Raw genomic sequence first — 99,684 nt, 5'->3', positions numbered from 1 at the left:
GAGATCCGGACCGCGGTGCACGCCCCGGTCCGGAAATGCCGGGACAAGACCGGTCCCACCCCGCGCAGGCCTCGGCATCGCCGGGTCCGCCGCAGCATCACGGCTTCGAGACCCCCGAAGGGGGTGACACAGTCGAGGAATTGTCCTGCACCCGAAGCGTCGGTGTGGGACACGGTCGAGCCCGCAACATCGCACGATGGTGTGGTGGGTAGCCGTGAGGAACGTGGATCTTCACCGCCTGCCACGCCAGTGGCAGAAAGTATCAGATTTACGTAGACGCTTCCGGGGACTCGATGCCGAGTACGTTGACGGAGAACCGGAATCCGGTCATGTGTTCCAGCGTGGCGCACGCATGTCCCGCGCGCCAGAATCGTTTGCCGGTACGTACGATGGCCGACGGGCACCGAACGGACGTGGACAGGAGTGGATCGTGGGCGCGTTGTGGCACGGATTTGCCGACATGGGCGCGATCGAACGCGACGGAGCGTTCGTCGTCGCTCGCGGTGAGGGCGCCTACATCTGGGACGACGCCGGCACCCGCTACCTGGACGCGACCGCGGGCCTGTGGTTCGCGAACATCGGGCACGGCCGCACCGAGATCGGCGAGGCCGTGGCCGCGCAGCTCGCAAAGGTCGCGCACTACTCGAACTTCGGGGATCTCGCGCTCGAGCCGACGGTCGCGCTCGCCGAACGACTCTCCGCGATCGCGCCCGTCCCGGACAGCAAGATCTTCTTCACCTCCGGCGGCTCCGATTCGATCGACACCGCCGCGAAACTGGCCCGCCGCTACTGGCAGGAGATGGGCCGGTCCACCAAGACGCTGCTCGTCGGACGGCAGAAGGCGTATCACGGCATGCACATCGGTGGCACGTCGCTGGCCGGGATCCCCGTCAACGGCGAGGGCTACGGGCAGTTGTGGGACGACACCGCGACGGTGCCGTGGGACGACGCGAAGGCGCTGCTCGAGCTCATCGAGTCCGTCGGTGCGGACACGATCGCCGCGTTCTTCGCCGAACCGATCATCGGCGCCGGTGGGGTGTACCTGCCGCCGGAGGGCTACCTCACCGAGATCCGTGACATCTGCCGCGACCACGACATCCTGTTCGTCGTCGACGAGGTGGTCACCGGATTCGGCCGCATCGGTGGATCGTGGTTCGCGTCGTCACGGTTCGATCTGCAGCCCGACATCATGACCACCGCAAAGGGTCTGACGTCCGGCTACCTGCCGATGGGCGCCGTGTTCGTCGCTCCGCGGGTGGCCGAGCCGTTCTTCGCCGGTGGGGTGTGGTGGCGCCACGGCTACACCTACGGCGGACACGCGGGGTCGGCCGCGGCGGCCCTGGCGAACCTCGACATCCTCGAGAACGAAGGGCTGCTCGACGAGGCCGCGCGGCTCGAGACCACATTGCACACCAAGCTCGCACCGCTCGCGGATCACCCCCGCGTGGCGGAGATCCGCAGCGGTCTCGGTGCGGTCGCCGCGGTTCAGCTCGCCGACCCGACCGAGGCGCCGGGATTCGTGAAGGCGCTGCGCGCACAAGGTATTTCGGGTCGCGCGGCGGGTCAGGGTGCGATGCAGATCTCGCCGGCGTTCGTCATGACCGACGAGCAGGTCCAGGATCTCGTCGACGGATTCGCGGTCGCACTCGGCTGACCTGCCCCAGGGCCGATCCGTCAGCGGCGGCGAAGCAGCCGGCGCAGTGCCCGGCGCAGCCGGGTGACCGGTGTCGCCGGAATCTCCGTCAGCGGTACCTCGCCCGCGGAGTCGTGCGCGGCCGTCGCCTGCGTATACCGCTCGTGCAGCACCGAGCGCACCTCGTCCGGCGTGTAACCCCGCCGCTTGCGTTCGGCACGCACCGCGACCGCGCCGGTCGCCGCGACGCCGACCACACCGGCCAGTCCGACCAGCTTCCACCACTGCCTGCCCCGAAGTGCCATGGCCCCGACCCTAAGGGACGACGATGTCTGTCGTCCGGCCCACCCGCCTACCCGGCCACCCCGGCCGGACCGGTCGCGGGAGCCGGTCACCGTGGCATGGAAGGCTGTCGGGCATGGAGCACAGCGCGACACGATCCCGGATCACGCTCGACGAGGCGGTGGCGATCACACGCACCGGTGACCTGTGGATCTTCCGGGGCAGCAGCGGAGCCGACCGTGCGATCCAGGCGTTGACGAACGCGCCGGTCAATCACGTCGGGATGGCGGTCGTCCTCGATGACCTGCCGCCGCTGATGTGGCACGCCGAGCTCGGAAAGAGCCTGCCCGACATGTGGACCGGCCGGCACCAGCGCGGCGTGCAGTTGCACGATCTGCGCGGTGCGGTGCAGGTGTGGAGCGCCCGGTACGGGCAGCGGGGCTGGCTCCGGCAGATCTCCACGCAGATCAGCCCGGAGCAGGAGGACCAGTTGCTGCGGTCGATCGCGCGGCTCGACGGCACGCCGTTCCCGTCCACCGCGAAACTGACGGGCCGCTGGTTCGCCGGTCGCCTGCCGCGGCTCCGGAAGCCGTCGGACGTGGGCATCGAGAGCGCCTACTGCGCCGAGGTCGTCGGTATGACGATGGAGGAGATGGGGCTGCTCGAACAGCGGCGGCGGGGCAGCAACTGGTACGACCCGGGTCGGTTCTGGAGCGGGGACCGCCTTCCGCTGGCACCCGGAGTCGAGTTCGGGAGGGAAATCGAGGTCCTCCTCAGCGAGGAGGATCTCGCGGCCGGGCGGCGGTCAGCGGGCGAGGGAGCGTGACTCGCAGCGTTCGACGCGACCGCCGACCTCGACGCGCCCGTCCGACAGCCAGCCCGTCCGGATCCGCGATCCGCGTCCCTGGGTGATGTCGAGGTCCCGGCCGAGGTGGGCGGTGAGCCGGACCGCGGCGGCTCCGGTCGCCTCGTCCTCGGGAATGCCGAACGCGGGTGCGAACATCCGCGCCCGGACGGTTCCGGCCGTTTCCCCGGTCCAGGCCCACACGTACCACTCGGCTGCATCGGCGAAGTCGCCGGAGCTGCACCGGTCCACGTCTTCTGGGGCCGGCCGCTGATCGAGTACGAACGGCGGTGCCCAGTCCGCACGCGCACCCACCCAGGTGACATCCCCGTCGTAGCGCACCGCGACCGGCCCGGCCGGGACCTCGAGGGTGTCGATCGGGGTTCCGCGATCGCGGAGCCACCAGGACAATCCGACCGTGGGGTGACCGGCGAACGGAAGTTCCTTCGCGGGAGTGAAGATTCGGGCCTGGGCGCGCGTCCCGCCGGGTCCGGGCGGCCGGACGAAGATCGTCTCGCTGTAGCCGAGTTCGGCCGCGATCCGCTGGCGGTCGGCGGCGTCGACGTCCTGGTCGAGCACGATGCCGAGTGGGTTGCCGTGTTCTCCGCGGTCGTCGGTGAAGACCCGGACGACGCCGACCTGAATCGTCATGGAGGAAACAGTAACCCCCGGTGTATTCGTTCGTCGCGACCAAGTCTAAAGGGAAATCTATCGGTCGGGATATACTCATAGGCGTGTCCGATCAGCAGTATCAGCCGACCCTGTCGCAGCTCCGTGCCTTCGTCGCGGTTGCGACCCACCGTCACTTCGGGACGGCGGCTGCCCGCCTGCACGTGAGCCAGCCGACGCTGTCCCAGGGTCTCGCGGCCCTGGAATCCGGTCTCGGCGTGCAGTTGATCGAACGCAGCACCCGCCGCGTGCTGGTGACTCCGGACGGTGCGCGCCTCCTGAGCCAGGCCAAGGCCATCGTCGACGCGGCCGACGGGTTCGTCGCCGCTGCCGCGGGCGTCACCGATCCGCTGACCGGACCACTGCGTCTCGGCCTGATTCCCACCGTGGCGCCCTACGTGCTGCCGACGCTGCTGCCCGAACTGCGGACCCGCATGCCGTCGCTGTCGTTGCACGTCATCGAGGACCAGACGGCCCGGCTGCTCGAGTCGCTGCGCGCCGGGACCCTCGACGTCGCGGTGCTCGCGCTGCCGTCCGGATCGACCGGCCTGATCGAGATACCGCTCTACGCCGAGGACTTCGTGCTCGTCGTCCCCCCGGACCACGCGCTCGCCGGTCGGGACGACGTACCGCTGACCGTGCTCGACGAACTCCCGCTGCTGCTCCTCGACGAGGGGCACTGCCTTCGGGACCAGACCCTGGACCTGTGCCGCTCCGTGGACGCGCATCCGCTCTCCGGCGACACCCGGGCGACCTCGCTCGCCACGGTCGTGCGCTGCGTCGCCGGCGGACTCGGCGTCACGCTCATTCCGGCGTCGTCGGTCGCGGTCGAGTGCGCCACCGGCGATCTCGCGGTCGCGCGGTTCGCCGAACCGGTTCCGGGCCGCACGATCGGCCTCGTGTTCCGTTCGTCGAGCGGGCGCGCCGAGGACTATCGCGCGCTCGCCGATGTGCTTCGGGAGGTTGCCCCGGAGGGGGTCCGGTAGCGAGGCGCCGGAGCGCTCCCTTCTGCCGAACAGCTGCGGTCCGGCGGCGCGGGGGAGCACCATGGCGGCATGTCACGCCCCGAGATCGGTCTGCAGGTGTTCGTGCTCGACACTCCCGACCCGCGCGGTCTGGCCGCGTTCTACGCCGCGCTGCTGGGCTGGGAACTCGATTCCGACGCCACCGACGACGACTGGGTTCAGCTGCGGGCACCGGCCGGAGGGGGACTGGCGTTCCAGCGGGCACCCGGACACGTCCCGCCGAGTTGGCCCGCCGAGACCGTACCCCTGCGTGCCCACCTCGACCTGCAGGTCACCGACCTCGAGGCCGCGGAACGCTGGGCGCTGCAGCACGGCGCGGTCCGCGTGATCGGACCGAATCCGAGCCCGACGTTCCGCACCTACCGCGACCCGGGTGGCCATGTGTTCTGCCTCGTCGTCACCGGATGAGCAGACCGGTCACACCGGATCGAACGCGGAGATGAGCCACCTGCCGTCGACCTCGGTCAGCGACACGAGCACGCTGCTCGACATCGCCGTCGGGTCGGGCCTGTCGGCGCTGGTGGTCACCTGATTCGTGAAGACCAGCACGGTGGCCGCATCCGCCTGCAGGTCCGAGACCGCCGCTCGCACCACCGAGGCGGTCGCGGTCACCGACTTCTCGCGCGCGGCCGGCGCGACGACCCGATCGGTGAAATCCGTGTAGTACGCGAGGAAGTCCCCGGTCAGATACGACTTGGCGGTCTCGAGATCCGCGTCGATCGTCTCCGGAGAGTAGGACAGCAGTGCCTCCGATCCGGCGGTGGCGGCATCGAGCGCCGCGCGCGCCACGTCGTCGCCGGTGCGGGCATCCGTCCGGTACAGGCCGACGTACAGCCCCGACGCGACCGCGACGGACACGATCGCGAGAAGCGGCAGCACCGTCCGTCCGGAGACGAGCCGCCGCAGCGTCCCGGCCGGGGTGCTCGCGCGGGCGGCGGAAGGATCCTCGAAGTCGTTGTTCACGGCACGAACTCCACTTTCGACATCTTCAGCCGATCACCGTCACGGATGACGGTCACGCTGAGCCGCCACACCCGCGGCTCCTGATCGGCACCGGCCGCGTTGGTCACCTTCGAGGTCGCGGCGACCAGCACGACCGCGGAGTCGTCGGTCATCGACTCCACCGCGGCCGCGTCGACCGTGCCCTCGGTCGCGACATTCGACTGCTCGATGACGTCGACGAAGTCCTGGGCCCGGTTCCGGAAGTCGTCGTGGAACTCACCGGTCGAGTTGTCGAGGACCCGCTGAACATCGGCGTCGGCGTTGTCGAAATCGAGCGTGGTCAGGGTGACGACACCCTGCCGTGCCGCTGCCTCGAACTCCGCCGCGCGGCGGTCTCGATCGCTCGCCCCGGCGTGATGCCGGAGCATGTAGGCGCAGGCCACGATGGCCGTGCAGATCACCGCGCTCGCGGCCACGGCCGCGAGAGTCCGTCGGCGGCCGCCGGATCCTGTGCACCCAGCGTCGGTCGATACAGCTTCGGTCGATACAGCCTCGGTCCCTTCGCCGGAGTCGTCCGAACCGGCCGTGCGCGCCTGCCGACGAAGGCGCGCGGCGCGAGCGCGAGCTTCGGCTGCGACCGCTTCGGCTTCGGCTTCCTCGGCGGCGAGGAGCAGGGACTCGGCGTCGGTCGACGACGGCGCGCGGTCCGGCATGTGTACCTCCTTGGCTCGAGTACCGGGCTCGCTTCGAGCATCGTGCGATCCTCGGCTCGGCACGGGCGTTCCGCCTGTACGCTTCCGCATTCTCGGGGTCGGCGTCAACGTCCGGCCCCAGGGATGTGTCTCGCCGACATCCCACATGTCAGCACGAAATGATCCGGAACGCACGGGGAATCGCACTCGTGCTGTGATGTGCCACAGTCGGGGACGGTCCCATCGGATACCGGAACGCGCACCGATACGCGAATATTATTGGACAGCAACGTGATCGGGCATGAATCTCGGTGACCGAGATGCGACCGCCCGCCCGGTTCCGTCATTCGGCTGTGGGTGCGTGTCGAAAGTGTCACTGCTGTAGTTCTATTCGTGGGACGTCGGTGTCGAACGAGTGGGCGACCGTCCGGACATGGTCCCTCTGCGAACCGGCCCGCGCAGTGGCCGATGTGCCGCCGGGCGGAGGGTGGTCGAGTTCCGGTCTGTCCGCGCTGCGCCGGCGATGGGCATCGTTGCCGCTTTCGAACGCTCGTAAAGCGTTGTTGCGGGCTATGGTTGGAGCTTCAACCTTGCCCGGGAGCCGGCCTGGTATGCGACCGGGTCGGCTCGGCCGCGGGCGTGACGAGGTGCCGAAACAGTCTCGAATGAGACCCTTGTCACATCTGTCAAACCAACCTACTGTGTGTTTACTAGGTTCTCGGTCCGCAGGGGGTTGCCGTGCCACACCGTTGTCGTGCGACGCGCACGGGGGTGCGCGTGTCGCCGAGGACCGGCGGGGATGCAGTTCGGAAGTACCCGGGACACCGAGGTCGATGGAGTGCGCTGCGTCTGTCGGCAGGCGTCGGACCGTTCGGTCGTCACGGTAATTCGGTCTCGTCAGGCAGAAAGGAACTTCCATGACAGCTCGGCAGTTCGACACGGCTCACCGGAAGGGCTCGGGGGGCGAGGGGTCGGGAGAGAACGGGTCGTCAGGGGAATCCGGAACCGTCGACTCTCGATACCGCCTCGACGTCGTCGCGCTGAACACTGCGGACGTCGTCCGGTTCGCCGGCGGTTGGCTGTTCGATCGCGTCATGGCCGGATGGAACGTCACGGTCTTCGTTCAGGATGCATCGGATCCGCGCCCGTTGCGGATCCTGGGGGTGGGCACGGGTGATCTCGAATCCGTCCTGACGACTCGCCGCAAAGGGTTGTACCCGCACACCGTCGCCGTCGAGGCGGACCTGTACAGCTCGGACACCCGGGTCCGGGACGGGGTCCACGCCGCTCTGGGGCACCACCCCACGGAAGTGACGCTGTGGGGCGATCGCATTCCGCCCGAGCTCGACAGCGAGGTGCGGCTCGTGCAGCACCGCCTGAGTCTGGCTGCGAGGGCGTTCAAGGCCCAGGCGCTCGTCGCGGCAGGCGCGAGCGCAACCGACGTGGCCGCCGCCGAGACGTTCTGCACCGGACGGCTGTCGCGGCCTCGCGTGCGATCGGACCTTCTGCCCGCCGGGTGATTCCCGCCCGCCGCCGTCGCCTCGACCATCTCCGGAGGAGTGGTCGAGGCGACGACGGCAGTGTGCTTGTTCAGTCCGGACGGTTGATCACTGCGGGTCACCGATCTTCGCCGCGTCGCGGCGTACCGTCACCGGCTCCGCGAGACGCTGCTCGTCGCACAGACGCTGGAGCTTCTCGAGCGTTTCGTCGAGGCCGGGACCCAGCTGTGGTCCCGGCGTGAAGGTGGCCGGCAGATTGCGCATGCCCTGGATGACGCCGATCGTCTCGTAGTGGACGGTGCCCTCCGGATCACACCGGTAGTCGGGCATGCGATCGAGGACCGCGGTCACCATCGACTTGAACACCGTGCGCGCCACATTGGACCCGATGCACCGATGGATCCCGAGTCCGAAACTGAAGTGGCGATTGGCCTTGCGGTCCATGATGATTCGGTTCGGCTCGGGGAACAGGGACGGGTCGCGGTTGGCCATCGCCCAGGACAGCCACAGACGCTCACCTTCCTTGAACTCGGTGCCGGCCGCTTCGAAGTCCGCCGCGATCGTGCGTCCGTCACCGGGGGCGGGGGTGAAGTAGCGCAGGAACTCCTCGGTCGCGGAGTCGAGTAGAGAGTCACGTTCGCGGCTGAGTTCGTCGCGCTGTTCGGGATTCTGGGACAACCATTCGAGGGCGTGCGCGGTGAGCGCCGTCGTGGTGTCGAAACCGCCGCCGATGATCAGCCCCAGCATCCCGAGCAGTTCGAGGTCGGGTGCGGGCTCACCGTCGATGCGCAGTTCGAGGAGCGCGTCGACCAGTCCCGGCCGCGGATTCTGGCGGATCTCGTGCATGTTGGTGAGCAGGTCCAGTCCCATCGCCCGGTGCATCTCGGCGACGCGCGGGGCGTCGGGCGAATTCTCCGGTGTGTACACCGCCGCGTGGACCGGTTCGCTGTAGATCGACCACTGCTTCAACGGAATCCCGAGCATCGCCAGGGTCAGCACCGCAGGCACGACATTGGCGAGGTCGTCGACGAAGTCGATGCGGCCCTGCTCGATCTTCTCGTCGAGGCTCGCGCGGACGACCTCGTCGATGAACGGCTTCCACCGCTGCACCGCGGCCGGCGACAGATAGGGATTGAGCACCGAACGGTATTCGCGGTGTTCGGGGTCGTCCATCTCCAGGATGCCGCCGCGCACGAGTGACGCGCGCTGGGCGGTCGGGATCGAGATGCCCTTGTAGCCCTTGCGTTCGTTGTTGATGTCGTGATCGTTCGAGATGTGCGGGCAGCGGGCCAGTTCGAAGACCGCGGCGCTGCCGGCCGCGACCCAGTGGCCGTCGTAGGTGTCCGTCCAGGCGACGGGGCAGGTTTCGTGCATCTCCTGGGTGATCGATTCGAACCGATGCCGGTACTCGGGTGTGTGGCGGTCGAATTGGTATCGGTTCTTCTTGCGATCTTCGTCGGTGACGATGTTCTCGGTGGTCACGGTGTGGCTTCCCTCGGTTGGTCGCGGTTCACGGCGCACGTCTGTTCGGGCGGGGTCAGGAGATGGAGACGGCTTGTTCGGGGCACGATCGTGCCGCCTCGCGCACCTGCTCCTCCTGATCGGCCGGGACCCGGTCGTACACCGCGGACGCGTGACCGTCGATCTCACTCAGTTCGAAGGCGCCCGGGGCGCTCATCGCGCAGAGCGTATGACCCTGGCAGCGTTGCGAATCGACTTTCACCTTCATTGACCTGTCCTTCGAGTTGTCGTGAATCCGTGCCCCGCAGGGGAGATGAGCAGGGGAGATCAGACGTGGTAGTCGTACCACTTGAGGTAGCCGCCGCCGTCCACCCGCAACTGCACACCGGTGACGTAGCGGGCTTCCTCGGAGACGAGGTAGACGATCGCGTTGCTGATGTCCTCGGGTTCGACGTACGGGATGCGCATCGCCTGCTGGACCCCGAAGGCCGGTTCGGCATCCGCGCGGGTCGGGTGCTCGAGGTCGGGACGGAAGGAGCGGTACATCGGCTCGCTCTGCAGCATCGCGGTGTTGCAGTTCGTCGGGTGGACGACGTTCGCGCGGATGCCGCGCGGCGCGAGGTGGGTGGCCAGGTCGTAGACGTAGTGCGTCAGTGCCCGCTTCGAGTGCACGTAGGCCATGCCGCCCAGGTCGGCGCCCGGGTTGTCGACCTTCGAGGTGTCCATGAGGGCTGCCGTCGACCCGGTGGCGACGATGGCGGCGCCGTCGCCGAGATGGGGGAGCGACACCTGGATGGCATTGATCGTGCCGATCAGGTTGGTATCGATGACATCGCACCAGGCCTGGATCTGAGGCTCACCCTTCATTCCTGCGACGCCGGCCTGCGCGACGACGATGTCGAGCTTCCCGAACTCGGCGATGCCGGCGTCGAGCGCCGCACGCAACTGCGCCACATCGCGTACGTCCGCCTGCGCGGTCACGATTCGGCGTCCGGTCTTCTCGACCAGCCGGGCCGTTTCCTCGAGATCCTCCGGGCGGGCCATCGCGTACCCGATCGTCGGGATGTCCTCGCACAGGTCGACGGCGATGATGTCCGCGCCCTCTTCGGCCAGGCGAACCGCATGGCTCCGGCCCTGTCCGCGCGCGGCGCCGGTGACGAACGCAACCTTGCCTTCAACTCGTCCCACGATCTTTCCCTCCTGTGTCTGTGGTCTCTCGGGCCGTCGGCCGTGGCGCCGGACGGAACCGGAGGATGCTGCTCGGTGTCGGTCGTGTGCCCCGAGAAATGCGGATGTCCGCCGCGCGGTCGTGAAAGGAATCTGTGTGGGGCATGCCCCGGTTGAATCGCCTTTGCCTCGGAACAGAATGATAATTCCGAGTGACGAGAATCATACTCTGCATACGGGAGCTCGGGCAAGGATTCGGACATTCGTCCCCGTCCGGGTTCGGCGGCGGAGTCCGAAATATGGCCGGTCCCATATTCGTACGCGCAGCGAATGGTCTCGGTGGCGTGGAAGCGGAAGGTCGTGCCGTCGACGGTCGAATGTCTGCGAAAGACCGGATTCCCCGTTCCCCGGAACATTCTTTCCCGTACCCTCGCGGCCGGTGGGGCTCTGCGTCGCGTCCAGGGATCGATGCAGGTGGAATTCGCCTCCGGCGCCGGCGCATGTCAGCGGCGTTGCGGTCTCGGCGATGCGAGGTGCTCCCGAGGTGGTCGGATCGCTGCGAATGTGCGTCCAGGGCGCTCTTCCGAATCGAAAGGGAATCGAATCGATGGTCAACGAACTGACCGGCAAGGTCGCCGTCGTCACCGGTGGAGCATCGGGGATCGGCCGCGCGATCGTCGAGCGGTACGTCGCCGAGGGTGCTCGTGTGGTCGTCGCGGACGTGGAACGTGAGCGCGCAGAGGAGCTGGTCCGAGCCTGTGGCCCGGCGTCGGTGTTCCGGTACACCGACGTCGGGGACGTCGAGCAGGTCGCGGCCACGGTCGAATTCGCGATCGAACGCTTCGGCAAACTCGACGTGATGTGCAACAATGCCGGCATTCCGGGCAAGATGCACAAGAGTTTCCTTCACGACGACCTCGCCGACTTCGGCAGGGTCATGGCAGTGAACCTGCTCGGTGTCATGGCAGGCACTCGGTACGCGGCGTCGTTCATGGCCGAGCACGGCGGCGGGTCGATCGTCAACATGTCCTCGATCGGCGGGATCCAGGCCGGCGGTGGCGTGATGACCTACCGGGCGTCCAAGGCCGCGATCGTCCAGTTCACGAAGTCGGCGGCGATCGAATTGGCGCAGTACGACATCCGTGTCAACTGCATTGCGCCGGGCAGCATACCCACGGCCCTGCTCACCACGTCCATGAGTGCGATGGCCGACGAGCGCAGTGAACGGCTCACGCGCGCGGTTCGTGCCTCGATGCAGACGGATCGGCCGCTCGAACGGGACGGGACCCCGGAGGACGTCGCCGAAGCCGCGCTGTATTTCGCCGGGGATCGCTCGCGTTATCTCACCGGGACGGTGCTTCCCGTCGACGGTGGCACCACCGCGGGAAAACCGTTGCGCAGGAAGCCTGCTCCCGCACCGGCCGCTCCCACGCCGACGTCCTGAGCGGAGACCGGCGGGAATCACGCCTGCGGATCGGCAATTTAAATCAACTGCTTGACTTAACCGTGCCCGTCGGATTTACTGTGACGGGGATCACGGGGGATGGGATCGAGGGGCCACCCGAGTGATGGCTCGGGTGGCCGCCCCCGATCGCAACGTCCTCACCCGGAACGAGAGCCGACGCCTCGCTGGGTGGGGCACACAAGGAGCGGATGCGATGACCACCGCGAATCGAACAGCTCGCGCCGAGCGTGTCAGCGCGACCCGGGGGGCGATTCTCGCGGCCGCCGAGCGGTTGTTCGCCGAGCGGGGCATCGCGTCCGTCTCCAACCGGCAGATCAGCGAGGAAGCCGGACAGGGCAACAACGCCGCTGTCGGATACCACTTCGGAACCAAAGCCGACCTGGTCCGGGCCATCGTGCGCAAGCACAACGCGCACGTCGAACGACTCTGCCATCAGATGGTCGCGCAGGTCGGCGACTCCGCCGATGTGCGGGACTGGGTGACCTGCCTGGTGCGCCCGCTGACCGAGCATCTCGATTCGCTCGGAAATCCCACGTGGTACGCACGATTCAGTGCACAGCTCATGCCCGACCCCGCGTTCCGTGACGTGGTCTCGGAGGAGTCGCTGACCTCCCGGTCACTGCTGACCATCATCGCGGGACTGGAACGGTCGTTGCCGGACCTGCCGCCCGACGTCCGCCGTCAACGCTTCGCGATGGCCCGCCTGCTCATCGTGCACACGAGCGCCCAGCTCGAGCGCACCCTCGCAGACGGTGGCACCGGCTCCGACTGGACCGCGACCGGCACCAGCCTGATCGACGCGATCACCGGCCTGTTGCTGGCACCCGTCACGACCGGCTGACCTCCGGTTTCGGGCGCCACCGCCCACACGTACCCACGAAGGAAGACGCCATGAAGGTCTACGTGGACCAGGACAGATGCATCGCCGCCGGGCAGTGCGTCGCGCATGCCGACGAGGTGTTCGACCAGCGGGAGGACGACGGCATCGTCGTGTTGCTCGACGACAGCCCTTCGGAGGACCTCGCCGACGGTGTGCGCGAGGCCGCGTCGATGTGCCCTGCACTGGCCATCCGCATCGAGGAATGACCCCACGACCGATCACGAGGAGCGCGATGTCCGACACGCTGGCAGGACCCGAAAGCGTCACAGCCGCAGACATTCCCGAGTATCCGATGGACCGGGCCGCGGAATGCCCGTTCGCTCCTCCGCCGCAGGTGCTGGACATGGGCGCGCAGCGCCCGCTCAGCCGGGTCCGTATCTGGGACGGCAGCACGCCGTGGCTGGTCACCGGCTATGCCGAACTCAAGGAGCTGATGTCCGATCCGCGCGTCAGCGTCGACGACCGCAAGCCGGGCTTCCCGCACTGGAACGAGGGCATGCTCTCGACGGTGCACAAGCGCCCGCGCTCGGTGTTCACCTCCGACGGGGAGGAACACACACGCTTCCGGCGGATGCTCACCAAGCCGTTCACGCTCAAGCGGGTCGACGCGCTGCGCCCCGCGATCCAGCGGATCACCGACGAGCACATCGACGCGATCCTCGCCGGCCCCCAGCCCGCGGATCTCGTCACGGCCCTCGCACTCCCGGTTCCGTCCCTGGTCATCAGTGAGATGCTCGGTGTGCCCTACGAGGACCACGAGTTCTTCCAGGCACACGCCACGATCGGAGTCGACCGGTACGCGACCGCCGAGCAGGCCGCCGAAGGCCGGACCGGGCTGGCGAAATACCTCATCAAGCTGATCGAGGCGAAGATCGACGCACCCGCCGAGGACGTCGTGTCCGAACTCGGCGAACGCGTCCGGGCCGGGGAGATCAGCATGAAGGAGGCTGCGCAGCTCGGCACCGGGCTGCTCATCGCCGGGCACGAAACCAGCGCCAACATGATCGCTCTCGGCACACTGGCGCTGTTGCGCAACCCCGAGCAGCTCGCCGTCGTCCGCGACACCGACGACAAGAAGGTCCTGGCCAACGCGGTCGAGGAACTGCTGCGCTACCTGAGCATCATCCAGAACGGACAGCGCCGCGTCGCGGTCGAGGACATCGAGATCGCCGGCGAGACGATCCGCGCGGGGGAGGGCATCATCGTCGACCTCGCACCGGCCAACTGGGATGCCAAGGCGTTCCCCGAACCGGACAAGCTGGATGTGCACCGGCCGGCTCGCCTGCACGTCGGGTTCGGGTTCGGGCCGCACCAGTGCGTCGGACAGCAGCTCGCGCGGGCGGAGCTGCAGATCGTCTACAGCACGCTGCTTCGCCGTATTCCGACTCTGCGCCTGGCGATTCCGTTCGAGGACGTCGAATTCAAGCACGATCGTCTGGCGTTCGGCGTCTACTCGCTGCCGGTCGCGTGGTGATCACCGGTCCGGTCCGACGAAAACTCGACGGGCATCACGCCGATGTCGCGTCGCGAAATGTGTGAACCAATCGATCCGAAACGGAGGGTCACGATGCCGGTTCCGAACACGAGCTCGTTGCTGTATCCGCCCGAGGGATTCGGTCCACCGAAGGACCGGCGCGGTCACGCCGCGGGCGGGGTGGGATTGCCCGCCGGGACGAAGGTCTTCTCGGCCGACAACCACATCTCGCTCGCCGACGACATCTTCTTCGAGCGATTTCCCGAAGAAATGAAGGACCGGGCGCCGCGCGTCTGGTACGAGGAAGGCGCGTACCAGCTCGGGCGTAAGGGAAAGTCCTTCCTCCCGGGCGATTTCAGTCACGTACTCATGCAGTACGACCCGCTGGACGGGTCCGGAAGCACGAACCTCGAAGCCCGGATTCGAGATCTCGGCGAGGACGGCATCGACGTCGAGCTCGCCTTCCCCAATGCGCTCCTCGCGCTGTTGTTCTACCCGGACAAGGAAGTTCGCGAACTGTCCTTCCGGATATACAACGAATACATCGCCGAGCTGCAGGAGCGGTCGAACGGCCGGTTCTACGGGGTCGGACTCGTCAACTGGTGGGACGCGGACGGTGCCCGGCGCACGCTTGCCGAACTGAAGTCCCTCGGCCTGAAGACCTTCCTGCTCCCACTCTCGGCGGGCAAGGACAACGACGGCAACCAGATCGACTACGCCAGCACCGCGATGATCCCGGTCTGGGACGAGATCGAGGCGTCCGGGGTTCCGGTCTCGCACCACATCGGCGAAGCGCCGCTGTCGAGCCCGTGCGAGGTCAACAGCGTCGCGGTCGGCATGATGCACAACGTCGCCCCGTTCCGGGAGATGTTCGCCAAGTACATCTTCAGCGGCATCATCGATCGTCATCCGGCACTGCGGATCGGCTGGTTCGAAGGCGGGATCAACTGGGTGCCGGCCGCCATCCAGGACGCCGAGCACCTGCTCGCCTCGTTCCGGCACATGCTCGACCGTCCCGTCGAACACGACATCCGGCACTACTGGGACGAGAACATGTGGGCCTCGTTCATGGTGGATCCGCTGGGACTGTCGATGGCCGACGAGATCGGAATCGACAAGATCATGTGGTCGTCCGACTACCCGCACAACGAGAGCACGTTCGGATACTCGGAAAAGTCTCTCGCCGCCGTCGTGGACGCGGTCGGCCCGGACGCCGCGGCCCGCATCGTCAGCGGGAACGTGATGGATTTCCTCGGTCTGTGACGGTGCCCGAACGGCCCAGTGTGTCGAGACCGAAGGAGGACCGAGGGATTCGTGGACGGGAACGATGAAGGCGAGGCCGGCTCGGCACCGCTGAGCGGATACGTCGTGGTCGAGTTGTCGACCGGCATTGCCGGTGCCTACTGCACGAAGATGCTGGTCGACGCCGGCGCCGACGTGGTGAAGGTCGAACCACCCGGCGGCGATCCGCTGCGGACCTGGAGCGCCTCCGGCGCCCGGATCGAATCCGGCAGCGACGGAGCCCTGTTCGCGTTCCTCGCGGGAGGCAAGCGCAGCGTCGTCGCGGACCCCGACCTGGAGGACGACCTCGACACGATCCACGCGCTGCTCGAGACCGCGGACGCGGTGGTGTGGTCACGTGAATCGGCGGTCGCCGAACACCCGTCGCTGCGACCCGAGCAACTCCGGCAGGCGTATCCGCACCTGACCGTCACCGCGATCACCCCGTTCGGTCTGGACGGCCCGTGGAGCGACCGGCCGGCCACCGAATTCACCGTCCAGGCGTGGTCCGGCGGGATCATCGGGCTCGGGCGCGGTGCTCCCGACCGCGCACCGGTGCACATCGGCGGCAGGATCGGGGAATGGCTGACCGGTGCGACGGCCGCGGCGGCCACGCTGGCATCGCGGGCACGCACCCGGCTCACCGGCGACGGAGAACTCGTCGACGTGTCCATGCTCGAAACCGAGATCCTCTGTCTCACCTACCATCCGGTCTCGTTCTTCGACGGACTCGATCGCCCGTTCCGCACCGAGCGGCGGCTGACCGTTCCCGGGGTGGCCACCGCGCAGGACGGTCTGGTCGCGCTGGGGTGCGGAACCGCGCAGCAGTGGTTCGACCTGTGCGTCATGGTGGGGCACCCCGAATGGATCGACGAGGAATCACCGCTGTCCATCACCGAACAGGCCATCAAGATGGCCCCGGAGATCCGGGCGTGGATCGCGGAGCGGTCCGTCGAGGAGATCCTCGACTTCGCCGTGGCCCTGCGGATTCCGAGCGGTCCGGTCGGCAACGGGGAGAACGTCACCGGAATCGATCACTACCGCATCCGGGGGACGTTCACGGACAACCCCCGCGGAGACTTCGTCCAACCGGTTCGCCCGTACCGCATCGAGCCCGGCGCGTTGCCCGGACCGCGACCGTCGCCCGCCCTCGGGGAACACACGCGGGATCGGCGCCTGCGAATCGGGACGCCGCGGCCGGCGGACAACGGCGCCGCCGGTTCGGCCGGCTCTCGTTCGGTTCGGCCGTTCGACGGCCTGCGCGTGCTGGACATGACGAGTTTCTGGGCCGGACCCTCCTGCACCCACGTCCTCGCGATGCTCGGCGCCGACGTCATCCACCTGGAATCGGCGTCGCGCCCGGACGGTACCCGGCTGATCGCGGGAGTGCCGGTCTCCGAGGACGACTGGTGGGAGAAGTCGCCGATCTTCGCCGCCCTGAACACCGGCAAGCGGAGCCTGGCCCTGGATTTCCGCACCGAACGTGGTCGTGAGGTGCTCCGCCGGCTGATCGCGACGTGCGATGTGATCGTCGAGAACTACACCCCACGTGTACTCGACCAGATCGGGCTGGACTTCGACACGGTTCGTGCCCTGCGTCCGGACGCGATCCTGGTTCGCATGCCGGGATTCGGCCTCGACGGTCCGTGGCGCGACAACCCGGCCTTCGCCTACGTCATCGAGGACAGTTCGGGCCTGAGCTGGCTGACCGGTCATCGCGATCAGAATCCAGTGGAGCCCTATTCGGTCGGCGATCCGAACGCCGGTGTCCATGCGCTCGTGGGGTTGCTCGTGGCGCTCGAACAACGCCGCCGCACCGGTGAGGGCGCACTGGTGGAGGCACCGATGGTCGATGCGGCGCTCAACATCGCCGCGGAGCAGGTGATCGAGTTCTCCGCGTACGGAACGCTTCTCGAGCGTGACGGGAATCGTGGTCCGGTCGCTGCGCCGCAGAACCTGTACCGGACCGAGGAGCTCGACGAGTTCGGGCGACCCGACTGCTGGGTGGCCGTCGCGGTCGAAACCGACGAACAATGGTCGTTCCTGCGTACTGCGCTGGGCGATCCCGGGTGGGCGGCGGATCCCCAGCTCGGCACCGCCGAGGGGCGGCGTCGCCACCACGATCTTCTCGACGACCAGCTGGCGCGGTGGTGCCGGAGCCGGACGGCGGACGAGATCGTGGAGGTGCTGTGGGGTGCCGGTGTGCCGGTGGCGAAGGTGATGCAACCGCACCGGCAGAGCGAGATACCGCAGCTCGCGCACCGGGGATTCTTCGAAGAACTCGACCATCCGGTGTTCGGCACGGCGCGGTACAGCACGATGGCGGCGCGATTCTCGGAAGGGCCGACCGACGTCCACGTCCGCCGCGCACCGCTGCTCGGCGAGCACAACCACGAGATCCTTGCCGAACTCGGATTCGACGACGGGGCGATCGTCGCGCTCGAAGACGACGGTGTCCTCGGGCGCGCACCCGTGTGGTGACAAGACGATGAACCCCGGGCACGACGAAACGCCGCCGGAACCGGCAGCGTTCCGCGGCCGGACGTCAGGGAACGAAGGTGGGCAGAGTGTCCCAGCCCCGCACCGTCGATGTCGGCGACAGCGCGGCGTTCGCCGCGTCGACCTCCCACTCGGGGAAACGCTTCAGGATCTCCTCGAGCGCGACCCGGCCCTCGAGCCGCGCCAGTGCCGAACCGAGACAGAAATGCGTGCCGACACTGAAGGTCAGATGCCGACGGGGCTCGCGATGGATGTCGAATGTGTCGCTGTCGGGACCGAACTGGCGGTGATCGCGGTTGGCGGCGCCGATCAGGAACATCATCACGCTGCCCTCGGGAACGGTGGTGCCGTGGAACTCGACGTCCCGGGTCACGTACCGCGCGACATGCGGTGCCGGCGGCTCGAACCGCAGCAGTTCCTCGATGGCCTTGGGGATCAGCGTCGGATCCTCGACGAGCTGTCGTCGCTGGTCGGGGTGTTCGGCGAGCACCTTGCCGGCCCAGCCGATGAGCCGCGTGGTGGTTTCGTTGCCGGCCCCGGATACGACGTTCACGTAGGTCAGGAGTTCGTCCCGGGTCAGCCGACGAACCGTTCCGGTCTCGTCCTCGAACTCGACCTCGAGCAATTCGGTCATGATGTCGTCCGACGGATGCTCGGCGCGCCAGTCGATGTATGCGCCGAAGATGTCGCCGCTGACCATGCCGTCGGATGCGGCCTTCATCTTGCCGCCTTCCTCGGTCCGCATCTGCTCGTTCGCGAAGTCACGGATCGCTTCCTGGTCCTCCTCCGGGATGCCCAGGAGCATGCCGATCGTCCGCATCGGCATCTGTGCGCCGATGTCGGCGACGAAATCGAGCCGGCCCGATCCGACATGGGGGTCGAGCGCCTCGGCGCAGAACTGGCGGATTTTCGGTTCGAGTGCCTGGATCTTGCGCGGAGTGAACATCCGCGCCAGCAGTTTTCGGTGGATGTCGTGGATCGGCGGATCCTCGAAGAGCAGCACGCCCGGCGGAATCGCGATGTTCGCCTTGATGAGTTCGAGAATCGCACCGCGAGCGGAGCTGAACGTCTGGTAGTCGACGAGTCCCTGGTCGACGTCCGCGAAGCGGCTCAGCGCATGGAAATCGTGGGTTTCGTTGTAGTAGAGGGGCGCTTCTTCGCGGATACGCTTGAACATCGGGTAGGGATCGGCATTGATCTCGCCGTCGTACGGGTCGTATCGAATGTCGCTGGCTGCGCTGGTCGTCACAGGTCTACCACCTTTCGGAGGATTCGTATTCGCGTGCGCGCTGGGCAGGACTGCAGTCGGAACGATCTCATCGACTGCTACCAGTGTCGGGCTCCGAGTCTTGCGATGCAAGCATTATTCTCTGATTCTGAGAGTAGAATTCTCATCCAGCACCGGATCGGGGCGGGGAGGCCTGAAAGGTGTGAGACGACAACGATTTCGGAATGCAGCGTTTTCGGAGTGCGGCATTCCCGTGATCCCCCGTGGGTCCGACCATCGACCGGAGGGTGCTGTGCAGGTCACGAGGTCCTACGACGCGCTCCTGTCCAAGGGGGAGGATCGCCGGCTGCAGATCGTCGCCGCCGCGCAGCGCATCCTCACGCGCAACGGCTGGCGCGGTACGACGCTCGCGCAGATCGCACAGGAGGTCGGGGTCACCCCCGCCGGTCTGCTGTACCACTTCTCGTCGAAGGAGCAACTGCTGCACGCGGTACTCGACGCGCGTGACGCGGACGATCACGCGCGCGCCGATCCGGCCGGGGATCTGGCCGAGGAGATCCGGAAGACGGCCTGCCGCATCGAACAGTCGCCGGAGCTGGTGGGGACGTTCGTGGTGATGCTGGTCGAGAACCTGATGCCGGACGCACCTCTGCACGGTCGACTGCTCGACAGGTGGCGCCTGTCCGTCGACATCGTCGCCGAGACGATTCGCACTCACCAGCGTTCGGGTCGGTACCGGGATGACATCGACGCGTCGGTGCGGGCGGTCGAGATCATCGCGTTCATCAACGGAATGGAGATCTCCTGGCTGCTCGATCGGACGATCCCGCTCGGTGACGTCTTCGCCGAGTACTCCCGTTCGCTCGATCGGGATCTTGCCGCGGTCGTGGTGAAGTGAGCGCCGGACGCTGTCACCGCAGCGGTGCAGTTCGTGGGATCAGTTGTGCGCCACAAGCGTTGCTCGCAACTCGCGTAACCTCGGTCCTTGAGTTCTGACGAATCAACTGTAAGCTTTACGGCAATCGAGAATATCGTTCGCAGATGGGGCAAAGATGCGATCCGAAATCAGAGAATCATCCTGGGAACGGGGTGTCTCCGGCGCGCCACGAGAGTGGCCTGTGCCGAGCGGATGGGTACGCGGCCTCCTCTCGGGCGATCGGTCGGGTCCGGTTCGTGCGGTCGGGGGACTGTTCGCGATGTCCGCCGACGCGGTGAAGTTCTTGTTCCGCAGGCCTTTTCAAGCACGTGAGTTCCTGGAGCAGTCCTGGTTCGTCGTCCGGGTGTCGCTGCTGCCGACGCTGCTCGTGGCGATTCCGTTCACGGTGCTCGTGAGCTTCACACTCAACATCCTCCTGCGCGAGCTCGGCGCCGCCGACCTGAGCGGGGCGGGTGCGGCTTTCGGTGCGGTCACGCAGGTCGGGCCGATGGTGACCGTGCTGATCGTTGCGGGCGCGGGAGCGACCGCGATGTGCGCGGATCTCGGCTCGCGCACGATCCGCGAGGAGATCGACGCTATGGAGGTTCTCGGAATCGACCCCGTCCAGCGGCTCGTCACACCGCGGATGCTCGCGTCCGGTCTCGTGGCGATGCTGCTCAACGGACTGGTCTGCATCATCGGGGTGATGGGCGGCTACACCTTCTCGGTGTTCGTCCAGGACGTCAATCCCGGAGCCTTCGCCGCCGGAATCACCCTGCTGACCGGCATCGACGAGGTGATCATCTCCTCGGTCAAGGCGCTGCTGTTCGGTCTCATCGCCGGACTGGTCGCGTGCTATCGCGGGCTGACGGTCTCGGGCGGTGCGAAAGCGGTGGGAAACGCCGTGAACGAAACGGTGGTGTACGCGTTCATGGCACTGTTCGTGGTCAACGTCGTGGTGACGGCCATCGGAATCCAGCTGACGGCCAGGTGACGACACGTGCCTCCGAGTTCCGAGTACGCGCGCACGGTCGCCCTGCTGCGGCGTCCCGTCGACGGACTCGGCCGGGTCGGCGATCACGCGATCTTCTACGTCCGTGCTCTCGTCGGCGCCCCTGTCGCGGCCTGGCGCTATCGACGGGAAACCCTGCGTCTGATCGCCGAAACCAGCATGGGCGCAGGAACTCTCGCGGTGATCGGCGGGACCGTCGTCATCGTCGGGTTTCTCACCCTGGCGACCGGCGGCACCCTCGCGGTGCAGGGTTACAGCTCGCTCGGGAACATCGGTATCGAAGCGCTCACGGGCTTCCTCTCCGCGTTCATCAACGTGCGGATCTCCGCGCCGGTCGTCGCCGGGATCGGTCTCGCCGCGACCTTCGGTGCCGGCGCCACCGCGCAACTCGGCGCGATGCGGATCAACGAGGAGATCGACGCACTCGAATCGCTGGGCATCGAACCGATCGCCTACCTCGTCGGCACGCGCATCGTCGCAGGCCTGATCGCCATCACCCCGCTCTACGCACTGGCCGTCGTCGCCTCGTTCCTCGCGAGCCGATTCACCACCGTGTTCCTGCTCGGTCAGTCCGCCGGACTCTACGACCACTACTTCGCGACGTTCCTGAATCCGATCGATCTGCTGTGGTCTTTCCTGCAGGCGTTCCTCATGGCGTTGACAATCCTGTTGATACACACGTACTTCGGGTTCTTCGCCGCCGGTGGGCCCTCGGGCGTCGGTACCGCCGTCGGGAACGCGGTCCGCACGTCGCTCATCGCGGTCGTCTCGGTCACCCTGCTCGTCTCGCTGGCGGTCTACGGCGCCAACGGCAACTTCAACCTGTCCGGATAGCGAGGTGGAAATGGGACCGAAGGTGCTCCGGCCCCTCGCCGGGCTCGCGGCGATCGCGGTGCTCGCCGGCATCGTCGCCGGTGCGGCCGCCCTGTTCGACGGGCGTTTCACCGGCAGTGTGCCGGTCACGGTGCTCTCGCCCCGCGCCGGGCTGGTGATGTATCCCGACGCGAAGGTGAAGATGCGCGAGGTGACGGTGGGCAGGGTGGACTCCGTCACGGCCCGTCCGGACGGCCTGGCCGAGATCACCCTCGCGCTCGATCCCGCACAGACGCAGGCGATCCCGTCGAACGTCTCCGTCGACATCGCGTCGACCACCGTGTTCGGAGCGAAGTTCGTGCAGTTCCTCCCGCCGGCCGACCCGTCTCCGGTGCCCCTGCAAGCGGGCCGGGTTCTCGAATCGGAACACGTCACCGTCGAAATCAACACCGTCTTCGAACAACTCGTGAACGTCCTCGACCGGATACAGCCGGAGAAGCTGAACGAGACTCTCGGCGCGGTCGCCGCCGCGATGAACGGTCGCGGCGACCGGTTCGGGCAGATGCTCGTCGACCTCGACTCCGTCCTCGGCGCGATCGAACCGGCCCTGCCCGCGCTGGTCACGGACCTCGCGCTGGCGCCGGCGGTGGCTTCCACCTACGCGGACACCGCACCCGACCTGATCACGACCGGTGCGAACGCCGCATCCATCGGCGACACCGTCGTCGACGAGGAACACAATCTCGACGCCTTCCTCCTCGGGATGATCGGGCTGTCCGACGCCGGGCAGCCCGTGCTCGCCCGGAATCGGGACGGGCTGACGACGCTGCTCGATCTGCTGGTGCCGACCACTACACTCACCGACGAGTACAACGAGGCGCTGACCTGTTCCCTGACGGGCCTGGCCTTCCTCGCCGATTCGAAACCGGTGGACGTGGAAGGGCTCGGCTTGTCCGCGAACTTCCTGTGGGGCACCGACCCGTATCGGTATCCGGAGGACCTGCCGAAGGTCGCCGCCTCCGGTGGACCCCAATGTTCGGTCCTGCCGGTGCCATACGAAGGCCGCCCGCCGTTCGTGGTCGCCGACGTCGGTGCCGACCCGTTCGATTCCGGACGCCAGGCGGTCACCGTCGAAGGGCTGTCGGAGGCGCTGCTCGGGCGGGTCGCCGGACCGGCAGAGCCGGATCCGGCACCCCCGGTACCGTTCGGCATCCCGGCCCTGCCGAATCCGATTCCCGCCCTGCCGAACCTGTTTCCCGCGCTACCGGACCGGGGGCCGTGATGAGTACCCGGAACGGCCCGATCCTCCGATTCGGCGCCTTCGCCGCCGTGATGCTGGCGCTGTCCGGCCTCCTCGTCCTCGTCTTCGGGGAATACCGGACCGGCGCGACGACCATCTATTCGGCGGTGTTCGAGGATTCGTCGGGCCTGCGCTCCGGCGACCCGGTGCGGATCGCCGGTATCCGCGTCGGCACCGTCTCCGACGTGGCGTTGCGCGACGACCACTCGGTCGCGGTGACATTCGACGCGGACCGCGAACTCGTGCTCACCACCGGCACAACGGCGGCGGTTCGGTACCTGAACCTGGTGGGGGACCGCTACCTCGCGCTCCACGAAGGACCGGGGTCGACGCAGATTCTCCCCGCCGGCGCCGAGATCCCGGTCGAGCAGACCGCACCGGCCCTGGACCTCGACCTGTTGCTCGGCGGATTCAAACCCGTCATCGACAGCGTCGATCCGACCGAGGTCAACGCACTCACCTCGTCGTTGCTGCAGATCCTGCAGGGTCAGGACGGCACCGTCGAGTCACTGCTGGCGCGGACGTCCTCGTTCTCGAACGAACTCGCGGCGAACAGCGAGCTCGTCCAGAGCCTGATCGACAATCTGAACCGGGTGATGACCACGCTGTCCGACAGCGGCGGCGATTTCACCGCGACGATCGACCGCCTCGAACGGCTCGTGGGCGAACTGTCGGCGGAACGCGACCCCATCGGTGCCGCGATCGAAGCCCTCGACACCGGCACGGCGTCGATGACGGACCTGCTCACGCAGGCACGGCCCCCGCTCGCGGGCGCCGTCGACGAACTCGCGCGGCTCGCACCACTTCTCGACGACGACAAGCAACGTCTCGACTCCGCGCTCGAGAAAGCTCCCGAGAACTTCCGCAAGCTCGTGCGGGTCGGCGCGTACGGAAACTTCATCCAGTACTACATCTGCGCCATCTCGGTGCGGGTGACCGACGAGAACGGCGAGACGGTCCAGTTGCCGTGGATCGAACAGGACTCGGGAAGGTGCGCTCCCTGACATGCTGCGCTATCGATCTGCCAACCTGATCCGGAACGGCATCATCGGGACCGTCCTGATCACGTGCATCCTGCTCGTGGGGCTGCAGGCGCAGGCGTTCGTCACGGCGGCGACCACACTGCCGTACCGCGCGAGATTCGTCGAAGCCGGTGGGCTCCGGGCCGGCGACGACGTCGTCGTCTCCGGTGTCGAGGTCGGCACCGTGTCGAAGGTGTCGCTGCTCGACGGTGATGCGCTGGTCGAGTATTCCGTCGATTCGTCGGTGCGGCTCGGATCGGCCACCACCGCCCACATCAAGACCGGCTCGTTGCTCGGCAAACGGATCCTGACACTGGTGTCGGACGGGCCGGGCCTGCTGCGCCCGAACGAGGTGATCCCCACCGACCGCACGTCGTCGCCGTATTCGCTCACCGATGCGGTCGGGGACCTGACGACGAACGTGTCCGGCATCGACACCGACGCGGTGAACCGCTCCCTGGACCTGCTGTCCACGACCCTCGAGCGCATCGAGCCGCAGCTGGGCCCGACCTTCGACGGACTGACGGAACTGTCGCGCTCGCTCAACGACCGCAACGAGTCCCTGCGCGACCTGCTCACCGCGACGCGCGATGTCACCGGCATTCTGGCCGACCGCAGCGCGCAGGTGAACACCCTGATCCTCGACGCGAACACCCTGGTCGCCGTCCTCGCCGAACGAAGGCAGGCGATCGTGGACCTGCTCGCGAACACCGCCGCGGTGTCCGAGCAGTTGTCGAGCCTGGTCGCCGACAACGAGGCCGAACTGGCCCCGACGCTCGACCGGCTGAACTCCGTCGCGGCGCTGCTCGAGGAGAACCGGGACAACATCGCCGCGGCGCTGCCCGGACTCGCGAAGGTCGCACTGACCCAGGGCGAGGCCGTCTCCGGCGGCCCGTTCTACAACGCGTTCGTCGCCAACCTCGTCGACGGGCACATGATCCAACCGTTCGTCGACCAGGCCCTCGGCGTCGATCCGCCGGCCGTGTTCCCCGTCCCCGGTCAGGAGCCGCGATGACACGCCGCACGATCGTTCTGCTCGCCGCAGCCGTTCTCGTCTGCGGCATCGCCGTCGCCTCCGCGATCGGGTACCGAGAGCTGTTCGGCCCCAGAACGATCCGTGCGGTGTTCACAACCGCCACCGCGATCTACGAGGGCGACGGGGTGCGTGTCGCGGGCGTCGAGGTGGGGCACATCGTCTCGATCGAGCCTCGCGGTACCACCGCCGAGATCGTGATGGCCGTGGATCGGCGTGTCCCGATACCCGCGGACGCGAGCGCGGTGATCGTGGCCCAGAGCCTGGTCGCGGCCCGCTACGTCCAGTTGACACCGGCCTACCGCAGCTCCGGTGAGACGATGGCCGACGGCGCCACGATCCCCCTCGAACGCACCGCGGTTCCCGTCGAGTGGGACGAGGTCAAGACCGAGCTCACCCGTCTCGCGGCGGAACTCGGCCCGGACGGCGACCTCTCAGCCAGTGCGGTGGGACGATTCGTCGACAGCACCGCCGACGCGCTCGCCGGCAACGGCGACAAGCTCCGCAGCACCATCGAGCAATTATCCGGTGCCGGAAGGGTTCTCGCCGACGGTAGCGGCGACATCGTGGACATCGTCGCGGCGTTGCAGACCTTCGTGACGACCCTGCGGGACAGCAACGTGCAGATCGTCAGTTTCGAGAACCGGCTCGCCACGTTGACCAGCGTGCTCGACGACAACACCACCGACCTCGACGCGGCGGTGACGAACCTGTCCGTCGCGGTCGGCGACGTGCAGCGGTTCGTCGCGAACAACCGCGACCGCGCCGGTGAACAGATCGAGCGTCTGGTGAACGTGACGCAGAATCTCGTGGACAACAAGGACGACGTCGAACAGTTGCTGCACATCTTCCCGACGAGCATGGCCAACTTCTACAACATCTACAATCCCGATACCGCTACCGAGGCAGGGGTTTTCGTCGTCAACAACTTCTCGAACCCGATCCAGTTCGTGTGCGCCGGGATCGCCGCCGTCGAGAACTCGACCTCGCAGGAATCGGCGGACAAGTGCGTCCGGTACCTCGGCCCGCTGCTGAATCAGCTGACGTTCAACTATCTTCCGACCCCGATCAACCCGGTGAAGGGACCGTCCGCGCGGCCCGAGAACCTCATCTACACCGAACCCCACCTGATTCCGGCCGGCGGGGGAGTGAACGCCCCGGCCGCGACGCCCGCGTCGAGCCTGCTCGACCTGTTGCTTCCCGGAGGAGGAACGCCGCGATGAGATCTCGAACATCCGCCGTCCCGCGGGGTACGCCCGCGATGCTCCTGGCTGCCGCAGTTGTCGCGTCGACGGCGTCCGGCTGTGCGTGGGACGGGGTGAACTCGCTGCCCCTGCCGGGAACACCGGGTCGCGGCGAGGGCTCGTACACCTTCACCGTCGAGATGGCCGATGTGGGCACCCTCGAATCGAATTCGCCGGTCATGATCGACGACGTCGTCGTCGGCAGCGTCGGCCGCATGGTCGTCCACGGCTGGCACGCGGACATCGAGGTATCCGTGGAGAAGGACGTCGCCGTCCCCGCGAACGCGGTCGCCACCGTCGGGCAGACCAGCCTGCTCGGCTCGAGCCACCTGGCGCTGAACGCCCCGGCCGGTTCACCACCCGAAGGGCGACTGGCCCCCGGTGCCACGATCGGCCTCGATCGCTCGGCGACGTACCCGTCGACGGAACGCACCCTCGCGGCCGCGGCGGTGGTCCTCAACCGGGGTGGTCTCGGCCAGATCGGCGACATCGTCACCAACCTCAACGACGCGCTCGGCGGGCGCGAGGACGCGGTACGCGACCTGCTCACCCGGCTCGACACCTTCGTCGGCACGCTCGACACCCAGCGCGCCGACATCGTCGCGACCATCGACGGGCTCGAGCGCCTCGCCGGCACCGTGTCCGGGCAGCGGGACGTGGTCGCGGACGTGCTGGACCGGCTGCCCGCCGCCCTCGAGACACTGCTGCGGGAACGTCCGGCGTTCACCACCGCGCTCGACAGGCTCCGGACGTTCAGCGACACCGCGACCGGCGTCGTCACCGACACCCGGCAGGATCTGGTGACCAACCTCGAGCACCTCGAGCCGACACTGCGTGCCCTCGCCGACGTCGGCGCCGACCTCGACAAGGCCCTCGCATACGCGACGGTCTACCCGTACGGCCAGTCCGTGATCGACCGGGCGGTGCGCGGCGACTACCTGAACCTGTTCGCGACGGTCGACCTCACCGTGCCCCGGCTCCAGCGCGAACTGTTGCTCGGTACACCGTGGGGTGATCCGAACGCGGTGGTGCAGGCGGCGGTCGGTGATCCGGGTTATGCGCAGCCGACCCGCGATCCGCTCGGGGCCGCGGTGGGAGGCACCCGATGATCCTGTCGCGCTTCGTCCGGTTCCAGCTCGTCGCGTTCGCGGTGCTCGGGCTCGTCGGGCTGCTCGTCACGACGTTCGTCTACATCCAGGCTCAGTCGCTCGTCGGCGTCGGCCGCATCCGGGTCACCGTCGACCTGCCGTCCGCCGGCGGCCTGTACCGGTTCGCGAACGTCACCTACCGCGGCGTCGAGGTCGGAAAGGTCACCGCCGTAGACCTGACTCCGGGCGGAGTTCGGGCGACACTCTCGCTCGACGACGACCACGACATCCCGGCGGACCTGGAAGCGCACGTTCGGAGTGTGTCCGCGGTGGGGGAGCAGTACGTCGATCTGCGACCGCGCAGCGACAGGGCGCCCTTCCTCGAAGACGGTGCCGTGATCGACGCGGCCGACGCGATCGTGCCCCAGCCTGTCGGTCCCATGCTCGACAACCTCAGTGCGCTCGTCGGGAGTATCCCGACCGGTAAACTCGACGACCTGCTCGACGAGATGCATGCCGGTGTGGGCGCAGTCGGCTACGACCTGGGTTCGCTGCTGGATTCGTCGTCGACGCTCGCGGCAGACGCGAGCGGTGTCGCGGACCGCGCCCGGACGCTGATCGAGGACACGGTGCCCCTGCTCGATTCGCAGGTGCAGAGCCTCGACGCGATCGAGAAGTGGACCCGCAGTCTGGCGGGGGTGACCGGACAGGTCGTATCCGACGACCCGCAGCTGCGCACGGTGCTGCGAACCGGCCCGGGCTTCGCGCAGGAAACCGCTGCCCTGTTCGACACGGTCGACCTGACCCTGCCGGTGCTGCTGGCGAATCTCACCACCGTCGGCCAACTCGCTGTGACCTACAACGCGGGACTCGAACAGCTGCTCGTGCTGTTGCCGCCGGCGGTGTCGATGATCCAGGCCGTGCAACCGTCGAGAAACGCCTCGGGTCTGGGGCTCGGGGACTTCCGGATCGGCGGGATCTCCGATCCGCCCGCCTGCACTGTCGGCTTCCTGCCGCCGTCGCAGTGGCGACCGCCGTACGAAACCGACACCGTCGACACCCCGGAGGACCTGTACTGCAAGCTCCCACAGGATTCGCAGATCGCCGTCCGCGGCGCCCGAAACATCCCTTGCGCCAACAATCCCGACAAGCGCGCGGCGACCGCCGAATTGTGCAACAGCGATCAGGAATTCGTGCCCCTCGCCACCGAGCAGCCGGTCGTCGGTCCCTATCCGTACGACCCGAACCTGGAAGCGCAAGGGCTGCCGCAGGATTCGCGATACAACCCCGACGGATCCCTCGTGGCGCCCGAGGCGTCGCTCCCACCGATCCCGAGCGCGCGCGGAGCGGAGTCGGAATCGGAACCTGCTTCGGCGCAATACGATCCGCACACCGGACGGTACTTCGGCCCGGACGGGCAGTTGTACCGGCAGGGTGATCTGGCCGCCGGTGCCGAGCCGGCCACGTGGCAGGACATGATGCCTCGCTGAAACGTGGCCGCCGGTCCGGGCGATGCTCAGCCGCGACGCTTCCGGACCCGGCCGGCGCTCTTGGGGCGCCCGGCGTTGCCACGCCGCGTCTTCGGCTTCTTGTCGCCCACGACCTTCCGGGGCTGTGAACCCTGCCGTTCGCCGCGCCGCTTCGCCTTCTTGTCGGGCTCGTCCTGCCGTCCCCGCGAGCTGTTCGCGGTACGGCCGCGCACGATCCCGACGAACTCGTCGACGAGATCGGTGGTCCGGTCGGTCAGCCACACGAGACCGACCTGGGACTGCGGAGCGTCCACCACCGGGCGGTACGTCAGGTCCTTGCGGTGATGCAGCCGGGCCAGCGACTGCGGGGTGACGAGAACCCCGACCTCGGAGGCGACGTGCGAGATCGCACCCTCGGTGGTTTCCGGACGTTCGAAGGCCTCCTCGCCCGGAAGCTTCGCCCAGTCCAGCACGTCGTCGAGCGGATGCAGGACGGTCTCCTCCTCGAGGTCGGCGACCGAGACCTCCTCGACCGCCGCGATCGCATGCTCGGCCGGAACCACCACGACCGAGACCTCGGTGTAGAGGCTGATCACCGACAGGCCGTCGCGTTCGAGGGGCAGCCGCAGCAGCGCGGCGTCCGCCTGGTCCTCGCGCACGCACGCGGCACCGGACGTGGACGGGACCGGCACCAGTTCGATCGGGATGTCGGGCATCCGCTCGGTCCACACCCGCACCCACTTCGCCGGGGTGACCCCCGGGACATAGGCCAGCCGGAACACCTGCGGAGACTCGTCACTCACCCGGTCAGGGTACCGTCGTGGGGGTTCAGTTCTCGCAGAGAGGCCCGTAGGTCCAGCGGCCGCCGAGCATCGTGCCCCACACCGGGTCTCGGCGAGTGCTGCCCCGGTCGCAGGAAGCGCGTCGGCGTTCAGCACCACCAGATCGGCGACATCGCCGGCCGTGACCCGCTCCCGGCCGCCGGTGGACGCGGCGAGCGCGACCGGCCACGGCAACTCGTGCTCCCGATGCCACACCCGTCCGTCGGGGAGCGTGCGGTCGACGGCGGCGGCCAGCGTCAGCCACGGATCGAGCCGTGCGACCGGGGCGTCCGAACCGAGCGAGAGCGTCGCGCCCGAGCCGAGCAGCGTGCCGTACGGGAACGCGCGGGCGGTGCGACCCGCCCAGTACCGGTCGGCGAGTTCGGCGTCGTCGTGTACGTGCGCGGGCTGGATGCTCGCGGTGACTCCGAGCTGCGCGAAGCGGGCGAAGTCCGCGTCGGCGACCAGCTGTGCGTGCTCGACGCTGCCGCGCGTCCCGGTCGTCTCGAAGCAGTCCAGCACGTGCTCGCACGCGCGGTCGCCGATCGCGTGGATCGCGGAATCGATGCCGTGGTCGCGTGCCCGCGTCATCCACCGCGCGAGCTCGTCGGGCGGCACGGTGAGCACCCCGTGGTCTCCGTCGGGATACGGATCGTGGCAGTAGGCGGTGCGGGTGCCGAGCGACCCGTCGACGATCACCTTCATCGGCCCGACCGTGGCCAGCCCGCCGGTGCCCGGGATCTCGTCGCCGGTGCGCCATCCCGCGTCGATCGTGGCGTCGAGCCACTGCGGCCAGATACCGCAGCGCACCCGCAGCCGGTCGGTCCCTGCAGTGATGCGCCGCGACCACGCGGTGATGTTGTCCGCGATCTCGAAGTCGACGATTCCGACCACCCCGCGGGCGGCGACCGCGCGGGCGGCCTCGTCCACCCACCGGTCGAGCACGTCGGGGTCGACGCGCTGGAGCTCGTTCATCAGCGGCATGAACTCGGCTTCGCGCAGCAGGCCGGTCGGATGCGGAGCGAGCGAGAAATGCTGCAGGGCAGCGGTATTGAGCCACGCACTGTGTAGATCGGCACTGACCGCGACGAGCGGCCGGTGCGGCGCGATCGCGTCGAGCAGCGCAGCGTTCGGCTCGTCCGGCCACAAGCCGTCCCGAAACCCGTGCGCCACCACCACATCCGGTTCCGGTTCCTCGAGACGGGTCGCGAACAACGCAACCACCTCCGCGGCCGAGCGCGCACCCGACAGATCGAGCGCGGCCTGCGACAGCGCCCACTGGTCGAAATGCACGTGCGAATCCCACAGCCCGGGCAGCACCAGGCGGCCGCCGAGATCGACGACCTCCCCGGCACCGTCGTCCCCGGCACTGCCGCCGACACGGCCGTCGTGGATCCGCAGGTCGGCCGGGTCCGCGCCGGGAGCGAGGCGGGCCTGACGAAGCAGCATCGTTCAGCCCTCGACGATCTCGAACTCGTCGAACACCACCTCGCCGGAGGCATCCGACTCGGCCAGGTTCACCTCGCCGATCAGCGCCCAGCCGTGATCGCCCGCGGGATCGGCGAGCGTCTGCCGGACCCGCCACAGCGTCGGTTCCTCCACGACGGAGAACAGCCCCGGACCGCGTGCGTCCGGTCCGGTGCCGATCTCGTCGTACTCGTCGAAGTACAGCTCGAGCAGATCCGCCCAGTCCTCGGCCTCGAGTCCGTCACCGAGCTCGGCCAATTCGTCCCACCGCTTCCGGGACGCGAGTTCGACCCGCTTGAACATCGCGTTGCGCACCATCACCTTGAACGCGCGGGGGTTCGCGGAGATCGGGCGCGGCGTGTCCGCGCCGAAGGCGAGCTGCTGGTCGTCCGCCTCGACAGCGGGGTTGGCGAGCTGCTCCCACTCGTCGAGCAGCGACGAATCGACCTGGCGGATCAATTCCCCGAGCCATTCGGTGAGGTCCTCGAGTTCCTCGGTGCGCGCCGAATCCGGCACGGTCTGGCGCAGCGCCCGGTACGCGTCCGCGAGATAGCGCAGCACCAGCCCTTCGGAACGGGCGAGGCCGTAGTGCGAGACGAGTTCGGAGAACGTCATCGACTTCTCGACCATGTCCCGCACCACCGACTTCGGTGACAGCGGCGTTTCGGACACCCAGGGATGCCCGGCCCGGTAGGTCTCGAAGGCCGGCTCGAGCAGCTCCGCGAGGGGCTTGGGCCAGGTGACCTCCTCGAGCAGCTCCATGCGCTCGTCGTACTCGATCCCGTCCGCCTTCATCTGCGCGACCGCCTCGCCGCGCGCGGCGTGCTGCTGGGCGAACAGGATCTGCCGCGGGTCGTCGAGGGTCGACTCGATCACCGACACGACATCGAGCGCGTAGGTGGGGGATTCCATGTCGAGCAGTTCGAGGACGGCGAGCGCGAACGGCGACAGCGGCTGGTTCAACGCGAAGTCACGCTGCAGGTCGACGGTCAGCCGCGCCCAGCGGCCGTCCTCGTCGGGGGAGTCGAGGCGTTCGACGATCCCGGCCTGCAGCAGACCCCGATACAGCTCGATCGCGCGCAGGATGTGGCGGCGCTGTGCCTTGCGGGGCTCGTGGTTGTCCTCGAGCAGGTGACGCATCGCGTCGAAGCAGTTGCCGGGACGGGCAATGACGTTGAGCAGCATCGAATTGGTGACGCGGAAGCGCGAGACCATCGGCTCGGGCGGTGCGGCCACGATCTTCTCGAACGTCGCCTCGCCCCAGGACACGAAACCCTCGGGTGCCTTCTTGCGCTGCACCTTCCGCTTCTTCTTGGGATCGTCGCCCGCCTTGGCGAGCGCGCGATGGTTCTCGATCTCGTGCTCGGGTGCCTGCACGACCACCGTGCCCATCGTGTCGAACCCGGCGCGTCCGGCGCGTCCGGCGATCTGGTGGAATTCGCGGGCCTTGAGCTGGCGCATGCGGGTGCCGTCGAACTTGGTCAGGCCCGTCAGCAGGACGGTGCGGATCGGAACGTTGATCCCCACGCCGAGGGTGTCGGTCCCGCAGATCACCTTGAGCAGTCCGTCCTGGGCGAGGCGCTCGACGAGTCGCCGGTACTTCGGCAGCATGCCCGCGTGGTGCACACCGATGCCGTGGCGCACCAGCCGTGACAGCGTCTTGCCGAAGCCCGTCGAGAAGCGGAACGCGCCGATGGCCTCGGCGATCGCCTCCTTCTCCGCCTTGCTGCACATGTTCACGCTCATGAGTGCCTGGGCGCGTTCGAGTGCGGCGGCCTGCGTGAAATGCACGACGTAGACGGGAGCCTGATGTGTGGTGACGAGTTCCTCGATGGCCTCGCCGATCGGCGCGAGCGAATACGAGTACGTGAGCGGCACCGGACGTTCGGCGCCGGAGACTTCCGTGGTGGGCCTGCCGGTGCGGCGCGTCAGATCGTCCCGGAACCGGCTGACGTCCCCGAGCGTCGCCGACATCAGCAGGAACTGCGCGTGCGGAAGTTCGATCAGCGGAACCTGCCACGCCCAGCCGCGGTCCGGTTCCGAGTAGAAGTGGAACTCGTCCATGATCACCTGACCGATATCCGAGTCCGCGCCCTCCCGCAACGCGAGGTTCGCGACGATCTCCGCGGTCGCGCAGATGATCGGCGCACCCGAATTCACCGAGGCGTCACCGGTCATCATCCCGACCAGGTCGGCGCCGAACACCTCGCACAGCGCGAAGAACTTCTCGCTGACCAGTGCCTTGATGGGTGCGGTGTAGAAGGTGCGCTTGCCGGTGGCGAGGGCGAAGAAGTGCGCACCGAGCGCCACCATCGACTTTCCCGAACCCGTCGGCGTCGCCAGGATCACGTTCGAGCCGGCGACGATCTCCATCAGCGCTTCCTCCTGCGCGGGATAGAGCGTCAGGCCCCTGTCCGTCGTCCAGGAGGTGAAGGCGTCGAACAGCGAGTCCTCGTCGACGGGGTCGGGGATCAGATCCGGCAGCAGCACCGTTACAGGCTAGTCGGCCTTCACCCGACAGCGGGCCACGGTCCGTGTCCGGACAGCGGGCCACGGTCCGTGTCCGGGTGGCGCCGCGCTCGTCAGGTGGCGCTGCGCTCGTCGGCGCCCATCGCGTCGAGGACGGCCATACGGGTTTCGGGACCGCCGCCGATCTGGCTTTCGCTGACACCGGCGATGAGCAGCTGCCGCCAGCGTTCGGCGTCGAATTCGAGCGGGGCAGTGGTGGTGAGGAACTCCTCGACGACTCGCAGGAACCGGATCGGATCGTCGCGGAACGGGAAGTGCCCGGCACCGCGGAAGATGTCCAGCCGGGAGCCCGGCATCGCGGAATGGGCGAGATAGCCGTGGCCGACCGGGATCACGCTGTCGCGATCGCCCCAGATGAGCTGGACCGGCAGGTTCTCGGTCAGGTAACAGCGGTCGAGCATGGTGACGACCTGCCCGCGCCAGTCCACGACCGCGCGGAGGGTACGCAGGTACGCCTCGTAGGCGGTGGGATCGGGCAGTTCGCTGAGAACCCGAACAAGATCGGAGGTGTCGTGCAGCAGTGCGCCCGGACGCAGGGGGGTGCCATGCAGCCGGCTCAGCACGTTGCCGGTGAGCTTGACCGCGGGCAGGGCGCCGGGCAGCCGCAGCAGCTTGAGCACCTCGGCGAACACCGGCATCGAGACCAGACGCAGGACCGGATGCACGTCCTTGGTGACGCCGCCGGAGGAGACGAGGATGAGGCGGTCGACCATGTGCGGGAACTGGTAGGCGAACTGCATCGCGACGCCGCCGCCGAGCGAGTGCCCGATCACGGTGACCTTGTCGATGTCCAGGACCGACAGCAGATCGCGCATGCCGTTCGCGTACGCGGCGACCGAGTAGTCGGCGCGCGGCTTGTCGGAACGGCCGTGACCGAGCAGGTCGGGGGCGATGACGGTGTAGTTCTCCGCGAGGTGGGGGATCACCTCCTGCCACGTCGACGAGTTGTCACCGATCCCGTGGATCAGCAGCAGCGCGGGACCGCTCCCGGCGAGCCGGAAGGCGCGGCGGTAACCGTGGATCGTGCGGAAGACCAAACGCGGTTCGGAATCGGGAACCGGGCGGAGTTTCCGCGTGCGCGCTGTACCCATGAACGTCTCCTGACGACGTCGCGAGGATCCGGGGTCACGAGGACCGTCGGAAGGCCGGCCGGTGTTCCTACCGCCTGCCCACTCTTGCATGCTCGGTGAGCGTACCGACTGTATGTGGCCCGAACAACACGAAGAGTAACAGCAAAGTAACCGCGCGGTAATCGCCGCAGGTCCGACCGCTGCCGGACCGTAACTTCGCCTACGGCGTCGTGCCCGGATCGTCGTCTCGACGCTCGTACTCGGCCAGGAACCGCTCGAACTCCGCACCCAGTTCCTCGCCCGTCGGCAGGCTCTCGTCGGTGGGCAGGGGAGACGCCTGCTGCTCCTGCGCGGCCACGTAGCTGTCGTACTGACGTTCGAGCGCGCGGACCACCGTCTGGACCTCCTCGTTGTCGCCGATGTGCTCGTCGACCTGCTCGCGCACCCGCGCCGCGGCCTGACCGAGCGCCTCCAGCGGCAGCTTCAGATCCGCGACCTCCGCGACCTGCTCGAGCAACGTCTCGGCTGCGGCCGGGTAGTCCGTCTGCGCGAGATAGTGGGGAACGTGGACGGAGAACCCGACGGCCTCGTGCCCGTGCTGCGCCATCCGCAGCTCGAGCAGCGACGACGCCCCGGCCGGCACCCGCAGCTCGCCGGACCAGCGATGGTGGTCGGCGATCAGATCCTTGTTCGTCGAATGGGCCGTGACCCCCAGCGGGCGGGTGTGCGGGATCGCCATCGGAATCGCGTTGATCCCGATGGTCCGGCGCACCCCGAACTGCTCGGCCAGCAGCCGCACCGCGGTGATGAACCGCTCCCACTTCAGGTCCGGCTCCACGCCGGCGAGCAGCAGGAACGGAGTCCCGTCGGTGTCGACGAGCGCGTACAGGTTCAGCTCGGGCGCGGCGTAGTCCGAGAAGTGATCGGACTTGAACGTCATCAGCGGCCGGCGCGAGCGGTAGTCGATCAGCTCGTCGACTGCGAACGACGCGACCAGTTCGGTCTCGAGGCTCTCCCGCAGATGCGTCGTCGCCAGCCGCACCGCATGCCCGGCGTCGGCGAACCCTTCCAGTCCGTGCACGAGCACTGGACCCCGACCATCCGCCGACGTCAGGCGCGGAGCGGGGAACTCCAGCTCGTACATGCGGGACTGCTCGTCCATGCAAACACTCCGATCGTCTGAACCACCCGCGAGACCCGAAGGCACGCGACGTGGCATGGTGGACAACGAGTCTAGTTGAACCGGTGAACGGCTCATGCCCGGGCACGGGACCGGGTCGTCGAGCGTCGGAGGTCCCAGTGGCAGGGCACGATCGTCGAGAATCCCACTCGCGGGGCCGGTTCCGGCGCGCACGATCGGCGGCGGTCGCGGCACTGCCGGCGCTGCTCGTCGTCACCGCGTGCGCGACCACCGTCCCGGGTGCGCCCCTTCCGCAGGCGTCCTCGGTCGACGGTCTTGCGGCGACCGCACCGGCGACACAATCGTCACGGCCTCCGGCGGAGCTGCTGCTGCCCCCCGAGGAATTCCCCGAGCCCTACGTGGCCGTCGTCCTGCCACCGCAGGCCGTCGCACAGGCCGCCCCGGACCTGACCGGTGTCCCGGTCGGTGCCAAGGTGAACCCGCCGGGGTGCCTGCCACCCGCCCAGGACTACGGGCCGGACGGCACCGCCATGGTCGTGGGCACCGACAACGACCGGCGGGCCACCATCAGCGTCGAACTCGTCGCGGGCGCAGCCCCGCTCGAGAACCTGCGCACCTACCTCGCGGATTGCCCGGAGATCGACACCACCCACCGCGGGGCCACCGCGACCGTCACGACGGTGCCCGAATCCGCGCCGCCGTCCCCGGCGGCGGGGGTCGAGACCCTCGAGCTGTCCCGCACGGTGCGATCCGGGAGGGGAGACGACGCGGTCACCCAGTCGATGCGCACCCGCATCGCGCAGATCGGGGACCTCCGGCTGCTCGTGACCTACATGTCGTTCGGGGCCGACGACCCCGACCTCGACAACCTCGGCATCGTCTACGACGCCGCGGTCGCGCGAATCCTCGCGGGGTGACTCGGCCCCGGTAGCCCGACGCGCTATCAGCCGGGTCCGACAATCCCGGCTCCAGGGGTGCCTGATCACCGCAGTGCGGCGAAAGTTGTCCACAGGCGCCCGATCCATCCCCAGATTCCGCGATTCCCGTCGTCGGCCCGCCCGAGCGGCCCACGGATCGGGGAAGGTCGGCGCATGACCACATTCGCCTCGTCCTCCCGCCCGCTGCGGCTGACCGAACCCGGTGAACTGATCGCCGCGATCCCCGCCCTCCTCGGGTTCACCCCGGCCCGCTCCGTGATCGTCGTGAGCCTGAGCCCGTCGCGCGACACCCCGGGTACCGCCGCGATCGGTGCCGTCATGCGGCACGACCTGCTGCTCCCGGACGGCGACGAACCGGTCCCCGAGCTGATGGGCGCGGCGTTCGCCCGCTTCGGCACGGTGTGTGCGCGTGACGGGGCCGAAGCGGTTCTCGTCGTCCTCGTCGACGCCCTGCTGGACCGGCCGGACAGCCCGGCGGTGGACCGTGCCCGCCGGGTCGTCGACGCCCTGATCGCGGAACTGGCGCACCACGGCATCGACGTGGCCGGGGTGCACGCGGTGCCGGAGATCGGCAGCGGAAGCGAATGGTTCGCCCTCGGCCGCGAGGCGCGACGCGGAACGGTGCCGGATCCGACCGCCTCTCCGGTCGCCGTCGCCCGCGTCTACGAGGGCGGGCTCATCCGGCGATCACGTACCGAGCTGGCGGAGGTACTCGAACCGATGCCGATGCCGGTGCGCAGTCGCGTCGCCGGGTACATCGACGAGGCGGTCGACTCCCGCGACCTGGCCTACGAATACGCGGTCCGGGCGGGTGGCCGCGACCACGCGGACCGGATGGAACTGGAAACGGTCCTGGACCGTATCGCCGATCACGACAACGGAATCGAGCCACTCGCGCCGGAGATGGCGGAACTCGCTGTGCTGCTGTCGAATCCGACGGTCCGCGACGCCGTGCTGGCGCTCGCGGCCGGCCCGTACGCGGATGCGGCCGAGCGCCTGTGGATCACGCTGACGCGGTCGCTGCCCGACCCCGAGCGCGCCGAGGCGGCCGCGCTCGTCGGATTCGGAGCGTACATCCGCGGAGACGGGCCCTTCGCCGGCGTCGCGCTCGGGGTGGCTCTCGAGGCGAACCCGCGGCACCGGCTGGCCGACCTGCTCGATCAGGCGTTGCAGGCGGGTCTGCGCCCGGAGACCGTGCGTGGTCTCGCCGATACGGGATTCGAGATCGCGGCGCGGCTCGGTGTCCCGCTACCGCCACCGGATCCCGCGGGGTGACCTCAGCGCCGCGCGGCGTGCGAGCGGTCGCCCAGATCGCGGAGGTAATCCCATGCGTCCGAGACGATTTCGTCGAGGTCGGTGTGCTTGGGTTCCCATCCGAGTTCCTCGATGGCGCGGCGGCTCGACGCGACGAGCACGGCCGGATCGCCGGCGCGGCGCGGCGCGTCCACCGCGGGGATCGGCAGACCCGTGACGCGTTCGCAGGCCGAGATCACCTCGCGGACACTGAATCCCTCTCCGCTGCCGAGGTTGTAGATCGTGTGCGTGCCCGGCCGCGCCGAGTTCAGGGCCAGCAGATGCGCGTCGGCGAGGTCCTTGACGTGGATGTAGTCGCGGACCGCGGTGCCGTCCTTGGTGGGCCAGTCGGTGCCGAACACCGAGATGTGGTCGCGCTGCTTCAATGCCACCTGCAGCACGAGCGGAATGAGATGGGTTTCGACGACGCGGTTTTCGCCTGCGCCGTGATAGGCGCCGGCGACGTTGAAGTACCGCAGGCTCGTCGCGGCCAGGGCGTGTGCATGCGAGTACGACGAAATCGCATGGTCGATCGCGAGTTTGGAAGCGCCGTACGGATTGGTGGGCCGGGTCGGCGCGTCCTCGGTGATCGGAACCTGTTCGGGCTCACCGTAGGTCGCGGCCGTCGACGAGAACACCAGACGCGGCGTCCCGGAGAGCCGGATGGCCTCGAGCAGTGCGAGTGTCGTCACGACATTGCCCTGCCAGTACTTCTCGGGAACCTCGACGGATTCGCCGACCAGCGACTGCGCGCCGAAGTGCAGCACCCCGTCGAACCGCGGCGTGTCCGCGCCCACGCCGAGAACCTCGGCGGCGACCTTCCCGATGTCGCCCTCGACGAACTCCGCGCCCGCGGGCACCGCGTCCGCGTTCCCGGTCGACAGGTCGTCGACGATCACCACCTCGTGACCCTGTTCGAGCAGGACGGTGCTGCACACGCTACCCACGTATCCGGCACCGCCGGTCACCAGAAGCTTCACGATCGTCGACCCCTCTTCGCCGGCCCGGTACCCGCCGGCGAAGAGGACCTCGATCAGACCTGCTTCACCTGAACGGCATGAGCCATTTCGTCGGACAGTTCGAAACCCTCGTGGCCGGCGACCGTGATGATCACCGACCCGGGCTTCGTCTCGACTGTAACGCGCGCGTCCGGAACGACTCCGGCCTCCCGCAGTCGCGCGATCACGTCGGGATCGGACTGCACGTACTCGGCCAGTCGTCGCACGACCACCGCGGTCGGCTTACCGGGCGGGATCTCGGTCAGCCGCACCAGCTTCTCGTCCTCCGCTGCGGGACGGTTCAGTCCGAGCTGCGCCAGCCCGGGGATCGGGTTGCCGTACGGGGAGGTCGTCGGATTGTTGAGAACCTCCACGAGGCGACGTTCGACCTCTTCGCTCATGACGTGTTCCCAGCGGCACGCCTCGGCGTGCACGTTCTCCCAGTCGAGTCCGATCACATCGACCAGCAGCCGCTCGGCCAGGCGATGCTTGCGCATCACCGACACCGCGAGGTCGCGGCCCTTCTCGGTCAACTGCAGATGGCGGTCGCCGGCCACGCGCAGGAGACCGTCGCGCTCCATCCGCGCAACGGTCTGGCTGACGGTCGGCCCACTCTGCTCGAGGCGTTCGGCGATGCGCGCCCGCAGGGGCACCACGCCTTCCTCCTCCAGGTCGTAGATCGTCCGGAGATACATCTCCGTGGTATCGACCAGGTCCTTCACTCTCACACCCCTTCGTCTGCGGCCGATTCTAGCCGGACGAAACGTGCGGTGGGGCCGCGCGGTGCTCGCGTCGACCAGGGCCGCGCAGTAGCGTCTGCAGGCATGACCACCACATCCACCGCGACCGGCGGTTCGGCACATCTGGACGGCGATCGCGTTGTGGTGTGGAGCCCGGACTATCTCGGCTACCGATGGGGCCCGACCCATCCGATGAACCCGACACGACTCGATCTGACGATGGCGCTGTCCCGGAACATCGGGTTGCTCGACGGCGTCGAAACCGTCCGGCCCACAGCCGCAACCGACGCCGAGCTGTTGCGGATCCACACCCCCGGATACGTCGAGGCGGTGAAACGCGCCGGTGCGCAGCAACCGGATTCCGGGCACGTCGAACCCGATGCCGCTCACGGCCTCGGCACCGAGGACAATCCGATCTTCCCGCACATGCACGAGGCCGGTGCGATCCTCGCGGGCGGCACGCTGGCCGCCGCGCGCGAGATCGCCGCCGGGCGCGCCGTGCGCGCGGTGAGCATCGGGGGTGGCATGCATCACGCCATGGCCGACTGGGCCGCCGGATTCTGCGTGTACAACGACGCGGCGATCGCGATTTCGTGGCTGCTCGACCAGGGTTACGACCGCATCGCCTACATCGACGTCGACGCCCATCACGGCGACGGTGTCCAGCACGCCTTCCTCGGCGACCCCCGGGTGCTGACCGTGTCCATCCACCAGCATCCGGCCACCCTGTGGCCGAACACCGGATGGTCCAGCGAGATCGGCTCCGGTGCCGCCGAGGGCACGGCCATCAACATCCCGGTGCTGCCCGGCACGGTGGATTCGCTGTGGCTGCGCGCATTTCACGCCATCGTTCCCGGTGCGATCGCGGCTTTCCGGCCGCAGATCCTGATCAGCCAGTGCGGGGCGGACAGCCACCGCGAGGATCCCCTCGCCGACCTGTCGCTGACCGTCGACGGGCAACGCGCCTCCTATCTTGCGATGCGCGACCTCGCCGACCGGTACTGCGAGGGCCGCTGGCTCGCCGTCGGCGGCGGCGGATACGGCCTCGTGCGCGTCGTGCCCCGCGCGTGGACCCACCTGATCGCGGCGGCACTCGATCGGGAGATCGATCCGGCCACCGCCGTTCCCGAGGAATGGCGCGAACGGGTCGCGACGATCGCACCCGGGGTGGATCTGCCGACCACGATGGGGGAGGGCGGCGACGTGTCCTATCTGAAATGGGACGGTCCCGGCGGCACCCCGGAGACCGGCATCGCCTCCCTCGATCGAGCCCTGACCCGGATCGATTCGGCGATCATCGCCACGCGACGTGCCACCTTCCCCCTGCTCGGCCTGGATCCGGAGGACCCCCGTGACTGATCCCGACGGCACGCCCGCTGTTTCGGAGGCGGACGCGGCGAAGGCCGCAGCAGAAGCGGAGAAGAAGGCAGCCCAGGAGCGCGCGATCGAGGTCGCGCGAAACTTCCCCCGTCACTGGGTCGCCGACGTCCTGGCCTCCGACGGCGGGGCCGTGCACCTGCGGCCGATCGTCCCGGAGGACGCCGAACGGCTCCTCGAGTTCCACTCCAAACTCTCCGATCGCACGCGGTATCTGCGCTATTTCGGTCCCTACCCGACGATCTCGAAGAAGGATCTGTTCAACTTCACCGTCGTCGACCACCACAAACGGGTCGCCTTCGTCGCGGTGCTCGGCGACGAGATCATCGCCGTCGGCCGGTACGAGGGGCTGCCCGGTGAGGGAGACGGCAGATCCGCCGAGGTCGCGTTCACGGTCGCCGATGCGCACCAGGGACGCGGGCTCGGACCCATCCTGCTCGAGCATCTCGCCGGGGCGGCCGCGGAGAACGACATCCACCGGTTCGTCGCGGAGGTCCTCGCCGAGAACCGCAACATGATCACAGTCTTCCGTGAGGCCGGATACCAGGTCAGCCGCAGTTTCGAGGGCGGTGTGGTCCGCCTCGAGTTCGCGATCGACCCGACCGAGGCGCTGGTGTCGGTGCGCAACGCCCGCGAACGTGCCGCCGAGGCGCGCAGCGTCCGCAACCTGCTCAGCCCCCGCAGCGCCGCGGTCATCGGCGCCTCCACCGACAGCCGGAAGGTCGGCAACACCGTGCTGGTGAACATGCTGCGCAGCGGATTCACCGGACCCGTCTATCCGGTCAACGCGGAACACCGTTCGGTGCGCGGCGTGCGCGCCTACCCGACCGTGCGGGACATTCCCGACGAGGTGGATCTCGCCATCGCCGCGGTGCCTGCCGAGGCCATCGACGCCGTGCTCGACGACTGCCTCGCCAAGGGCGTCAAGGCCCTGCTCGTGGTGTCGTCCGGGTTCGGCGAGACCGGTCCGGAGGGCCGCGATTCCGAACGTCGCCTCGCGCACGCGGCGCGGGCACACGGCATGCGGCTGATCGGGCCGAACGCGCTCGGTGTCGCGAACAACGACCCGACCGTGCGGCTCAACGCGACCCTCGCTCCGGTGCTGCCGGCGGCCGGCAACGTCGGCTTCTTCTGCCAGTCCGGCGCGCTCGGCATCGCCATCCTGGACGAGGCCGCCAAGACCGGTGTCGGGCTGTCGTCGTTCGTCTCGGCCGGTAACCGCGCCGACCTGTCCGGCAACGACCTGCTGCAGTACTGGGACACCGATCCCGCGACCGAAGTCGTGCTCCTCTACCTGGAGAGCTTCGGCAACCCGCGCAAGTTCTCGCGCATCGCCCGCCGGGTCGCCCGGAGCAAGCCGATCGTCGCGGTCAAGAGCGGCCGCCACGCGGTGCCGCCGGCGCTGGCCGCGAACACCGGGGAGATGGACGACACCATCGTCAAGGATCTGTTCGAACAGGCAGGTGTCGTGCAGGTCGACTCCATCGCGCAGCTGTTCGACACGGCACTGTTGTTCGGCTACCAGCCCCTGCCCGCGGGCCCGCGCGTCGCGGTCGTCGGGAACTCGACCGCGCTCGGGATGCTGGCGGTCGACGCCGCCCGCAGCGAGGGACTGCAGCCGGGAACCCCCAACGACCTGGGTGCGCAGGCCAGCCCGCAGGAATTCGCCGACGCGGTCGCGAAGGCCGTGCACGCGCCCGACGTCGACGCCGTGATCGCGGTGTTCGTGCCGCCGGTCGCCGTGACCGTCGAACCGTACGCGCAGGCGCTGCGCGACGTCGTCGCCGGTTCCGAGAAGCCCGTGGTCAGCACGTTCCTCGCGACCGAGGGCATCCCGGACGTGCTCGCGGTCCGCGACGCCGAGGGCAACCCGATCCGCGGGTCGGTGCCGTCCTATCCGGGGCCGGAACGCGCGATCCGGGCCCTGGCCCGGGCGTGGCGGTACGCGAAATGGCGCAGTCGCCCCACCTCCCAGGTGGTCCGTCCGTCCGGCATCGACCCGGAGCGGGCGCGTGGCCTCGTCGACGGCTGGCTCGCCAATTCTCCCGACGGCCGGTGGCTGTCCGACTCCGAAGCGGCCCTGCTGCTGTCCTGCTATGGGGTGCACGTCGCCGACTTCCGGGCCGTGACCACCGCCGACGAGGCCGTCGCGGCGGCGGACGAGATCGGATACCCGGTGGCGGTGAAGGCCACCGGCGCCCAGTGGCGGCACCGGCCGGATCTCAGTGGCGTGCGCCTCGACCTGCTCGACGGCGAAGCGGTCCGGGTCGCCTACCGCGACCTGGCGGCGGCGTCCGGTGAACCGCTCATGCACGTGCAGAAGATGGCCACCAAGGGCATCGGCTGCGTCGTGCGCGTTCAGGACGACCCGTCGTTCGGGTCGCTGATCTCCTTCGGGCTCGCCGGGGTCATCTCCGATCTGCTCGGCGACCGCGCCTACCGGGTCCTGCCGCTCACCGAGGACGAGGCCGCAGAACTCATCGACGCGCCGAAGGCCGCTCCGCTGCTGTCCGGGTACCGCAACGCCGCTCCCGTCAGCAAGGCCGCACTGGTCGATTTCGTCCAGCGCATCTCCGCGCTCGCCGACGACCTACCCGAGGTGCGGGAGATCGCGTGCGAACCGGTCCTTGCGTCGGCGATCGGCGCCGAACTGACCGACGCGCATCTGCGGATCGGTCCCGAGCCGCACCCGCTGGATCTCGGGCCCCGCCGGTTGCGCTGACCGACACCCCACCCGGGGGAGTGCAAGAAGCCCCGAATACCACGATCCCCGAGAACCCAGCCCGGTTCTCGGGGATCGTCGGCGCTGACTTGCCCGGTCAGCTGGCGTAGGCGCGGAGGCGTTCTGCTCGATCGCCCTCGCGGAGTTTGCCCATCACTTCGCGTTCGATCTGCCGGACCCGTTCCCGGGACAGGCCGAACAGCTTGCCGATCTGGTCGAGGGTGCGCGGCTGCCCGTCGTCGAGCCCGTACCGCAGGCGGATGACCTGCTGTTCACGCTCGTCGAGGGTGGCCAGCACACTGCGGACGTCGCTGTGCAGCAGACCCGCGATCACGGCGCTCTCGGCGGAGGTCGCCTCGGCATCCTCGATGAAATCGCCGAGCGGCGCTTCCTCGTCGTTGCCGACCGGCATGTCGAGGCTCACCGGGTCGCGGCTGTGGTCGAGCAGGTCGGCGATCTTCTCCACGGGGATACCCGATTCGGCCGCCAGTTCCTCGTCGGTGGCCTCCCGGCCGAGTTGCTGGTGCAGTTCCCGCTTGATGCGGGCCAGCTTGTTGACCTGCTCGACGAGGTGGACGGGGAGTCGGATCGTGCGGGACTGGTCGGCCATACCGCGGGTGATGGCCTGCCGGATCCACCAGGTCGCGTAGGTCGAGAACTTGAAGCCCTTCGCGTAGTCGAACTTCTCCATGGCGCGGATCAGGCCGAGGTTGCCCTCCTGGATCAGGTCCAGCAGCGGCATGCCGCGGCCGGTGTAGCGCTTCGCGAGCGACACGACCAGGCGCAGGTTCGCCTCGAGCAGGTGGCTGCGCGCGGCCTGGCCGTCGCGGACCAGGAGGGCCAGGTTCTGCTTCTTGGCGGCACTCAGGCGCTTCTTCGTTTCCAGCAGATGCTTCGCGTACAGGCCGGCCTCGATCCGCTTGGCCAATTCCACCTCGTCCGCTGCAGTCAGCAGGGCCGTCCGGCCGATGCCGTTCAGATAGACGCGGACCAGGTCCGCGGCCGGGCTCTGGGAATCGAGGTCGGAATCGACTCGAGCGTAGGTGTCGGGGCGTGCCATGACGTGCCTCCTCATCGGTGGTGTCTCACAGCGTTCAACGTCGGGGCGGGCACGGAAGTTCCCGAGGTTCCCGAGCGCTGATGCTGCTGACCTGCGCCGATGGGGGAGTGGTCCTGAGAAGTTGCTGAGAAGATCTGCGGCGGGGAACCGAGGGGGAACCGGTGACGGCACCCCCGCGGCGCCCCTGTCACGCCCTCACACCGGCTCGATCAGCCCGTGCCTCACCAGTCCGTGGACGAGCGGGATCGCCTGCTCGGCGAGCGCCTCCTCGTCCTCACCGTGTGCGACCGCCAGCAGCGCGAGAAGTTCCTCCAGCACCAGTCCGTCCGGGCGCATGCCGGCGAGCAACGCCGCGGCGAGATCGTCGACCTCGTGCTGCCAGGCCGGTCCGTCACCGCGGTGCACCCGCGCCACGACCTGCCGCCAGCCGTCCTCGCCGGGCAGGTACACCCTCTCCAGCGCGGTGTCCGCGCGCACCGCGAACCGGGCCGTGAGGACATCGTGGTCGCGCAACCAGGCCAGCCGCTCGAAGTAGGCGAGCGCCTCCGCCCCCAGCGGATCGGTGAAACCGTGCCGCAGGTCCTCGGCGAGCACGTCCGACGGCTCGTCGGTGCGGCGCAGGTACACGAACCCGAACCCGACGCCTTCGACGCGATGGTTGTCGAAATGATCGAGCCACGCCTCCGCCCGATCGGCGACCGCGGGGTCGCGCGGATCGGCGTCGCCGTCCTGCAGCCACGTGCCGACGTACAGGGCGGGGTCGGCCACGTCACGCTGCACGATCCACGCGTCGACACCGTGGGAGGGCAGCCACGACGCGACGCGTGCCCGCCAATCCTCGTCCTCCACGTGCACCCACGACGCGAGCATCGCGGCGGTCCCGCTGAGTTCGAGATGGTCGACGGCCTGCGACACCATGAGCTTGCTCGCACCGTCCAGATCCAGGCCCGAATCGCGGTAGCTGTGCTCGATGCGTCCGGCGCTCACCACGAACGGGGGATTGGCGATGATCCGGTCGAAGCGCCGGCCCGCGACCGGTTCGAACCACGAACCTTCGAGCAGTTCCAGCTCGACCTCGTTGAGCGCGGCGGTGACCTCCGCCAGCGCCAGACAGCGGGGGTTGACGTCGGTGGCGGTGACCTTCTCGGCGAAGTCGGTGGCCCGCACCGCCTGCACGCCGCAGCCCGTGCCCAGGTCCAGGACGGTCCCGACCGGCTCGGCCGGGATGGCTCGCAGCAGCGACAGCGACGCCTGCCCGACGCCGAGCACATGGTCCGGACGCGTCGGGACCGGGCGGATTGCGCCGTCGAGATCGGACAGCATCCACCGGGTTCCGGTGCCCGCGTCGAGCGGACGCAGGTCCAGGGCGGCGCGCACGCCGTCACCGTCGTGCTCGAGCAGTCCCGCCGCGACCGCGGTGTCGATCGCGACCGGTTCCAGCGCCGCCGCGACCTCCTCGGCCGGGCACGTGTCGCCGAGCAGGAACAGCCGGATCAGCGTGCCCAGGTCGCCGCCGCGCCGGGCCGCGCGGCGGACCGGCACCGGCTCGCTGCGGCCGAGCGCCGCGTGCGCGTCCGGCCCGAGCAGCTCGAGCATGGTGTCGGTGTCGTACCGGCAACGGAGCAACGCAGTGCGCAGGGGGGAACAGATCGACAGCAGCAGGTCACGGTCCACGCCCTGCATTCTCGCAGCAGGCGGGCAGGCCGACGGTTTCGAGGGTCGGCCCGCCGACGCGGCGAGGGGGTGACGCGTCAGCCGTCGATGACGCGCGGTTTGGGGGCTTCCAGGGCTTCGGTCGCGGCAATATCGGCGCGTCGACCGTCCCAGCGGCTCGGCTCGTCCTTCGAGCGCGGCGGCCGATCGTTGGCGATGAGCACCGCGATCCACGGCAGCGGAATGGACACGCCGATGATCGCCATCGAGATCCACGGATTCTCGAACGCGCCGTAGGCCAGCGCCGCCAGAATCAGCGCCGGAATGCGAAAAGCCATGATGGTCATGTACTTGCGGACCCGTGCCCGGTGCTGGTCCTCGAGAGACGTGGCGGCCTCGGTGATCAGAATCGGGTTGTCGGGTGATCCACTCTCGTGGGATCCACCGAAACCTGGAGTTCTCGCCATCCCTCTACTGTCCCACTCCGCCGTGTCGAATGCACACGCGGTGCGGCATCATGGAATCGTGAGCACCCAGATCAAGGAACGGCCCGACACCACCACCGACGAGTCGACCGGTGACGACACTCCCAAGTTCTTCCACTACGTGAAGAAGGACAAGATCGCCGAGAGCGCGGTCATGGGAACCCACGTCGTCGCCCTGTGCGGTGAAGTGTTCCCGGTCACGCGGTCGCCGAAGCCCGGTTCGCCGGTGTGCCCCGAGTGCAAGAAGGTCTACGACGGCCTTCGCAAGGGCGACTGAGGCAACGAAGAAGCGGTAGAGCCGGCCTCCGGAGTCCCGGCCCGGACGATCGGGTCGGGACTCGGTGCCTGCCCGGTGTCCTCCACCGGGTTCCCCAGCACGGGGGTCTCACGCGGTGGGGCGGGGTCGTGCGAGGGGGCCTGCGGTCCGGACGTGCCCGGCGGGAAGCCCTCCGGTGAGGCGTCGACCGGCCCTGAGGCCCCCGTCCGCAAGTCCTCCGACTGCACGTCCTCCGATCCGGTGCCCTCCGACCGCGCGTCCTCCGGCTTGCCGTCGATCGGGCACGAATCCGGAGTCCGGTCGCCCGGGCGGAGCAGATCCGACAGGCGCACCGGATTCGTGGTCAGCCGGCGGGTCAGGTTCGTCACCGGTCCGAGTTCCGGCGACGGCTGCTGCGCGGCCTGCTGCGCCAGCCACTCGCGCCACTGCTCGAGCCGGGTCGCCCGCGCCGGCCAGAACTCCTGCACGGTCGCGTTGAACTCGGCGCCCAGTACGACCGCGAAGCCGAGGAAGAACGTGAACAGCAGGAAAGCGATGGGCGTGGCGAGCGCGCCGTAGGTGTAGCCGGTGCCGGCGATCCAGCTCAGATACCAGCGCAGGCCCTCGCTGGCGGCCAGGAAGAAGGCCCCGGCGACGAGGGCACCGCCGAGCAGCCGATGCCACGGCAACGTCTTGGGCAGCGCCACCTTGTACAGCGTGGTCAGACCGACCAGCAGCAGCAGGCCCACCGCCGGGTAGTAGAACGTGTCGACGATCCGGGACCCGAGGTCGTACCAGGACTCGGGCAGCGCCCGGCCGATCAGATTCGGTCCGAGAGCCACCAGCGGCAGTGTGAACACCGCGAGGATGAGAAACATCACGTAAAGGATCAGTGCGAAGAAGCGCTGCCACACCGGGTGCCGATGCTCCTGCTGACCGTGCGCCTCGACGATCGAATCGACGAACGTCGAGATCGCCGACGAGCCCGCCCACAGCGACAGCAGGAAGCCCAGCGACATCAATTCCGGGCGTCCCCGGACCAGCACATCGGTGGCGGTCGGGCTGATGATGCCGTCGACGACGTTCTCGCTGAAGATGGTCCGGCTGAAGGTGATGGTCTTGGACAGGATGATGTCGACGGTGTCCGGTCCGAACCATCCGCCCACGTAACCGAGGGTTCCGATCAGCCCGAGCACCAGCGGCGGCAGCGACAGCGTCTGCCAGAAGGCAGCGGTCGCCGCTTTGCTGAAGATCGAGTCGTCCCACGCCTTGGCGGCCGTTCGACCGATCACCCGAAGCGCGACCTGCACCTGCCGCGGGACGCGTCGGTGAGCAGTCCGCGGTGTGGGGGATCCGGATGGCTCGCTCATGTACTTCCAGCATTCCTGACGACGCGCAAGGACGTGCATCCGCGGTCGATGTGTGCGCGTCGAATTCTGCCACGATCGGGCACGAAACCCCGGTCGCCGGGCGGTTCGCGGCGGGGAACGGCCGCCGGAGACGATAGGCTGCCACACGGTCGGCGGAAGGTCGGGACGACGCAGCGGCAGCCGGCCGATCGTGAGCGGAGAAGGAGCACAAGCAACAGGTGAGCACCGAAACCGTAGGCCCTGCCACGACTTCCGCCCCTGCAGGGCAGCTGCGCGCATGGCAGCGGCGAGCCCTGACCAAGTATCTGGCGACCGGACCGCGGGACTTCCTGGCCGTCGCGACGCCCGGTGCAGGCAAGACGACATTCGCACTGCGCGTCGCCGCCGAGCTGCTGCGGGACCGCACCGTCGACCAGATCACCGTCGTCGCGCCCACCGAGCACCTCAAGCACCAGTGGGCGGCGTCGGCGGCACGCAGCGGCATCGCACTCGACTCGAACTTCACCAACTCGACCGGACAGACATCGAGCGACTACCAGGGTGTCGTGGTCACCTACGCGCAGGTGGCGTCGCACCCGTTCAAGCATCGCGTGCGCACCGAAGCGCGCCGGACGCTGGTCATCCTCGACGAGATCCACCACGGCGGCGACGCGAAGAGCTGGGGCGAGGGCATCCTCGAGGCCTTCGGTGACGCCACCCGGCGGCTCGCCCTGACGGGAACGCCCTTCCGCAGCGACGACAGCGCCATTCCGTTCGTGACGTACGAGCCGAACGACGAGGGGCTCATGCAGTCCAAGGCGGACCACTCGTACGGATACTCGGACGCGCTCGCCGACGGCGTCGTCCGGCCGGTCGTGTTCCTCGCCTACTCGGGTGAGGCGCGGTGGCGCACGAGCGCAGGGGAGGAGTTCACCGCGCGTCTCGGGGAGCCGCTCAGCGCCGAGCAGACGGCGCGGGCGTGGCGCACCGCGCTCGATCCGGCCGGTGACTGGATCCCTGCGGTCCTCGCCGCCGCCAACACGCGGCTCGAGCAGCTGCGCGCGGGTGGGATGCCCGACGCCGGTGGCCTGGTCATCGCGACCGATCAGACGGTGGCGCGCGCCTACGCGAAGATCCTCGAACAACTCACCGGCGAGATGCCGGCCGTCGTGCTGTCCGACGACCCGACCGCCTCCGATCGCATCTCCCGGTTCAGCGACGGGGACCAGCGGTGGATGGTCGCCGTGCGAATGGTGTCCGAAGGCGTCGACGTTCCGCGGCTCGCGGTCGGGGTGTATGCGACGAGCGCGTCGACGCCGCTGTTCTTCGCCCAGGCCATCGGCCGGTTCGTGCGCTCACGGCGCAAGGGCGAGACAGCCAGCGTGTTCCTGCCGTCGGTGCCGGTGCTCCTCGACCTGGCTGCCCAGCTCGAGGCCCAGCGCGACCACGTGCTCGGCAAGCCGCACCGGGAGAAGGAAGGTTTCGACGACGAACTGCTCGCCGACGCGAACCGCCGCAAGGACGAACCGGGCGAGGAGGAGAAGGCCTTCACCTCCCTCGGTGCGGACGCCGAACTCGACCAGGTCATCTACGACGGTTCCTCGTTCGGAACGGCCACGTTCGCCGGCAGCGACGAAGAAGCCGACTATCTCGGGCTTCCGGGGCTGCTCGACGCCGACCAGATGCGCGCGCTGCTGCGCCAGCGCCAGGAGGAGCAGCTCAGCAAGCCGCGGAAGGCGGCACCCGAACCGCCGCCGCAGGTCGTCGAGCGGGTCACCACCGCCGACACCCTCGCCCAGCTGCGCCGGGATCTGAACTCGCTCGTGGCGGTCGTGCATCACCGCACCCGGAAACCGCACGGGGTCATCCACGGGGAACTACGCCGCCAGTGCGGTGGCCCGCCGACCGCACTGGCGACGGCGGAACAGTTGCGCGACCGCATTGCAGTGCTGCGCAGCTGGTGACAACTCCCGGCCGCCACCCTGTGAACGACGAAGCGGGCGCCCACGGTGTGGGCGCCCGCTTCGGGGGTCGGGTCCGAGCCTGCGGCTCCGGACGGCGGATCAGACGGTTGCGGTGGCGTCGTCCTCGGTGACGATCGTGGCACCCATCTCGCGGAGGCGGTCGGTGTGTTCCTTGGCGTGGTGTCCGCAGAACAACAGCTCACCACCGGTGGCCAGAACGGCGCGGACGCGAGCGGCGGCACTGCACCGGTCGCACCGGTCGGCAGCGGTCAACTTCGGGCTGGTCAAGGTACCGGGCATGACTCCTCCAAACTGGCCACCACTGAGTCGGTCGCCTGGGGTCTGGTCCGCCGCGCCGGGGTGGCGCGGTAGATCTACTCTGTCAGACGATGCGCGTTCATGTGTTGTTCCCCTGGGCGCACGATGGTGGCGCGTTTCACGTGAACGGCTGCAAAAGCCCAGGACGTGGACATATATGCCGAGTGTTTGTTCGCTCACAGCGCAGCGGAAGGAGTGCCGGTGACCGGGAATCTGCTGCACATCTGCAGCCGGGACGAGTGGTCTGCCGCGCAGCGGGACGGGGTCGTGGCCCCGGATTCGCTGGAGTCGGTGGGCTTCGTGCATCTGTCCACACCGGAGCAGGTGCACCTGCCGGCGAACCGGTTGTTCTCCGGGCGTCGCGACCTGGTCCTGCTCCACGTCGCACCGGAACGGCTGTCCGATCCGGTGCAGTACGAGCCCGGTGTGCCCGGCGATCCCGAATCGATGCGCTTTCCGCATCTGTACGGTCCGCTGCCGGTCGGAGCGGTCGTGGACGTGACCCCGTACGAGCCGGGTGAGGACGGGCGATTCGCGGCCCTGTGAGCCGCGCCGTCCCCGAAACCGCTCGCGCGGAACCGCTCGATCCGGGGCAGAGGTGAGCCCTGACTGCGAGCTGTCGCGGGGCAGTCCTACCCTTGCGGAATGAACGTCGACGTGACGCCGCTACCAGGCATTGGAGTACGCAAGGATTTCGAGCTGGCATCGGGACGCCGGATCGGGGTCATCACCCACCGGGACGGCCATTCCGACCTGATCATCTCCAAGGCCGACGACCCGGACGCATGCGCCGCCTCCCTTCCGATGACCGTCGAGGAGGCGGCGACGCTGAGCAACCTGCTCGGCGCACCGCAACTCGTCGCCCAGCTCGAAGAGGACCACCGGGACCTGCCGGGGATCATCACCCGCCAGCTCCACGTCCACGAAGGCTCGCGTTTCGACGGCGCGGTCCTGGGCGACACCGCGTTGCGCACCCGGACCGGCGTCTCGGTCGTCGCGGTGATGCGCGCGGGACAGGTCGCGCCCTCCCCGAAACCGGACTTCATCCTCACCGGAGGTGACATCCTCGTCGCAGTGGGCACCGCGGACGGCCTCGACGCCGCGGCCAAGATCCTGCGGAACGGCTGACCCGCACGCATGAATTCGACGACTCTCGCACTCATCGAACTGGGTGCGGTCTTCTTCGCGCTCGGGGTCCTGGGGCGTGTCGCAGCCAGGTTCGGCATGTCGCCGATCCCGTTCTATCTCATCGGTGGCCTGTGCTTCGGCAACGGCGGGTTCATCCAGCTCGGCGACATCAGCGAGTTCAGCCACCTCGCCAGCGAAATCGGCGTGGTACTGCTGTTGCTGCTGCTGGGGCTCGAATACACCGCCAGCGAACTGGTCACGGGACTTCGCCGGTCGCGCACGGCCGGAATCATCGATCTCGTCCTCAACGCGACCCCGGGCGCAGTCCTCGCGCTCATGCTCGGACTGGGTCCGATCGGCGCGTTCGTGCTCGCCGGCGTCACCTACATCTCCTCGTCCGGCATCATCGCGAAGGTCCTCGACGACCTCGGCCGGCTCGGTAACCGGGAAACCCCGATCGTGCTGTCCATCCTCGTCTTCGAGGATCTCGCCATGGCCGTGTACCTGCCGATCCTCACCGCGATCCTGGCCGGGGTGAGTCTGCTCGGCGGACTCGAAGCCGTCGCGATCTCGCTCGGGCTGGTCACCGTCGTGCTGGTCCTGGTGCTGAAGTACGGCCGCTACGTCTCGCTCGTTCTCGACAGTCCGGACCGGGAAACCCTGCTGCTGAAACTGCTCGGCGCGGCGCTGCTCGTCGCGGGTATCGCCTCGGCGCTGCAGGTTTCGGCCGCAGTGGGTGCGTTCCTGCTGGGTATCGCCATCTCCGGGTCGACGGCGCACAACGCGTCGCGGGTGCTCGAGCCGTTGCGTGATCTGTTCGCCGCGATCTTCTTCGTGTTCTTCGGCCTCAACACCGACCCGACGGCGATTCCGCCGGTCCTCGGGTGGGCGGTGCTGCTGGCCGTCGTCACGTCGCTGACGAAGCTCGCGACCGGGTGGATCGCCGCACGGCAGCACAGCATCGCTGTCATGGGCCGTGCCCGCGCGGGTGCCGCGCTCATCGCCCGCGGTGAGTTCTCCATCGTGATCGCGGGACTGGGCGTCGCGTCCGGTCACGTCGACAACAAACTCGCGGCGATCGCGTCCGCCTACGTGATGATCACCGCGGTGCTCGGCCCGGTCGCGGCCCGCGTCGTCGAACCCGTGATGCGCGCCGTGGCGAGCCGCCGATCCGGGCAGCCGGCCCAAACGCCCGGTCCCGAGCCGGATCTTCTCTGACCACCTCCGAACGCAGTCAGGGCCACCCGGAAGGGTGGCCCTGACTGCATTCCGAGATGGGTGCTCTAGTCGAGGTAGTCGCGCAGCACCTGCGAGCGGGACGGGTGCCGCAGCTTCGACATCGTCTTCGACTCGATCTGGCGGATGCGTTCACGCGTCACGCCGTAGACCTGACCGATCTCGTCGAGCGTACGAGGCTGGCCGTCGGTGAGGCCGAACCGCAGCCGCACGACGCCGGCCTCGCGCTCGGACAGCGTCTCGAGCACCGACTGCAGCTGATCCTGCAGCAGCGTGAAGGACACGGCGTCGACCGCCACGACGGCCTCGGAGTCCTCGATGAAGTCGCCGAGCTGGCTGTCGCCCTCGTCGCCGATCGTCTGGTCGAGCGAGATGGGTTCACGCGCGTACTGCTGGATCTCCAGCACCTTCTCCGGCGTGATGTCCATTTCCTTGGCGAGCTCCTCCGGCGTGGGTTCGCGACCCAGATCCTGGAGCAGCTCACGCTGGATACGGCCGAGCTTGTTGATGACCTCGACCATGTGCACCGGAATACGGATGGTGCGGGCCTGGTCGGCCATCGCGCGGGTGATGGCCTGACGGATCCACCACGTCGCGTACGTGGAGAACTTGTAGCCCTTGGTGTAGTCGAACTTCTCGACGGCACGGATCAGACCGAGGTTGCCCTCCTGGATGAGATCCAGGAACGCCATGCCGCGGCCGGTGTAGCGCTTCGCGAGCGAGACGACGAGGCGCAGGTTCGCCTCGAGCAGATGGTTCTTCGCGCGGTTGCCGTCGCGGCAGATCCAGTTCATGTCCCGGCGCTGAGCGACCGGCAGCTTCTCACCCTTCGCGGCGAGCTCCTGCATCCGGTAGGTCGCGTACAGGCCGGCCTCGATGCGCTTGGCGAGCTCGACCTCCTCCTCGGCGTTGAGCAGCGCGACCTTGCCGATCTGCTTGAGGTAGGCGCGAACCGAGTCGGCGGACGCGGTGAGCTCGGCATCCTTGCGGGCCTGCCGCAGGGCCTCGGACTCCTCCTCGTCCCACACGAAGTCGCCGGACGCCTTGTCCTTCTCGCTGGGCTCGTCGGTGTCGGTGTCCTCGTCCTCGACGACGATCTCCTCGGCACCCTCGAGGTCGTCCTCGCCGATGTCGAGATCTTCGAGGTCGGTGTCGTCGCCGTCGAAGTCCTCTTCGCCGGCCGCCTTCGTCGCCTTCTTGGCAGCGGCCTTCTTCGCGGTGGTCTTCTTCGCGGCCTTCTTGGCGGGGGCCTTCTTGGCTGCGGCCTTCTTCGCGGGGGCCTTCTTGGCTGCGGCCTTCTTCGCCGGCCGCTTCGTGGCGGGTGCGGTACCGGTCGCGGGGTCCGCGGCGGCGCCCGCGGCGTCCGAGACGGGTGCCGATTCGGCGGAAGAATCAGCGGTGTGGATGTCGGTGGCTGCCACGTACGCCCTTTCGTGACGAGGTAGTGCGGCGTCGCGCCAGAGTAGCTCCGGCGGAGAGGTCTGTCGGGATCGGACCGGTTCACGGCCGGCTGTGCACCATTGTAACGATCGTCGTGACGATCGATGTGGCGGACTCAGGGAGTGACGCCTGTTTCCGCAGCGTATGCGGCTCCGGCGATGCCTGCGGTGTTGCGGAGTTCGGCCGGTACGACGGGCGTGGTGTTCGTCAGCAACGGAATCCACTTGTCGCTCTTGCGGCTGATGCCGCCGCCGGCGACGAACAGATCCGGCCACAGCAGCGCCTCGAACCGCGACAGCACCCGGGAAACCTCCTCGGACCATCGCTTGTAGGACCAGTCCCGGTCCTCCTTCACCTTCGACGACGCGCGATGCTCGGCTTCCTTGCCGTCGATCTCCATGTGACCGAATTCGGTGTTCGGGAGCAGCACCCCGTGGTTGAGCACCGCCGAACCGATGCCGGTGCCGAACGTCAGCAGGATCACGACACCCTTCACGTTCTTCGCCGCCCCGAACCGGTCCTCGGCGATACCGGCCGCGTCCGCATCGTTGAGGACCGTCACCTCGCGCCCGCCGAGTGCCTTCGAGAACAGCGCACGCGCGTCGGTCCCGATCCAGGACGGATCGATGTTCGCGGCCGTCAGGGCGACGCCGCCCCGCACCACGCTCGGAAGGGTCAGACCGACAGGGCCCTGCCATCCGGCCTCGGCGACGATCTCGGTGACCGTGCCGGCGATGGCGGCGGGTGTCGCCGGCTGGGGAGTGAGGATCTTGATGCGCTCGCCCACCAGCTGTCCGGTGGACAGGTCGACGACGCCGCCCTTGACGCCGCTGCCGCCGATGTCGATGCCGAAACCGAGATTCGCCGCGTCGGGGCGGGTTTCCTGCGTCATCCTCGTGCTCCCTGTCGTGTGTGGATGGGCGTCGCTCGTGCCGTCACATTAGTGCGAACCGGGCCGGGCCGTGGGTGGTGTGCGGGCGTGGCGTGTGTTCGGATGGGCGGGTGAGCGAATTCCAGCCACCGGACGCCCTCCGCGGCTCCGATGTCACCGACGCGGTCCGCGTCCCCGATGTCACCGAGGCGGCCGACTCCGGCGATCACGAGGCGCTGCGCGCGGTGGCGGTGGCGGTGGCGGTGGAAGCCGCCACCCACGTCCGTGCCCGCCGACGCGAACTGTTCGGGTCGGATCCCGCCGCCGAGGCCGGTGCGGTCCGGACGAAGTCGACGATCACCGATCCCGTCACGATCGCGGACACCGAGAGCGAGGATCTGATCCGCCGACGGCTGACGCAGCTGCGCCCGGGCGACGGATTCCTGGGTGAGGAAGGCGGCGGCGATGCCGCGACGGGCGAGTTCCGCGTGCGGTGGGTCGTCGACCCCGTCGACGGCACGGTGAACTTCCTGTACGGGATCCCGGCGTTCGCGGTGTCGGTGGCCGCGCAGATCGACGGACGTTCGGTCGCCGGGGCGGTCGTCGACGTGACCACGGGCGACACGTACTCGGCGGCGGCCGGTGGCGGAGCCACGCTGACCACCGCGGACGGCATCGTCACGACCCTGCGCTGCACGCCGGTCACCGACGTGCGGCTGGCCCTCGTGGCGACGGGGTTCTCCTACGACGCCGACCGCAGGGCCCACCAGGGCCGGCTCGTCGCCGAGTTGCTGCCACGGGTGCGCGACATCCGGAGGATCGGCGCCGCCGCGCTCGACCTGTGCATGGTCGCGGCGGGCCGGCTCGACGCCCACTACGAGCACGGGCTGAATCCGTGGGACTGGGCGGCCGGTGCGCTCGTCGCTGCGGAGGCGGGAGCGTCGCTCCGGCTGCCCGCCGGGTTCGGTACCGACGGGGAACTCACCGTGGCGGCCGCTCCGGGCATCGCCGAGGAGTTCCTGGCCATGCTGACCGAGATCGGAGCCGACGCCCCGATCACGTCCCGGCGGGGGTAGCGTTCAGCAGCGTGCCGTGCGTGCGGCGGCGAGCAGATCGATGTCCAGCGGAGCGGTCTGCCCGTCGACCGGCGCCTCCCGCAGTGCCTGCAGGACCTCCTCGGCGTCGGCGTTGGGGGAGATCTCGCGCGAGTAGGTGCCCAGCGCCAGGTCGACGGTGTCGTCGGTGCGGGTGTCCTGGATCAGTTCGGCACACGGCGCGACCAGCCAGACGGTGCTGGCGGCGGCGAGCCCGTCGGGACCGAACCGGATCTGACCGTGGCACTGCATGTTCTGATCGACGTAGACCGGGTCGTTGCCGGCCTGCACGTCGGGAGCGCTCGCGAAGCCGTAGTCACCGAGCTGGGCCGCGACGTGCGTGGCCTGACCACGTTCGCCGTTGGCGTTGAATACGCGCACCCGGGTCGCGGCCACCGGGGCGGGTTCCACGTCGAGCAGCGTCGAGCGGCTCACGACCTCCCCGAGCGGCGCCGGCTCGGGCCCGCCCGGTTCGGTCGCCGCGGTCGGCGGGGCATTGCACGCGACCGTCGTCGTGTCCGGCTCCGACGACGAGAATACCGAGAGCCAGACCACCATCGTGATCGCCGCCAGGATCGCGAACAGGACGGCGACCGGGGCCGTGCGTCGCCGGACGAAGGGCCGGCCGCGCTTGTCCGTCGCGCTGCCCTCGGTGATCAGGGAAACCACGCCGCCCTGCCTCTCGTCGTTCTGTGTGGGGGTGCGGACATCACTGTAGAGGTCGCACCCGCGTGTCACGAGGAGGCGGTCGGCCCCAGGAATGTCTCGAGTTGCTGTGGTGTTGATGACAATTGATCGTCAATTCGCGCACACGCCCGAAACGGTTGAGAAATTCGCCTCGCCGTCGGCTATTGTTCGGCGGCCCGGTCGTCGAGGGAGGCGGCCACAAGGGTTCGGAAACGGAAGCCCGGGGTATGTCCGAGACCGGGACACCACCAGCGGGAACTTCCCGTGACAGTCGGGCGTTGCCCTGGCCGGAGAGCACCAACAGGGCTCGCCGGAAGAGCATCGGCACGAGGACTAGAGGTAAGAGGATATGGCGACTGACTACGACGCACCGAGGCGAACCGACAGCGACGAGGTGTCGGAGGATTCACTCGAGGAACTGAAGGCGCGACGCAACGAGGCGCAGTCCGCGGTCGTAGACGTCGACGAATCGGATACGGCCGAATCGTTCGAACTTCCCGGAGCCGACCTCTCCGGTGAGGAGCTGTCGGTCCGGGTCGTTCCGAAGCAGGCCGACGAGTTCACCTGCTCGAGCTGTTTCCTGGTTCACCACCGGAGCCGGCTCGCGAGCGAGGAGAACGGCGTCCTGATCTGCCGGGACTGCGCGGCCTGACGGCTGCGCCGGGGACAGCGGGAGACACGGCCCCGCGGTCCCCGGAGAGAACGTGGCCGTGTCAGCTCTTCGAGGTGTCCGCACATCCCAAGGCGGCCAGCAGTTCTGCTGGCCGCCTTGTGCTGACCAGCCAATAGGGTGTCGGATCGTCCGGATCGTTCAGGACGACCAGCGCCATCGTGCCCACCCACGGCCGATGGGAGACGTAGGCGGCCGGATCGAGCTGCCGGCCCATGGCTGCACTCTTCGCGCTGGCGGGAACGACGACACCGCGGGCGATCACGTCGATCGGCAGGTGAGCGCGGTCGACGACGAGCTCACCGCCGACCACCCGGATCTCCTTCCGGGACAGCCACCACAGGATCCACACCGGAACGATCAGCAGGACCACGTAGGGCAGCCAATCCGGCAGGGCGCGAGCCGCCATGTTCAGCTCGGCGGCGAGCAGGGCGGCCACACCGAAGCCGAGGGGCCACCACCACAGAGGCACCCACAGACGTTCGGAGTAGGTCGGGGAACCGGTCGCGCTGCGGGCGGCGGCCCCGGGACGAGATGATTCAGACACGTCGTTCAGAGTAGTCGCCTGCACGGGTAGTCTCGGTCCACGTGACCGAGCTACCAGCCATCCCGCTTCGCCGTCTCGACCCGGGAATCCCCGTGCCGCGTCGGGCCCACGCCGGTGACGCCGGCGTCGACCTGTGCACCACCTCCGACGTGACCATCGAACCGGGCAGGCGGGTGCTGGTCGGAACCGGCATCGCGGTGGCGCTGCCGATCGGCACCGTCGGGCTGATCCACCCGCGGTCCGGCCTGGCTGCGAAGTTCGGCCTGTCCGTCGTGAACACCCCCGGGACCATCGACGCCGGCTATCGCGGCGAGATCAAGGTCTGCCTGATCAACCACGATCCGGAACAGCCGATCGAACTGCGGCGCGGCGATCGCATCGCGCAACTCGTCGTCCAGAAGGTCGAGCTCGTGGATTTCGTGGAGGTCGACGAACTCGACGGCACGACCCGTGGTGCGGGCGGATACGGATCGAGCGGCGGGCACGCCGGGCTCGTCAAGGAAGGTATGTGACATGTTCGGACGCCGTAAGAAGAACCGCGCCGAGTCCACCTACGTCGACGACGCCGCCTACGACTACGACGAGCACGACGACGAGGCCGGCGGTGATCCGCCCGCACCGGGAACCGGTCCGTTCGACATCGACGACATCGGTGAGGACGCGATCGGCACGACCCGGCTCGACCTCGGTTCGGTTCTCGTGCCGATTCCGCCGGGCGGGCAGATCCAGGTCGAGATGGCGCAGAACGGCGCACCGCAGGCCGTGCACCTGGTGACCCAGTACGGCCGGATCACTGTGACGGCCTACGCGGCACCCAAGTCGCCCGGCCAGTGGCGCGAAGTCGCCGGCGAGCTCGCAGACACACTGCGCAACGACAATGCGACCGTGAGCATCGAGGACGGCCCCTGGGGTCGTGAACTGCACGGCGTCACCCCGAACGCCGACCTGCGGTTCATCGGCGTGGACGGGTACCGCTGGATGATCCGCTGTGTCGTGGCGGGACCGTCCGGTGCGGTCGCCGCAAACGCACCGCTGGTGGAAATCGCGCGGGCGGTCGTCGCCGACACCGTCGTCCGCCGCGGCACCGATCCGCATCCGGTACGCACGCCGCTCCCGGTTGTGCTTCCGAAGGCGCTGGCCGAGCAGCTCGCTGCGGCCGCCCAGCAGCAACAGCAGGCCCAGCTGCAGGCCCAGCAACAGCGGCTTCAGCAGGGACAGATGCCACCGCAGCCGGGTGGGCAGCAGATCCCCGGCCGGCAGCCGGGAGCGCCGCTGACCCCGCCTCCGACACCCGCGCCGCAACCGCCGCGACCGCGGCGGGGTGAGTCCGGCTCGGCCATGCAGCAGCTCGGCTTCTGAACCCGGCCGGATCCGCGCTTGCGCATCCGCCGGGTTCATCGCCCGGGTTCACGGCCGCGGCCTCACACTCCCGGCCTGACCTCCTCCAGGACATCGGCGAAGGCCTCCTCGAGCAGCGTGGCGTAGCGCTGCGCGTCCGGCATCACGTCCGGTGAGGTGATCACCGTCAGGGTGAGGTCGTCTCCGAGGCCGAACAGCCCGTGGATGAGCGTTGCCTCCGATGTCAACGGTGGGCAACCCGCACCGAACAGGAGTGGACGCCCGGCCAGCGCCCACGGCGTGGTGTTCTTCACCCGGATGCTGGTGAGCGCGGTGTGCATGCGCGGGGCCGGGCGTGCGTCCAGCCGACGTCGGCTCGCGGCGAGTTCCCTCGGCAGCACGAACGACGGAATCGAGGCGGCGTCGGTCAGCCGGCGCAGGGAGGCCGCCGTCGCCGTCTCTCTACTCTCGATCAGCGACGCCTGGACCGCGGCGGCACGCTCCGGGATTGCGTCGATGCCCGGGTGCAGTAGGACGTTCGTCCAGCCGATTCGGTTGATCCCGAGCGACTCCGGCGCCGCCCCCACCGCGAGGGTGACGAACGCGGTCAGATCCTGTGGGCACCGGCCCTCCGTATCGGTGAGATAGCGCTGCAGGGCCAGCGAGATGGTGGTGAGCGCGAGCGCGGTCACCGTGACGTTCCGGGGCAGCGAACCGACCCGTCCCAGCCGCAGCACCAGCAGCGTCCGACGGTCACCGGGATCTCGGTTGAGCCGGGTCGAGGTGAGCTCCGGTGCGGGCGCCGATCCGGCGGCTCCGGCCGCCCGCGCCTGCTTGGCGTCCCGCACCGCGGCGCGGATCGTACGGACGTAACGGATCGTCGCGCGAGGGGCGCGCGCGAGCCCCCGCGCCGCCGCGAGCACGGGATTGAGGCGCGGCTCGACCGGTCCCAGGCCGGGAAAGTGCACCGGTTCGGTGCCCTGGCCGTAGAAGGCTTCCCACAGGGGATGGACGATCGGTCCCGAGATCAGGGAGTGGTTTCCGCGGAACACCACGACCGTCGCGGGGCCCGTCGCGCCCGGAGCGTCGCGGACGCCGTGGAAGATGTCGAGCCGCCAGGCGGTCTCCCGCGCGTCGAGGGAGGCGGCAGCCAGGTCCTCGAGAACGTCGAGCAGGGCCGGCCAGTCCAGTCCCACCCGCTCGTCGTGCACGATCCGCTGTTCGACCGGCAGATCGTCGGCCACCCAGTACGCATGGTCGAGATGCCCGGGAACAGCGACGAAGCGCCGGTTCAGCTCCGCATAGATCGGTGCACGCCGGCGGAAGTGCTCGGTGATCTCCGCGGCGGTCGGGGGTGTCCCGGCCCCGGAGTCGAAGACCCAGAAGTTGAGCGGATCGAGGTGGTGACCTCGATCGGCTTCCAGTACGTAGGCAGCGTCGATCGGCTGCACTTGTGATGTCAATGACATGCCGGAGGTATCGCGGGTGTTCGTCACGCGGTTACACGCTCCCACACGGCCAGGCAGCCCGCCCCGAGAATCGCCGGATCTGCACCGACCTCGGCGAGGGTGACGGTCGTCAGAGCGGCGCAGGGCAGCAGAGCGGCCCATTCCTGCGCGACGGCGAGCGGGTGGACCGCGTCGTCGACGGCGGCGGTGATCCCGACCGGCACCCTCACGCCCGCGAGAGCCTCCGCGTCGAGTGCGTGGAAGGCCGCGGCCTCCTCGAGCGCGGACGGCAGGTCCGGCCACTGGGCACGCCAGGACCGCGACAGCTCCCGGCCCAGCCATGCCGGGCTCGATTCGACCATCGCCGCGACCACAGGCTCGAGCCCGTGCGTACGCAACTCGTGCGCCGTCCACCGGGCACTGGCTGCGGCGGGCGCCTTCTCCGGGGAGCCGGTCCACGCCGGAAGCGCCGCCAGGACCCCGACTGCATCGGACGGGTGCTGCGCCGCCCAGTGCAGGGCCACTGCAGCGCCGATCGACACCCCGCCCGCGAGGATCGCGCCCGTGCGGGCCTCACGGTCGAGGGCGTCGAGGTAGCTGCCGACGACGCGCCGCGGGTCCGGGTCCACGGCGACGACGCGGATGCCGCGACGCTCGAGCGGGGCCCGGAACGCGGCGTCGGCGAACTGCGCGTCGGAGCCGGTTCCGGGCAGGACGACCGCGGTGAACGGCAGGTCACCGGCGGTTTGAGGTAGGTCCTGCGTGGGGAACACAGTGGGATCGGCATCGGCCATGCGTAGATAGTGCCGAACGCGAATCGAGGGTGCCGCACCGGATGTGGTTGTAGGTCTCGATTCGGTCTACAGTGGCCGTCAGAGACCCCTATGTGCGGAATGCGATCCATGCCGCACCCGTTTCAGGAGCGCTGTTATGGCACCCGCCACCGGTTACTTCCGCCGACTGACCCGCCGGTTGACCGAGGACATCGAGAGCATCGACGCCGAGGAGATCGCGGAGTCGTCCCAGGCGACCGGAGCCCGCAAGGCCGCCGAATGCACGCGAGGCGAGGAAGTGACGATGTTCGGGCGTCTGCGCAGCGTCGAGACCTGTTCGAAGGCGGCCAGTGCGACGGTCGAGGCAGAACTGTTCGACGGCACCGACTCGGTCGTGCTCTCGTGGATCGGACGCCGCCGCATCCCGGGCATCGAACCGGGCAAGACGATCCTGGTCCGCGGCCGCCTCGGAGAACGCGACGGCGCGAAGATCATCTACAACCCCTACTACGAGCTGCGCGAACGAGTCTGATCCTCGGTCGCCGGCCCCCGGCGACGGCGCGTGGCCGGTGGGATCCGCCCGCGCGTGCTCGTGATCATCACCCCCCTGAGCGGAAGGTGCCGGTGCCCCGTTGTGGCACCCTCGTAGGAGTGAGCGACAGCAAGCAGCCGACGGTACTCGAGCAACTCGGTGGATTCAGCGGGTTGGTGTCCTCGACATTGCCGGTCCTGGTTTTCGTCCCGGTCAACAGCCTCTGGGGTCTGACCGCGGCGATCTGGGCGGCGATCGCCGTCGCGACCGCCGTTCTGGTGTGGCGGCTGGCGCAGCGCACCCCCATCCAGCCGGCGATCTCGGGGTTCATCGGGGTGGCGGTGTGCGCGTTCATCGCCCACCGGACGGGTGACGCCAAGGGCTACTTCCTGTTCGGGATCTACAGCAGTCTCGCGTACGGCGCGGTCTTCCTGGCGTCGGTGCTGGTGCGCTATCCGCTCGTCGGCGTGATCTGGGGAATGCTCAACGGCCAGGGCACCGGGTGGCGTGCCCACCGGGACGCGGTGCGTGCCTACGACCTCGCGACCGTGGCGTGGACGCTGGTCTTCCTGGCCCGGTACCTGGTGCAGAACCACCTCTACGATGCCGACCGCACGGGCTGGCTCGCGGTCGCCCGCATCGGCATGGGCTGGCCGCTCACCGCGGTCGTGCTGCTGGTGACGCTGTGGGCGGTGCGTCGTGCCGATCGCATCGTCGAACCGGCCGTCACCGACGAGGGCGAGGACGCCTCGCTGCCGGGCGGCGAGACGCGCCGCGACGACAACTGACCGGAACCGGTACTCCTAGAGCCCGATCGCCTCGCGCAGTTCCTGTTCGACCTCGACGGACGCGACGAACAGCAGTTCGTCGCCACCCTCGAGCGGATCGTCGGGCTGCGGCACGATCACCCGATCGCCCCGCAGGATCGTCACGAGCGCCGCGTCGCGCGGCAGAGCCAGCTTCCGGACCGGCTTGCCGGCGAGTGCTGTCGTGTCGGGCAGTGTGATCTCGACGAGGTTGGCGCCCTTGCGCAGCGTCATCAGGCGAACCAGGTCGCCGACCGAGACCGCTTCCTCGACGAGGGCGGCGAGCATCCGCGGCGTGGACACCGCGACGTCGACGCCCCACGACTCGTCGAACAACCATTCGTTGCGGGGGTCGTTGACGCGCGCCACCACCCGCGACACGGCGAATTCGGTGGTCGCGAGCAGGCTGAGCACGAGATTGGTCTTGTCGTCGCCGGTGGCGGCGATGACCACGTCGTAGTTCTGGAGTTCGGCCGCTTCGAGCAGACTCAGCTCGCACGCGTCGGCGTGCACCCACTTGGCGTCCGGTACCGATTCGGGTTCGACATGCTCGAGTTTGCGTTCGAGCAGCATGACCTCGTGCTTGTTGCGGATGAGTTCGCGCGCGATCGAGCGCCCGACGGCGCCCGCACCGGCGATCGCCACCTTCATCTGCGTGGTCCTCTCAGTCGTTCTCGGCGGGCGGGTTCGCGGCCAGCGCGAGCGCCTCGGCGACGGTGCCCGACACCGCCGCGATGTACACCTGGTCGTCGGCCTGCAGCACCGTCTTGCGGTCGGGCAGCAGCCCGGCACCGAAGCGGATGATGAACGCGACCCGAGACTGTGTCGCGTCCTCGAGTTCCGTGACGTTACGGCCGATCCAGTCCTCGTGGAGGCTCACCTCCGCGACCGCGACCGTCCCCGTCGGGTCGCGCCAGCGGGTGGTCTCGGCGTCGCGGACGAGCGCATGCAGGAAGCGGTCCGTGGTCCACGGGACGGTCGCGACGGTCGGGATGCCGAGCCGCTCGTAGACCGCGGCGCGCTTGGCGTCGTAGATGCGGGCGACGACCCGCTCGATTCCGAATGTCTCGCGCGCCACACGCGCGGAGATGATGTTGGAATTGTCACCCGACGACACCGCGGCGAAGGCGTCGGCGCGCTCGATTCCGGCTCGCACGAGCACATCCCGGTCGAATCCCATGCCGACGATCGTCTGTCCGGGAAAGTCCGGACCGAGGCGCAGGAAGGCGCTGGGGTCGCGGTCGATGACCGCGACCTCGTTCCCGAGACGGACGAGTGCTGCGGCCAGCGACGATCCCACTCGACCGCACCCCATCACCACCACGAACACGCTCGATCTCCGTTCCGCTGCTACGCCCGACCGGCAACGTCCATTGTCCGGCGGTCGCCGGGTTGCCGAACCGAAACCGTACCGCCCCGTGCGGCGATCGCGCGTGCAACCAGCATCCAGGCTCCACAATTCGGCCATATCGGACAGGGGAGCGGGTCGGGGGTCCATCGGACGTGCGACGGCTTAGGCTTTGCGAGTGTCCAAGCTTTCGACCGCCACGAAGCGGTTGTTGTTGGGTAGGCCGTTCCGTAGCGACACGCTCGGCCACACCCTGTTGCCGAAGCGGATCGCCTTGCCGGTCTTCGCATCGGACGCATTGTCCTCGGTGGCGTACGCGCCCGAGGAGATCTTCCTGGTCCTTTCGGTCGCCGGCATGTCGGCCTTCGTGTTCGCGCCGTGGATCGGGGTGATGGTCGCGATCGTGCTGGCCGTCGTCGTGGCCAGCTATCGGCAGAACGTGCACGCCTATCCGTCCGGGGGTGGCGACTACGAGGTCGCGACCACCAATCTCGGTCCAACCGCCGGCCTGACCGTCGGCAGCGCCCTCATGGTCGACTACGTGCTCACCGTCGCGGTGTCGATCTCGTCGGCCGCGGCGAACATCGGCTCGGCGGTGCCGTTCGTCGCGCAGCACAAGGTGCTCTTCGCGATCATCGCCATCGCGATCCTCACCGCCGTGAATCTGCGGGGTCTGCGGGAGGCCGGGACCGCCTTCGCCATCCCCACTTACGCATTCATGTTCGGTGTGCTGGTCATGCTGGTCTGGGGCCTGACCCGCATCTTCGTGCTGGGGGAGGACCTGCAGGCTGAATCGGCGGGGTTCGAGCTGACGGCCGAACAGTCGAACCTGACGGCGATCGCGTTCGCGTTCCTCCTCGCCCGGGCCTTCTCCTCGGGTTGTGCCGCCCTGACCGGTGTCGAGGCCATCAGCAACGGCGTGCCGGCGTTCCGGAAGCCCAAGTCGCGCAACGCGGCGACGACCCTGCTGATGCTGGGCGGCATCGCGATCACGCTGCTGCTGGGTATCATCGTGCTCGCCGAGAAGATCGGTGTCGTGATCGCCGAGGACCCGGCGACCCAGCTGCAGGGCGCCCCGGAGGGATACCACCAGAAGACACTGATCGCGCAGCTCGCGGAAACCGTGTTCGACGACTTCCCACTCGGCTTCTACCTGATCACGATCGTCACCGCCCTGATCCTGGTGCTCGCCGCCAACACGGCGTTCAACGGGTTCCCGGTGCTCGCGTCGGTGCTGGCCCAGGACCGGTATCTGCCACGCCAGCTGCACACCCGTGGCGATCGCCTCGCGTTCAGCAACGGCATCCTGTTCCTGTCGGGTGTCGCGATCGTGTTCGTGTGGGTGTTCGGCGCCGAGGTCACCCACCTCATCCAGCTCTACATCGTCGGGGTGTTCGTGTCGTTCACCCTGAGCCAGACCGGCATGATCCGGCACTGGACCCGGCACCTGGCGACGGAGACCGATCCGAACCAGCGCCGCCGCATGATCCGGTCGCGCGTGGTCAACACGATCGGCCTCGTCATGACCGCGACCGTGCTGGTCATCGTGCTCATCACGAAGTTCGTTGCGGGCGCGTGGATCGCGATCGTCACGATGATCGCGATCTTCGGGCTGATGAAGGCGATTCGCCGGCACTACGACAGCGTCGCCGCGGAACTCGAGGGCACCGAATGGGACGGTGTGCTGCCCAGTCGCACGCACTCGATCGTTCTCGTCTCGAAGATGCACCATCCGACGATGCGCGCCCTCGCGTACGCGCGGGCGACCCGCCCGGACACGCTCGAAGCGGTCACCGTCAACGTCGACGACGCGGACACCCGCCAGCTGGTGCGGCAGTGGGAGAGCAGCGACATCACCGTGCCGCTCAAGGTCGTCGAATCGCCCTACCGGGAGATCACGCGCCCGGTCCTCGAATACGTCAAGCGGGTGCGCCGCGATTCGCCGCGCGACGTGGTGACCGTGTTCATTCCGGAATACGTGGTCGGGCACTGGTGGGAGCAGATTCTGCACAATCAGAGCGCGCTGCGCCTGAAGAGCAGGCTGCTGTTCCAGCCCGGGGTGATGGTCACGAGCGTGCCCTGGCAGCTGCACTCGTCGGCTGATGTACGCAAGGAACGAATCGACGCGGCGCCCGGTGCGGTACGGCGCGGACTCGACGATCAGGAGGAACAACGGTGAGCCGGCACGAACGGCAGGTCCCGCCGACGGATTGGTCGGGTCGCCGGATCGAGGTGATCCTCGGCAACCCCGCCCACGGCGGCTCGACCGTCGCGCGCTACGAGGGGCGGGTGGTATTCGTCCGGCACGGGTTGCCCGGCGAACGGGTGATTGCGCTCGTCACCGAGGATCGCGGTGGGGCCTACTGTTTCGCCGACGCGGTGCAGATCCTGGAGGCCTCGCCCGACCGGGTGCACCCGGTGTGCCCGATCTCGGGGCCGGGCGGCGCCGGCTGCTGCGACCTGTCCCACGCGAGCGTGCCCGCGCAACAGCGCATCGGCGCCGCGGTGGTGGCGGAACAGTTGCGTCGGCTCGGCGGGATCGACCGGCCGGTCGAGGTCGAACTGCTCCCCGGCGGCGAGCCGGACGGCACCCGATGGCGGACCCGGGTGCGCCTGGCCGTCGACCGGGTCGGAAACCCGGGCTTCCGCCGGCACCACAGTCACGACGTGGAGACGGACCTGGCGTGCCCTCAGATCGAGGCGCGCGCGTACGTCGGGCTGACCGACCGGGTGTGGCAGCCCGGTGCCGAACTGCAGGTGGTGCTGGACGCGGACGGCGAGCGGCACGTCGTGGAGATCGCGCCGCCCCACGTGTCGCGGACCGGTCGCCGTAGTCCCGGTCGCCGGGGTGCGTCGGCGCGGCGCGCGGCGGCGAGTGCGCCGCGCGCGGAGAAGGTGATGGAGGGTTCGGGCCGTCCGGTCGAACGGGTCGGGACGCGGGAATGGAGGCTCTCCGCGACCGGATTCTGGCAGGCGCACCGCGGCGCCGCCGCGACCTATTCGCGGGTCGTGGGGGAGTGGGCCGATGCCTCCGCGGGGGCGACGGCCTGGGATCTGTACGGCGGGGTCGGGGTGTTCGCGGCCGCGTTGGCCGCCCAGGTCGGTGAGGGAGGCCGGGTCGAGTCGGTCGAGTTGTCGCGCAGTGCGATCGACGACGGCGCTCTCGCCCTCGCGGACCTGCCGCAGGTGCGGTTCCACCACGGGCGGGTCGAACGGGTGGCCGCGGAGCTGCCGCGTCCCGAAGTGGTGGTGCTGGATCCGCCGCGCGCGGGCGCGGGCCGCGAGGTGATCGAGACGATCACCGCGGCGGAGCCGCAGCGGATCGTGCACATCGGATGCGATGCCGCGTCGTTCGGTCGGGACGTGGGGCTGTATCGATCGCACGGTTTCGAACTCGCCGATCTGCGGGTGTTCGCGGCGTTCCCGTCGACGCACCACGTGGAGTGCCTGGCGCTGTTCACGCGCTGACCGTCGTCGACAATCCCGGCACGGTGGGCCCGTGCCGGGATTCGTCCGTTTTAGGGCTAATTGCTTGCAGCAATCAACTAACGTATAGTTGCATGACGCAAGCAATTGATTCGAACGGAGTAGGCGGATGGCGGTTCCCACGGACACGGCAAGCGCCCTGGTCGACGTGATCTTCATGCTCGGCCGCACGGTCCGGACCGCACTGTCGCAGATCGACGAGGAAGCGCTGCCCGCCGCGTTGGTGGGGGTTCTCTTCCTCTTGTGGCGCACCGGCGAATGCCGGCAGAACGAACTCGCCAGCGAGATGTGTGTGAGCCAGTCCGCCTTGAGCCGCCAGATCGGGGAGCTCGTCGAGCGGGGCTACATCGACCGGCATCCCGACCCGGACGACAAACGCGCCCACCGAGTGAGGGTGTCCGACACCGGTGTCGAGCTGCTGCGCGGGGTCCGGGACCGCCGCGCCGCGCGCCTGAAGGACGCACTCGCCGGCTGGGACGAAACCGAAATGGACGACGCGCTGCGGGTGCTCGGCCGCCTCAACGACACGCTCGCACCCGTTCTCACCGATAACGCACGAAGGACCGCCTGATGACGCAAACGACACACGGAGCACCGGGGACACACCCGGGTGACTCGATGACACACCGGGAGATCCTCGAAGCCCTCGCCGGACTTCTCGCCGCGCTGTTCACCGCGCTGCTCAGCAGCACCATCGTCGCGACGGCGCTGCCCACCATCATCGGTGACCTGCAGGGCAGCCAGACCCAGTACGCGTGGGTCATAACCACCGCCCTGCTCGCGAACGCCGCCAGCACCCCGATCTGGGGGAAGCTCGCCGACCTGTTCAACAAGAAGACGCTCGTGCAGTCCGCGATCGTCATCTTCGTCGCCGGTTCGCTTCTCGCCGGTGTCGCCCACAACGTGCCGGTGCTGCTCGCCGCCCGCGTCGTCCAGGGTCTGGGTATGGGCGGTCTGACCGCGCTCGTCGTCGCGATCATCGGCACGATCATCCCGCCGCGCAACCGCGGCCGGTACTCCGGCTACATGGGCGCCGTCATGGCGGTGGCGATGTCCGGCGGTCCGATCCTCGGCGGCGTCATCGTCGACAGCCCCCTCGGCTGGCGCTGGTGCTTCTACGTGTGCGTGCCGATCGCGGTGATTTCCCTGGTGCTGCTGCAGCGCACCCTGCACATCACCACGGAACGCAAGAGCGACGTGCGCATCGACTGGCTCGGCGCGACCCTGCTCACCGCCGGTGTCAGCGTGCTGCTGGTGTGGGTCTCGTTCGCGGGCTCGAGCTTCGAGTGGTTCTCCACCGAATCGGCCCTGTACGTGATCGTCGGCGTCGCGCTGCTCGTCGCCACCGTGATCGTCGAGTCCAAGGTCGCCGATCCGGTCGTCCCGCTGAAGATCATCACCGAGCGCACCACCGGACTGGCGATCATCGCCTCCGTCGCCGTCGGTATCGGCCTGTTCGGCGCCACCACCTTCCTCGGCCAGTACTTCCAGACCGCGCGCGGCTTCAGCCCCACCGAGGCAGGCATCCTGACCATCCCGATGGTCGCGGGCACGCTCGTCTCGTCGGTCGTCTCCGGCCAGCTGATCACCCGCTTCGGTGAGTGGAAGGCCTTCCTCATCGGCGGTGCCGTCCTGCAGTTCGCCGGATTCGCGCTCCTGGGCACGATCGATCACACCACGTCGCTGTGGCTGATCGGGGTGTACATCGCGATCGTCGGCCTCGGCACCGGCATGCTCATGCAGAACCTGGTGCTCGCGGTGCAGAACACGGTCAGCGTCCGCAACATCGGTGCGGCCAGCAGCTCGGTCGCGTTCTTCCGCACCTTCGGCGGGGCGATCGGCGTGTCCGTCCTCGGCTCCATTCTGGCCAGCCGGGTCGCCACCCTGTCGGCCGAGGGCTTCGCGAAGATGGGCATCGAGACCGGTTCGGGCGCCGGCGGCGGCAACCTCGACCTGGGCGCTCTGCCGGAGCCGGTCGCGGCGATCATCCGCGGCGCCTACGGCGACGCCACCGGTCTGCTGTTCCTGGTCGCCGCTGCGTTCGCGGTCGTGACCCTCGTCGCGGTGGTCCTCATCCCGAAGCGGCAGCTGCGCACCACCATCGACATGGTGCCGGAGGAGAAGGAACCCGTCTCGGTGTCCTGATCCGCCGTCACGACAATCGCATCGAACGCCGTGTACCCCTGGTGCACGGCGTTCGGTCTGTGCGGAGCGGGTGAACGATCGGGGCCTTTCTGTGAGGAACATCACGATGGTCCGCCGGTGAGGTCATAACCTCATGTGAGACCCGCCGTGAGGCCGGTGCGTGGGCGGAAGTGCTTCCTGCGCTCCGTAGACTGAGTGGAACTGCTCGCGCGCCACCGCGTGAGTCGAGCCGGAGGGAGCAAAACCAGTTGGGTGTCCTTTCCCGCATCCAGTCGCCCGACGACGTGCGGCGGCTCACGCCTGCCGAGGTCAAGGAGCTCGCCGGTGAGATCCGGCGGTTCCTCGTCGAGAAGGTTTCCGCGACCGGTGGTCACCTCGGCCCGAACCTCGGTGTCGTCGAACTGACCCTCGCCCTGCACCGCACCTTCGATTCGCCGCACGACCCGATCCTCTTCGACACCGGCCACCAGGCCTACGTCCACAAGATCCTCACCGGTCGCGCCGACAGCTTCGACACGCTGCGCCAGAAGGGTGGCCTGTCCGGTTATCCCTGCCGCGCCGAGAGCGAGCACGACTGGATCGAGTCCTCGCACGCGTCGGCGGCCCTGTCCTACGCGGACGGCCTGGCCAAGGCGTACGCGCTCACCGGGCAGCGCGACCGCACGGTCGTCGCGGTCGTCGGCGACGGCGCCCTCACCGGTGGCATGTGCTGGGAAGCGCTCAACAACATCGCCGCCGGTAAGGACCGGTCGGTGGTCATCGTCGTCAACGACAACGGACGCTCCTATGCGCCGACCATCGGGGGTCTCGCCGACCACCTGGCGGCACTGCGGATGCAGCCGGGCTACGAGAAACTTCTCGACAACGGCCGGCGCTTCGTGAAGAAGCTGCCGTGGGTCGGTCCGGCCGCCTACTCGGTGCTGCACGGGATGAAGGCCGGCATCAAGGATGCGATCAGCCCGCAGGTGATGTTCACGGATCTGGGCATCAAGTACCTCGGTCCCGTCGACGGGCACGACGAACCCGCCCTCGAGGGGGCCCTGCGCCGCGCCAAGGCGTACGGCGGACCGGTCCTCGTGCACGCGGTCACCCGGAAGGGCGCCGGCTACGCTCCGGCCGAGAACCACCTGGCCGACCAGATGCACGCGACCGGCGTCATGGATCCCCGCACCGGCCGGTCCACGTCCTCGGCGTCGGTGCCGGACTGGACGTCGGTGTTCTCCGACGAACTCATCGCGCAGGCACAGGATCGCGCCGACATCGTGGCGATCACCGCCGCGATGGCCGGGCCGACCGGGCTTGCCAAGTTCGGCGAACGGTTCCCGGACCGGATGTTCGACGTCGGCATCGCCGAGCAGCATGCGGTCACCTCCGCGGCGGGCCTGGCGCTGGGCGGCCTGCACCCGGTGGTCGCGGTGTACTCGACGTTCCTCAACCGCGCGTTCGACCAGTTGCTCATGGACGTGGCCCTGCACAAGCTGCCGGTCACCCTCGTGCTCGACCGGGCGGGTATCACCGGCTCCGACGGCGCCAGCCACAACGGCATGTGGGACTTCTCGCTGCTGGGAATCGTGCCCGGCATCCGCGTGGCCGCACCGCGTGACGGCGCGACCCTGCGCGAGGAACTCGGCGAGGCGCTCGCGGTCGACGACGGCCCGACTGCTCTGCGGTTCCCGAAAGGAGCGGTGGGCGAGGACATTCCGGCGCTCGAACGTCTCGACGGAACCGTCGACGTGCTGCGGATGCCGGACGGGCGCAGCGGCGACGTGCTGCTCGTTGCCGTCGGCGCGTTCGCCGGTCTGGCGCTCGACACCGCCGAACGCCTCGCGCAGCAGGGCATCACCGCCGCGGTCGTCGACCCGCGGTGGGTGCTGCCGGTCCCGGCCGCGGTGACCGAACTCGCCCGCAATTTCCGGGTCGTGGTGACCGTGGAGGACAGCGGCGTGCACGGAGGTGTCGGATCCGCGGTCGCGGCTGCGCTCAGCGACGCCGACGTCGACGTGCCCACCCGCGAACTGGGTGTGCCGCAACGGTTCCTCGAGCACGCCTCGCGCAGTCAGATCCACCAGGAACTCGGGTTGACCGCGCAGGACGTGGCCCGTCGCATCACCGGATGGGTCGCGGGACTCGACTCCGCCGACGCGGCGGAATCGGTCGAGGAACGCAACCGCGGCGTCGGCTGACCCACTGCTCCGCCGCCTCCGAAAACGCCACCGCTCGTGCGTGTTTTCGGTAGCGGGCGCTACCGGAACCACGCACGAGCGCGGGGGGCTGCCGACCCGTCGCGCAGTGCTGCGTCAGGTGTGCATCTCCTCGAGTTCCATGCCCTTCGTCTCCGGGATCTTCGCCTTCACGAAGAAGAACGACAGCAGCGCGAAGAACGCGAACAGGCTGTAGAGGAACCACAACCCGACCGTGCCCGTCAGAGGCGGGAACGCCAGGGTGACAGTGAAATTCGCCAGCCAGTTCGCGGCCGTGCTCAAACCCAGAGCGACGGCGCGCATCCGGTTGGGGAACATCTCGCCGAGCATCACCCACATGATCGGGCCCCATGTCGCGGCGAAGAACACCACGAACATGTTGGCGCCCACGAGCGCGACCGGACCCCACGGGCTGGGCAGCTCGACGTTCTCGCCTTCGCCGATCGCCTGCGAGAAGGCGACGGCCGCGAGCACCAGGCTCACGAACATCCCGATCGAGCCGATCATGAGCAGGATCCGTCGTCCGATTCGGTCCACGAACAGGATCGCCACGAATGTCATCGCCACGTTGATCACCGACGTGATCACCGAGGTGGTGAAGGATTGGTTCTCGCTGAACCCCACCGACTTCCACAGTGTGGTCGAGTAGTAGAAGATCGCGTTGATGCCGACGAACTGCTGGAAGATCGCCATGATGATGCCGATCCACACCAGCGGCTGCAGGCCGAACCGCGGACCGCGGATGTCCCCGAACGAGCGCGTCGATTCGCGCCGGAGCGTCAGCCGGATCTCGTGCACGCGTTCGTTCGGCCGGAGCTCGCCGGTGATGTTCGCGAGGATGTCCGCGGCCTCCTGGTCCAGGTTCTTGCCGACGAGAAAGCGCGGTGACTCCGGAATCATCAGCGCCAGAATGCCGTACACGAGAGCGGGAACCACGCCGACGAGGAACATCCAGCGCCACGCCTCGAGGCCCCACCACAGATCGTTCGACGGGCCGCCGGCGGCGTTCTGCAACACCGCATCCGACAGCAGGGCCGCGAAGATGCCGATGGTGATGGCGAGCTGCTGCAGCGAGGCGAGCGCGCCGCGATAGCGGGCCGGTGCGATCTCGGAGATGTAGGTCGGTGCGATCACCGACGCGATGCCGATGCCGAGGCCGCCGATCACACGCCATAGCATCAGATCCGGAACACTGAACGCGTACCCGGAGCCGACCGACGAGATCACGAACAGTGCGGAGCCGAGCAGCATCACCTTCTTGCGGCCCCATCGGTCGGCGAGTTCCCCGGCGAACCAGGCGCCGACGGCGCAACCGAGCAGGGCGATGGCGACGGCGAAACCGGTGAAGAAGTCGCCGAGACCGAAGTTCTCCTGGATCGAGTCGACCGCCCCGTTGATGACCGAACTGTCGAAGCCGAACAGGAATCCGCCGACGGCCGCGGCGACCGTCACGGCGATGACCTTGGCTGCGTGCCCACCGGAGGGTTGCGTCATGGGGCACCTACTTTCGTCGGGCGTCGCTGCCGCGCTGTCCAATCCGAATCAACGCTACGCCGGAAGTGCCTGCTCGCACGGCCGTTTGTGCAACGACGGCGCATCACCGTGCGGTGATGCGCCGTCGTCGGGTGCCGGTTCGTCGAGGGCGGAGGTCAGCGGGGGACGCTGGCGACTCCCGGCTCGAGGAATCGCTTGCCGTTCACCGCTTCCGAGGTTCCGGTGCGGTCCAGGTACGGGGTGATGCCACCGTTCCAGAACGCGAAACCGCCACCGAGGATCAGGCACAGGTCGATGTCCTGGGGAGCCGCGACCACGCCCTCCTCGAGCATGATGCGGATCTCCTCGGCGAACGCGCGGCGGGTGCGGTCGAGCACCTCGTCGGCGGTGGAGGGCTTGTCACCCTGCGGCCACAGCGCGGCGACCTCGGGATCGACGACCTGGCCGTTCTCGCCGTAGGTCCACACGCCGGGCTTGCGGGCCTCGACGAGGGCCGACAGGCCGGCCGACGGCTTGAACCGATCCGGGTACGCCGCCTGCAGCGTCTCACCCGTGTGCAGGGCGATCGCCGGGCCGACGAGCGCGAGCAGCGTGAACGGGCTCATCGGCATGCCGAGCTCGGCCACCGCATTGTCCGCGACGTCGAACGGGGTGCCCTCGTCGACGGCGGCGATGACCTCGCCGAGCGTGCGGGTGACCAGGCGGTTGAACACGAAGCCCGGCTTGTCGCCGCACAGCACCGCCGACTTCTTCAGCGCCTTCGCGGTCGCGAACGCCGTCGCGAGGGTCGCGTCGTCGGTCTTCTCGCCCTTGATGACCTCGAGCAGCGGCAGGACCGCGACCGGGTTGAAGAAGTGGAAGCCCACGACCCGCTCCGGGTGCTGCAGATCCGCCGCCATCTCCGTGATCGACAGCGACGAGGTGTTGGTCGCCAGGATCGTCTCGGGGGAGATGTGCTGCTCGAGCTCGGCGAACACGTTCTTCTTGACGTCCATGTTCTCGAAGACGGCTTCGATGACGAAGTCGGTCTTCGCGAACGCGGCCTTGTCGAGCGAACCGGTCACCAGTGCCTTGAGGCGGTTGGCGGCGTCCGGGGACAGCCGGCCCTTGCCCAGCAGCTTGTCGATCTCGGTATGGACGTAGCCGACACCCTTGTCGATGCGCTCCTGGTCGATGTCGGTGAGGATCACCGGGACCTGGAGCTGCTTGACGAACAGCAGCGCGAGCTGGCTGGCCATCAGGCCCGCGCCGACGATGCCGACGCCGGTGATCTTGCGGGCCAGCGACTTGTCCGGGGCTCCGGCCGGGCGCTTGGCGCGCTTGTTGACCAGGTCGAACGCGTACAGGCCGGCGCGCAGTTCGTCGGAGAGCAGCAGGTCCGCCAGCGCTTCGTCCTCGGCGGCGAACCCGGCCGCGAGGGACGCCGCGTCGGAGATGTCGGTGCCGCGGGCGGTCTCGAGCAGCTCGATCGCCTTGGCCGGAGCCGGAGCGAAGCCGCGGGTCTTGCCGTCGACGAGCGCCTTGGCGCGGGCGATCGCGGCATCCCAGCCGGCGCCGCGGTCGATCTCCGGGCGGGCCGGAGTGATCTCGCCGGCCAGGACCTTCGCGGCCCACGCGAGGGACTGCTCGAGGAAGTCCGCGGATCCGAGGACGATGTCCGCGTAGCCGAGGTCGGCGGCCTGCTTCGCCTTGATGGTGCGGCCGTTGTTGAGCGGGTTCTCCAGGATCAGCGTGACCGCGGCGTCCGGGCCGACGATGTTCGGCAGCAGCTGGGTGCCGCCCCACGCCGGGACGAGGCCGAGCATGGTCTCGGGCAGGCCGAGGGCCGGCACGTTGTCGGCGACGGTGCGGTAGTGGCAGTGCAGACCCACCTCGAGGCCGCCGCCGAGGGCGAGGCCGTTGACGAACGCGAAGGTCGGGACCTCGGAGGTGCACAGGCGGCCGAACACCCGGTGGCCGAGCTGCCCGAGTTCGAGGCCCTGCTCCCGGGTGGTCACGGCGGGCACACCCTTGAGGTCCGCGCCCGCGGCGAAGATGAACGGCTTGCCGGTGACGGCGATCGCGGCGGGGTTCGCGGCGAAGGCCTCGTCGAGCGCGGCGTCGAACGCGAGCAGACCCTTCGGGCCGAACGAGTTCGGCTTGGTGTGGTCGAAACCGTTGTCGAGGGTGATCAGCGCGACCTTGCCCTCGATACCGGGAACGGACACCAGCTTCGTGTACGCGTTGGTGACTACCTCGTCGGCGAAAGCATCGATTATTGCGGTCATTTACTTCTCTCCCGCCCGGTAGTCGGCGTGGTTGGGGTTCTCCCAGATGACGGTGCCGCCCATGCCGAGGCCGATGCACATGGTGGTCAGGCCGTAGCGGACGTCCGGGTTCTGCGCGAACTGGCGGGAGAGCTGGGTCATCAGGCGCACACCCGAGGAGGCGAGCGGGTGGCCGCAGGCGATGGCGCCGCCCCACTGGTTGACGCGCGGGTCGTCGTCGGCGATGCCGAAGTGCTCGAGGAACGCGAGCACTTGCACGGCGAACGCCTCGTTGATCTCGAACAGGCCGATGTCCTCGATCTTCAGACCGGTCCGGGCGAGCACCTTCTCGGTCGCGGGGACCGGGCCGATGCCCATGACGGCGGGATCGACACCCTGGAACGCGAAGCCGACCATCCGCATACCCACGGGCAGGCCCAGTTCGGCGGCGGTGTCCTCACCGGCCAGGATGCACGCGGTCGCGCCGTCGTTGAGACCGGCGGCGTTGCCTGCGGTGATCCGGCCCGCGGTGCGGAACGGCGTCTTGAGCTGGGCGAGGTCCTCGACGGTGGTGCCGGGGCGCGGCGGCTCGTCCTCGGTGGCCAGGCCCCAGCCGTTCGCCGACCGGGTGGCGACGGGCGTGATGGTGTCGGCGATGAAGCCGGCCTTCTTCGCGGCGTCGTACTTGTTCTGCGACGCGACGGCGTAGGCGTCGGTGCGCTCCTTGGTGATCGACGGGAACCGGTCGTGCAGGTTCTCGGCGGTGTTGCCCATGACCAGCGCGGACGGGTCGACCAGGCGGTCCGCGAGGAAGCGCGGGTTCGGGTCCGCGCCCTCGCCCATCGGGTGGCGGCCCATGTGCTCGACGCCACCGGCGACGACGACGTCGTACTGGCCGAAGCCGATGCCCGACGCGGTGGTGGTCACGGCGGTCATCGCACCGGCGCACATGCGGTCGATCGCAAAACCGGGAACGGTCTCGGGCAGACCTGCGAGGATCGCCGAGGTGCGGCCGATGGTCAGGCCCTGGTCACCGGTCTGGGTCGTGGCCGCGATCGCGACCTCGTCGACGCGCTCCGGCGGCAGCTGCGGGTTGCGGCGCAGAAGCTCGCGGATCGCCTTGACGACCAGGTCGTCGGCGCGGGTTTCGGCGTAGATGCCCTTCGCCCCGGCCTTGCCGAAGGGGGTGCGGATGCCGTCGACGAACACGACGCCGCGTTGCGTTGAGGTGGTTGGAGCCACGCTGATTCCTCCTGATGGAGCGATGCTCTCGTCTCGTCGCAGTCCGCGACGAGCGGTGGGTTCCGGCCGTGGAAGGTCCGACGCATGAGAGCCTACCCGACGTTACCGCCGAGTAACTTATCACCTTCGGCACAGGTGGGAGACGCGGTTGCGGGGTTGTGATGCGATGGTGTCGATCACGTGTCCGAGCCCCCTCGGACCGCGGCGGCGAGCAGCTGTGCGGCGTGCTGCGGGGTCACCGAGGGCAACAGGTCGCGAATCTGTGTACGGCAGCTGAACCCGTCCGCCAGAATCGTCGTCCCCGGATCGGCCGCCCGGATCGCAGGCAGCAACTTGTCCTCGGCGCACGCGACCGACACCTCGTAGTGGCCGGCTTCGAATCCGAAGTTCCCGGCGAGCCCGCAGCAACCGGCGTCGAGAACAGTGGTGTCCACACCCGCGTGGTCCAGCACCGTGGCGTCGTCGCGGTAGCCCATCACCGCGTGCTGGTGGCAGTGCGGCTGAATCAGCGCCGGCACCCCGAGCGCGTGCGACGGGCGCCAGTCCGGCGCCCTCGACTGCAGCAACTCCCCGAGGGTGAATGTCTGCGCCGCCAGCCGCCGGGCGTCCTCGTTGCCGGGCATCAGCTCGGGCAGATCCGACCGGAACACCGCCGCGCAGCTCGGCTCGAGCACCACGACGGGAGTGCCGGAACGCAGGACCGGAGCGAGCAGCCGCAGGGTACGGGCGAGCACCTTCTGCGCGACCGCGAGCTGTCCCGTCGAGATCCACGTCAGGCCACAGCAGGCGAACTCCTCGGGGACCTCGACCGCGAAGCCTGCGGCTTCGAGCACCGTCACGGCGTCCCGGGCGATGTCCGGCTCGAAGTTGTCGGTGAACGTGTCCGGCCACAACACCACCGGCCCGTGCACTCGGTGCGGCGGCGGGGGCTCGCGCCGTCGCCACCACTGCGTGAACCGCTGCCGGGCGAACCGCGGGAGAGTTCGCCGAGGGTCGATGCCCCCGGCCCGGGCGAGCAGCGGCGACAACCCACGCGCGTGGGCGGCGGCGTTGACCACGGAGGGGGCCGCCGAGGCGACCCGGGCCAGCACCGGCAGCCAGCCCATCGAATAGTGCGCGCGGGGACGCACCCGGCCGCGGTAGTGGTGGAACAGGAACTCGGCCTTGTAGGTGGCCATGTCGACGTTGACGGGGCAGTCCGAGAGGCAGCCCTTGCAGGCCAGGCACAGATCGAGCGCGTCCCGGACCGCCTCCGAGCGCCATCCGTCCGTGATGACCTCGCCGTTGAGCATCTCGAACAGCAGCCGGGCGCGACCGCGGGTGGAGTGCTCCTCCTCGCCGGTGGCCCGGTAGCTCGGGCACATCACCCCGGACTCGTGACCGCGGCACTTGCCCACGCCCACACACCGCGCGGCGGCGCGCGAGAAGCGGTGGTCGTCGTCCGGGAACCCGAACCGGGTCGCGGGTTCGAGCGGCAGGTACGCGGAACCCTGGCGCAGGTTCTCGTCGAGCCGGTAGGGCGCGACGATCTTGCCGGGATTCATCCGGTTACCGGGATCGAACAGGTTCTTGAGCTCCCCGAACGCCGTGACCAGCCGGTCGCCGAACATGATCGGCAACAGCTCTCCGCGGGACTGGCCGTCGCCGTGTTCCCCGGACAGCGACCCGCCGTATCCGACGACCAGGTGTGCGGCCTCCTCCACGAAACGGCGGTAGCGTGCGACGCCGGGCGCGGTACGCAGATCGAAGGGGATGCGGGTGTGCACGCACCCGTGGCCGAAGTGCCCGTACAACGAGGCGGTGCCGTAGTCGTACCGGTCGAGCAGATCCCGGAAGTCCCGCAGATAGTCGCCGAGACGCTCCGGGGGGACCGCCGCGTCCTCCCAGCCTTCGTGGGTCTCCGGCCCGTCCGGGGGATAGGCGGTGGCGCCGAGTCCCGCCTCGCGCGCGGCCCACACCTTCTTCTCGAGGGCCGGGTCGTCGAGCACGCGCGTCGACGCCGACCTGTCGCGTTCCAGGTGCGCGATCATCGCGCGGGCCCGCTCGTCCGACTCGTCGGTGCTGTCGCCGGTGAACCGCGCCAGCAGCCACGCGGATCCCTCCGGCAGTTCGGCGAGCGCCTTCTCGGCGAGGCGCTTGCTGTGCTCGAGCGTGACGAGCCGGTGGTCGATGCCCTCGAGTGCGGCTGGATCGTGTTCGAGTACGAGGGGCACCGCGTCCGCGGCCTCGACGATGTCGCCGAATCCGGCGACGACGAGCGTCTCGGCGGCCGGGACCGCAACGAGATCCAGTTCGGCGCGCAACACCGTGACCAGGGTGCTCTCCGAGCCGGTGAGCAATCCCGCCACGTGGAAACCGTTCTCCGGCAACAGTGAATCGAGGTTGTAGCCGGACACGCGCCGCGGAATCCGTGGGTAGCGGGCGCGGATCTCGTCGGCGTACGAGTCGCGCAACCGGCGCAGCCCCCGGTAGATCTCGGCGCGCCGGCCCCCGGCGGCAACGATCCGGTCGAACTCGTCGTCGTCGGTGGCTCCGACCCACATCCGCAACCCGTCGTGGGTGAGCACCTCGAGGCGGCGCACCGAATCGACGGTCTTGCCGTACGCCTGGGCCGTCGAACCGCACGAGTTGTTGCCGATCATGCCGCCGATGGTGCAACTCACGTGCGTCGAGGGCTTCGGACCGAACATCAGGCCGTCCGGGTCGAGCTTGTTGTTGAGGACGTCGAGCGCGATGCCGGGTTCGACCTGCACGGTGCCGGCGTCGGCGTCCACCGACAGCACGCGGTGGCAGTACTTGGTCCAGTCGAGCACCACCGCGGTGTTGCAGCACTGACCGGCCAGGCTGGTGCCGCCACCGCGGGAGAGCACCGGCACGTCGCGTTCGTGGCACACCGCGACCGCGGCGACCGCGGCTTCCGGGGTCCGGGGCACCACCACACCGATGGGCACCTGACGGTAGTTCGAGGCGTCGGTCGAGTACGCGGCGCGCGAACCGGGGTCGAACCGGACCTCGCCGTCGACGCGGTCCCGCAGGTCCTGCTCGAGCGCGGCGAACGGCAGTGTGGACCGGTGGAGTTCGGAAGTCATTGCCGGTCAATCCTTTCCGGCGGTGTTCGGGTGGGGGCCGTGCACGCGGTACCGGTCGATGTCGCCCACCCGCAGCGACAGGCCGTGTCCCGGTGCATCCGGATCGGGGCGGAGGAATCCACCGGTGGGGTCGAGGTCGCCGTCGAAGAAGAGCGCCTCGATCCGGACGTGATCGTGGAACCATTCGAGATGCCGCAGGTTCGGGGTGGCGGCGGCGACGTGCACGTGCAGGTGGGGCGCGCAGTGCCCGGAGATGTCGAGGTGGTGGGACGCGGCGACCGCGGCGACGCGCCGCCATTCCGTGATCCCGCCGCACCGGGACACATCGGCCTGCAGGCAATCGACGGCGCCGGCGGCGCACATGCGGCGGAAGTACGTCAGGTCGTAGCCGTATTCGCCGGCGGTGACGTCGGCGTCGACCGCCTCACGGACGCGTCGTAGCCCGTCGAGGTCGTCGGAGGAGACCGGCTCCTCGAACCATCGCACCCGCGCGTCCGCCGCGGCCGACGCCACCCGGATCGCCTGCTTGACCCCGTACGCGCCGTTGGCGTCGACGAACAGTTCGGCATCGTCGCCGATAGAGTTGCGGGACAAGTGGATACGAGCGAGATCGCGGTCGGTCGCGGCGCCACGGTCCTGGCCGATCTTGATCTTCACCCGGGGAATCTCCTGGACGTGCACCCAGTATTCGAGCTGCGCGGTGAGCCGATCCGCGTCGTAGGTGGTGAACCCGCCGGAGCCGTACACCGGGACCCGGTCGTGCACCGCGCCGAGCAGCCGGTGCAGCGGCAGTCCCAGCAGTCTCGCCGCGAGGTCCCAGAGGGCGACGTCCACCGCGGAGATCGCGCAGGCCGCCACCCCGGGGCGTCCGGCGTTGCGCACCGACCGGTACATGCGCTCGTACGCGCGACCGGTCGCGAACGCATCGCACCCGAGAACTTCGTCGGCGAGGATGTCGGTGACCACGTCGGCGCAGGCGACGGGCCCGTAGGTCCATCCGGTGCCGACCCGTCCGCCCGCGGCCACGCGCACCAGCACGAGGGTGGTCGACGTCCACGCGAGCGTGCCGTCCGCCTCCTCGGTGTCGGTGGGCACGGTGTACGCCGTTGCGGTGATCTCCTCGATCGGTGCGTCGAGCACGCCGGCTCATCCGTTCTTGTGCGGCAGGAACTCCTGGACCTTCGTCGCCAGGCCGGTCGTGACGAATCCCCACGCGTCCTCGTCGCCCTGCAGGACCGCGGCGGTCGTGGACTTGAACTGATCCCAGGTCGCGTGGGGCGGGATCGGCGGCATATCCGGATCGGTGTGCACGTCCAGGAGGGTCGGGCGATCCGCGGACAGGGCCGTCTCCCACGCCCCCGCCAGTTCGTCCGGAGCGGTGACGGTGACGCCACCGAGACCGAGACCGGCTGCGAAGGCCGCGTAGTCGACGTCCGGAAGCGTCTGGGACTCCACGAATTTCGGGGCGCCGGACATCGCCCGCATCTCCCACGTGACCTGGTTGAGGTCGTTGTTGTGCAGGACGGCGACGATCAGCCGCGGATCGTCCCACTGCTGCCAGTACCGCTTGACGGTGATCAGCTCGGCGAGACCGTTCATCTGCATCGCCCCGTCGCCCGCGAAGACGATCACCGGGCGGCCCGGATGCGCGAACTTGGCGCCGATCCCGTAGGGCACGCCCGGTCCCATCGTCGCGAGGGTCCCGGACAGCGATCCGCGCATTCCGGGCCGGAATTTCAGTTGCCGCGCATACCAATTCGCGGCCGAGCCGGAGTCCGCCGTGACGATCGCGTCGTCCGGCAGCCGTGTCGAGGCCTCGGCGAACATGCGCAGCGGGTTGATCGGATCGGCGTCCACCTCGGCCTGCTTGTCCATCGTCTCCCACCAACGGGCGACGTCGGATTCGATCTTCTCCCGCCAGGTCCGGTCCTCCTTGCGCCGCAAGTTCGGAATCAACGCGCGCAGAGCGCTTTTCGCATCCGCGACGACGTTCACCTCGTACGGATAGCGCATGCCGATCATGCTGCCGTCGATGTCGATCTGCACCGCCCGGGCCTGTTCGAAACCGGGCAGGAACTGGGTGTACGGGAAGCTCGAACCGACGGTGAGGAGGGTGTCGCAGTCCCGCATCATCTCGTAGCTCGGCCGGGTGCCCAGCAGACCGATCGCACCGGTCACCCAGGGCAGTTCGTCGGAGAGCACGTCCTTGCCGAGCAACGCCTTCGCCGCACCCGCGCCCAGCAGGTCGGCGACCTGGGCGACCTCCTCGTGGGCGCCGCGCGCACCCTGTCCGACCAGCATCGCGACCTTCGTGCCGGCGTTCAGCACATCGGCGGCCCGGCTCACGGCATCGGCGTCCGGATCCACCGCGGGACGGTCGAAGCCGACACTGGACGGCACCATCTTGAACGCGTGGGCGGGCGGGGAGTAGTCCAGTTCCTGCACGTCTGCCGGAATGATCAGGGCGGTCGGGGCCCGGCGGGTCAGCGCGACCCGGAACGCGCGGTCGAGGACGTTCGGCAACTGCTCGGGGACCGTCACCATCTGCACGTAGTCGGAGGCGACGTCCTTGTACAGGCTGAGCAGATCCACCTCCTGCTGGTAGGACCCGCCCATCGCACTGCGGTTGGTCTGCCCGACGATCGCGACCACCGGAACGTGATCGAGTTTGGCGTCGTACAGGCCGTTGAGCAGATGGATCGCGCCGGGCCCGGACGTCGCCATGCACACCCCGACCCGGTCGGTGAACTTCGCGTAGCCGACGGCCTCGAAGGCGCTCATCTCCTCGTGGCGGGACTGGACGAACTGCGGATCGTCGTCGGCACGTCCCCAGGCGGCGAGGATGCCGTTGATCCCGTCCCCGGCGTAGGCGAAGACGTGCTTCACTCCCCACGCGCGCAGACGTTCGAGCAGATAGTCGGAAACCTTCTGGCTGGACATCGGACGGGTCCTCCTCACGGATCGACGGACCGACATCGGACTCGGTTCGGGTTCCCCGCTCCAGCGTGTCTATTCACAACCGGAACCATCGATTCGCTCGAGCACCGTTTGAGCCGGTTTCCCGCCGGGAATTCCGTTCCGAACGGTCTCGAAACGGCAGGAAGGAAGTGCCGATGGCGGATCCGGCTGCGTGCCGCGAGAGCACCGCGCCGGCGCCGGCCGACTCGACCGGGCACGACCACCGACTCCGGCCGCACGTGCTGCGCGACTACGCGCTCATCGCGGACGGGGAACGCGGTGCGCTCATCGGCCCCCGCGGGGATCTCGCGTGGATGTGCGCGCCCCGCTGGGACAGTGACGCGGTGTTCTCCTCGCTGCTCGGTGGCCCGGGTGCCTATGTCGTCGAACCGGACAGTGACCGCTACACCTGGGGTGGCTTCTACGAGGACCGCACCCTCATCTGGCGCAGCCACTGGGTCACCGCGACCGGGATCGTCGAATCGCGGGACGCGTTGGCCTTTCCCGGCGACCCGCACACCGCGATCGTGCTGCGCCGCATCGTCGCCGCCGACGCCGACGCACAGGTCGACGTCGAACTGCTCGTCGCCGCCGGATTCGGTGCGATACCCATGGACACGATCACGGCCGAATCCGGCGTGTGGACGATGCGTGCCGGCCCGCTGAGACTCCGCTGGACCGGCGCGCCCGACGCACACATCCACGACGGCCGGCTCGCCGCGACCGTCCGGCTACGGTGCGGGGAATACCACGACCTGGTGCTGGAACTGAGCGATCGGACCCTGCCCGGCCGTCCGCCGGACCCCGACGATCTCTGGACCCGCACCGAACACGCCTGGCACCGCGCACTACCCCCGGTCGAAGGCACCCTCGCCGACCGCGACGCGCGCTTCGCCTCCGCGGTGTTGCGGGGCCTCACCGGTGGCAGCGGCGGCATGGTCGCCGCCGCGACGACGTCGCTGCCGGAGCGGGCCGAACAGGGACGCAACTACGACTACCGCTACAGCTGGATCCGCGACCAGTGCTACGCCGGTGTCGCGTTCGCGACCGCCGGTCCGCATCCCCTCCTCGACACCGCTGTCGGATTCGTCTCCGAACGACTCCTCGCCGACGGTGAGGAGTTGAAACCCGCCTACACCGTCGAGGGCGGCCGGGTGCCCGACGAGAAGACCGTGGACCTGCCCGGATATCCGGGAGCGGACGTGCGCGCCGGCAATCACGTCAACGCCCAGTTCCAGCTCGACGTGTTCGGCGAGGCACTGGTGCTGTTCGCCGCCGCGGCCCGCCTCGACCGGCTCGACGCCGTGCACCACCGGGCGGTGGACGTCGCGGTCGAGGCGATCGAGAAGCACTGGCGCGACGCCGACGCGGGGATCTGGGAGCTCGACGACCGGTACTGGGCGCATTCCCGGCTGATCTGCGCGGCGGGGCTGCGCTCGATGGCGCGGTACGGGCCGGCACGGCCCTCCGGCCGGTGGAACGCGCTCGCCGACACCCTCGTCGCCGCCACCACCGAGACCTGCCTGCACCGGTCCGGACGCTGGCAGCGTGCCCCCGGCGACGACCGGGTCGACGCCGCGCTGCTGTTGCCGGCCATCCGCGGTGCCGTCCCGGCGGACGATCCGCGTAGCCGACGGACCCTCGACGCCGTGCGCGCCGACCTCGGTCGCGAAGGCTACGTCTACCGGTTCCGGCACGAGAAGGGGCCGCTCGAGGCGGCCGAAGGCGCCTTCCTGCTCTGCGGATTCGTGATGGCCCTGGCCGAGCACCAGCAGGGACACCGGACCGCCGCGGCGCGGTGGTTCGAACGCAACCGCTCCGCGTGTGGCTCGCCGGGACTGTTCACCGAGGAGTTCGACGTCGAACAACGTCAGCTGCGCGGCAACCTTCCGCAGTGCTTCGTCCACGCCCTGCTGTTCGAATCCGCCCATCGACTGGCCGAGGACCCCGGCCGAGAGGAATCGTCATGACCGAGATGCCGACGCAGGTCGTGGTGGTCACCGGCGCCACCGGTGGAATCGGCCGGGCGGTCGCCCGCGCCTACGGTGCCCGCGGCGCCCGGGTGGCGCTGCTGGCCCGCGGCGAAGCCGGGTTGGACGCGGCCGCCCGCGACGTCACCGCCGCCGGCGGCACCGCGCTGCCCATACCCACCGACGTCGCGGACCCGGACCGCGTGGAGGCGGCGGCGAGCCGCACCGAGGACGAACTCGGACCCATCGATGTGTGGGTGAACGTGGCATTCACCTCGGTGTTCGCGCCCGCGACGGAGATCTCGGCGGCCGAGTACCGCCGCGTCACCGAGGTGAACTACCTCGGCTACGTCTACGGCACCTGTGCCGCACTGCGCCGGATGAAACCCCGGAACCGCGGCTCCGTCGTACAGGTCGGCTCCGCGCTGGCCTATCGAGGCATCCCCCTGCAGAGCGCGTACTGCGGTTCCAAGCACGCCATCCAGGGCTTCACCGAATCCCTGCGCTGCGAACTGCTGCACGAGCACAGCGGCGTGCACGTGACAATGGTGCAGATGCCCGCCGTGAACACCCCGCAGTTCTCCTGGGTGCGTTCGCGGTTGCCCAAGCGGGCGCAGCCGGTACCGCCGATCTTCCAGCCCGAGGTCGCCGCGCGTGCGGTGCTCCACGCGGCCGACCACCCGCGACGCCGTGAGTACTGGGTGGGGGCGAGCACCGCCGTCACGCTGGCACTCAACGCCGTCGCTCCCGGTCTGCTCGACCGGTATCTGGCCCGGACCGGCTACGCCTCGCAGCAGACCGAGCAACCCCGTGACCCGGACCAGCCGGAGAACCTGTTCACCCCGGCCGACGACGAGGAGGGGCGGGACTTCGGTGCCCACGGAGCCTTCGACGAGCGGGCGCATTCACACAGTCCGCAGGTGTGGGCCTCCCAGCACCACGGCGTGCTCGGGGGCGCCGCGGTCGCGGTCGTGGCCGGAGCCGCGGCGATCGGCGTCGGCCGCCGCCTGCGCCCGTGAGGCGGTCCCGGCATCACGTCCCCGGCGTGCTGCCGGTAACGATCGTTCCGCTCAGGCCGTCAGAACGGTCGCCAGCCTCGGTGCCACGACCTCGCGCTGCCACGGCCGGGCACCGCCCTCGACGAATCGCATCGCGATGTACTCGGTGACGTCGACACCGGGGACCGGGTCCCAGTCCCAGCACAACCGCCGCACGAGTTCCGGACTGATCAGGTTCTCGACCGGAACCTGCACGGACTCGCTGATCGCGGTGAGTTCCGTACGGGCAGCGGCCAGGCGCGCCGCCGCCTCCGGGTGATGACGCGACCACCGGTTCGCCGGCGGGGGACCGACGAACGGCTGCGCGAGTGGCGGCAACTGCGACTGGGGCAGCGCGCGGGCACGTTCGATCGCGGCCAGCCACACCCGGGACAAGCGGCGTTGCCGCGGCCCACCGAAGACCGGCAGCGCGCGCAGTTCCTCGGGGCTGCGCGGATCGGCCTCCGCGGCCGCGATGATGGCGGAATCGGGAAGCACCCGACCCGGCGCGATGTCGCGGCGGGCCGCCATCTCGTCGCGGGTCGTCCACAGTTCCCGCACGATCGCGAGGCGCCGCGGATCCTTCAGGGTGTGGATCTTCGACGTGCGCCGCCACCGGTCCGGCTTCGGTGCCGGCGGCCCCGCCGACCGGACGTGCTCGAACTCCTCGGCAGCCCATCGCGACTTCCCCTGGCGATCGAGTTCCTCGGCCATCGCGTCCCGCAGGTCGACGAGGATCTCGACGTCCAGAGCCGCGTAGTTGAGCCACGATTCGGGCAGCGGCCGGGTGGACCAGTCCGCGGCACCGTGGCCCTTGCGCAACTCGAAACCGAGCATGCGCTCGACGATCGCGGCGAGCCCGACCCGCTCGAACCCGGCGAGCCGTCCGGCCAGTTCGGTGTCGTACACCGAATCCGGGTGCAAGCCCAGCTCCGCCAGGCACGGAAGGTCCTGGTCGGCGGAGTGCAGCACCCACTCCAGTCCGTTGATCGCCTCGGCGAGCGGTGCGAGCGCACCTGCGGTGGGAATCGGGTCGATCAGCACCGTTCCGGCCCCGGCGCGCCGCAGCTGGATCAGGTAGGCACGTGATGAATAGCGGTAGCCGGAGGCGCGTTCGGCGTCCACGGCGAGCGGCCCGCTTCCCGCCGTCAGCGCAGCCGCGGCGGCGTCGACACCCGCCGCGGTGGTGATCACATCCGGGACACCGTCGCGCGGGGTGAGCAGGGGAACGGGTGTCCGCAGGGACTCGTTTTCTTCTGCTACCGACATGAAATGGACTCTAGACCGATTCGGAGCGGTCGAGCGCGGACTGTCGGGACCGGTGCCCCCGCGTCAGCGCTGGAGGCGCACCACACCGACCGGGGGAAGACCCGCCGCATACGCGAGGACCTCGCAGAACGCCTCCACGTGCGGACCCAGCTCGCCGGACAGCGGCGTCCACGACGCCCGCAATTCCAGTTGGTGGGCCCGCGCGGGTCCGGCGATGTCCCCGAACCGCACCGAACTCGTGGACGTGACCGTGCCGCCGAGCGCCGTCAGCGGTTGTCCGTGCGCCTCGAGCGCGTCGACGAGCCAGCTCCACGCGACCTCCGGGAGCAGCGGATCCGACGCCAGCGTCGCGTCGACGTCCGCCTGGATGTAGGCCACCAGCCGCATCGTGCCGTCCCAGGCGTCGTCACCGGACGGATCGTGCAACAGGATCAACCGTCCGAACGCGTCGCCTTCGGATTCCTCGGGAACCGGCCCGGATTCGTCGTGCAGCACCTCGGCGCCCAGCGCGTAGCTGAACGGGGCCAGTCGTTGGGGCGGCCGGATCGGACCGACCTCGATCTCCGGGCGCACCGTCGCCGCGTTCATCGCTTCGATCGCGGCGCGGAACTGAGCGGGTTCTGCGGGCGAGGTGGTCACGACAGCGGACGTTAGTGCCGGTGATGCACAGCACGCGGGAGGCGCGCCGATTCCGGAGGCCTACGGCGGCGTGGCAGCATGGGCAGCATCCCGTGCCCGCCGTGACGGGTACCGAACCATGCTCCTGGAAGACGAGGATCGATGACCGGCCTGGAAGACACGAACGTCGGCTCCACCACCCCCGCGGAGTACCCGAGCCGACGCCGGCTCGACACGGCCCCGTTGCTGGCCGCAGCGCGCGGCACCGAGCCGACCCACCGACCGGTGTGGTTCATGCGCCAGGCAGGCAGATCGCTGCCCGAATACCGGGAGATCCGGGCAGGAATCGGCATGCTCGAATCCTGCTTCCGGCCCGAACTGGTGTGCGAGATCACCCTGCAGCCGGTCCGTCGCCACAAGGTCGACGCCGCCATCCTCTTCTCCGACATCGTGGTGCCCCTCAAGGCCGCCGGGATCGACCTCGACATCGTCGCCGGCACCGGTCCGGTCGTCGCGAACCCGGTGCGGTCCGCCGCGGACGTCGCCGCGCTGCCGACCCTCGAAGCCGAGGAGGTCGGGGCGGTCGCGCGCGCTGTGGGATTGCTCACCCGCGAGCTCGGTGACACCCCGCTGATCGGGTTCGCCGGCGCGCCGTTCACTCTCGCCTCCTATCTCGTCGAGGGCGGACCGAGCCGCAACCACGAGCGCACCAAGGCGCTCATGCACTCCGATCCCGCGACCTGGCACGCCCTGCTCGGCCGGCTGGCGGACATCACCATCGCGTTCCTGCATGCACAGCTGCACGCGGGCGTCGACGCGATCCAGTTGTTCGATTCGTGGGCCGGGGCGCTCTCGCTCGCCGACTACCGCGAGTACGTGCTGCCGCACTCGCAGCGGGTGTTCGCCGAGATCGAGGCGGCCCGGGTGCCGCGCATCCACTTCGGGGTCGGGACCGGTGAGCTGCTCGGCGCGATGGGCGAAGCCGGCGCCGACGTGGTGGGCGTCGACTGGCGCATCCCGCTCGACGTCGCCGCCGGTCGCATCGGCCCGGGCAAGGGCCTGCAGGGCAACCTCGATCCGGCGATCCTGTTCGCCGGGTGGGACGTGATCGAACGCGAGGTGCGCCGGATCGCCGCCGAAGCCGATCGTGCCCGCGCCGCCGGCGCCACCGGCCACATCTTCAACCTGGGCCACGGCGTGCTGCCCGACACCGATCCGACAGTGTTGACCCGCGTCGTCGAACTGGTGCATTCGCTGTGAGCACGCCGACCGTCGTAGTCGTCGGCGGTGGTGTCACCGGACTCGTGACCGCCTACCGGCTGCGGACGAGCCTCGGTGCCGGCGCCCGGATCGTGATCCTGGAACAGTCCGATCGGCTCGGCGGGAAGCTGCGCACCGTGCCGCTCGCGGGCGACCCCGTCGACGTCGGTGCCGAGGCCTTCATCGGCCGCCGCCCCGAGATGCCCGCGCTGCTCGACGAACTGGGCCTGACCGATCAGCTCGTGTACCCGGCCGGTGCCCGGCCGCTGATCTACGCGGGCGCCGAACTGCATCCGATGCCGGGCGGCACCCTGATGGGCATCCCTGCCGATGCGCAGGCACTGGCCGGGCTCGTCGACACCGCCACCCTCGACCGGATCGCCGCCGAACCGGACCTGCCGTTCCACTGGGAACGCGGGGGAGACGTCTCGGTCGCCGAACTCGTCGGGACACGATTCGGGGATCAGGTGGTGCGGCGCAGCGTCGATCCGCTGCTCGGCGGGGTGTACTCCGGCCTGTCCGACACCGCCGGTGTGCGCGCGACCCTCCCCACGCTCGCCGCGGCACTCGACGACGGTGCGCCGAGCCTGAGCGAGGCCGTGCGCCGGGCGTTGCCGCCGCCGTCGACCGCCCCGGTCTTCGGGACACTCCGCGACGGCTACGGCGTGTTGCTCGACGCGCTCGAGCGGGCCGCCGACGCCGAGATCCACCGCGGCACGGCGGCATCGGCGCTGCGTCGCGCCGGCCGCAGATGGTCGATCGACCCGATCGGGGAGGTCGACGGCGTCGTCCTCGCGGTGCCCGCGCCGCAGGCCGCCGCGCTGCTCGCCGACGCGGTTCCCGCCGGGGCCGAGCAGGCGGCCCGGATTCCGCTCGCGTCGTCGGTGGTCGTCGCGCTCGCGCTGCCCCGGGATTCGGGGCTGCCCCGCAACTCCGGGATCCTCGTCGCGACCGGCGAGGATCTGTCGGCGAAGGCGTTCACGCTGTCGAGTCGCAAGTGGCCGCACCTGGCCGAGCGTGATGTGGAACTGGCGCGCGCGTCGTTCGGGCGGTTCGGCGACGCCGGGCTCGTCGACGCCGACGACGATCTGCTGATCGCACTGGCCCGCAAGGACCTCGCGACCGTCACCGGGGTGACCGCGGAACCGGTCGCCGCGTTCGTGCAGCGCTGGCACGGCGGGCTGCCGCAGTACCGCGCGGGACACGACGAGATCGTCGCGGCACTCGAGGCCGCGGTCGCCGACGTCGACGGCATCGAAGTGGCCGGAGCGATGCTGCACGGCGTCGGTGTGCCGGCGTGCGTCGCATCGGGTACAACGGCCGCAGCGCGGCTGACGACACGAGTGGCAGGATGAGGAACATGGCACGTCTCGATTTCGACAAGCTCAATTCGACCCTGCGTTACGCGATGTGGTCGGTGTTCCAGGTGCGTCCCGGGGTTCTGGGCGACGACCGCGCCGAGGCACTCGAGGATCTGCAGAAGTTCCTCGCCTCGTACGAGAACACCGACGTCGTCGTTCGCGGCATCTACGACATCGCCGGCATGCGCGCCGACGCGGACTTCATGTTCTGGACGCACGCCGAGCGCATCGAGGATCTGCAGAAGTTCTACGCGGACTTCCGCCGCACCACGATCCTCGGCCGCGCCAGCAACCCGGTGTGGTCGAACACGGCGCTGCACCGCCCCGCGGAGTTCAACAAGAGCCACGTTCCGTCGTTCATCGCGGGCGAGGATCCCGGCAACTACATCTGCGTGTACCCGTTCGTGCGGTCGTACGACTGGTACCTGCTGCCCGACGAGGACCGTCGCCGCATCCTCGCCGAGCACGGCAAGGCCGGCCGCGGCTACCCGGATGTGCGCGCGAACACGGTCCCGGCGTTCGCGCTCGGTGACTACGAGTGGATCCTCGCCTTCGAGGCTCCGGAACTCGACCGCATCGTCGACCTCATGCGCGATCTGCGCGCGACCGAGGCCCGTTACCACGTGCGTCTGGAGACCCCGTTCTTCAGCGGCCCCCGCGTCGACGCGGACCGGCTGATCAACGCGCTGCCCTGATGCGGATGCCGGAGCAGGAAGCCGAATCGAATCACAGCAGGCCTCCGCGGCGGTACTCGCACATGTCCCACTGGGGCATGTACGAGGCCGAAGCCGCGAACGGTGAGGTCACCGCCGTGCACCCGTACCCGGGTGACGCCGACCCGTCGGCGATTCTCGGCAACCTGCCCGGCTCGGTGCGGCACCGGTCCCGCATCACCGGTCCCGCCGTGCGGCGCGGCTGGCTCGAGAACGGACCGGGGCCGAGCAGCGCCCGCGGCAGCGACGAATTCGTCGCCGTGTCGTGGGACGAACTGACCGGACTGCTCGCCGGGGAACTGCGCCGCGTCGTCGACACCCACGGCAACCGTGCGATCTTCGGCGGTTCCTACGGGTGGTCGTCGCCCGGCCGGTTCCATCACGCGCAGAGCCAGGTCCACCGGTTCCTGAAGATGCTCGGCGGCTACACGCGCTCGGTGCACAGTTATTCGCTCGGCGCCACCGGCGTGATCATGCCGCGGGTCGTGGGCACGCACTGGAAGCTGTTCGCACGCTCCACCAACTGGGACGTCATTGCCCGCGAGACGGACCTGATGGTGTGTTTCGGCGGGGTGCCGCTGAAGAACACCGCGGTCAACGACGGGGGCACCAGCAACCATCCGACCCGCGACGCCCTCGACCGGTTGCGCGCCCGGGGCGGGCGCATCGTGTCGATCAGCCCGCTGCGCGACGACCTGCACGGCGACGCCGAACGACTGGCCCCGCGCCCCGGCACCGACGTCGCGATCATGCTGGCCCTCGCGTACGTGCTCGCCACCGAGGACCTCGCCGACCGCGCGTTCCTCGACCGCTACTGCACCGGCTACGACAAGTTCGAGGACTACCTGCTCGGGCGCACCGACGGCATCCCGAAGACCCCGCAGTGGGCGGCGGACCTGTCCGGCCTGCCCGCCGCAACCCTCACCGACCTCGCCCGCCGCATGGCCGCCGGGCGGACCCTGGTCACCGTCACGTGGTCGCTGCAGCGGGTCCGCCACGGCGAGCAGGCCCCCTGGGCCGGGGTGACGCTCGCCGCGATGCTCGGCCAGATCGGCGTGCCGGGCGGGGGATTCGGGCACGGATACGGATCGATGAACGAACCCGGGCTCGCGCCGGTGCCGTATCCGCTGCCGACGCTGTTCCAGGGACAGAACCCGGTCGACGAGGCGATCCCGGTCGCCGCGATCTCCGACCTGCTGCTGCGGCCGGGGGAGCAGTACGACTTCGACGGACGGCGCCGCACCTTCCCCGACATCCGGCTCGTGTACTGGGCCGGCGGCAACCCGTTCCACCACCACCAGGATCTCGGCCGGCTGAAGCGGGCGCTGGCACGGCCCGACACGATCGTCGTGCACGATCCGTACTGGACGCCGATGGCCAAGCACGCCGACATCGTCGTGCCGTCCACCACGTCGTTCGAACGCGAGGATCTCTCGTGCACCCGCAACGATCCGCTGCTGGTGGCGATGCAGGCCGCGACGCCCCGCTACGCGCAGGCCCGCGACGACTACGACACGTTCGCCGCGCTCGCGCACCGGCTGGGATTCGGACCGCAGTTCACGGAGAACCGCACCGCACGGCAGTGGATCGAGCACCTCTACGAGCAGTGGCGCGGATTCGTCCTCGCCGACGGGGGAGAGGCACCCGAGTTCGAGGAGTTCTGGCATCGCGGTCACGTGCGGATGCGCACGGAGGACGACCTGACGTTGTTCCAGGACTTCCGTGAGGATCCGGACACGTATCCGCTCCGCACCCCCAGCGGGCGCATCGAGATCTTCTCGGCCGACATCGACGGATTCGGCTACGACGACTGCGCCGGACACCCCACCTGGTACGAGCCGGAGGAATGGCTCGGCGGCGCCCGCGCGCAGCAGTTCCCGCTGCATCTGATCGCGAACCAGCCGCGCACCCGGTTGCACAGTCAGCTCGACCACGGCGCCACCAGCCAGGCTTCGAAGATCCACGGACGCGAACCTCTACACATGCACCCCGAGGCGGCCGCGGCGCGCGGCCTCGACGCCGGGGACATCGTGCGGGTGTTCAACGACCGCGGCGCGTGCCTGGCCGGTGTGGTGCTCGACGACGGGCTGCGGCCGGACGTCGTGCAGTTGTCCACGGGCGCCTGGTACGACCCGCTCGACCCGTCGGACCCGAACTCGATGTGCGTGCACGGCAACCCGAACGTGCTGACCCCCGACATCGGCACGTCGTCGCTGGCGCGCGGCTGCACCGGGCAGCACGTGCTGGTCGAGATCGAACGATTCGACGGCGAACTGCCGCCGATCCGCGCGTACGACCCGCCCGTGGTCCGCGCCCGCTGACCCGTCGGGGCTCTCAGCGTTCGAGGGTCGCCTGCACCTCCCGCAGCGTGCGGGCCGAGGCGCGCAGGCCCTCGCGCTCCTCGTCGGACATCGCCACGTCGAGCACCTGGGCCGCCCCGCGGCTGTCGACGACGGTCGGCAGCGACAGGCACACCCCGGACAGATCCTCGGGACCGCTCTGGAGGGTCGACACCGGCAGCACCCGGTGCTGATCGCGCAGCACCGCCTCGATGATCCGGGCCGTGGACAACCCGATCGCCAGATTGGTCGCGCCCTTGCCCCGGATGATCTCGTATGCGCTGTGCACCACCCGGGCGGAGATGTCGGCGCGCGCCGCCGCGTCGAACAGGGGCGCGGAGGTGCCGTCGCCGGCCACGAACTTCGCTGCTGCGACGCCGCCGATCGTCGCCCCCGACCACAGCGTGATCTCCGAGTCGCCGTGTTCACCGACCACTACGGCGTGCACGTTCTCCACGGCGACCCCGGCGCGCTCGGCGATCAGGAAACGCAGGCGTCCCGAATCGAGCACGGTCCCCGAACCGAAGATGCGGCCGGGCGGGGCGTCGGTCGCGACGATCGCGGCGTGCGTGACGACGTCGACGGGATTGCTGACGAACAGCACCACCGCGTCCGGGGACTGCTCGAGCAACGCGGGCGTCAGGACCTGCACCAGCGCCACGTTCGCCGCGGCGAGGTCGAGCCGCGACTGCCCGGGCTTCTGCTTGGCACCGGCGGTCACCACGATCATGTCCGATCCTGTGGTGACGGCGAGATCGTCACCGCCCTCGATCCGGCACGGTGGCGCGAACTGGGTGCCGTGATTCAGGTCGAGGACCTCGGCCCGGACCTTGTCGGGATTCGTGTCGTACAACGCCAGCGCCTCGGCCGAACCCCGGATGAGGCACGCATACGCGATCGCGGTCCCCACGGTGCCCGCCCCGACGATCGTCACCTTGACCTTCGGCCTGCCGAGGATGTGCTCACTCATGCCTCGACATCCTCCCGGCTGCGGACCGGTCCCGCAGCCGGAGCGGCTCAGTTCGCCGGGACCAGGCGCAGGCTGATCGAGTTGATGCAGTACCGCTGATCGGTCGGTGTCGGATAACCCTCGCCCTCGAACACGTGCCCGAGATGGCTGTGGCACGACGCGCAGAGCACCTCCACCCGGCGCATCCCCAGCGAATCGTCGGGCCGCAGGATCACCGCGTCCGAATCGGCCGGATCGTAGAACGACGGCCACCCGCAGTGCGAATGGAACTTCTCGCTGCTGCGGAACAACTCCGCGCCGCAGGCGCGGCACTCGTAGACACCCTCGGTCTCGGTGTCGGTGTACTCGCCGACGAACGGGCGTTCCGTGCCCGCCCGGCGCAACACCGCGAACTCCTCGGGAGTCAACAGCTCCCGCCATTCCTCGTCGCTGCGTTCGACCTTCGGTGCGGGTTCCGGGCGGGGCGTGGAAGTCATGATGCCGAGGCTAGTCGCGGACGGCCTGTGCGGCCATGCGCTCCTCGGGTTCCTCCGGTTCGTCGGGGACGGCGACGGGTTTCTTCGGCAACAGGAATGCCGGTTCGATGCCCGAATCCAGGCGTCCCTCACGACGCGCGGCGAGGTACCGGTCGAGCAGCACCGCGAACACGACGATGATCAGCAACGACCACCCGAACGTCGTCTTCATGTACTCGGCGGCGCGGCCCATCTCCGGCCAGCGGCCCGACAGCCAGCTGTCGTAGCTGAGGAAGCCGTAGACGGCCAGCCACGCCGGCCAGTTGCGCATCACCGAGTTCGGCAGCACCACCGTCATCAGCAGCGGGAACAGCATCATCGAGTAGTACATCTGGCCCAGCGAGCCGAGCAGGAACGAGGCGGTGAGCAGCAGGCCGGTCGCGGTGCCGACGAAGAACAGCTCGTCGTGGCGGCAGTAGCGGTACAGCAACCACAGCGCCACCAGCACCATCGCCATGAGCACGACGCGAAGCCCCAGGATCAGCCAGCTCGGCAGGCCGTAGTACATGCCGTTTCCGACGATTGCGCTGTTGAAGTAGTCACGGGCCTCGAGCAGGTAGGGCGTCGTGTGTTCGACGAACTGCCACGGGTCGACGGAGAGCGGCCAGGCGATCGCCATCAGCGCGACCGGCACCGCCACCGCCGTGACGAACACCTTCCACTGGCCACGGACCAGGGGCAGGAACAGCAGGGGAGCGAGGATCGGTTTGACCGCGAACGTCAACCCGATCGCGACGCCGGCCCACAGGTCGCGACGCGCGAGCAGCAACGTCAGGAACGCGATCTCCCCGAGCAGCACGAGACCGTTGATGTTGGTGAACACCAGCGTGTTCGTCACCGTTTCGGAGCTGAACGCCCCGAGCACGAGGATCGGCGCGATCACGGAATCGAGACCGTAGCCGAACATGCGCAGCAGCAGGTACAGCGCGATCAGGATCGCGATCGCGTTGGCGAGAATGAACAACCAGCGGGAGCGTTCGGGGTCGATCACTGCGATCGGTGAGATCAGCAGAGTGCCCGACGGCGGATACAGGTAGTGCGGATCGACCCACCGGAAGTTCGCGGTGTAGACGGGCTGCCGATTGAGGAACGCCAGCGCCGCGTTGTACACGGGTGTGAAGTCGTCGGTCCGGAAGCCGTTGACGGCTTTGATCACCACGCGGTGCAGCACCGTGAGCAGGGCCAACGGCCACACAACGCACTTGACCACCTCCACGGTGGTGCGGGCGGTGCGGGGCTCGAGACGACTGAGGAACACTACGGCACGGTACACCGGAGCCGCCGATCGGTGATCCACCCGCCCCGGCACGACGCTGCGCTCAGGCGGGACACAGGCTGCCGTTCGGCGGTAGTTCTCCGGTCTCGAGATATGCCGCGACCCGGGCCTGCGCGCACGTCGAGTGCAGGGCCGCCGCATAGCCGGCGCCCTGCCACGACACCACCGCCCATCGGGCGCCCACCGCGGTCAGTGCGCCGGTGACGGATTCGAGCCCGCCGTTGCCGACGACGGGGTCGGCGGCGGACCCGAGGACCAGCACGGGCACGTCCACCGCATCCGGCAGCGGCGGCGCCGGCATGCTCGGCCATGCGGAACAGGCCGTCAGTCCGGTCGCGGTGTCCGCGCCGAACAGCGGGTAGCTCGCTCCCCACGTGCGCTGCAGCTCCAGGGCGCGGGTGGGCGTGGGCTGCCGCTGCTTGTCGCTGCACCGGGACACGAACTGGCCGGCCGAGCTCAGCTGCGCCTCTGCGGGGTCGACGAGTTCGAGCAGCGGCATCACATCACCGTCGCGCGCGGCGGCCAGCGCATCGGACAGTTCGCGGACGCGGGCCTGCAGGTCGCCGCGGGGGCTGCCGAGGAACCCGGTCACGGCGGTGAGCATCGCGTTCGACGACAGCGGTGCCAGTTCCCCGTTCGCGGCCTTCGCGTGCAGGTCCTCGAGGACCGCCCGCGGCGTGGTGCCGAGCGAGCACTTCAGCGCCACGCACTGGCGGGCGAACGCGTCGACCGCGGCTTCGGCGCCGCGCGCCCGGCTCTCCGCGAGAAGCTCGGCGTCGGCGGTTGCGGCGGCGGGGGAGTCGAGGATCAGCCGGCCCACGTGCGTCGGGTACTCGGCGGCGTACGCCAGCGCGACGGTGGCGCCGTTCCCGATGCCGAGCAGTCCGATCCGCTCCACGTTCCAGGCCAGGCGCAGCTGGTCCAGGTCGTCGGCGGCATGTGCGGCCCCGAACATCAGCTCCTGCGGTTGCAGGTAGTCGGTGCATGTGATGGTGATCTCGCGGCTCAGCTCCGCGACGCGGCTCGGTCCGTCGCCGCTGCGGCCGAACTGGCCGAGATCGCCGAGCGCACGGAGGTCGGCGGGATAGATGCAGTCGATGGGCTGTGACGGTCCGATCCCGCGCCGGTCGACCGCGACGATCGGTCGTGTGGCGAGCACACCGGACATCGGTCCGGTGGCGAGGGCGGCGAGTGCGGTGCCGGACGGCATGTCCGTTCCCGTGGTGAGCACGAGCGGCGCGACGTCGGTCGGGGTCTGCGGCAGGCGTGCCCGCGATACCCCGAGCGGGAACGTTCCCGGCACCGTCCCGGCCTCGTCGATGGGTGCGGTGATCTCCGAGCATTCGAGGACCAGCCCGGTCGGACCGGCGGGCAGTTTCTGCGCCGCGACGGTGTCGGCGGTGCAGTCGCGCCACGCCAGGTCCTCCTCGGGCACGGGCAGCCCCGGCTCGGTGGCCTCGTCCTGTTCGGGGGCAGGGACGGCCCCGTCACCGACGTCCCGAACCACCGCGACGTCGGGCCTGGCCGAGGGCCCTGTCCCGCAGGCGGTGACCGTCGCCGCGAGCGCGACGAGGGAGACCGCGAACACACCGGTTCTGCGCATGCCGACAGCCTGCCAGGTCGCCGGGATCCGGGTGTGCACCGGTCCACGCGCGCAGCGTACGCGGGCGTGTGACGCGTGCACTCACGCGAGGTGAAGATCGGGTGACGCCGATGTGAAGTAGGTCGCAATCCGCCGCTGGTGTACGTATGGCCTCACCACACGCCTCTACCCTGGAGGAATGCAAGAACGTCTCGTCGATCGCAGTCCCGTGGTGCCGGCCGAACAACTGGTTGCACAGCTCGTGCCGCCCGCGATGTTCGACGAGGTGAGCTTCGCGTCGTACATCCCCGATCCGAACCAGCCGAGCCAGGCCGCCGCGGTCCGCGCTGCCGAGGCGTTCGTCGGCAAGATCGGCAAGATCCGCGGCGGCAAGCGCGGTCTGTTCGGTCGCAAGGCGCCGTCCACCGGCGCCGGGCTGTACCTCGACGGCGGGTTCGGTGTCGGCAAGACCCACCTGCTCGCGTCGATCTTCCACAGCGCGCCCTCGCCCAAGGCGTTCGGCACGTTCGTCGAGCTCACGCACGTGGTCGGCGCGCTCGGCTTCAACAAGGCGGTCGAGGAGCTCTCCACCCATAGCGTGCTCTGCATCGACGAGTTCGAGCTCGACGATCCGGGCGACACGATGCTGGTGTCGCGTCTGCTGACCGAGCTGTCCGCGCGCGGCGTGTCGATCGTGGCGACCTCCAACACGCTTCCCGGCCAGCTCGGTGAGGGCCGGTTCGCGGCACAGGACTTCCTCCGCGAGATCAAGAAGCTCGCCTCGATCTTCGAGACGCTGCGCGTCGACGGCCCGGACTACCGGCACCGCGACCTGCCGCCGGCGCCGGACCCGATCTCGGCGGAGGAACTGATCGA

Annotated in this window: 85 protein-coding genes and 2 pseudogenes (1 of these 87 cut by a window edge); 47 read left to right on the top strand and 40 right to left on the bottom strand. The window is 69.1% G+C overall.

What is annotated here, in order from left to right; all coding sequences use genetic code 11:
- Nucleotides 1-460: 460 nt before the first annotated feature.
- A complete protein-coding gene (locus tag ACWDTS_RS12645; protein WP_450111041.1) occupies nt 461-1,654 on the top strand; it encodes an aminotransferase family protein in 1,194 nt (397 codons plus the stop codon).
- A 20-nt stretch (nt 1,655-1,674) separates the two neighbouring features.
- Here the strand turns inward: ACWDTS_RS12645 and ACWDTS_RS12640 are convergent, their stop codons facing one another.
- Nucleotides 1,675-1,938: a hypothetical protein gene (locus ACWDTS_RS12640; protein ID WP_450118278.1), complete on the bottom strand. Its 264-nt coding sequence runs from the start codon at nt 1,936-1,938 to the stop codon at nt 1,675-1,677.
- Between the two features lie 113 nt (nt 1,939-2,051).
- Between ACWDTS_RS12640 and ACWDTS_RS12635 the strand changes: the two genes are divergently transcribed.
- Complete coding sequence (locus ACWDTS_RS12635; protein ID WP_248674755.1) at nt 2,052-2,741, top strand: hypothetical protein; 690 nt, start codon at nt 2,052-2,054, stop codon at nt 2,739-2,741.
- Here the strand turns inward: ACWDTS_RS12635 and ACWDTS_RS12630 are convergent.
- Nucleotides 2,721-3,410, bottom strand: coding sequence for a PhzF family phenazine biosynthesis protein (locus ACWDTS_RS12630; protein WP_450111038.1), 690 nt, complete (start codon nt 3,408-3,410; stop codon nt 2,721-2,723). The two genes, ACWDTS_RS12635 and ACWDTS_RS12630, sit on opposite strands and share 21 nt — an antisense overlap.
- An 83-nt stretch (nt 3,411-3,493) precedes the next feature.
- Here ACWDTS_RS12630 and ACWDTS_RS12625 point away from each other — a divergent pair, with 83 nt between their 5' ends.
- Both ACWDTS_RS12625 and ACWDTS_RS12620 read left to right on the top strand, forming a co-directional pair.
- Entirely contained in the window at nt 3,494-4,414 is a 921-nt protein-coding gene (locus tag ACWDTS_RS12625; RefSeq protein WP_197254638.1) for a hydrogen peroxide-inducible genes activator, read from the top strand.
- A 69-nt stretch (nt 4,415-4,483) separates the two neighbouring features.
- Nucleotides 4,484-4,861, top strand: a complete 378-nt coding sequence (locus ACWDTS_RS12620) for a VOC family protein (protein WP_450111037.1) — start codon at nt 4,484-4,486, stop codon at nt 4,859-4,861.
- A 9-nt stretch (nt 4,862-4,870) separates the two neighbouring features.
- Here the strand turns inward: ACWDTS_RS12620 and ACWDTS_RS12615 are convergent, their stop codons facing one another.
- Together ACWDTS_RS12615 and ACWDTS_RS12610 are read right to left on the bottom strand one after the other, a co-directional pair.
- Nucleotides 4,871-5,416, bottom strand: a complete 546-nt coding sequence (locus tag ACWDTS_RS12615; protein WP_450111036.1) for a twin-arginine translocation pathway signal — start codon at nt 5,414-5,416, stop codon at nt 4,871-4,873.
- Nucleotides 5,413-6,108 carry a hypothetical protein gene (locus ACWDTS_RS12610; RefSeq protein ID WP_450118277.1) on the bottom strand — a complete coding sequence of 232 codons (696 nt, stop codon included), beginning with the start codon at nt 6,106-6,108 and terminating at the stop codon, nt 5,413-5,415. The genes ACWDTS_RS12615 and ACWDTS_RS12610 overlap by 4 nt, the downstream gene beginning before the upstream one ends.
- 896 nt (nt 6,109-7,004) lie before the next feature.
- Here ACWDTS_RS12610 and ACWDTS_RS12605 point away from each other — a divergent pair.
- On the top strand, nt 7,005-7,607 hold the full coding sequence (locus ACWDTS_RS12605; RefSeq protein WP_231611186.1) for a hypothetical protein: 603 nt from the start codon (nt 7,005-7,007) through the stop codon (nt 7,605-7,607).
- 87 nt (nt 7,608-7,694) lie between these two features.
- Here the strand turns inward: ACWDTS_RS12605 and ACWDTS_RS12600 are convergent, their stop codons facing one another.
- The 3 genes from ACWDTS_RS12600 to ACWDTS_RS12590 are packed head-to-tail and all read right to left on the bottom strand — an operon-like array spanning nt 7,695 to nt 10,235.
- The gene (locus tag ACWDTS_RS12600; protein ID WP_450111034.1) at nt 7,695-9,068 is read right to left on the bottom strand and encodes a cytochrome P450; all 1,374 of its coding nucleotides are present in this window, start codon (nt 9,066-9,068) and stop codon (nt 7,695-7,697) included.
- 55 nt (nt 9,069-9,123) lie between these two features.
- Nucleotides 9,124-9,315: a ferredoxin gene (locus ACWDTS_RS12595; RefSeq protein ID WP_197254630.1), complete on the bottom strand. Its 192-nt coding sequence runs from the start codon at nt 9,313-9,315 to the stop codon at nt 9,124-9,126.
- Nucleotides 9,316-9,374: 59 nt separating this feature from the next.
- Nucleotides 9,375-10,235 carry a mycofactocin-coupled SDR family oxidoreductase gene (locus tag ACWDTS_RS12590; RefSeq protein WP_450111033.1) on the bottom strand — a complete coding sequence of 287 codons (861 nt, stop codon included), beginning with the start codon at nt 10,233-10,235 and terminating at the stop codon, nt 9,375-9,377.
- A 586-nt stretch (nt 10,236-10,821) separates the two neighbouring features.
- On the opposite strand from ACWDTS_RS12590, the gene ACWDTS_RS12585 reads away from it, so the two are divergent.
- From ACWDTS_RS12585 to ACWDTS_RS12560, 6 genes are all read left to right on the top strand, one after another.
- The gene (locus ACWDTS_RS12585; protein ID WP_450111032.1) at nt 10,822-11,658 is read left to right on the top strand and encodes an SDR family NAD(P)-dependent oxidoreductase; all 837 of its coding nucleotides are present in this window, start codon (nt 10,822-10,824) and stop codon (nt 11,656-11,658) included.
- A gap of 214 nt (nt 11,659-11,872) precedes the next feature.
- A complete protein-coding gene (locus ACWDTS_RS12580; RefSeq protein ID WP_197254625.1) occupies nt 11,873-12,520 on the top strand; it encodes a TetR/AcrR family transcriptional regulator in 648 nt (215 codons plus the stop codon).
- A gap of 50 nt (nt 12,521-12,570) precedes the next feature.
- Complete coding sequence (locus ACWDTS_RS12575) at nt 12,571-12,765, top strand: ferredoxin (RefSeq protein ID WP_197254618.1); 195 nt, start codon at nt 12,571-12,573, stop codon at nt 12,763-12,765.
- Between the two features lie 26 nt (nt 12,766-12,791).
- Nucleotides 12,792-14,033: a cytochrome P450 gene (locus ACWDTS_RS12570; RefSeq protein WP_248674761.1), complete on the top strand. Its 1,242-nt coding sequence runs from the start codon at nt 12,792-12,794 to the stop codon at nt 14,031-14,033.
- Nucleotides 14,034-14,126: 93 nt separating this feature from the next.
- Nucleotides 14,127-15,296: an amidohydrolase family protein gene (locus tag ACWDTS_RS12565; protein ID WP_197254615.1), complete on the top strand. Its 1,170-nt coding sequence runs from the start codon at nt 14,127-14,129 to the stop codon at nt 15,294-15,296.
- Between the two features lie 51 nt (nt 15,297-15,347).
- Nucleotides 15,348-17,795: a CoA transferase gene (locus ACWDTS_RS12560; protein ID WP_450118276.1), complete on the top strand. Its 2,448-nt coding sequence runs from the start codon at nt 15,348-15,350 to the stop codon at nt 17,793-17,795.
- A gap of 64 nt (nt 17,796-17,859) precedes the next feature.
- Here the strand turns inward: ACWDTS_RS12560 and ACWDTS_RS12555 are convergent, their stop codons facing one another.
- Nucleotides 17,860-19,062, bottom strand: coding sequence for a cytochrome P450 (locus ACWDTS_RS12555; RefSeq protein ID WP_450111029.1), 1,203 nt, complete (start codon nt 19,060-19,062; stop codon nt 17,860-17,862).
- Between the two features lie 271 nt (nt 19,063-19,333).
- Between ACWDTS_RS12555 and ACWDTS_RS12550 the strand changes: the two genes are divergently transcribed.
- The 9 genes from ACWDTS_RS12550 to ACWDTS_RS12510 all read left to right on the top strand — a co-directional run bounded on the left by ACWDTS_RS12550 (nt 19,334) and on the right by ACWDTS_RS12510 (nt 28,959).
- The gene (locus ACWDTS_RS12550; RefSeq protein ID WP_197254611.1) at nt 19,334-19,939 is read left to right on the top strand and encodes a TetR/AcrR family transcriptional regulator; all 606 of its coding nucleotides are present in this window, start codon (nt 19,334-19,336) and stop codon (nt 19,937-19,939) included.
- Nucleotides 19,940-20,237: 298 nt separating this feature from the next.
- Nucleotides 20,238-20,951, top strand: a complete 714-nt coding sequence (locus ACWDTS_RS12545) for an MlaE family ABC transporter permease (RefSeq protein ID WP_231611185.1) — start codon at nt 20,238-20,240, stop codon at nt 20,949-20,951.
- 6 nt (nt 20,952-20,957) lie between these two features.
- Nucleotides 20,958-21,803, top strand: a complete 846-nt coding sequence (locus ACWDTS_RS12540) for an MlaE family ABC transporter permease (RefSeq protein ID WP_248674763.1) — start codon at nt 20,958-20,960, stop codon at nt 21,801-21,803.
- 10 nt (nt 21,804-21,813) lie between these two features.
- Complete coding sequence (locus ACWDTS_RS12535) at nt 21,814-23,064, top strand: MCE family protein (protein ID WP_450111028.1); 1,251 nt, start codon at nt 21,814-21,816, stop codon at nt 23,062-23,064.
- On the top strand, nt 23,064-24,086 hold the full coding sequence (locus ACWDTS_RS12530; protein WP_450111027.1) for an MCE family protein: 1,023 nt from the start codon (nt 23,064-23,066) through the stop codon (nt 24,084-24,086). Before ACWDTS_RS12535 ends, ACWDTS_RS12530 begins: the two co-directional genes overlap by 1 nt.
- A gap of 1 nt (nt 24,087) precedes the next feature.
- Nucleotides 24,088-25,119 (top strand): MCE family protein, encoded by a 1,032-nt coding sequence (locus ACWDTS_RS12525; protein WP_450111026.1) that lies wholly within the window; start codon nt 24,088-24,090, stop codon nt 25,117-25,119.
- Complete coding sequence (locus ACWDTS_RS12520) at nt 25,116-26,360, top strand: MCE family protein (protein ID WP_450111025.1); 1,245 nt, start codon at nt 25,116-25,118, stop codon at nt 26,358-26,360. Before ACWDTS_RS12525 ends, ACWDTS_RS12520 begins: the two co-directional genes overlap by 4 nt.
- Nucleotides 26,357-27,490 (top strand): MCE family protein, encoded by a 1,134-nt coding sequence (locus ACWDTS_RS12515; protein ID WP_450111024.1) that lies wholly within the window; start codon nt 26,357-26,359, stop codon nt 27,488-27,490. The genes ACWDTS_RS12520 and ACWDTS_RS12515 overlap by 4 nt, the downstream gene beginning before the upstream one ends.
- Nucleotides 27,490-28,959 carry an MlaD family protein gene (locus ACWDTS_RS12510; RefSeq protein WP_450111040.1) on the top strand — a complete coding sequence of 490 codons (1,470 nt, stop codon included), beginning with the start codon at nt 27,490-27,492 and terminating at the stop codon, nt 28,957-28,959. The genes ACWDTS_RS12515 and ACWDTS_RS12510 overlap by 1 nt, the downstream gene beginning before the upstream one ends.
- A gap of 26 nt (nt 28,960-28,985) precedes the next feature.
- On the opposite strand, the gene ACWDTS_RS12505 is transcribed toward ACWDTS_RS12510, so the two are convergent.
- The 5 genes and pseudogenes from ACWDTS_RS12505 to ACWDTS_RS12485 form a co-directional block, all read right to left on the bottom strand.
- Entirely contained in the window at nt 28,986-29,669 is a 684-nt protein-coding gene (locus tag ACWDTS_RS12505) for a LysR family substrate-binding domain-containing protein (protein WP_450111039.1), read from the bottom strand.
- A 213-nt stretch (nt 29,670-29,882) separates the two neighbouring features.
- Nucleotides 29,883-31,208, bottom strand: a pseudogene (locus ACWDTS_RS12500) (amidohydrolase family protein); the annotation flags it as partial.
- Between the two features lie 3 nt (nt 31,209-31,211).
- On the bottom strand, nt 31,212-33,716 hold the full coding sequence (locus ACWDTS_RS12495; protein WP_248676609.1) for a DEAD/DEAH box helicase: 2,505 nt from the start codon (nt 33,714-33,716) through the stop codon (nt 31,212-31,214).
- A 92-nt stretch (nt 33,717-33,808) separates the two neighbouring features.
- On the bottom strand, nt 33,809-34,846 hold the full coding sequence (locus ACWDTS_RS12490; RefSeq protein ID WP_248676608.1) for an alpha/beta fold hydrolase: 1,038 nt from the start codon (nt 34,844-34,846) through the stop codon (nt 33,809-33,811).
- 199 nt (nt 34,847-35,045) lie between these two features.
- Nucleotides 35,046-35,987 (bottom strand): proteasome assembly chaperone family protein, encoded by a 942-nt coding sequence (locus tag ACWDTS_RS12485; RefSeq protein ID WP_197250962.1) that lies wholly within the window; start codon nt 35,985-35,987, stop codon nt 35,046-35,048.
- Nucleotides 35,988-36,124: 137 nt separating this feature from the next.
- Here ACWDTS_RS12485 and ACWDTS_RS12480 point away from each other — a divergent pair, with 137 nt between their 5' ends.
- Together ACWDTS_RS12480 and ACWDTS_RS12475 are read left to right on the top strand one after the other, a co-directional pair.
- On the top strand, nt 36,125-36,883 hold the full coding sequence (locus tag ACWDTS_RS12480; protein ID WP_248676607.1) for a sensor domain-containing protein: 759 nt from the start codon (nt 36,125-36,127) through the stop codon (nt 36,881-36,883).
- Between the two features lie 174 nt (nt 36,884-37,057).
- Entirely contained in the window at nt 37,058-38,179 is a 1,122-nt protein-coding gene (locus ACWDTS_RS12475; RefSeq protein ID WP_450118275.1) for a DUF4192 domain-containing protein, read from the top strand.
- A 2-nt stretch (nt 38,180-38,181) separates the two neighbouring features.
- Here the strand turns inward: ACWDTS_RS12475 and galE are convergent, their stop codons facing one another.
- A complete protein-coding gene (gene galE / locus ACWDTS_RS12470; RefSeq protein ID WP_450111022.1) occupies nt 38,182-39,177 on the bottom strand; it encodes a UDP-glucose 4-epimerase GalE in 996 nt (331 codons plus the stop codon).
- A gap of 53 nt (nt 39,178-39,230) precedes the next feature.
- Complete coding sequence (locus ACWDTS_RS12465) at nt 39,231-39,917, bottom strand: iron dependent repressor, metal binding and dimerization domain protein (RefSeq protein ID WP_450111021.1); 687 nt, start codon at nt 39,915-39,917, stop codon at nt 39,231-39,233.
- Nucleotides 39,918-40,019: 102 nt separating this feature from the next.
- On the opposite strand from ACWDTS_RS12465, the gene ACWDTS_RS12460 reads away from it, so the two are divergent.
- A complete protein-coding gene (locus ACWDTS_RS12460) occupies nt 40,020-41,294 on the top strand; it encodes an acetoin utilization protein AcuC (RefSeq protein ID WP_450111020.1) in 1,275 nt (424 codons plus the stop codon).
- Nucleotides 41,287-44,034, top strand: coding sequence for a bifunctional acetate--CoA ligase family protein/GNAT family N-acetyltransferase (locus ACWDTS_RS12455; RefSeq protein ID WP_450111019.1), 2,748 nt, complete (start codon nt 41,287-41,289; stop codon nt 44,032-44,034). The genes ACWDTS_RS12460 and ACWDTS_RS12455 overlap by 8 nt, the downstream gene beginning before the upstream one ends.
- A gap of 97 nt (nt 44,035-44,131) precedes the next feature.
- Here the strand turns inward: ACWDTS_RS12455 and ACWDTS_RS12450 are convergent, their stop codons facing one another.
- From ACWDTS_RS12450 to ACWDTS_RS12440, 3 genes are all read right to left on the bottom strand, one after another.
- Entirely contained in the window at nt 44,132-45,094 is a 963-nt protein-coding gene (locus ACWDTS_RS12450) for a sigma-70 family RNA polymerase sigma factor (RefSeq protein ID WP_450111018.1), read from the bottom strand.
- Nucleotides 45,095-45,289: 195 nt separating this feature from the next.
- The gene (locus ACWDTS_RS12445; RefSeq protein WP_450118274.1) at nt 45,290-46,768 is read right to left on the bottom strand and encodes a DUF7782 domain-containing protein; all 1,479 of its coding nucleotides are present in this window, start codon (nt 46,766-46,768) and stop codon (nt 45,290-45,292) included.
- 77 nt (nt 46,769-46,845) lie between these two features.
- Nucleotides 46,846-47,214, bottom strand: coding sequence for a DUF3099 domain-containing protein (locus ACWDTS_RS12440; RefSeq protein WP_450118273.1), 369 nt, complete (start codon nt 47,212-47,214; stop codon nt 46,846-46,848).
- Between the two features lie 58 nt (nt 47,215-47,272).
- Between ACWDTS_RS12440 and ACWDTS_RS12435 the strand changes: the two genes are divergently transcribed.
- Nucleotides 47,273-47,509, top strand: coding sequence for a DUF3039 domain-containing protein (locus ACWDTS_RS12435; protein WP_197256695.1), 237 nt, complete (start codon nt 47,273-47,275; stop codon nt 47,507-47,509).
- Here ACWDTS_RS12435 and ACWDTS_RS12430 read toward each other — a convergent pair.
- A complete protein-coding gene (locus ACWDTS_RS12430) occupies nt 47,482-48,858 on the bottom strand; it encodes a YhjD/YihY/BrkB family envelope integrity protein (protein ID WP_450111016.1) in 1,377 nt (458 codons plus the stop codon). The two genes, ACWDTS_RS12435 and ACWDTS_RS12430, sit on opposite strands and share 28 nt — an antisense overlap.
- A 218-nt stretch (nt 48,859-49,076) precedes the next feature.
- Between ACWDTS_RS12430 and ACWDTS_RS12425 the strand changes: the two genes are divergently transcribed.
- Nucleotides 49,077-50,801 carry a DEAD/DEAH box helicase gene (locus tag ACWDTS_RS12425; protein ID WP_450118272.1) on the top strand — a complete coding sequence of 575 codons (1,725 nt, stop codon included), beginning with the start codon at nt 49,077-49,079 and terminating at the stop codon, nt 50,799-50,801.
- Nucleotides 50,802-50,900: 99 nt separating this feature from the next.
- Here ACWDTS_RS12425 and ACWDTS_RS12420 read toward each other — a convergent pair whose 3' ends face one another.
- Complete coding sequence (locus ACWDTS_RS12420) at nt 50,901-51,101, bottom strand: DUF7455 domain-containing protein (RefSeq protein WP_197256691.1); 201 nt, start codon at nt 51,099-51,101, stop codon at nt 50,901-50,903.
- Between the two features lie 219 nt (nt 51,102-51,320).
- Here ACWDTS_RS12420 and ACWDTS_RS12415 point away from each other — a divergent pair, with 219 nt between their 5' ends.
- From ACWDTS_RS12415 to ACWDTS_RS12405, 3 genes are all read left to right on the top strand, one after another.
- Entirely contained in the window at nt 51,321-51,665 is a 345-nt protein-coding gene (locus ACWDTS_RS12415; RefSeq protein ID WP_450109130.1) for a DUF952 domain-containing protein, read from the top strand.
- Nucleotides 51,666-51,764: 99 nt separating this feature from the next.
- A complete protein-coding gene (locus tag ACWDTS_RS12410) occupies nt 51,765-52,247 on the top strand; it encodes a cation:proton antiporter regulatory subunit (protein ID WP_450109131.1) in 483 nt (160 codons plus the stop codon).
- Nucleotides 52,248-52,256: 9 nt separating this feature from the next.
- Nucleotides 52,257-53,465 (top strand): cation:proton antiporter, encoded by a 1,209-nt coding sequence (locus ACWDTS_RS12405; protein WP_450109132.1) that lies wholly within the window; start codon nt 52,257-52,259, stop codon nt 53,463-53,465.
- A 65-nt stretch (nt 53,466-53,530) separates the two neighbouring features.
- Here ACWDTS_RS12405 and ACWDTS_RS12400 read toward each other — a convergent pair whose 3' ends face one another.
- Nucleotides 53,531-54,904, bottom strand: a complete 1,374-nt coding sequence (locus tag ACWDTS_RS12400) for an RNA polymerase sigma factor (protein WP_197256681.1) — start codon at nt 54,902-54,904, stop codon at nt 53,531-53,533.
- Between the two features lie 134 nt (nt 54,905-55,038).
- Nucleotides 55,039-55,815: a polyphosphate--glucose phosphotransferase gene (gene ppgK, locus ACWDTS_RS12395; RefSeq protein ID WP_450109133.1), complete on the bottom strand. Its 777-nt coding sequence runs from the start codon at nt 55,813-55,815 to the stop codon at nt 55,039-55,041.
- A gap of 215 nt (nt 55,816-56,030) precedes the next feature.
- Here ppgK and ACWDTS_RS12390 point away from each other — a divergent pair, with 215 nt between their 5' ends.
- Nucleotides 56,031-56,870, top strand: coding sequence for an inositol monophosphatase family protein (locus tag ACWDTS_RS12390; protein ID WP_197252650.1), 840 nt, complete (start codon nt 56,031-56,033; stop codon nt 56,868-56,870).
- 3 nt (nt 56,871-56,873) lie between these two features.
- On the opposite strand, the gene cei is transcribed toward ACWDTS_RS12390, so the two are convergent.
- The gene (cei, locus tag ACWDTS_RS12385) at nt 56,874-57,557 is read right to left on the bottom strand and encodes an envelope integrity protein Cei (protein ID WP_450118271.1); all 684 of its coding nucleotides are present in this window, start codon (nt 57,555-57,557) and stop codon (nt 56,874-56,876) included.
- A 367-nt stretch (nt 57,558-57,924) separates the two neighbouring features.
- Here cei and ACWDTS_RS12380 point away from each other — a divergent pair, with 367 nt between their 5' ends.
- Entirely contained in the window at nt 57,925-58,227 is a 303-nt protein-coding gene (locus ACWDTS_RS12380; protein ID WP_068162126.1) for a DUF4193 domain-containing protein, read from the top strand.
- A gap of 61 nt (nt 58,228-58,288) precedes the next feature.
- Here ACWDTS_RS12380 and ACWDTS_RS12375 read toward each other — a convergent pair whose 3' ends face one another.
- A complete protein-coding gene (locus ACWDTS_RS12375) occupies nt 58,289-58,792 on the bottom strand; it encodes a DUF3093 domain-containing protein (protein WP_450118270.1) in 504 nt (167 codons plus the stop codon).
- A gap of 41 nt (nt 58,793-58,833) precedes the next feature.
- On the opposite strand from ACWDTS_RS12375, the gene dut reads away from it, so the two are divergent.
- Together dut and ACWDTS_RS12365 are read left to right on the top strand one after the other, a co-directional pair.
- Nucleotides 58,834-59,304 (top strand): dUTP diphosphatase, encoded by a 471-nt coding sequence (gene dut / locus ACWDTS_RS12370; protein WP_197252642.1) that lies wholly within the window; start codon nt 58,834-58,836, stop codon nt 59,302-59,304.
- A 1-nt stretch (nt 59,305) separates the two neighbouring features.
- The gene (locus tag ACWDTS_RS12365; RefSeq protein ID WP_450118269.1) at nt 59,306-60,151 is read left to right on the top strand and encodes a DUF3710 domain-containing protein; all 846 of its coding nucleotides are present in this window, start codon (nt 59,306-59,308) and stop codon (nt 60,149-60,151) included.
- A 62-nt stretch (nt 60,152-60,213) separates the two neighbouring features.
- Here ACWDTS_RS12365 and ACWDTS_RS12360 read toward each other — a convergent pair whose 3' ends face one another.
- Entirely contained in the window at nt 60,214-61,599 is a 1,386-nt protein-coding gene (locus tag ACWDTS_RS12360; protein ID WP_450118268.1) for a wax ester/triacylglycerol synthase domain-containing protein, read from the bottom strand.
- Between the two features lie 23 nt (nt 61,600-61,622).
- Nucleotides 61,623-62,372, bottom strand: coding sequence for an alpha/beta fold hydrolase (locus ACWDTS_RS12355; protein WP_450118267.1), 750 nt, complete (start codon nt 62,370-62,372; stop codon nt 61,623-61,625).
- A 136-nt stretch (nt 62,373-62,508) separates the two neighbouring features.
- On the opposite strand from ACWDTS_RS12355, the gene ACWDTS_RS12350 reads away from it, so the two are divergent.
- Together ACWDTS_RS12350 and ACWDTS_RS12345 are read left to right on the top strand one after the other, a co-directional pair.
- A complete protein-coding gene (locus tag ACWDTS_RS12350) occupies nt 62,509-62,883 on the top strand; it encodes an OB-fold nucleic acid binding domain-containing protein (protein WP_197252645.1) in 375 nt (124 codons plus the stop codon).
- 119 nt (nt 62,884-63,002) lie between these two features.
- Nucleotides 63,003-63,671: a DUF3159 domain-containing protein gene (locus ACWDTS_RS12345; RefSeq protein ID WP_450109137.1), complete on the top strand. Its 669-nt coding sequence runs from the start codon at nt 63,003-63,005 to the stop codon at nt 63,669-63,671.
- A 15-nt stretch (nt 63,672-63,686) separates the two neighbouring features.
- On the opposite strand, the gene ACWDTS_RS12340 is transcribed toward ACWDTS_RS12345, so the two are convergent.
- Both ACWDTS_RS12340 and ACWDTS_RS12335 read right to left on the bottom strand, forming a co-directional pair.
- Nucleotides 63,687-64,481 carry a potassium channel family protein gene (locus ACWDTS_RS12340; protein ID WP_450109138.1) on the bottom strand — a complete coding sequence of 265 codons (795 nt, stop codon included), beginning with the start codon at nt 64,479-64,481 and terminating at the stop codon, nt 63,687-63,689.
- A pseudogene (locus tag ACWDTS_RS12335) lies at nt 64,396-65,004 on the bottom strand (potassium channel family protein); the annotation flags it as partial. The pseudogene ACWDTS_RS12335 and the gene ACWDTS_RS12340, both read right to left, overlap by 86 nt.
- Before the next feature lie 211 nt (nt 65,005-65,215).
- Here ACWDTS_RS12335 and ACWDTS_RS12330 point away from each other — a divergent pair.
- From ACWDTS_RS12330 to dxs, 5 genes are all read left to right on the top strand, one after another.
- Entirely contained in the window at nt 65,216-67,216 is a 2,001-nt protein-coding gene (locus ACWDTS_RS12330; protein ID WP_450109139.1) for an APC family permease, read from the top strand.
- Nucleotides 67,213-68,505 carry a class I SAM-dependent RNA methyltransferase gene (locus ACWDTS_RS12325; RefSeq protein WP_450109140.1) on the top strand — a complete coding sequence of 431 codons (1,293 nt, stop codon included), beginning with the start codon at nt 67,213-67,215 and terminating at the stop codon, nt 68,503-68,505. The genes ACWDTS_RS12330 and ACWDTS_RS12325 overlap by 4 nt, the downstream gene beginning before the upstream one ends.
- A 127-nt stretch (nt 68,506-68,632) precedes the next feature.
- Nucleotides 68,633-69,094 (top strand): MarR family winged helix-turn-helix transcriptional regulator, encoded by a 462-nt coding sequence (locus ACWDTS_RS12320; RefSeq protein ID WP_450109141.1) that lies wholly within the window; start codon nt 68,633-68,635, stop codon nt 69,092-69,094.
- Complete coding sequence (locus tag ACWDTS_RS12315; protein ID WP_450118266.1) at nt 69,094-70,668, top strand: MDR family MFS transporter; 1,575 nt, start codon at nt 69,094-69,096, stop codon at nt 70,666-70,668. The genes ACWDTS_RS12320 and ACWDTS_RS12315 overlap by 1 nt, the downstream gene beginning before the upstream one ends.
- A 248-nt stretch (nt 70,669-70,916) precedes the next feature.
- Complete coding sequence (dxs, locus tag ACWDTS_RS12310) at nt 70,917-72,851, top strand: 1-deoxy-D-xylulose-5-phosphate synthase (protein WP_450109143.1); 1,935 nt, start codon at nt 70,917-70,919, stop codon at nt 72,849-72,851.
- Between the two features lie 114 nt (nt 72,852-72,965).
- Here the strand turns inward: dxs and ACWDTS_RS12305 are convergent, their stop codons facing one another.
- The 6 genes from ACWDTS_RS12305 to ACWDTS_RS12280 form a co-directional block, all read right to left on the bottom strand.
- The gene (locus ACWDTS_RS12305) at nt 72,966-74,405 is read right to left on the bottom strand and encodes a sugar porter family MFS transporter (protein ID WP_269437615.1); all 1,440 of its coding nucleotides are present in this window, start codon (nt 74,403-74,405) and stop codon (nt 72,966-72,968) included.
- Nucleotides 74,406-74,518: 113 nt separating this feature from the next.
- Entirely contained in the window at nt 74,519-76,630 is a 2,112-nt protein-coding gene (locus ACWDTS_RS12300) for a 3-hydroxyacyl-CoA dehydrogenase NAD-binding domain-containing protein (RefSeq protein ID WP_450118265.1), read from the bottom strand.
- Complete coding sequence (locus ACWDTS_RS12295; RefSeq protein ID WP_197252536.1) at nt 76,631-77,851, bottom strand: thiolase family protein; 1,221 nt, start codon at nt 77,849-77,851, stop codon at nt 76,631-76,633.
- A 176-nt stretch (nt 77,852-78,027) separates the two neighbouring features.
- Complete coding sequence (locus ACWDTS_RS12290) at nt 78,028-80,940, bottom strand: FAD-binding and (Fe-S)-binding domain-containing protein (protein WP_450118264.1); 2,913 nt, start codon at nt 80,938-80,940, stop codon at nt 78,028-78,030.
- Between the two features lie 6 nt (nt 80,941-80,946).
- A complete protein-coding gene (locus ACWDTS_RS12285; protein WP_450118263.1) occupies nt 80,947-82,080 on the bottom strand; it encodes an enolase C-terminal domain-like protein in 1,134 nt (377 codons plus the stop codon).
- A 6-nt stretch (nt 82,081-82,086) separates the two neighbouring features.
- Nucleotides 82,087-83,880, bottom strand: coding sequence for a thiamine pyrophosphate-requiring protein (locus tag ACWDTS_RS12280; RefSeq protein ID WP_450109147.1), 1,794 nt, complete (start codon nt 83,878-83,880; stop codon nt 82,087-82,089).
- Between the two features lie 173 nt (nt 83,881-84,053).
- Here ACWDTS_RS12280 and ACWDTS_RS12275 point away from each other — a divergent pair, with 173 nt between their 5' ends.
- Nucleotides 84,054-85,868 carry a glycoside hydrolase family 15 protein gene (locus tag ACWDTS_RS12275; RefSeq protein ID WP_450109148.1) on the top strand — a complete coding sequence of 605 codons (1,815 nt, stop codon included), beginning with the start codon at nt 84,054-84,056 and terminating at the stop codon, nt 85,866-85,868.
- Entirely contained in the window at nt 85,865-86,887 is a 1,023-nt protein-coding gene (locus tag ACWDTS_RS12270; RefSeq protein ID WP_248675136.1) for an SDR family oxidoreductase, read from the top strand. The genes ACWDTS_RS12275 and ACWDTS_RS12270 overlap by 4 nt, the downstream gene beginning before the upstream one ends.
- Before the next feature lie 51 nt (nt 86,888-86,938).
- On the opposite strand, the gene ACWDTS_RS12265 is transcribed toward ACWDTS_RS12270, so the two are convergent.
- Together ACWDTS_RS12265 and ACWDTS_RS12260 are read right to left on the bottom strand one after the other, a co-directional pair.
- On the bottom strand, nt 86,939-88,174 hold the full coding sequence (locus tag ACWDTS_RS12265) for an HRDC domain-containing protein (protein WP_197252532.1): 1,236 nt from the start codon (nt 88,172-88,174) through the stop codon (nt 86,939-86,941).
- Between the two features lie 63 nt (nt 88,175-88,237).
- Nucleotides 88,238-88,813, bottom strand: a complete 576-nt coding sequence (locus tag ACWDTS_RS12260; RefSeq protein ID WP_197252531.1) for a DUF3000 domain-containing protein — start codon at nt 88,811-88,813, stop codon at nt 88,238-88,240.
- A 141-nt stretch (nt 88,814-88,954) separates the two neighbouring features.
- On the opposite strand from ACWDTS_RS12260, the gene hemE reads away from it, so the two are divergent.
- From hemE to ACWDTS_RS12240, 4 genes are all read left to right on the top strand, one after another.
- Complete coding sequence (gene hemE / locus ACWDTS_RS12255; protein ID WP_197252530.1) at nt 88,955-90,052, top strand: uroporphyrinogen decarboxylase; 1,098 nt, start codon at nt 88,955-88,957, stop codon at nt 90,050-90,052.
- A complete protein-coding gene (locus tag ACWDTS_RS12250) occupies nt 90,049-91,407 on the top strand; it encodes a protoporphyrinogen oxidase (RefSeq protein WP_450109149.1) in 1,359 nt (452 codons plus the stop codon). The genes hemE and ACWDTS_RS12250 overlap by 4 nt, the downstream gene beginning before the upstream one ends.
- 5 nt (nt 91,408-91,412) lie before the next feature.
- Nucleotides 91,413-92,108 carry a hydrogen peroxide-dependent heme synthase gene (hemQ, locus tag ACWDTS_RS12245; protein WP_248675140.1) on the top strand — a complete coding sequence of 232 codons (696 nt, stop codon included), beginning with the start codon at nt 91,413-91,415 and terminating at the stop codon, nt 92,106-92,108.
- A gap of 62 nt (nt 92,109-92,170) precedes the next feature.
- On the top strand, nt 92,171-94,447 hold the full coding sequence (locus ACWDTS_RS12240) for a molybdopterin-dependent oxidoreductase (protein WP_450109204.1): 2,277 nt from the start codon (nt 92,171-92,173) through the stop codon (nt 94,445-94,447).
- A gap of 13 nt (nt 94,448-94,460) precedes the next feature.
- Here ACWDTS_RS12240 and ACWDTS_RS12235 read toward each other — a convergent pair whose 3' ends face one another.
- From ACWDTS_RS12235 to ACWDTS_RS12220, 4 genes are all read right to left on the bottom strand, one after another.
- Nucleotides 94,461-95,435: an L-lactate dehydrogenase gene (locus tag ACWDTS_RS12235; protein ID WP_450109150.1), complete on the bottom strand. Its 975-nt coding sequence runs from the start codon at nt 95,433-95,435 to the stop codon at nt 94,461-94,463.
- Nucleotides 95,436-95,482: 47 nt separating this feature from the next.
- The gene (gene msrB / locus ACWDTS_RS12230; RefSeq protein ID WP_450109151.1) at nt 95,483-95,911 is read right to left on the bottom strand and encodes a peptide-methionine (R)-S-oxide reductase MsrB; all 429 of its coding nucleotides are present in this window, start codon (nt 95,909-95,911) and stop codon (nt 95,483-95,485) included.
- 10 nt (nt 95,912-95,921) lie between these two features.
- Entirely contained in the window at nt 95,922-97,208 is a 1,287-nt protein-coding gene (locus tag ACWDTS_RS12225) for a glycosyltransferase family 87 protein (RefSeq protein ID WP_450118262.1), read from the bottom strand.
- A gap of 61 nt (nt 97,209-97,269) precedes the next feature.
- Complete coding sequence (locus ACWDTS_RS12220) at nt 97,270-98,829, bottom strand: alpha/beta hydrolase (protein ID WP_450109153.1); 1,560 nt, start codon at nt 98,827-98,829, stop codon at nt 97,270-97,272.
- 178 nt (nt 98,830-99,007) lie between these two features.
- Between ACWDTS_RS12220 and zapE the strand changes: the two genes are divergently transcribed.
- Nucleotides 99,008-99,684 carry the 5' portion of a cell division protein ZapE gene (gene zapE, locus ACWDTS_RS12215; protein WP_248675144.1) on the top strand. Its footprint extends 337 nt past the window's final position, so 677 of the gene's 1,014 nt are visible here — the first part of the coding sequence; the start codon lies at nt 99,008-99,010; its stop codon lies beyond the right edge, outside the window.

It is taken from the genome of Rhodococcus sp. NPDC003383 (genome assembly GCF_053589115.1).
The sequence above is the reverse complement of the archived record's forward strand: the minus strand, read 5'-3'. Positions and strand labels throughout refer to the sequence as shown.

Excerpts from the sequence above, each read along its gene's own strand:
- ACWDTS_RS12525 (WP_450111026.1), top strand. The coding sequence starts at position 24,088 with ATGCTGCGCTATCGATCTGCCAACCTGATCCGGAACGGCATCATCGGG.
- ACWDTS_RS12280 (WP_450109147.1), bottom strand. The coding sequence starts at position 83,880 with ATGTCCAGCCAGAAGGTTTCCGACTATCTGCTCGAACGTCTGCGCGCG.
- msrB (WP_450109151.1), bottom strand. The coding sequence starts at position 95,911 with ATGACTTCCACGCCCCGCCCGGAACCCGCACCGAAGGTCGAACGCAGC.
- ACWDTS_RS12270 (WP_248675136.1), top strand. The coding sequence starts at position 85,865 with ATGACCGAGATGCCGACGCAGGTCGTGGTGGTCACCGGCGCCACCGGT.
- ACWDTS_RS12605 (WP_231611186.1), top strand. The coding sequence starts at position 7,005 with ATGACAGCTCGGCAGTTCGACACGGCTCACCGGAAGGGCTCGGGGGGC.
- ACWDTS_RS12355 (WP_450118267.1), bottom strand. The coding sequence starts at position 62,372 with ATGGCCGATGCCGATCCCACTGTGTTCCCCACGCAGGACCTACCTCAA.
- ACWDTS_RS12565 (WP_197254615.1), top strand. The coding sequence starts at position 14,127 with ATGCCGGTTCCGAACACGAGCTCGTTGCTGTATCCGCCCGAGGGATTC.
- ppgK (WP_450109133.1), bottom strand. The coding sequence starts at position 55,815 with ATGACGCAGGAAACCCGCCCCGACGCGGCGAATCTCGGTTTCGGCATC.
- ACWDTS_RS12530 (WP_450111027.1), top strand. The coding sequence starts at position 23,064 with ATGAGTACCCGGAACGGCCCGATCCTCCGATTCGGCGCCTTCGCCGCC.
- ACWDTS_RS12460 (WP_450111020.1), top strand. The coding sequence starts at position 40,020 with ATGACCACCACATCCACCGCGACCGGCGGTTCGGCACATCTGGACGGC.
- ACWDTS_RS12575 (WP_197254618.1), top strand. The coding sequence starts at position 12,571 with ATGAAGGTCTACGTGGACCAGGACAGATGCATCGCCGCCGGGCAGTGC.
- ACWDTS_RS12350 (WP_197252645.1), top strand. The coding sequence starts at position 62,509 with ATGGCACCCGCCACCGGTTACTTCCGCCGACTGACCCGCCGGTTGACC.
- ACWDTS_RS12320 (WP_450109141.1), top strand. The coding sequence starts at position 68,633 with ATGGCGGTTCCCACGGACACGGCAAGCGCCCTGGTCGACGTGATCTTC.
- ACWDTS_RS12420 (WP_197256691.1), bottom strand. The coding sequence starts at position 51,101 with ATGCCCGGTACCTTGACCAGCCCGAAGTTGACCGCTGCCGACCGGTGC.
- ACWDTS_RS12360 (WP_450118268.1), bottom strand. The coding sequence starts at position 61,599 with ATGTCATTGACATCACAAGTGCAGCCGATCGACGCTGCCTACGTACTG.
- hemE (WP_197252530.1), top strand. The coding sequence starts at position 88,955 with ATGACCGGCCTGGAAGACACGAACGTCGGCTCCACCACCCCCGCGGAG.
- ACWDTS_RS12645 (WP_450111041.1), top strand. The coding sequence starts at position 461 with ATGGGCGCGATCGAACGCGACGGAGCGTTCGTCGTCGCTCGCGGTGAG.
- ACWDTS_RS12315 (WP_450118266.1), top strand. The coding sequence starts at position 69,094 with ATGACGCAAACGACACACGGAGCACCGGGGACACACCCGGGTGACTCG.
- hemQ (WP_248675140.1), top strand. The coding sequence starts at position 91,413 with ATGGCACGTCTCGATTTCGACAAGCTCAATTCGACCCTGCGTTACGCG.
- ACWDTS_RS12535 (WP_450111028.1), top strand. The coding sequence starts at position 21,814 with ATGGGACCGAAGGTGCTCCGGCCCCTCGCCGGGCTCGCGGCGATCGCG.
- ACWDTS_RS12235 (WP_450109150.1), bottom strand. The coding sequence starts at position 95,435 with ATGAGTGAGCACATCCTCGGCAGGCCGAAGGTCAAGGTGACGATCGTC.
- ACWDTS_RS12265 (WP_197252532.1), bottom strand. The coding sequence starts at position 88,174 with ATGTCGGTAGCAGAAGAAAACGAGTCCCTGCGGACACCCGTTCCCCTG.
- ACWDTS_RS12450 (WP_450111018.1), bottom strand. The coding sequence starts at position 45,094 with ATGGCACGCCCCGACACCTACGCTCGAGTCGATTCCGACCTCGATTCC.
- ACWDTS_RS12635 (WP_248674755.1), top strand. The coding sequence starts at position 2,052 with ATGGAGCACAGCGCGACACGATCCCGGATCACGCTCGACGAGGCGGTG.
- ACWDTS_RS12430 (WP_450111016.1), bottom strand. The coding sequence starts at position 48,858 with ATGAGCGAGCCATCCGGATCCCCCACACCGCGGACTGCTCACCGACGC.
- ACWDTS_RS12475 (WP_450118275.1), top strand. The coding sequence starts at position 37,058 with ATGACCACATTCGCCTCGTCCTCCCGCCCGCTGCGGCTGACCGAACCC.
- ACWDTS_RS12220 (WP_450109153.1), bottom strand. The coding sequence starts at position 98,829 with ATGCGCAGAACCGGTGTGTTCGCGGTCTCCCTCGTCGCGCTCGCGGCG.
- ACWDTS_RS12240 (WP_450109204.1), top strand. The coding sequence starts at position 92,171 with ATGTCCCACTGGGGCATGTACGAGGCCGAAGCCGCGAACGGTGAGGTC.
- ACWDTS_RS12410 (WP_450109131.1), top strand. The coding sequence starts at position 51,765 with ATGAACGTCGACGTGACGCCGCTACCAGGCATTGGAGTACGCAAGGAT.
- ACWDTS_RS12520 (WP_450111025.1), top strand. The coding sequence starts at position 25,116 with ATGACACGCCGCACGATCGTTCTGCTCGCCGCAGCCGTTCTCGTCTGC.
- ACWDTS_RS12620 (WP_450111037.1), top strand. The coding sequence starts at position 4,484 with ATGTCACGCCCCGAGATCGGTCTGCAGGTGTTCGTGCTCGACACTCCC.
- ACWDTS_RS12545 (WP_231611185.1), top strand. The coding sequence starts at position 20,238 with ATGTCCGCCGACGCGGTGAAGTTCTTGTTCCGCAGGCCTTTTCAAGCA.
- ACWDTS_RS12570 (WP_248674761.1), top strand. The coding sequence starts at position 12,792 with ATGTCCGACACGCTGGCAGGACCCGAAAGCGTCACAGCCGCAGACATT.
- ACWDTS_RS12580 (WP_197254625.1), top strand. The coding sequence starts at position 11,873 with ATGACCACCGCGAATCGAACAGCTCGCGCCGAGCGTGTCAGCGCGACC.
- ACWDTS_RS12595 (WP_197254630.1), bottom strand. The coding sequence starts at position 9,315 with ATGAAGGTGAAAGTCGATTCGCAACGCTGCCAGGGTCATACGCTCTGC.
- ACWDTS_RS12515 (WP_450111024.1), top strand. The coding sequence starts at position 26,357 with ATGAGATCTCGAACATCCGCCGTCCCGCGGGGTACGCCCGCGATGCTC.
- ACWDTS_RS12490 (WP_248676608.1), bottom strand. The coding sequence starts at position 34,846 with ATGGGTACAGCGCGCACGCGGAAACTCCGCCCGGTTCCCGATTCCGAA.
- ACWDTS_RS12630 (WP_450111038.1), bottom strand. The coding sequence starts at position 3,410 with ATGACGATTCAGGTCGGCGTCGTCCGGGTCTTCACCGACGACCGCGGA.
- ACWDTS_RS12485 (WP_197250962.1), bottom strand. The coding sequence starts at position 35,987 with ATGGACGAGCAGTCCCGCATGTACGAGCTGGAGTTCCCCGCTCCGCGC.
- ACWDTS_RS12640 (WP_450118278.1), bottom strand. The coding sequence starts at position 1,938 with ATGGCACTTCGGGGCAGGCAGTGGTGGAAGCTGGTCGGACTGGCCGGT.
- ACWDTS_RS12290 (WP_450118264.1), bottom strand. The coding sequence starts at position 80,940 with ATGACTTCCGAACTCCACCGGTCCACACTGCCGTTCGCCGCGCTCGAG.
- ACWDTS_RS12275 (WP_450109148.1), top strand. The coding sequence starts at position 84,054 with ATGGCGGATCCGGCTGCGTGCCGCGAGAGCACCGCGCCGGCGCCGGCC.
- ACWDTS_RS12585 (WP_450111032.1), top strand. The coding sequence starts at position 10,822 with ATGGTCAACGAACTGACCGGCAAGGTCGCCGTCGTCACCGGTGGAGCA.
- ACWDTS_RS12405 (WP_450109132.1), top strand. The coding sequence starts at position 52,257 with ATGAATTCGACGACTCTCGCACTCATCGAACTGGGTGCGGTCTTCTTC.
- ACWDTS_RS12365 (WP_450118269.1), top strand. The coding sequence starts at position 59,306 with ATGTTCGGACGCCGTAAGAAGAACCGCGCCGAGTCCACCTACGTCGAC.
- ACWDTS_RS12300 (WP_450118265.1), bottom strand. The coding sequence starts at position 76,630 with ATGACCGCAATAATCGATGCTTTCGCCGACGAGGTAGTCACCAACGCG.
- ACWDTS_RS12380 (WP_068162126.1), top strand. The coding sequence starts at position 57,925 with ATGGCGACTGACTACGACGCACCGAGGCGAACCGACAGCGACGAGGTG.
- ACWDTS_RS12440 (WP_450118273.1), bottom strand. The coding sequence starts at position 47,214 with ATGGCGAGAACTCCAGGTTTCGGTGGATCCCACGAGAGTGGATCACCC.
- ACWDTS_RS12610 (WP_450118277.1), bottom strand. The coding sequence starts at position 6,108 with ATGCCGGACCGCGCGCCGTCGTCGACCGACGCCGAGTCCCTGCTCCTC.